The organism is Ectopseudomonas oleovorans (genome assembly GCF_029845265.1).
In the GTDB taxonomy this organism is placed as follows: domain Bacteria; phylum Pseudomonadota; class Gammaproteobacteria; order Pseudomonadales; family Pseudomonadaceae; genus Aquipseudomonas; species Aquipseudomonas oleovorans.
In genome coordinates this window covers 55,840-150,599 of the sequence record NZ_JAOCLK010000004.1, presented here as the reverse complement: position 1 = coordinate 150,599, position 94,760 = coordinate 55,840, and the positions used below count along the sequence as shown (strand labels likewise).

Sequence of the window (94,760 nt, the reverse complement as noted above, 5' to 3'; positions counted from 1 at the left end):
GCGGCGCTACTGGGAGCATCAACTGCGTGATGACGAGGACTTTCGCCGGCATATAGATTATGTCTACATCAACCCTTGCAAACACGGGCTGGTGGGGCGGGTGGCGGACTGGCCCCATTCGAGCTTTCACCGTGATGTGGTGATGGGGCTTTACCCGGTTGATTGGGCGGGTGATATCGGGCTTGAGGTGCCGGGGGATGGGTAGGGGGCAAGGGGGCAGGTCTGCATCGTTCGGCGCATTACGCCTGCGGCTAATGCGCCCTACGGTTATGGCCTACGCATGTGCCTCGCGGCTCAGCACGTCGGCAACCCACTGGTTGATGCTCTTGTGCTCCAGTTCCGCTTTTACCGCGACCGTGGCGTGCAGCTCTGGCCCCAGGCGTAGGCTGAGCTTGCCGGAGTAGGTTTTTTGCGGCGGGCGATCCAGCTGAGCGCAGGTGTCGAGGTAGTCGTTCACTGCTTCTTCGAATGCCGTGCGAAGTTCCTGAACGGACTCACCATGAAAATGAAAACCCACCACGTCGCGAATGCCGGCGATGTGACCAACGAAAAGGCCGTCTTCGTCGCTGTACTCGATGCGGGCTGCATAGCCCTTGTAAGTCATTGCATGCGCATTCATGGGGTAACTCCTGCTTGTTCAAGGAAGGCCCGTGCATCGCGAACCTGATACGGCTTGGCTTCCTTGTCGTGATGGGGGCGGTGAAAGGTGCCAACCACGCCATTCAGTTCGAAGCGTACGCGTGAGCCATTGCCCTCGATAGCTCTGGCGCCGGCCGCTACAAATAGCGATTCAATGCGGGACCACTCAAGTGTGCTCGGTACCGGCTTGGCGAAGACTGCTTTCAGGATAGATTGGCGAAGTCTAATCAGTCGTTTGCTACAGGCCACGATGTTTGCCGAAGTATCTGCGTGACGCCTGGAATGGAGCGTTCGGCTTTTGGGGCTGGGGCTAATCCGCCCTGCAGGCATCCGGCCTGGCTCTATTTCCTGCCGCCATGCAGCGGTCGTCTACATGGCGGTAGGTTCGGCATTGTTTGGTGCTATAGCGGTTGGGATACACTTCTAAGCGTGTATGCGGAGGTTGGCTATGAATAAGGTCGTGCTGGTCGAGTTACTGCGCTCGCGACTGGATGGTTTGCTGGCTATCTATGCCTTTGGCAGTCGTGTCCAGGGTACGGCAGACGAAGGCAGTGATCTCGATTTGGCTGTATTGGTAAAAGGTTATGTTGATCCACTGGTGCTCTGGGAGCTTGCCAGCGAGGCTGCCGATATTGCGGGTTGTCCGGTTGATCTGCTGGATTTGCGCAGGGCTTCCACCGTGATGCAGCAGCAGGTGTTGGTAAAAGGCGAGCGCTGGTGGGTGGCTGAGGGGCCCGAGGCCGGTTTGTTCGAGTGTGCTGTGTTGAGCGAGAAGCTTGAGCTGGATCGGGCCAGGGCGCCTCTGTTACGGGATATCGAGCGAGATGGGCGGGTGTATGGCCGATGATGTGTTGTTGAACAAGGCCGCAAGCATCGAACGTGGCGTCAGGCGTGCGCGTGAGGAGTATGAGCGCGACCCGGCGAGTTTTGCAGAGGACTTTACTCGGCAGGATGCGGCCATTCTGAACATCCAGCGCGCTTGCGAGGCGGCCCTGGATATGGGGCAGCATTTGATTCGGCGCGAGCGTCTCGGTATTCCGCAGAGTGCGCGCGATGTTTTTGCGCTGCTGGCTGCAGGCGGCTGGATCGACGTTAGCCTGGCCGAAGCGCTGAAGCGCATGGTGGGCTATCGCAATATTGCTGTTCATGAATACCAGGCGCTGCAGCTACCGATTACCGTTGCGGTCATTACCCGCCACCTGGGTGAATTTCTCGATTATTCCAAGAACATTCTGTTGAAGGATGCGCGGGAGGATTGAGGTTTTTCTCTCAGAAAAACGTTGTCATATCCGCACAGGTGGGCGGCTGGTTTCGTGGTGAGCCTGCTATCGATTCGCCGCGAGGCGCGGCTCCTACTGGGTGGTGGCTGCCTTGACGTGTGAAGGCTGGGGGCGCCTTGCTATGCAGAAGTCCAGTTCCGGTGTAACAAGCTGGGATTTATAGGGCCCAGGGACAGGCCGCGATTTCCCCTACTTCCGCTTATGGCGTGCGTGGTCTGTTCTGAGTCGCTCTTACTTGACGTGCCTGATTGGACCCGCGTACTTCGCTATGGCCAGATCGCTTGTGACCAATATAAAGCCTTCAGTGGTGGCCTGAGCAATCAGCATTCGATCAAATGGGTCGTTATGTATAGGTGGAAGAGCGGCGGCTGCAATGCTGTGCTGCCCGGTCATTGCCAGCTCTTGATAGTCTGCATCGAGCAGTGCTCTTCTGAGTACTGCCGGGTTAAAGTGGAAGTGGGCCTTGCCCATGGCATGCTTGATGCCAACCTCCCAGATGCTCGCAGCGCTGAAGAGCAGTTCGTTGTTGCGGTCGTTGATCAGATTGGCCGCGTCGGTTGGCAGTGAGGTGGGGGTGGCGCAGGCCCAGAGTAAAATATGAGTGTCGAGCAGCAGTTTCATGCGCCGAACATCGACTCGATTTCATTCTGAAACGGTGTGTCAATGTCGTCTGGCACATTGAAAACGCCAGTCAGCATCCCGGTGCGAGGTTTGCTTTCCTGGTTGATCGAGATGACCTTCACCATCGGCTTGCCTGCCTTTGCGATGATAAACGGGCTGCCTTGGCTGGCATCGAGAATCAGTTGTGACAGGTGCGTCTTGGCGTCGTGAATATTGACCATTTTCGGGCTGTTGGTGGGGGTCTCGGTTTTCATGGTGGAGTACCTGGTTAGCTAACGTGGTTAGTCTATTCTCCGGCGTTCCTGTTCGCAATCGTTGGTGCTAGCCGTGGTTTCCTCCAGTTTTGTGGGTGGGCTTGAGCTCCACGAGATGGCTTGAGGTGATTTGTCTCTGGTGCCAGGTGTGGGCTGCGTAACGACGGATTACGCTCGCTGATCCATCCCGCGCGATGCCATCAGCAGCCCTGAAATTGTAGGAGCCCCGCCCCGGGGCGAATTTTGGTAATCCGGTGCGATTTCGCTGAGGCCGCGATTCGCCGCGAGGCGCGGCTCCTACAGTGAGTAGGTGGCTTACTCAGGTGTCAGGTGTGGGCTGCGTCCGACGGATTACGCTTCGCTAATCCATCCCGCGCGATGCCTTCAGCAGCCCTGAAATTGTAGGAGCCCCGCCCCGGGGCGAATTTTTGTAATCCGGTGCGATTTCGCTGATGCCGCGATTCGCCGCGAGGCGCGGCTCCTACAGTGAGTCGGTGGCTTACTCAGGTGCCAGGTGTGGGCTGCGTAACGACGGATTACGCTTCGCTGATCCATCCCGCGCGATGCCTTCAGCTGTAGGAGCCCCGCCCCGGGGCGAATTTTGGTAATCCGGTGCGATTTCGCTGAGGCCGCGATTCGCCGCGAGGCGCGGCTCCTACAGTGGGTCGGTGGCTTACTCTGGCGCCAGGTGTGGGCTGCGTCCAGCGGATTACGCTCGCTGATCCATCCCGCGCGATGCCATCAGCAGCCCTGAAATTGTAGGAGCCCCGCCCCGGGGCGAATTTTTGTAATCCGGTGCGATTTCGCTGAGGCCGCGATTCGCCGCGGGGCGCGGCTCCTACAGTGGGTCGGTGGCTTACTCAGGTGCCAGGTGTGGGCTGCGTAACGACGGATTACGCTTCGCTGATCCATCCCGTGCGATGCCTTCAGCAGCCCTGAAATTGTAGGAGCCCCGCCCCGGGGCGAATTTTGGTAATCCGGTGCGATTTCGCTGAGGCTGCGATTCGCCGCGAGGCGCGGCTCCTACAGTGGGTCGGTGGCTTACTCTGGTGTCAGGTGTGGGCTGCGTCCAGCGGATTACGCTTCGCTAATCCATCCCGCGCGATGCCTTCAGCTGTAGGAGCCCCGCCCCGGGGCGAATTTTGGTAATCCGGTGCGATTTCGCTGAGGTCGCGATTCGCCGCGGGGCGCGGCTCCTACAGTGGGTCGGTGGCTTACAACGCCAGGCGCATCGACAAATCCACCGCCTTCACATCCTTGGTCAGCGTCCCTAGCGAGATGTAGTCCACGCCTGTCTCGGCGACCACGCGCAAGGTGCTGTCGTTGATCCCGCCCGAGGCTTCGAGCTTGGCGCGGCCGGCGGTGAGTCTTACGGCTTCGCGCATGTCGTCCAGTGACAGCTCGTCGAGCATGACGATATCGGCTCCCGCTTCCAGCGCTTGGCGCAGTTCTTCCAGGCTTTCCACTTCCACCGGCTTGCCTGGGGCGATCTGGTGGGTGGCGTTGATGGCCTGGGGGGTGTGTTTTTCCTTGATCAGGAAGGTGTCGAATATCTCTGTGTATGGGGTTCGCCTCGCGGTACGGCGGATTCGTAGAATGGAATAGCCGGAGGCGTGACCGTGATTTGCCGCTGTGGCAACCGTCAAAAAGGGCGCAGCTGCGAATGGTGCCCGGTATGATGGTGCAGCGTTCAACTCCTGGCATAGAGCAAGGGTTTGCTATGACTGATCAAGATATCCGCTGGCTACAGCGACTGAGCAACTATCAGCGTGCCCTTGGGCAACTGACCCGGGCGGTTGAGCTGGCGCAGAGTCGTCCGCTCAGCGAGTTGGAGCGACAGGGGCTGATCCAGGCATTCGAGTTTGTTTTCGAGTTGGCCTGGAATCTGATGAAAGATTATTTTGTTTATCAGGGCAATCCGGCTATTACGGGGTCTCGCGATGCGATTCGCACGGCGTTCAAGCAGGGGCTGGTCGTCGATGGCGAAGGTTGGATGGAGATGATCAAGAGCCGTAATCAGACGGCCCATACCTACAATGAATCCATCGCTATTGAGATCGCCGAGCGCATTCTGGCGCGTTATCAGGATCTCTTCGTGCAATTTCAGCAACGGATGCAAGGGCTGGCCAGCGAACTATGACGGGTGAGAGTCGGTTCGGGTTGCCGCTGCATGCGGTCGAGAAGTTATGCGCTGTTTTTCGCGCGTGTCCGCAGGTCGAGCGAGTCATTCTGTATGGCTCACGTGCCAAAGGTAATTATCGAGTTGGGTCGGATATCGATCTGACGGTTGAGGGGGAAGGGCTCTCACTGGCGCAGTTATTGGCCATGGAGAGCCAGATCGACGAGTTGTTGCTGCCCTGGATGGTCGATCTTTCTCTCAAGGATCGTATCGATAACCCGGCGCTGCTCGATCATATCGCTCGCGTCGGGTTGACCTTTTATGAGCGCGGCAGGGCGGATGTGTAGGGTGGAGTCGTCGTAGTTGCCTCCATCATCATCGTTTGTCATCAGGCTGCTGGTGATGCAGATAGCTGCACTCAGCGCGATGCCTTCAGCAGCCCTGAAATGGTAGGAGCCCCGCCCCGGGGCGAATTTTTGTAATCCAGCTCGATTTCGGTGAGGCTGCGATTCGCCGCGGGGCGCGGCTCCTACAGTGGGTCGGTGGTTTACTCAGGTGTCAGGTGTGGGCTGCGTCCAGCGGATTACGCTCGCTAATCCATCCCGCGCGATGCCTTCAGCAGCCCTGAAATTGTAGGAGCCCCGCCCCGGGGCGAATTTTGGTAATCCGGTGCGATTTCGCTGAGGCCGCGATTCGCCGCGAGGCGCGGCTCCTACAGTGAGTCGGTGGCTTGCTCTGGCACCAGGTGTGGGCTGCGTCCAGCGGATTACGCTCGCTGATCCATCCCGCGCGATGCCATCAGCGGCCCTGAAATTGTAGGAGCCCCGCCCCGGGGCGAATTTTGGTAATCCAGCGCGATTTCGCTGAGGCTGCGATTCGCCGCGGGGCGCGGCTCCTACAGTGAGTCGGCGGCTTACTCAGGTGTCAGGTGTGGGCTGCGTCCAGCGGATTACGCTCGCTAATCCATCCCGCGCGATGCCTTCATCGGCCCTGAAATTGTAGGAGCCCCGCCCCGGGGCGTAATGCTGTTCATTTAAGAAATGGTCGGACGCGATCAGTCCCCTCGCCCCTTCGGGGAGAGGGTTAGGGAGAGGGGAAAACTGGCAGTTTTGCGGCGTTTTCAGCCCTCTCCCCCAGCCCCTCTCCCATAAATGGGAGAGGGGAGTCAATCGCGTGCAACCTTAAGTGAGCAGCATTACGCCCCGGGGCGAGCTTTTTGTAGCTCAGCGCGATTTCGCTGAGGCCGCGATTCGCCGCGAGGCGCGGCTCCTGCAGTGAGTCGGTGGCTTATAGGGCCAAGCGCATCGACAAATCCACCGCCTTCACATCCTTGGTCAGCGTCCCTAGCGAGATGTAGTCAACGCCGGTCTCTGCGATCACGCGCAAGGTGCTGTCATTGATCCCGCCCGAGGCTTCGAGTTTGGCGCGGCCGGCGGTGAGTCTTACGGCTTCGCGCATGTCGTCCAGTGACAGCTCGTCGAGCATAACGATATCGGCTCCCGCTTCCAGCGCTTCGCGCAGTTCTTCCAGGCTTTCCACTTCCACTTCCACCGGCTTGCCCGGGGCGATCTTGTGGGCGGCGGCAATTGCCTGGGCGATGCCGCCGCAGGCCGCGATGTGGTTTTCCTTTATAAGGAAAGCATCGTACAAACCGATGCGGTGGTTGTGGCAGCCGCCGCAGGTTACGGCGTACTTCTGGGCCAGGCGCAGGCCCGGTAGGGTCTTGCGAGTGTCCAGCAGTTTTACCTGGGTGCCTTCAACCAGGTCGGCATAGTGGCGGCAGCGGGTGGCGACTGCAGACAGGGTCTGCAGGAAGTTCAGGGCGCTGCGCTCGCCGCTGAGCAGGGCGCGGGCCGGGCCTTCTAGGCGGAACAGAGTCTGGTCGGCGCTGACCTTGTCGCCATCCTGCACCTGCCAGTGCACTGCGACGCGCGGGTCGAGCTGGCGAAATACCGCATCGACCCAGGCGGTGCCGCAAATTACTGCTTCTTCCCGTGTGATCACGCGGGCGCTGGCCAGGCGCTCGGCCGGTATCAGCTGGGCGGTGATGTCGCCGCTGCCAATGTCTTCGGCCAGGGCGCGGCGGACGTTGGCTTCGATTTCGCTGCTGAGGTCGGCGAGGGTCAGGTTGGGCATGATCGGCTCCGGTGTAGACGAGCGGCGATTATAGAGCCAGGCAGGGGCAGGGCAATGGGCTGAAGTGTGCTCGCAGCCATCGAAGGGCAAAGGATTTCGCTGCGGCGTGCGGCATCAGAAAAGGCATGTGCGGCCCGACCAGCGGGGCAGCGTCACAGGGCTGTCAGCGTTAGGCTGCAGAGATACGGCTGTCGTGTATTGGCTACCGTCTGGAGGTGGCGTGTAGCTATCTGTGATCTGGGTCATGTCTGTGGGAAAAATTGGCTTGGTATGGCGCGCAGCCTCCCTATAATGGCTTTACTTTTTTTATTATTGACGCCAGGCCTTTGACGTTAAGGACGACGCTCGGTTGACGCTGTGCAGACCAGGAAGCTCGGGTTCGGGCAGTCTGCGGGAGACTAGAATGAAGACCGACGCGAATGTGGTGCCGCTGACCAAGGCCACCGCTGAGCAATCGCCAACTTCGCCGGTAGGAAGACTGCCCGTGGCGCTGATTCAGGTGCGTGACAAAGCCGCGCAACAGCTCAAGCAGAACCTGCAGAGCCTGTTCGACAATGCTGACGATACCCTCTTCGAGATGGCGGATCGGGCGACCAGCAATGCCGAGCAGAACGCTTTCTTCGAGGCGATGCGCGACCTGCGCCTGAAGCGCAAGAACATCGAGCGCGGCTTTCTGCAGAAGGTGTTCGAGTCCTTCGCCAATCTCAATCAGTACGAAATCGGCAAGCCGCAGCCGGCTCTGGATGCGGTTTCGTTCGACAGTCTGAGCCTGGTGCAGAACGACGAGTTGGAGGAGACCGTGGCGCTGGATGCCATGGTGGCCAAGGTGATGAGTCGTGATGCCATGGCGCTGGGCCACCTCACCACACGCCTCAACGCCGTAATCAGCAAGAAGCTTGACGACAAGAGCAATCCACTCGGTCCAACCCTGCTCAGTGAGTACTTCCTCGATGCCTGCAGCGGCTTGGGTGTGGAGATCAAGGTCAAGCTGATCATCCTTAAGTTGTTCGAAAAATACGTACTAGGCAGTTGCGACATTCTGTATGCCGAGGCCAACCAGGCGCTGGTCAATGCCGGTGTGTTGCCGGAATTGAAGTCCGCACCGCCACGCCGTCAGCAACGCCCTGCCGCTTCCGCTTATGCACAGTCCTCGGGCGAGGAAGGCATTTCCCTGCTCGAGGGTGCCGACCAGAGCGTTCAGGAAGTCTTCGGTGCGCTGCAGGATTTGCTCTCGCAAGTACGCGGTACTGCCATGCCGCGCCGCGCTCAGGTGGCCGATGCGTTACCGATCACCAGCAATGATCTGATGCGCCTGCTCTCGCACATGCAGCAGCGCGCTCCGGCGCACGTCAATATCGAGGACTTCGATCTGCGCGATCAGCTCGAGCGCCTGCTCGAACGTGCCAGCGTCAAGAGTGGCAAGGCGCGCGTGGTCGGCGAAGTCGATGAAGACGTGATCAACCTGGTGTCGATGCTGTTCGAGTTCATTCTCGATGACCGCACTCTGCCGGACTCGCTCAAGGCCCTGATTGGCCGCCTGCAGATTCCGATGCTCAAGGTGGCGGTGCTGGACAAGACCTTCTTCAGCCGTGGCAGCCATCCGGCGCGCCGCTTGCTCAACGAGATCGCCTCTGCCGCGCTGGGTTGGGTCGATCAGGACGATGCACAGCGTGACAGCCTTTATCAGAAGATCGAGCAGGTGGTGCAGCGTCTGCTGAACGATTTCGTCGATGATCCGGCGATCTTCTCCGAACTGCTGGCCGAGTTCATGGCGTTCACTGGCGATGAGCGTCGTCGTAGTGAACTGCTCGAACAGCGTACTCGCGACGCCGAGGAAGGCAGCGCCAAGGCCGAATTGGCCCGCCGCCAGGTCGAACATGCACTGAACGAGCGGCTGCTGGGCAAGACCCTGCCGGAAGTGGTGGTGCGGCTGCTGCAGGAAGCCTGGAGCAAGGTGCTGATGCTCACTTGCCTCAAGCATGGCGTGGAATCGGACGAATGGCAGGCTGCGCTGCAGACCATGGATGAGCTGGTCTGGAGTGTCGCCCCGCACGAGGATCCCGAGGCGCGTCTGCGTTTGCTGGAACTGGTGCCCGGCTTGCTCAAGGCGCTGCGCGAAGGCATGGCCAGTGCGGCGTTCGATCCGTTCTCTACCAGCGAATTCTTCAGCCAATTGGAAGTGCTGCATGTGCAGGCCTTCCAACGCTTCAAGCGCGCGGCCCCGGAAGCCGAGACGGCCGTTGCCGAGGATGCAGCGCACACCGATCCGAGCGAAGCCGGCATCGATTTGCCACTGCTGGAGCTGCCGGCCGCCGAAGAGGTCGAGGACGCTCCGGCGATGGTCGAGGTGGTCGAAGAGATCATTCTGCTCGCGCCGGGCCAGACCCGTCCGCAGGAGCCGGATGTAGTGCTCCCGGACGACGACGAGGCGTTGCTGCAGGTGGACAGCCTGCGTGTGGGTAGCTGGGTGGAAATCCAGGAAGATGAAGAGCACAAGCTGCGCTGCAAGCTGGCGGCGATCATCAAGCCGACTGGCAAGTATGTGTTCGTCAATCGCACCGGCATGAAGGTGCTGGAGAAAACGCGCAACGCGCTGGCGGTGGAGTTCCGCCGCAACGCCGTGCGCCTGCTTGACGATGCGTTGCTGTTCGACCGCGCCCTGGAGTCGGTCATTGGCAATCTGCGTAAGTTGAAGAACGCCTGAGAGCAACTCCGCTGCTGATATCTGTAGGAGCCGGCTTGCTGGCGATGGTCCTTGTCAGGCGAGCATTTGATCGCCAGCAAGCTGGCTCCTACAAACTCCCGCCTGCGTTTGGTTGATTGGTATCGCCCACCCGCTAACGTTTGCCACTCTTCGTTTTAGCGTGAGATTTTCCCGCCTTTGCACATCCTGTTGCGGCCTCGCGCTTGGCCGACGTAGCCACCTGCTCTAGAGTGGTGACACGTTCAGGAGTGCCACATGCTGCTCGACCCTTCCACTGGCTGGTTTCAGGGCATCCCTCACTGCCCATCGCCGAATTTCAACGCTCGCCCCGGTGGCGAGATCTCTCTGCTGGTGGTGCACAACATCAGCCTGCCACCCGGGCAGTTCGGTACTGGCAAGGTGCAAGCGTTCTTTCAGAACCGCTTGCCGGTGGACGAGCATCCTTTCTTCGCCGAAATTGCTTCCTTGCAGGTTTCCGCGCATTTTTTCATCGAGCGTGATGGCGGGCTGACGCAGTTCGTCTCCTGTCTGGATCGTGCCTGGCACGCCGGGGTTTCCTGGTTCGAGGGGCGCGACAACTGCAACGATTTTTCGCTGGGTGTGGAGCTGGAAGGGACGGATGATCTGCCTTATACCGATGCTCAATACGCCAGGTTGGCCGAGCTGACGCGGCAGTTGCTGGACGCTTACCCGGCACTGTCGACGCAGCGCATCCGCGGCCACAACGATATCGCGCCTGGGCGCAAGACCGACCCGGGGGCAGCGTTCGACTGGTCGCGTCTGCACGCCGAATTGAAGGAGAGGTAGCAATGAGTTTTCTGGTGATTCTGCTGGTGCTGTGGGTCGAGAAATTTTCTGCCTGGCGTCTGCGCATCCAGCAGGACGGCCCCTGGTTGGCACAGCTCCAGCGTTTGCAACAGGGTGGTTTTCAGCAGGCGCCCTGGCTGTGCCTGGCGCTGCTGGTGTTGCTGCCGGTGCTGGTGCTGGGGCTGCTCTTGCTGGTGCTCGAACCGCTGGCTTACGGTTGGCTGGCGTTGCCCGTGCATTTGCTGGTGCTGATCTACAGCCTGGGGCGTGGCGATCTGCTCGCCGCCCTGGGGCCGTTTCGTGATGCCTGGCGGCGTGGCGATGGTCAGGCGGCTTATCACGTGGCCGAACGTGACCTTTCGTTAGAACCGGAGGAGGGCAGCGAGCTGCTGGTGCAGGTTCAGGGGCACTTGCTGTGGCAGGCGTATCAAAGCTTCTTCGCGGTTATTTTCTGGTATCTGCTGCTTGGGCCGATGGCGGCGCTGGCGTATCGCCTGCTGGCGCTGAGCGCCGAGCATGCGCAGCAGCCGGCGTTGCGTGAGCGAGCGGTGCAACTGCGACATGCCTTCGATTGGCTGCCGGCGCGGGTGCTGGCCTCCAGTTTCGCGCTGGTCGGTAATTTCGTCGCCGTCAGCCGCGCCTTGCTGCATGAGCTGCTGAGCTGGGACATTTCTGCCGCGCAACTGGTGATCAAGGCCGGACGTGCGGCCGCTGAGATGCCGCCGCCAGTGATGGGTGAGGAGGGTGTCGATACCCTGGATCAGCTGTGGCAACTGCTGATTCGTGCCGCAGTGGTCTGGTATGCCGGTTATGCGGTTTGGGTGTTATTCATCTAGAGATCCTGCCCAAGCGCTATGCAGGGCGGGGGCAGCCTGCTGTCACGCACAGTGGCGGGTTGCACCCGCCCTACGTGCCGGCTTTGTGGAAGCCGCGCCCTGCGGCGAATGGCAAAACAGCATTCGCCCCGAGTCGGTGCTCCTACACGGCCTTAGCTGGACGCGCTCAGCGCGCATTTAACCTTAAGTTACAGAGGCGCGTGTCGATAAGGGGTATAAGGAGGCGGTAGCCGACCCTGTTTGGTGATTTTCGTCACATTTATCTGCCTGTATTCGCCGCGTCGATTCACGCGCCACAGGTCGGGCTGCACAGGACGCCGTCGTCAGCCCGTGAGAGGCTCTGCGGCCGTTCAAGCGATACCAATAACAATAAAATGGCAACTGGAGACGTCTAGTGAAGACAGTGTTGTACCCGGCCATCGCGCTGATGAATCGCCTCAGCTTCGGCATGAAGTTCAGCCTGATCAGCGTTTTGTTCTTCCTGCCTATGCTCGTCACCAACTTCTATCTGGTGCGTGACTCCTATCGTCAGTTCGTTGGTACCCAGACTGCCCTGGAAAGCCTCGAGCTACTCGGCAGTAGCTTGCAGCTGCGCCGCGATCTGGAGAGCCTCAACGACCTGGTGCAGATCAACGCGATGATCGGTCAGTCCGGTCAGGCGGGGGATCTGGAGGGGCGTATAGATCAACTGCAGCAGTCGCTCAATACCGGCCTGCAAGGGCTGCAGCCGGTGACCAGCGATGCCGAGCAGGCAGCGGAGTTCGTCGCCAAGCGCGACGAATTGCTGGCCGAGCTGAAAAGCGCAGAGGCCGAGACCTCGTTGCAGAGCAAGACCGTCATCGTCGAGAAGCTGCTGGGCTCCTCCCAGGTCTTCATCAAGCTGGTGGCCAGCCAGGCGGGGTTGAGCCAGGACCCGCAACGCCAGGTGCGGCAGATTACCGAGCTGATCACCAACGTCACCCCGCAGATCACCAATGTGCTCAGCCAAGGCCGTGCCATCGGCGCCTATTCCCTGGGGCAGGGTTTTCTCAATTCGGCGGCCAGTACCAAGTTCGATGACCTGCTGCTGCAGTTGGAGAAGTTGCATGCCGAGTACGGCCTGAATCTGCAGGAGGCACTGGCCGGTAACGTCGCGGCGCAGAATGGGCTGGGCAGCCTGGCCGAAGCCAGTCGCCAGAGTCTGAAGGACAGCGGCGTACTGTTCGAGGATCAGGTGATCATCGCCGACAGCCTGGATACGCCCTGGGCGCAGTTCTACGATCAGGTCAGCCAGGAAATGGCCAAGACCTACGCCTTCAACGACGGCCTGCTGGCGTTCCTCGATAGCCAGTTGAGTGAGCGGCTGACCGAGAACCGAGCACAGATGGTGTTGCTGGTGGTGGCGTTGGTGGTGGTGTTCCTGTTGATCGTCTACCTCTACAGCGGCTTCTACGTTTCCACCCGCTCTACCCTGAAAAACCTGGGTAAGGTGATGGACAGGGTTGCCGCAGGCGATATGACGGCCAACTTCCAGGCACAGAGCCGAGACGAGCTGGGCGAGCTGGGGCAGGTGTTCAACCAGACCGTGGTGCGTATCCATGACCTGATCGAGCGCGTCGGGCATACGGTGGGCGAGGTCGGTGGCCAGGCGGATCGTGTCGAGCTGGTTTCAGGCGAGAGCAACCAGGCGGTGGCTGGTCAGCGTGCACAGATCGAGCAGGTGGCCACGGCGATGAACCAGATGTCCGCCACTGCCCAGGAGGTGGCGCGCAGCGCCGCCGCTGCGGTGGGTAGCGCGCAGAGCGTTAATCAGGAAACGGTCAGTGGCCGCGCATTGGTCGAGCAGCAGGTCGGTGCGATCCAGCGTCTTGCCGGTGAAATCGACCAGTCAGTGGCGGTGATCAACCAGCTGGCCAGCGACAGTGCGGCGATCAGCCAGGTACTCGATGTGATCAAGGGCATCGCCGAGCAGACCAACCTGCTGGCGCTCAATGCTGCCATCGAGGCGGCGCGGGCTGGTGAACAGGGTCGCGGTTTCGCCGTGGTGGCTGACGAGGTGCGCAACCTGGCCAAGCGCACCCAGCAGTCCACCGAAGAGATCGAAGCGATGATCGCCAAGCTGCAGGGCGGTGTGGGGGCGGCGGTGAAGGCGATGAACGCCAGTCACCAGATGGCGGATGGTACGGTCAGCCAGTCGGCCAAGGTGCAGCAGGCCCTGGAGAACATCCTCGGCGCAGTGGGCATGATCGTCGACCAGAACCAGCAGATCGCCGCGGCGGCCGAGCAGCAGACGGCGGTGGCGCACGATATCGACCAGAATATCGTCGAGATCAATCATGCGGGTGAGCGCACCGCTGCCGGTGCCAGCCAAACCGAGCAGGCCAGCCGCGAGCTGAGCGAGCTGGTTACGCGTCTCAAGCAGTTGATCGGCGCGTTTCGCGTCTGATCGCTCCTCCCACAGGCTTCCCTTGGCCATTGCTCTGACCCTGTAGGAGCGGTGCCCCGCCGCGAGCTTGGGCGACTCTCTCCAGTCGCCTTTCCTGCGCAGAGCCTGTCCTCGAAGCGTTCCTGGTCGGAGGACGGGAATCCAGAGTCTCTGTAGCTCCTGGGCTCCCGCCTTCGCGGGAGTGACGGTGAAGGTTGTTCCATAACAACCGGAAGCACAGATGGCACGTGTAGGAGCGGCGCCCCGCCGCGAATCAGGGCGACACGGTCTGGAAGCATTCGCCCCGGGGCGGGGCTCCTACAGACGGTCATGTAAGACGATTTTCCTGAGGTCTATGCCCAGCCGAACAACTCATCCGCATTACGGCTGCTGGCCGTAGCCAGCTCTTCGGCTGTAACGCCACGCAACGCTGCCAGCTCGGCACAGATGTCAGCCAGGTACTCCGGGCTGTTGCGCTGGTTGGGGTACATGGCTGGGGCCATGTCCGGTGAGTCGGTTTCCAGCACGATGCTCTCCAACGGCAGCTGCGCCACCACCTTGCGCAGTCGATTGGCTTGCGGCCAGGTAGCGGCGCCACCAAGACCGAGGCGGAAACCCAGCTTGATGTACTCGCGCGCCTCCTCGTAGCTACCGGCGAAGGCGTGGATGATGCCGCCGCGCGCCAGACGAAAGCGCTTGAGGGTGGCGATGGTCGCGGCATGGGCGCGGCGCACGTGCAGCAGCGCCGGCAGTTCGAAGTCGGCAGCAAGTTGCAGCTGTGCTTCGAACAGCGCCTGCTGGCGCTGCCGATCCAACTGCTCCAGGTAATAGTCCAGACCGAACTCACCGACGGCGCACAACTTGTGGTGCCCAGCCAGTTTGCTCAGCCAGTCGCGCAGCTCAAGGAGATCCTGCGGACGATGTTCGTCCAGATAGACTGGATGCAGGCCGAAGGCTGCGTACAGGCTTTCATCTTCTTCGACCAGCTGCCATAGCCGCTGCCAGTTGGCCTGGTAGACGCCGAGCACGACCATGCGCTGCACGCCCAGCGCGTGGCTGCGCGCGAGTACTTCGTCGCGATCGGCGTCGAAGTCGGGGAAGTCCAGGTGCGTATGGGTGTCGATCAGGCGCATGGGCCAAGCTTCGGTGATTTTTCAGGCAGATGCCAGGCGTGGATACGTCTACTACCCGTCATGATCGCCCGCCAGCGGGCGTCAGAAACTACAGGCGCGCCTTGAAACTGCGTTCGATGGCCTCGATGCCGGGGCTATAGTCGTTGTTCTCCACCGCCTGTAAGGTCCAGGCCAATACCCGTTCGGCAATGCGTTCGTGCTGCTGGCTCATGGCATTGACCCGCAGCGGCAGGAAATCCAGCAACTGGGTATCGCCGAATGTGGCCAGACGCACTGAAGGCCATTGCTCGCTGCCCTGTTCGCGTAGCGCATCGAACACCCCTTCGAGCAGCACGTAGGCGGTGGTCAGCAGCGCATCCGGCGAGCCGACTTCCTCCAGCAGTGTTTGCATCTGTCGGTAGCCACAAGCACGGCTGAACAGCTCACCGTGATAGACGCTGACGCGCCCGTCGAAACCTTCCAGTGCCGAACGGAAGCCGCGTTCGCGCGCCTGGCTGATGACCAGTTCAGCGCGTGCGCCAAGCAGCGCGATATGACGCGGTTTGGGCGTCAGCAGGCTGGCGGTGAGGGTGCGTCCGGCTTGTTCGTCATCGCTGACCACCGAGCGAATGTGAGTGGGCGACAATGCCCGGTCGACTGCGATCACGGGCAGGCCGGTGGCGACGATGCTGGGGTACAGCGGGTCGTCCGGCGGTAGGCAACTGGCGACGATCAGTGCCTCGCAGCGACGCGAGCGAAACAGGTCGAGCAACTGCCGTTCGCTGCTCGGGTCGTCATCGGAACTGGCGATCAGCAACTGGTAGCCGGCGGCGCGGGCCTTCTGCTCGAGCAGCTTGGCCAGGCGCGCATAGCTGGGATTTTCCAGGTCCGGCAGGATGAAACCGAGGCAGCGACTCTGCCCGCGCCGCAGGCTGGCAGCCTGCTGATCCGGGCGATAGCCATGCTCTTCGACCACCGCCAGCACCCGGGCCACGGTGGCAGGGCTGATCCGGCGTTTCTCTGCCTGACCGTTGATCACGTAGCTGGCGGTTGTAACCGAGACCTGAGCCAGGCGGGCGATGTCGCTGAGTTTCACGGGCGCATCCTGAATCGCTGATTGAGAGGGCGTGCGAGCGCCGCGAGTCTACGCGACTCGGCGACGGCCGGGCTTCAAGGATCACTCATTATCGGATAAGGTGCCAGCGCTTGATGAATCGTTTCAGCATGCTGATTCATCGACTAGTCTTAGCCAAAACAATAAGTCGGAGACCACTATGCTCGAACTCGATGCCAGCCAAATCCAGATGGGCCGGGCTGCGGCGAACAAGGACGAAGCTCTGGCCATGCTTGGCGATGCGCTGGCCTCTGCCGGCCTGGCCACTCCGGCTTATCTCGAAGGCCTGCAGGCGCGTGAAGCCCAGGGTTCGACCTTCCTCGGCCAGGGCATCGCCATTCCCCATGGCACGCCGCAGACCCGCGACCAGGTGCTGCGCACCGGCGTCAGCCTGATCCAGTTCCCCGATGGGGTGGACTGGGGCAATGGCCAGCAGGTGTACCTGGCCATCGCCATCGCCGCGCAATCCGACGAACACCTGCATCTGCTACAACTGCTGACCCGCGCGCTGGGCGAGGGCGATCTGAGCCAGGCGCTGCGTGAGGCCCGTGAGCCGGCGCAGATTCTCGAACTGCTGCAGGGCGCACCGCAGGCGCTGGCGCTGGACGGCCAACTGGTGGCACTGGGGCAGCCGGCTGAAGATTTCGACGAATTGCTTTGGCAGGGCGCGCGCCTGTTGCGCCAGGCTGGCTGCGCACGCAGCGGTTTCGCCCTCGGTCTGGCCCGTGGCGAGCCGCTGCCGCTGGGCGATGGCCTGTGGTGGCTGCACAGCGAGGCCAGTGTCGAGCGGCCCGGGCTGGCCTTCGTCACCCCGGCGCAGCCGCTGAGTTTTCGCGGCGAGGCGTTGCGCGGTCTGTTCTGCCTGGCCAGCCAGGGTGAGGCGCATCGCCAGGCGCTGGAGCGCCTGTGCGATGTGTTGATCGGTGGCCGCGCGGCGGCTTTCAGTGAAGCCAGTGATAGCCGCCAGGTAATCGAGGCGCTGGGCGGTGAGGTGCCGCCGGACTGGCCCAGCCTCAGTGTGCCGCTGCTCAATGCCCATGGCCTGCACGCGCGCCCGGCCAAGGCGCTGAGCGAATTGGCGCAGGGGTTTACCGGCGATATCCGCGTGCGCCTGCTTGGCGATACGGGCGCCGGGGTCTCGGCCAAGAGCCTCAGTCGCCTGCTGGCGTTGGGTGCGCGGCGTGGCCAGATGCTCGAATTCAGCGCTGAACCGGCGATTGCCGACAGTGCGCTGCCTGCCATTCGCGCTGCACTGGAGAGTGGTCTGGGGGAAACGGTCGAACCGCTGAGCGAGGCATTGCCGGAAGTGGCTGCGCAGTTGCAGGCGCTCGAGGCTGTCGCGCCGGTTGCCGGGAGCCGCCTGCTGGCGGTCGGTGCGTCGCCGGGTATCGCCATCGGCCCAGCATTGGTGCGCACGCCGCCAGTGTTTGATTTTGCCGAGCAAGGCCAGGGTGTCGAACAGGAACGAGCGCGACTGGCGTCAGCCCTGGCCGCTGTCGCTGCGCAGATCCAGCGTCTGGTCGATGGCGCCGGTGTGGCGAGCATCCGGGAAATCTTCAGTGCTCACCTGGCCATGCTCGCCGATCCGGCGCTGCGTGAAGACGTCGACGCCCGCCTGGCCAAGGGCGCGAGCGCCGAGGCGGCCTGGCAGGTCGAGGTCGAGGCGGCGGCCAAGCGTCAGGAGGCGCTGCATGACCCATTGCTGGCCGAGCGAGCGGCTGATCTGCGTGATATCGGCAACCGTGTGCTGGCGCATCTGTGTGGCGTAGAGCTGCTCAGCGAGCCGAACGAGCCGTACATCCTGGTGATGGCTGAAGTCGTGCCGTCGGACGTCGCTAGCCTCGACCGTCAGCGCGTGGCCGGCATCCTCACCGCCCAGGGTGGCGCCACCGCGCACAGCGCGATCATCGCTCGCGCCCTGGGGATTCCCGCCGTGGTCGGTGCCGGCGATGGCGTGCTGGCGCTGGCGCAAGGCACGCCGCTGCTGCTCGATGGCGACAGCGGCCTGCTGCGCATCGCCCCGGATGCGGCCGAGCGTGATCAGGCGCTGCATGAACGTGAGACGGCGCAGCAGCGGCGCGAGCAGGCGCATGCCGAGCGCTTCAGCGAAGCGCAGACCCGTGACGGTGTGCGTGTGGAAGTGGCGGCCAATATCGGTGCCAGCGGTGAAACCGCCGACGCCGTGGAGCTGGGCGCGGAAGCGGTGGGCCTGCTGCGCACCGAGCTGGTGTTCATGGAGCATGCCCAGGCGCCGGATCACGCCGCGCAGGAGCGCGAATACCGGCGCGTACTCGATGCCCTCGCCGGTCGGCCGCTGGTGGTGCGCACCCTGGATGTCGGCGGCGATAAACCCCTGCCGTACTGGCCGATGCCGGCCGAGGAAAACCCCTTCCTCGGTGTGCGTGGCATTCGCCTGAGCCTGCAGCGTCCGGAGATTCTCGAAACCCAGCTGCGCGCCTTGCTCGCCTCGGCCGATGGCCGGCCGCTGCGGATCATGTTCCCCATGGTCGGTTCGGTGGAGGAATGGCGTGCCGCGCGTGACATGGTGCAGCGCCTGCGCGAAGAGATCGAAGTGCGCGACCTGCAGGTCGGCATCATGATCGAAGTGCCCTCGGCAGCGCTGCTGGCACCTGTACTCGCACGCGAGGTGGACTTCTTCAGCATCGGCACCAATGACCTGACCCAGTACTGCCTGGCCATCGACCGCGGCCATCCGCAGCTGTCGGCGCAGGCCGATGGTCTGCACCCGGCCGTGCTGCGCCTGATCGAGATGACCGTGACCGCTGCCCATGCCCAGGGCAAGTGGGTCGGCATCTGCGGCGAACTGGCCAGTGACCGTCTGGCCGTGCCGCTGCTGGTGGGGCTTGGCGTGGACGAACTGAGCGTGACGCCACGCTCGATTGCCCTGGTCAAGGCCCGTGTGCGCGAGCTGGACAGCCGCCAGGCGCGAACCCTGGCCGACCGCGCCCTGACCCTGGACAGTGCCAGCGCCGTGCGCGCGCTGGTGGCGGAGATGCACTGATGGCCCGAATCCTGACCCTGACCCTGAATCCGGCGCTGGACCTGACCCTGCGCCTGGATCGCCTGCAGCCCGGTGCGGTCAACCGCTGCCATGAGCTGCGCAGCCACGCCGCCGGCAAGGGGCTGAATGTCGCCCAGGTGCTGGCCGACCTTGGCCACAGCCTGAGCGTTGCCGGTTTTCTCGGTCGTAGCAATGCCGCGCCGTTCGAGAGCCTGATGCACAAGCGCGGCTTTCATGATCTGTTCATCCGCGTGCCGGGTGAGACGCGCAGCAATATCAAGCTGGCCGAGGCCGATGGCTGCATCACCGACCTCAACGGCCCTGGCCCACAGGTCGAGGCCGAGCACCTGGAGCGCCTGGAGGCTGAGCTGGAGCCGCTGCTCGCCGGGCATGACGCCGTGGTGGTGGCCGGCAGCCTGCCGCGTGGCGTCACCGCGCAATGGTTCGCCGGCCTGCTGCGGCGGATCAAGGCCAGCGGCGTGCCGCTGGCGGTCGATAGCAGTGGTGCTGCCCTGCAGGCGGCGCTGGGCGTCGCCCCGTGGCTGATCAAACCCAATGAAGAAGAACTGGCCGAGGTATGCGGCAGCGACCTGTCTGCTGCCGTGCAGACGCTGCGCGCGCAGGGTATCGAGCACGTGCTGCTGTCGCGCGGTGCAGATGGCGTCGACTGGCATGGCCCGGACATTGCCCTGCGTGCCATACCGCCGCGTGTCGAGGTCGCCAGTACGGTCGGTGCCGGTGACTCGCTGCTGGCGGCCAGCCTGCACGGCCTGCTCGAAGGCTGGCCAGCCGAACGCACCTTGCGTCTGGCCACGGCGGTGGCGGCGCAGGCGGTCACCCAGATCGGCTTCGGCATCCATGATCGCGAGCAGCTGGCCCGTCTTGAAGCGGCCGTGCACTTGCACTCCATAGAAGAATAAGAGGCACCCACCATGAATGTGCTGATCGTCACCGCCTGCCCCAATGGCCAGGTCACCAGCGTGCTGTGTTCGCGCCTGTTGCAGGCTGCAGCCGAGCGCCTGGGCTGGCAAACCCGTGTCGAGGTGCACGACGCGCGCGCCATTGGTTCGCCATTGAGCGAGGCGCAGATCGCCGCGGCCGACTGGGTGCTGGTGGTCAAGACCGGTGAGCTGCCGCTGAGCCGCTTTGCCGGCAAGCGCCTGTTTCAGGCTACGCCGGCCGAGGCACTGGCCGACCCGCAGCGTTTTCTGCGTGAGGCCGCCGAGCGTGCTCAGCCCTATGGTGAAAACAGAGAACCCGTCCCGAGCGGGCGTCGTCGGCTGGTCGCTGTCACTGCCTGCCCGACCGGCGTAGCGCATACCTTCATGGCCGCCGAAGCGCTGCAACAGGCGGCGCTGCGCATGGGTATCGAATTGCAGGTGGAAACCCGCGGCTCGGTCGGTGCGCGCAACCTGCTCGACGATGCGGCAATCGATGCGGCCGATGCCGTGCTGCTGGCCACCGATATCGAGGTGGACACCAGCCGCTTCGCCGGCAAGAAGGTCTACCGCTGCGGCACCGGCGTGGCACTGAAACAGCCGCAACAGACGTTGGAGCGGGCCTTGAGCGAGGCGCGACCGCTGAGCGAAGCCACGCCAGTCGAGGGCAAGGCCGTCGCCAGTAGTGGCGAGAAAACCGGCCCCTACAAGCATCTGCTCACCGGTGTTTCCTACATGCTGCCGATGGTGGTGGCCGGCGGTCTGTTGATCGCCCTCTCGTTCGTCTTCGGTATCGAGGCGTTCAAGGAGGAGGGCACCCTGGCCGCCGCGCTGATGCAGATCGGCGGCGAGAGCGCCTTTCAACTGATGGTGCCGCTGCTGGCCGGCTATATCGCCTATTCCATCGCCGACCGTCCGGGCCTGGCGCCAGGAATGATCGGTGGATTGCTCGCCAGTTCACTGGGTGCCGGTTTCATCGGCGGTATCGTCGCTGGTTTCATCGCCGGCTATTCGGCCAAGGCGATTGCCCGCTGGGTGCGCTTGCCGGACAGTCTGGAGGCGCTCAAGCCGATCCTGATCATCCCGCTGCTGGCCAGCCTGATCACCGGCCTGACGATGATCTATATCGTCGGCAGCCCCGTGGCTGGTGTGCTGCAGTCGCTCACCCAGTTCCTCGACAGCATGGGCAGCACCAATGCCATCCTCCTTGGCGCGCTGCTTGGCGGCATGATGTGCGTCGATCTCGGTGGGCCGATCAACAAGGCGGCCTATGCCTTCTCGGTCGGCCTGCTGGCGTCGAGCAGCTACGCGCCGATGGCCGCGACCATGGCCGGTGGCATGGTGCCGCCGATCGGCATGGCCATCGCCACCGTGCTGGCGCGGCGCAAGTTCGCCCAGAGCGAGCGCCAGGCCGGCAAGGCCGCCGGGGTGCTGGGGCTGTGCTTCATCTCCGAAGGGGCGATTCCGTTCGCTGCCAAGGACCCGCTGCGGGTGATCCCGGCCAGTATTGCCGGTGGTGCGCTGACCGGCGCCCTGTCGATGTATTTCGGCTGCAAGCTGATGGCGCCGCACGGCGGTCTGTTCGTGCTGCTGATTCCCAACGCCATCAATCACGCGTTGCTCTACCTGCTCGCCATCGTCGCTGGCAGCCTGGTCACTGGCGTGCTCTATGCGCTGATCAAGCAGTCCGAGGCGCAGCCGCTGGCGGTGGGGGCGCAATAAGCGCAGGGTCCGTTGCCTCGGTTACACTGAGTTGAACAGCGCCGGGCAAGAAGGAGTCTGTTGAAGGGGGGCGGTGCGCCGATGCGCTGCGATGGCCCCCTTTGGCTTCGTGGCGCAGTCTCCCCCACAAAGAAAGGATCCTCTATAGATGACTCAAGCTCTCGCGCATCGCTGGCGCTTCTTCCGTGCCGGCGGCTTCAATCAGGTGCAACTGGAAACGCCCGCCGACCTCGCCGCCTTGCGTGGCCTGGATCAGAAACTCTGGGCCAGCCTGGCCTGCCCGGTGAACAACCTGGAGCTGGATCGGCGCATGCTGCAGTACATCGACCTGAACAATGACGGTCGTATTCGCGCGCCGGAGATTCTCGATGTGGTCGACTGGACACTGGCGCGCCTGCGTGATCCGGCCGTGCTGTTTCAAGACGGCCCGTTGCTGCTCGCGTCGCTCACCGACGATGCCGAAGGCGCCCGCCTGCGTCTGGCTGCGCAGCGTCTGTTGGGCGTACTCGGGCGTCCCGACGCCGAGAGCCTGACACCGGCCGATACCGCTGATCTGGCATTGCTGTTCCCGCCTCACGAATCCAATGGCGATGGCCTGGTGCCAGCCAGCATGACCGATGATGCCGAGCTCAAGGCCGCCATCGCCGACATCATCGCCTGCCTGGGTGCACAGACCGACCGCAGTGGCGAGCCTGCCATCGGTGCCGAGCAGATCACCGCTTTCTTCGACCAGGCGCGCCAGTTGCACGCCTGGCACGCGCGTGCAGCTGAACAGGGGCTGGACGCTTTCGGTGAAGGCACGGTGGCGGCGGTCGAAGCGCTGAGCGCCGTGCGCGCCAAGATCGACGATTATTTCACCCGTGTGGCCATGGCCGAGTTCGACCCGCGCGCCGCGGCCCTGATGAACGCCAAGGAAGAAGAGCTGGTGCGTCTGGCATCGCTGTCATTGGCCGATGCTGGCGAAGTGGCCGGTCTGCCCCTGGCGGTGGTGCAGCATGGCGACGAATTGCCGCTGAGCAAGGGCCTCAACCCGGCCTGGCAGCACGCCGTCGATGAATTCCGCCAGCGTGTGGTGGTGCCGGTGTATGGCGAGCAGGACAGCCTGTCGCGCGAGCAGTGGCAGCATCTGGTCGCGCTGTGCGGCAACTACCTGGCCTGGCGCGCCGAGACGCCGAAAGTGGCGATTGCCGAGGTGCTCGAGCGCGGACGTATTCTCGAACTGGTGGAGCAGGGGGCCGAAGCGCGCCTGCTGGCGCTGGTGGAAGAGGACAAGACCGTGGCCGAAGCGGCGGACGGGCTGGTCGAGCTGGACAAGCTGATTCGCCTGCGTCATGGCCTGGTCCGACTGCTGCGCAACTTCGTGTCTTTCCAGGCCTTTTATTCGCGGCAGGAAAAGGCCGTGTTCCAGGCTGGCGTCCTCTATATCGACGGCAAGAGTTGCGAGCTGGTGGTTGAGGTCGGTGATGTCGAGGCCCATGCCAAGGTGGCGGCGGCCAGCGACTGCTTCCTGCTCTACTGCGCCTGCACCCGTCGCGGCGAGCCGGTGCGGGGCAAGGAGGCGCTGAACATCGTGGTGGCGGTGACCGCCGGTAGCGAGGGCGACCTGCAGGCCGGTCGCCATGGTCTGTTCTACGACCGCGACGGTAACGACTGGGATGCCACTGTGGTCAAGGTGGTACAGCATGCGATCAGCATTCGCGAGGCGTTCTGGTCGCCGTATCGGCGCGTTTCCACGTTGGTGTCCGAACAGGTACAGAAGCTGGCGGCCAGCCGTGATGCCGATATGGTCAGCAAGACTGCCGCCAGGGTCGGCGAAACCGGTGCTGCGCCGGCCGCTACAGCGGCGCCGGCCTTCGACATTGCCAAGTTCGCCGGGATTTTCGCCGCCATTGGCCTGGCGGTCGGCGCCCTGGGAACGGCGCTGGCGGCGGTGGTCACGGGGATTCTGGCGCTGGCCTGGTGGCAGATACCATTGTTGTTGCTCGGTGTGTTGCTGGCCATCTCCGGCCCGGCCATGCTGCTGGCCTGGTTCAAGCTGCGCCGGCGCAGCCTGGGGCCGATCCTCGATGGCAACGGCTGGGCGGTGAATGCCCAGGCGCGTATCAGCATCCCGTTCGGCACCGCGCTGACGCAAATGGCGGAACTGCCCAAGGGCAGCGACCGTGCACTGCGCGATCCCTATGCCAACAAGCCGCTGGTATGGCCCTGGATCATCGCTCTGCTGTTGGCGCTGGGGCTGGGCTATTACGCCTGGAGCAACGGCGTGTTCAGCCCGGAGCCGGAGGTGCCGGCCGAAGCGGCGGCGCCTGTCGACGCCGCTGCGCAGTAGGTGCTCGTCTCCCCCTCTCCCGCTTGCGGGAGAGGGGCAGTCAGCTGATAAGCGTAGGGCGGGTGCAACCCGCCGGCTCGATAATTGGCGGGTTTCACCCGCCCTACATTCCCGCTCAACCCGCCAACAGCTCTGTCACCCAGCCGGGTAGGGCGTCCCGATCCGCCCTACATGCCGGGTTCTTGTAGGAGCGGCTTCAGCCGCGAAAGCTGTTCGTGGCTGAAGCCACTCCTGGGGGTTGGAATGCTTAGCCGGCCGGCCATTTGCGTATTGGCGGGTTTCACCCGCCCTACGTTCTCTCTCTGCCGGCCAATAGCTCCGCCACCCAGCGGGGCAACTGCTCGGTAGCCGGGCCATAGCGTTTCTCTGCGAACAGTGAATGGCCCTGGCTCGGTTCCAGATTGATCTCCAGGGTATGCGCACCCGCGTGACGCGCCTGTTCGACGAAGCCCGCCGCCGGGTAGACATGGCCAGAGGTGCCGATGCTGACGAACAGCTCGCACTGCTCCAGCGCGTCATAGATGCGCTCCATGTGATAGGGCATCTCGCCGAACCAGACGATATCCGGCCGTAGCGTGCCCTTCAGGCCGCAGCAGGCGCACGCCTGTTCGACCGGCATGTCGTCCAGCAGCGGAAAACGCTGTTGGCTATTGCTGCACAGCATCGACTGCAACTCGCCGTGCATGTGCAGCAAGCGTTTGGAGCCGGCGCGTTCGTGCAGATTGTCGACGTTCTGCGTGACCAGCAGGAACTCGCCCTGCCAGCCAGCCTCCAGCTCCGCCAGGGCCAGATGCCCTGCATTCGGCGCGATGGCCGAATCGCGCAACTGCGCGCGACGCATGTCGTAGAAGCGCTGTACCAGCGCCGGATCACGGGCGAAGCCTTCGGGCGTGGCTACCTCTTCGATGCGATGGTCTTCCCACAGGCCGTCAGCGGCGCGGAAGGTGCGAATACCGCTCTCGGCGGAGATGCCGGCACCGGTGAGTATGACGAGATTGGGATGGGGCATGCTGGCTCCTGGGCAGGTGCGTTGCTGCAACTCTAAGCCAATTGCAATGCCGTGTGCTCTTCGTAGGAGCCGGCTTGCCGGCGATGCTTTTTCGTCAGCCATGATCGCTGGCAAGCCAGCTCCTACGGGGTGTTGCAGCTCGTAGGAGGGTGGCCGATGGTAGGGCAAGGCGTGCTGCGCTTTAGCAATTGGCGGGGCACCCGCCTTAGGCGCGCTCGCTCATCGCCGCCAGCGCCACCGAGGTGGCGGCGGTGCGGGTTTCCACGCCGAGTTTCACGTACACGTGCTCCAGGTGCTTGTTCACCGTGCGCGGGCTGAGGCCGAGGATGTCGCCGATATCGCGGTTGGTCTTGCCGCAGGCGACCCAGCGCAGCACCTGCACTTCGCGCTCGGTGAGCTGGAAGCGCGCCGATAGCTTGGCATGCGCCGGAGCATCGTCGAGGCTGAGGCTGGCGGGTTTCGACGCCGCGCGTGCAGCCTGCAGGATGTACGCAGGTGCGAGGCGACGCGGGCGAGCACCTCCTCGGGGTTGATCGGCTTGGTCACGTAGTCGTCGCAGTCAGCGGCGATGCTGCGTTCGCGGTCGTCGGTGAAGGCGTTGGCGGAAATCACGATGATCGGCGCCTGGCAGCGCGTGTTGCGGCGGATCAGGCGACTGGTTTCCCAGCGCTCCATTGTCGGCCAGGATGAGGTGCTGGCGCAGGTCGAGGCCATGCTCAAGGTGGTCAAGGCCGATATCGGCGAGCGCGAGCGGCCGTTGGCGGTCAATCTGTTCATGGGCCCCACCGGTGTTGGTAAGACCGAGATCGTGCGCCTGCTGGCCCAGGCCATTCATGGTCGCGCCGATGCCCTGTGCCGCATCGACATGCACACCCTGGCCCAGGAGCATTACGCCGCCGCGCTGACCGGCGCGCCGCCTGGTTACGTTGGCAGCAAGGAAGGCACCACGCTGTTCGATGCCGAAGCCATCGCCGGCAGTTTCGGCCGGCCCGGCATTGTGCTGTTCGATGAACTGGAGAAGGCCAGCCCCGAAGTGCTGCGCAGCCTGCTCGGGATTCTCGAACATGGCCGTTTGACCCTGACCGCCGGCAGCAGCACCCTGGATTTTCGTAACAGTCTGATCTTCATGACCAGCAATGTCGGCGCGCAGCAGGCGCAGCGCTACCGCGAGCGTTTCACCCGTGGTTGGCGGCGTTGGTTGGGGCTGGCACCGAAGGGCGAGGGTGCATTGCTGGAACAGGTGCTGCACGAGCGCTTCGAGCCGGAATGGCTCAATCGCCTCGACCGCATTCTGGTGTTCGAACGTGTCGATGAGCAGTGGCTCGATGCCTTGCTGAACATTGAACTGGACAAGCTCAATCAGCGCCTGGGCCGTCAGGGCCGTGCGCTACAGGTGGAGCAGAGCGCCCGCGCCTGGCTGTGTCGCGAGCATGACATTCGCTTCGGCGCTCGCGCCCTGGCGCGCCGTATACGTACCGAGCTGGAACCGGCAATTGCCGAGCGGCTGTTGGCTGAGCCAGCTGCGACGCGACTGCTCTGTACCTGCGAGCACGATGCCCTGCAGATAAGGCCGCGCTCTTCGTAGGAGCCGGCTTGCCGGCGATCATGGCTGACGAAAAAGCATCGCCGGCAAGCCGGCTCCTACAGGGTGTGCATTACAGCCAGATCGCATCCCAGTGCGGATAGTCTCCGACGCGTTGTACCAATCCGGCACGCAGCGGATTGGCGACGATATAGCGCGCCGTTGCAGTCAGGCCTTCTTCCTTGCGCAAGGCATGATCGTGAAAGCCCTTCTGCCAGACGCGACCGCTGGCGTTTCGAGCCTTGTTGATGGCGATGGCGCTGCGGGATTTGAGCTGTAGCACCAGCTTCGGCAGGGGTATCTCCTGCAACTGAATCAGCCAGTGCAGATGATCGGGCATGACGACCCAAGCGAGTGATTGGACGAGTTGCTGGTCATGCAGGCGACGCATTTCTGCGATCAGCAGCCTGGCAAGGCGCCAGTCCTGGAAGATCGTATGTCGTTGATGGGTTACGGTAGTTAGCAGGTAGGCACGATTCGCTTCGGAAACGCGCCCGGAGCGCAGGGCATGGCCATGATGGGTAAAACGGCTGGAATCCATTCCATATATCTCTCGTAGGAGCCCGCTTGCGGGCGATCTGTTTTGAGCAGAAAAGCATCGACGGCAAGCCGGCTCCTACAAAGAGTAGTCGTGCAGACCTTTAGTGATGCTCACGCGTGGCGCGGAATTTCACCTCCGGCCAGCGCTCTTCCATCAGGCTGAGGTTGACGCGGGTCGGGGCCAGGTAGGTGAGGTGACCACCGCCGTCGACGGCGAGGTTCTCATAGGCCTTGTCCTTGAATTCCTTGAGCTTCTTCTCGTCGCTGCATTCGATCCAGCGCGCCGACCAGACGTTGATCGCCTCGTAGGCGCACTCGACCTTGTATTCCTCTTTCAGGCGGCTGGCGACCACGTCGAACTGCAGCACACCGACCGCGCCGAGGATGATGTCGTTGTTGCGCTCGGGGAAGAACACCTGGGTGGCGCCTTCCTCGGCCAGCTCCTGCAGGCCCTGGCGCAGTTGCTTGGATTTCAGCGGATCTTTCAGGCGCACGCGGCGGAACAGTTCCGGGGCGAAGTGCGGGATGCCGGTGAAGCCCAGGTTCTCGCCTTCGGTGAAGGTGTCGCCGATCTGGATGGTGCCGTGATTGTGCAGGCCGATGATGTCGCCGGCGTAGGCTTCTTCCAGGTGCTCGCGCTCGCTGGAGAAGAAGGTCAGCGCATCGCCGACGCGCACGTCCTTGCCCAGGCGCGCGTGGCGCATCTTCATGCCCTGGGTGTACTTGCCCGAGCAGATGCGCATAAAGGCGATGCGGTCGCGGTGTTTCGGGTCCATGTTCGCCTGGATCTTGAACACGAAGCCTGTGAACTTCTCCTCGGTCGGCTCCACAATGCGCTCGTTGGCGGCGCGCGGCAGCGGACGCGGCGCCCAGTCGACCACGGCGTCGAGTACATGGTCGACGCCGAAGTTGCCCAGCGCGGTGCCGAAGAACACCGGGGTCATCTCGCCCTTGAGGAAAGCGTCGGGCTCGAACTCATGGCAGGCGCCCTGCACCAGCTCCAGCTCCTCGACGAAGCGCTCGTACATGTCGCCCAGGTGGGCACGGGCTTCGTCGGAATCCAGCTTCTGGATGATCTTGGCTTCGGTGCGCTCGTGGCCGTGACCTGGGGTGTAGACGATGATGTAGTCGCCGGTCAGGTGGTAGACGCCCTTGAAATCCTTGTAGCAGCCGATCGGCCAGGTGATGGGCGCCGCCTTGATCTTCAGTACCGCCTCGATCTCGTCGAGCAGCTCGATGGGGTCGCGGATGTCGCGGTCGAGCTTGTTGATGAAGCTGACGATCGGCGTGTCGCGCAGGCGGCATACGTCCATCAGGGCGATGGTACGCGGCTCGACGCCCTTACCGCCGTCCAGCACCATCAGCGCGCTGTCCACCGCGGTCAGGGTGCGGTAGGTGTCTTCGGAGAAGTCTTCGTGGCCGGGGGTGTCGAGCAGGTTGATGATGTGCTCGCGGTAGGGGAACTGCATCACCGAGGTGGTGATGGAGATGCCGCGTTGCTTCTCCATCTCCATCCAGTCGGAGGTGGCGTGACGGTCGGATTTACGCGACTTCACCGTGCCCGCGACCTCGATGGCCTTGCCCATCAGCAGCAGCTTTTCGGTGATGGTGGTCTTACCGGCGTCCGGGTGGGAAATGATGGCGAAGGTACGGCGCTTGGCGACTTCGGCGGCCTGGGTGGTCATGAATATGTGCCTGGATGGAATCGTTGAAGGCGCCTCAGGTTCTGTACGAAAGGTGCCTGCGCTCGGTGAGGCTGCGTTAAAAACAGCCTCAGAATGCTCATTTACAGCACGTAAACTCCGCTTCTTCGCCTGTTTTTGCCTTGCCTGACCTTCGCTCGACGACCTTTGTACAGAACCTGGCACCCGTAAAACGCGGGATTATACCGATAACTGCGAGCTCTGGCGGAGAGCGGCTATCGGTTTTCAGATGGGCCGGTAGGTGATGCTGCCGGACCGTGCCGTAGACGCGTAAATAATGCGTAAATGAATGGTTATGAAAATTATTCCCATATAGAGTGGCCGCCCGTCGCAGTGGGTCAGGGCAAGGGTGGCTCCGTCGTGTTCAAGAAAATCATCTTTCAGTTGCACTGGTTCTTTGGCATCAGTGCCGGCTTGGTGCTGGCCGTCATGGGCATCACCGGTGCCCTTTACAGCTTCGAGGGCGAGATCACCCGGGCGCTCAACGCCGAGCGCTGGCAGATTCAGCCCAGTGCGCAGGGGCATCTCACGCCAGGCGAACTGACTGCGAAGATCGAGGCCGCTACCGCCGATCGCGTCACCGCACTGTGGATCGATGGTCGCCACGACGGTCCTGGCACCGCTTTTCTTGTACCCCCGCCGGGCGAGCGACGCGGGCCGCGCATCGTCTTCGACCCCTACACTGGTGAAGTACTGGCCGAGCCCGTTGGCCAGGACTTCTTTCACCTGATGCTGATGTTGCACCGCTTCCTGTCCATGGGCGAAGTGGGCAAGCAGATCACCGCTGCCAGCACTCTGGCGCTGCTGTTCTTCTGTCTCTCCGGCCTCTATCTGCGTTGGCCGCACAAGGCGCTGAGCTGGCGCACCTGGCTGACCCTGGACTGGAAGAAGAAGGGCCGTAGCTTCAACTGGGATCTGCATGCCATAGCCGGCACCTGGGCGCTACTGTTCTATCTGTGTGCCGGGCTCACCGGTTTGTATTGGTCCTATGACTGGTATCGCGAAGGACTGACGCATCTGCTCTCCGACACGCCGCTCGAGCAGCGCAGTGAGCGTGATCGTCGTGTACGTCAGGCGCCCAGCGGCCCCGCGCCCGAGGTCGACTACGATGCTGTATGGCAGAGCATCCAGCAGACCGCCGGGCCCAAGATGGTCGCCTGGAATCTGCGCCTGCCGCTGGTGGCCGGGCAGCCGGCGACGGTCTTCTACATGCTCGATGGCGCCGAGCATGTGCGTGCCTTCAACCAGTTTCAGGTCGATCCGAAAAGCGGCGAAGTCAGCCGCCATGAGCGCTACGCCGACAAGAGCTTCAAGGCGCAATTGCTGACCAGCGTCTACGCCCTGCATGTGGGCGAGTACTTCGGTATGCCCGGGCGCATCCTGATGATGCTGGCGACGGCGGCCATGCCGCTGTTCTTCATTACCGGCTGGCTGCTGTATCTGGATCGCCGGCGCAAGAAGCGCGTGGCGCTGGCGGCACGCTCTGCGTTAAAGGGCGACGATGCCGGTGACGGTTGGCTGGTCGGTTTCGCCAGCCAGAGCGGCTTCGCCGAGCAACTGGCCTGGCAGAGCGCCGGGCAGTTGCAGGCCGCCGGCATCCCGGTGCGGGTCGAGCCGCTGTCGCGCCTCGACGCTGACAGGCTGCGGCAGACGCAGAAGGCGCTGTTCGTGGTCAGCACCTTTGGCGATGGCGAGGCGCCGGATGCTGCGCAGGGTTTTGAGCGCAAGGTGCTGGGCGGCTCGCTGCCGCTCGAACAGCTGAGCTATGCCGTGCTGGCGCTGGGGGATCGGCAGTACCAGCACTTTTGCGGCTTCGCCCGGCGGATCAACGACTGGCTGGGCTTGCAGGGGGCGCAGCGTCTGTTCGACAGCATCGAAGTCGATGGCGCTGACCAGGTCGCGCTGCAGCGCTGGCAGCAGCAACTGAGCGAGTTGACCGGCGCCGCGCCAGTACGCTTTGAAGAGGTGCCCTGGCAGAGCTGGACACTGATCGAACGGCGTCTGCTCAATCCTGGCAGCCAGGGCGCGCCGGTGTTCTTCATCGGCCTGATGCCGCTTGCGCAGAGCGCCTGGCAGGCGGGCGACATCCTGCAGATTCGCCCGCGTCATGACCCGGCGAGGGTGCAGGCCTGGCTGCAGCACTGCGGCTGCGACGGCCTCGAGCCGGTGACCCTTGATGGCCAGGCGATGAGCCTGAGCGAAGCCCTGGCCGAGCGTCAGTTGCCGGAAAGCCTCGCGCATCTGGTCGGCCTGCATGCCCAGGCGCTGGTCGATGCCCTGGCGCCGCTGGGGTCGCGGGAATACTCCATCGCCTCGGTGGCGGCCGATGGCGTGCTGCAGTTGATCGTGCGCCAGGCGGTGCAGGCCGACGGCAGCCTCGGCCTGGGGTCTGGCTGGTTGACCGAGTACCTGCCCGAAGGGGGGCAGCTACTGGCGCGGGTGCGGCGCAACAGCGGCTTCCACCTGCCGGACGACAATCGCCCGCTGGTGCTGATCGGCAATGGCACCGGCCTGGCCGGACTGCGTTCGTTGCTGCGCGCGCGGGCACTGGCCGGGCAGGGGCGCAACTGGCTGCTGTTCGGTGAGCGCAACCGCGCGCAGGATTTCTTTTGTGGTGATGAGTTGCAAGCGGCGCTGAGAGCGGGCGAGCTGCAGCACCTGGATCTGGCCTTCTCCCGCGACCAGGCGCAGAAGCGCTATGTGCAGGATCTGCTGCGTGAGCAGCACGAGCGCCTGTGTGCCTGGCTGGCCGAGGGTGCGGCGATCTATGTCTGCGGTAGCCTGCAGGGCATGGCCGGTGGCGTCGATGCGGCATTGCGCAAGCTGCTCGGTGACGAGGTGGTGGACGATTTGATCGAGGAAGGGCGCTATCGGCGCGACGTGTATTGAGCCGGTGGGCGAGCGGTGCAAGCCGCTCGCCGTGAGGTGCTGCAATGGCCCTGAAACACGGCTGCGCCAAACTGGCTGAAAGCCCCGCCTGTTCAGCATTTCAGAACGTTTTGTGTGATATCCGGAACGAGATGAAATTAGCAGGAATTTCCGGTTGATCTGAGGGGCGCATGGTCTTAAAGTCCGCGCCCGAACGTCCATGCTGGAAACGATCCATCCGGCTCAAGTACTGACGACGAGAGGTTGCCGGCCGGCTAATGGTCGGTACCGGTGATGCTCGGCGACATGCCTTGGGAAGTAGGCGAACCAAAGTGGGGAAACTGTCAGACGTTCAGGCCAGCGTTTAGCGCGGCCAGCCCCGACACGTAGCGGAACCTGTAAGCGGTTCTGCTGCCCGAATCAATGTGTTCCCGGTTTTGCCATTGGAGTCCCCAGCATGTCGATCAAGGTCGAAGACTATTACGCACCCGCCACTTTCCAGCGCATGAAGGCATTCGCCGATCAGCACGAAACCCCGTTCGTGGTGATCGACCGACAGATCATCGCTGATGCCTACGATCAGCTGGGCACCTGCTTCCCCTTCGCCAAGATCTACTACGCGGTCAAGGCCAACCCGGCCGTCGAGATCATCGAGTTGCTGCGTGACAAGGGCTCGAGCTTCGACATCGCCTCGATCTACGAGCTGGACAAGGTCATGGCCACCGGCGTCGGCCCCGAGCGCATCAGCTACGGCAACACCATCAAGAAGGCGCGCGACATTCGCTACTTCTATGAAAAAGGCGTGCGCCTGTTCGCCACCGACTCCGAAGCCGACCTGCGCAACATCGCCAAGGCCGCGCCGGGTTCGAAGATCTACGTGCGTATCCTCACCGAAGGCTCCACCAGCGCCGACTGGCCGCTGAGCCGCAAGTTCGGTTGCCAGCCGGACATGGCCCTGGACCTGCTGATCCTGGCCAAGCAACTGGGCCTGGTGCCGTACGGCATTTCCTTCCACGTCGGTTCGCAGCAGCGCGACATCGATGTGTGGGACGCCGCCATCGCCAAGGTCAAGGTGATCTTCGAGCGCCTCAAGGAAGAGGACGGCATCACCCTGCAGATGATCAACATGGGTGGCGGCTTCCCGGCCAACTACATCCAGCGCACCAACGACCTGGAAACCTACGCAGCGGAAATCACCCGCTTCCTCAAGGAAGATTTCGGCGATGATCTGCCGGAAATCATCCTCGAGCCGGGCCGCTCGCTGATCGCCAACGCCGGTGTGCTGGTCTCGGAAGTGGTGCTGGTGGCGCGCAAGTCGCGTACCGCCGTCGAGCGCTGGGTGTATGCCGACGTCGGCAAGTTCAGTGGCTTGATCGAAACCATGGACGAGTCGATCAAATTCCCGATCTGGACCGAGAAGAAGGGCGAGATGGAAGAAGTGGTGATCGCCGGCCCGACCTGCGACAGCGCCGACATCATGTACGAGCACTACAAGTATGGCCTGCCGCTCAACCTGGCCAGCGGCGACCGCCTGTACTGGCTGTCCACCGGTGCCTACACCACCAGCTACAGCGCGGTTGAGTTCAATGGCTTCCCGCCGTTGAAGTCCTACTACCTGTAAGGCATCCGCGCCTCGCCAACGCCCACCTCGTGTGGGCGTTGGCATTTCTGGCGTCAGGTTTCTGCGGGTTTTCCCGGCTCGGCTGCATCCCGGGCTAGAGCGCTTGGCTTGCTGCAGGGGAGTGTCGGTGACATCTTTGTTACAAATAAGTTCATGTAAATCCTTCGTAAGGATTGATTAAGATTGAGTCTCATCTAGTATTGCGCGCTGATTCCAATCAGGAGTGATTCTCGTGAGCGATAAGCATAACAAGCGTGCACCTTTTCCCCAGCGTCGCCTGCTCGCCTCGGCCATCGGCCTGGCCCTGGCTTCCGGCTTCGCCGTGGCCCAGGACAGCACGGTGGAGCTGGACAGCGTCACCGTAAAGGGCCAGCAGGATCAGGGCTATAAAGTCGACAAGGCGTCCTCGCCGAAGCAGACCGCGCCGCTGCTGGATACGCCGCAGACGATCAACATCATCCCAGAGGCGCTGTTTCGCGAGCAGAACGCGCGCACCCTGACCGATGTACTGAAGAACACCCCCGGCATCAGCTTCAACGCCGGTGAAAACGGCTTCTCCAGCGGCACCAACAACTTCAGCCTGCGCGGTTTCGACACCACCGGCAGCATCTTCATCGACGGCGCCCGCGACAACGGCAGCTACACCCGCGACGTGTTCAACGTTGAGCAGGTGGAAGTGGCCAAGGGCCCGGCCGCCGACAACGGCCGCGGCGGCGCCGGTGGTTACGTCAACCTGGTGACCAAGACGCCGACTCTGGAAAGTTTCGTCGCCGGCGGCGCCAGCTTCGGCTTCGACCAGTACGACTCCGAGGCGCGCCGCCGCGCCACCCTGGACACCAATCAGATCATCCACGACAGCGCCGCCTTCCGCCTCAACCTGCTGGTGGAAGACAGCGGCGTGGCGGGTCGTGAGCACGCCGAGAAGAACAGCTGGGGTATCGCCCCGTCGCTGGCCTTCGGCCTGGGCACCGACACCCGCGCGATCTTCGCCTACGAGCACGTGCAGATGAACGACCGCCCGGACTGGGGCGTTTCCGGCGCGTCGGTCAAGGGCATGAAGGGCGACACGCCCTACAACCCGGCGCTGTCCGGGGTCGACCGTGACGAGTTCTACGGCCTCAAGTCGGACTTCGACGACACCACCAGCGATGCGCTGCTGGTGCGTCTGGAACACGACCTCTCGACCGGCATGACCCTGAGCAACCAGACCCGCTGGGCGCGCGTCGACCGCCAGGCGCGCTACACCGTGCCTTTCCAGTACCTGGGCGGCGACCAGCTGCGTACCGACACCCAGTTCTACGACCGGGTCAACACCAGCCTGAGCAACCTGACCAACCTCTCGGCGCAGTTCGCCACCGGTTCTATCAAGCACAACCTGGCAGCCGGCCTGGAGCTGACCCGCGAGGAGTCCGAGGCCGGCACCTACGCCGAGGTCAACCCGGGCAACGTCAATATCTTCGATCCGGACTGGGAGCGTAGCGGGCCGGTTTCCAAGAACAGCCGCCTGCGCGAGCGCAGCGACGTGACCGTCGACACCGTGGCGCTGTACGTCTACGACACCCTGGAGTTCACCCCGCAGTGGCAACTGACCGGCGGCCTGCGCCTGGAGCAGTACGACGTCGATATCCGCAGCCGTAACGTCCAGACCGGCGCCGCTGTGGGCGCCGACGGCTTCGACGACCGCGAGTTCAGCATTGGCGGCAAACTCGGCCTGGTCTACAAGCCGGCGGAGAACGGCAGCCTGTATGCCGCCTACGGCGTGTCCACCCAGCCGCCCGGCTCCTACCTGTCCAACCCGGACATCTCGCGGGTCAACGGCCAGGCCTTCCCCGGCTTCGTCCCGGGCGCCGATCCGGTGCGCGCGCACAACTACGAAGTCGGCACCAAGTGGGACTTCTTCGACAAGCGCCTGTCCACCACCGCGGCGCTGTTCTACACGGTGAAGAAGGATGTGGCCATCACCGGCCGCGACGCCGGCGAGACCAGCGACAGCCTCAAGGGCTATGGTGAGCAGGTGGTCAAGGGCCTGGAACTGGGCGCCTCGGGCCAGATCACCGAGGCCTGGAACGTCTACGGCGGCATCGTCTTCATGGACAGCGAGCGCAAGCACAGCGCCTATCTGGACGAGGTGCGTCGCCGTGCCAACGCCGGCGACTACGGCACTGCGCTGCGCACCGACGGCGACGAGCTGGCCTTCACGCCCAAGGTCTCCGGCAACCTGTGGACGACCTACCGCCTGCCGGTCGGCCTGACCCTGGGCCTGGGCGCTCAGCACGTCGGTTCGTCCTACCTGGGCCGCCCGGACGATGCCAGCCGCATCGTCGCCAACGGCCTGCATGGCAAACTGCCGAGCTACACCACCTTCGCCGCCATGGCCAGCTATGAGGTCAATGCCAATGTGGACGTGCGCCTGAACGTCGACAACCTGACCGACGAGGAATACGCCGTCTCCAGCAACTGGAACGGTCGCCGCGTGCTGCTGGGCGACCCGCGTACCTTCACCCTGAGCACCAACTTCCGCTTCTAAGCACGCTTGAGTGGTACAACGCCCCGATTGCAGCGCTCTCGGGGCGTTTTCATTTTGGTGGCGACAGCAGATCGGGCTTCTGTCCGAGTGCTGCAGCCCTTTAGAATCATTCGCAACGGCGATTGGCCTGGAGAACCCCGAACATGATGCTGAGCATTCCCGACGTGCTGAATGCCGAACAGCTGCAGCAGTGCCGCACCGCGCTCGCAGGCGGCAACTGGCAGGATGGCCGGCTGACGGCTGGGCACCAGGCGGTGAACGTCAAGGCCAACCAGCAGCTCGCTCAAGATGATCCACTGACGCAGCAGCTGGGCGATTTCATCCTGGCCTGCCTGGCCCAGCATCCGCGTTTCATGGCTGCCGCGTTGCCGCTGAAAGTGGTGCCGCCGCGCTTCAACCGCTATGCCGAGGGCGGCACCTACGGCGACCATATCGACAATGCGGTATTCAGCGTGCCGGGCACGCCGCATCGTATTCGTGCCGACCTGTCGGCCACCCTGTTCTTCAGCGAGCCGGACGAGTACGACGGCGGTGAACTGGTGGTGCAGGACCAGCGCATCAAACTGCCGGCCGGCCATCTGGTTCTCTATTCCAGCGGCAGCCTGCATCGGGTCGAACCTGTGACCCGCGGTGCGCGTCTGGCCTCGTTCTTCTGGGTGCAGAGCCTGGTGCGCCAGGACGAGCAGCGTAGTGTGCTGCTGGAACTCGACGACAGCATCCAGGCGCTGCGCCAGCAGGTGCCGAACAGCCCCGAACTGATACGGCTGACGGGCATCTACCACAACCTGCTGCGGCAATGGACGCAGACCTGAGCGCTCGATCCATCACCCTGATCGAACGTTGTCCTCCACGCACCGACCCGCCGAGAAACAGCATGCCATTGCCCACGCTGCAGCAGATTCCGCCGACCATCGCCGCCGTCGTCGACTACGAGCCCTATGCCCGCGAACGCATGAGCGAACAGGCATGGGCCTACCTGGCCGGCGGCGCGGCGGATGAGCTGACCCTGGCGGACAACCGGGTGGCGTTCGAGCGTCTGCGTCTGCGTAGCCGAGTGCTGCAAGACCTGAGCGGCGGCAATACGCGCCTGCGTCTGTTCGGCCAGGATTTCGCCCACCCGATCTTTCTTGCGCCAGTGGCGTACCAGAAGCTCGCCCATCCCGATGGCGAGTTGGCCAGCGTACTTGCGGCGGCTGCACTGGGCGCGGGCATGGTGGTCAGCACCCAGGCCAGTGTCGAGCTGGAAGCCATTGCGGCGCAGGCGCAGGCACCGCTGTGGTTCCAGCTGTATATCCAGCCTGATCGCGAGTTCACTGCGGCCTTGATCCGCCGTGCAGAAAGCGCCGGCTACCAGGCGCTGGTGCTGACGGTGGATGCCCCGGTCAACGGCGTGCGCAATCGCGAGCAGCGCGCCGGCTTCGCCCTGCCGGCGGGTGTCGAGGCAGTCAATCTGCGTGGGATGCGGCCCTTGCAGGCGCAGGCCGACGCGCAGAACAGCAGCCTGCTCCTGGGCGGCCCGTTGCTGGCCGCGGCGCCGACCTGGGCCGACCTCACCTGGCTGCGCGAGCAGACGCGTTTGCCGATTCTGCTCAAGGGCATCATGAGCGGCGTCGATGCCGAACAGGCGCTGGCGGCGGGCGTGGATGGCCTGATCGTCTCCAACCATGGCGGACGTACGCTGGACGGCCTGCCGGCTACCATCGACGTGCTGCCCGAAATCGCCGCTGCTGTGCAGGGCAGGGTTCCGCTATTGCTCGATGGAGGCATTCGCCGTGGCAGCGATATCCTCAAGGCGCTGGCATTGGGAGCGGATGCCGTGCTGGTTGGCAGGCCCTACGTCTTTGGTTTGGCAGCGGCCGGTGCGGTGGGGGTGGCGCATGTGCTGCAACTGCTGCGCGCGGAGCTGGAGGTGGCCATGGCTCTGACCGGTTGCGCCGACCTGGCCAGCATCGGGCCGGATGTGATCTGGCGTCCTGCCACTCGCTAGACGAATGTTCTTTGGCAGATGGCTTCTACGGCCAATCTTCGCGCCATGTCGAGTTGGCTACGGCTTACTGCTCGATGATCAGCCGTTGATGACTGCAGTGGTGTGGCTTCTCACTTGCAGGTGCGGCAATTGCTAGAAAGCAGAACGCCAGCCCCGGGGCTAATGCTGATCAGATAAGTTCGTTACCACCCCCTCCTACTTGCAGTAGAGGGGGCGTTTTTCGTAGGAGCCAGCTTGCTGGCGATGCTTTTTATGGCGGATCGCCGGCAAGCCGGCTCCTACAAAGATCGAGTGCAACGGCTTAACTGACTGGCATTAGCCCCAGAGCTGGTATTTTGCGTTGTGGGGTGCCCGTCAGAATTCGACTACTGCCGACAGCCACAGGCGGCGGCCTTCTTCCACGGTGCCGGTGGTGGACTGGCCGCTCTGGATGTAGAAGGACGACCAGGCCGGGCTGCCACTGTTGTCCGTATACACCTTGCCGTCGAGGAAGTCCTTGTCGAACAGGTTGTAGATGCTGGCGTTCAGCGTCACGTTCTGCGAAGCCTTGAACGAGCCGCCGAGGTGGAATACTTCGTAGGCCTTGAGGTCGCCGACCTGTTCATGGACTGCCAGATCGGCGGCCGACAGGTTGGCTGTGCGCTGCAGGAAGCGGGCACGTTCACCCCGGTATTCGCCAGAGAACCATAGGCTCAGGCGGTCGGTCGGCTTCCAGTTCAGCTTGGCATGCGCCATGTGCTGAGGCGTGTTGGTCAGCGGTGCGCCCTTGTTGGCGCCGCTGCTCTGCTCGCTGTCGGTGTAGGTGTAGTTGCCCGACAGCGTCCAGGCCGGTGCGAACTGCCAGCTACTGGCCAGTTCCAGGCCCTGGGTAACGGCCTCATCGACGTTGACCAACGGTGCACAGCCGGGGTTTGGGGTGCCGTTGGTGTTCTGATTGTCCAGGCACAGCGGGTGATCGACGATGTTCGGGCCCGTTGCGATCTTGTCCTTGAACTTGTTGTGGAACAGGGTGGCATTGGCCTTGAAGCCAGTGAGGCTGTCGAAGTAGGCACCAATCTCGGTGCTGGTGCTGGTTTCCGGCTTGAGGTCCGGGTTGCCGACCGTGACTGCGCGACCCTGCGCGGTGATGCCGTTGATGCCATCGTGCAGGTCGTTCAGGTCGGGCGTTTTGTAGCCACGGCTGACACCACCCTTGAGGGTCCAGTTGTCAGTGGTGTTCCACACCAGGTAGGCGCGCGGGCTGACATGGCCGCCGAAGGTTTCGTGATCGTCGTAGCGCACGCCGAGGGTGAGCGCGAGATCGTCACGCAGGCGCCATTCGTCCTCGGCGAACAGCGCCCACATGCTTTGCTCGTAATCCTTCTGCGCCAGGCTGTCGGTCATCTCGGCTTCCCACCATTGACCGCCAATGCTGGTGATATGGCTTTCACCCAGCGGGGCGACCAGCTTGGTGTCGAGCACCAGATTGCTGGTTTTCAGTTCGCGATCGGCACCGACGATGGCCCAGGGGGCGGAGGGCAGCGGCTGGCCGATATCGCCCCCGGCGTTACGGCCGGGGATGGTACGGCCGAAGGTTTCCGTGGTGCTGTGGGTCAGGCTGCTGTCCCAGGTGCCGAAGCCCAGGCGTGCGGTGTGGCTGAGGGCGTACTGCTCACGTTCGAAACGCAGCTCGTCCTTATAGCCGCTGGCGCGTGGAGCAGTCGGGCCGCAGCCGGTGGTGGGGGCGCTGTTGCCCGTGTTGGTGCCGTCGAGGCTGCCGAGCTGGCAATCGTCGTTGTTGTAAACCTGGCGACCGCGTTCGATATCGAGCGCGAAGTCATGATCCTCATGGGGGGTGAAAGTCAGCCGTCCTCCGACGTTATGGTTGCGACCCTCGACCGGCGAGGCGCCGCGACGGCTCACCGTGCTGTCGTTGTCGAAGCTCAGGTCCGACGCGCTGCGATCATACAGACTGCCACGCAGTTGCAGGCCGAGCAGGCCGTCGACCAGTGGGCCACTGGCATACAGGCTGGCCTTGCTGGCATCGCCGAAGTCGCGGTTCTCCTGATAGGTATGATCCAGGGTCAGCGAGCCCGCCCATTCCTTGCCGACCTTGCGGGTGATGATGTTGATCACCCCGCCCATGGCGTCGGAGCCATACAGGGTCGACATTGGCCCGCGGATCACTTCGATACGCTCGATGGCCGACAGCGGCGGCATGAAGCTGGTGGAGGTTTCGCCGAAACCGTTGGGCGTGACGTTGCCGGCTGCATTCTGCCGGCGGCCATCGATCAGGATCAGGGTGTACTCGCTGGGCATGCCGCGAATGCTGATGTTCAGACCGCCAGTCTTGCCGGTGCCCTGGCGTACGTCGATGCCTTCGACATCCTCGAGTGCCTCGGCGAGATTGCTGAAGCTCTTCTGCTGGAGTTCTTCGCGGCTGATCACGCTGATGCTGGCCGGGGCTTCGGTGATCTTCTGTTCGAAGCCGGAAGCACTGACTACCACGTCGCCCAGGGCGATAGGCTCGTTGGCCTGGGCGCCGAAACTGGCGGACAGAGCAATGGCGCTGGCCAAGGCGGTGCGGGAATTGAGGGCGGACATCGATCTACTCCTGGCAGTAAGAGGGTGCAGGCGGAACGGTTGTAAACGGCCTGGATGATAGTGATTTGCATATAAGGTTCAATTGCGGATGATATAGATGAGCATGGCAACCGGCTGGAGAGGCCGTGGTGGTTGGGCTGCAGGCAGGTGTAAATTTTGTAAATACGATTAATTCTCGAGTGATCGGCGGGCTTTACGCTGGCTTTCCTGGCGCTCTAAGCTGCCGACATGAACCCTATTCTTCTCAACTGCGACATGGGCGAGGGCTTCGGCGCCTGGCGCATGGGCGACGATGAACTGGCCATGCCGCTGATCGATCAGGCCAACCTGGCGTGCGGCTTCCATGCGGGCGATCCGCTGATCATGGCGCGCAGCGTCGAGTTGGCGGTGGCGCATGGCGTGAGCATTGGCGCGCATCCTTCCTATCCGGATCTGCAGGGCTTTGGTCGGCGTCATCTGCAGTGCTCGCCGGAAGAGGTTCGCGCGCTGGTGCTGTATCAGGTGGGGGCGCTGGATGCCTTTTGCCGAGCGCGCGGCTGTCAGCTGGCTTACGTCAAACCGCATGGCGCGCTTTACAACGATCTGGTTCGTGATGATGCGCTGCTCACCGCGGTACTCGATGCCTGTGCCAGCTACCGCAAGGGCCTGCCGCTGATGATGCTGGCGCTGGCTGACAATGATCGGGAGCTGCGTCTGGCCGACGAGGCCGATGTGCCGCTGATGTTCGAGGCGTTCGCTGACCGCGCCTATCTGTCAGATGGGCAACTGGCGCCACGCCGGCTCAGCGGCGCGGTGCACCATGATCCCGAGCGAACCCTGGACCAGGCGTTGGCCATTGCCAGCGGCGAGTCCTTTGCCGATATCGATGGCAAGCCGCTGCGGCTGCGGGCTGACAGCTTCTGCGTGCATGGCGACAACCCCGAGTTGCTGGAGGTGTTGCGCCGTTTGCGCGCTCGGCTGGATGCGCTTTGAGGGATCAGATGGGCTGCCAGTCCAGAGTCAGCTCCTCCTGCCAGGCGAAGCGTTCGAAGTGACTGCCGACGATACCCTCCAGGCGTCGCAATTGCTCAAGCTCGACTGGATCGGCCTGCATCTGGAGCGCAGCCAGCACCTGACCGTGCTTGGCCCCGGTGGCGTGCAGCAGCGCCTGCGGCTGGAGACGCGCATCAGTTGCAACAACATCCTGGCCGCGCGTCAATTCACCCTGGCGGGTATGGGCGTGTCGCTGCAGCCGGTGCCGGAAGTCCGTGAACTGCTGGCTCGCGGCGAGCTGTTGCCGCTGCTGCCGGATTGGCAACTCGAGCCTATCGGCCTGCATATCGTTACGCCACGGCGCGATGCGCAACCGGCCAAAGTGCGCTATGCCATCGAGGCGCTCAGGCGTCATCTGGTCAGTGCATGATGATCAACAGTCGGCATACGCCTCTGGCTATGCGAGGATGGCGCCGTAATTATTTTCTCCGTCAGAAAGGACCCGTGATCCACACCGATGAAGACGCCCAAACGTATTGAACCCCTGGTCGAGGATGGCCTGGTGGATGAGGTGCTGCGACCACTGATGAGTGGCAAGGAAGCAGCGGTCTATGTGGTGCGCTGTGGCGATGAATTGCGCTGCGCCAAGGTCTACAAGGAGGCCAACAAACGCAGCTTCCGCCAGGCGTCCGAGTATCAGGAAGGCCGCAAGGTGCGTGGCAGCCGTCAGGCGCGGGCCATGGCCAAGGGTAGCAAATATGGTCGCAAGGAGCAGGAAAGCGCATGGCAGAACGCCGAGGTCGCTGCGTTGTTTCGCCTGGCCAATGCCGGCGTGCGTGTACCCAAACCCTACGACTTTCTCGACGGCGTACTGCTGATGGAACTGGTCGGTGATGGCGAGGGTGATGTTGCGCCGCGGCTCAATGACGTCGACCTGCACCCGGACGACGCGCGTGAATTTCACGCCTTCATGATCCAGGAGATCGTCAAGATGCTCTGCGCCGGCCTGGTGCACGGCGACCTGTCGGAGTTCAACGTGCTGCTTGGCCCTGAGGGCCCGGTGATCATCGATCTGCCGCAAGCCGTGGACGCCGCCGCCAACAACCATGCCTTCAGCATGCTCGAACGTGACGTACGCAACATGGCCGAGTACTTCGGCCAGTTCGCCCCCGAGCTGAGATACACCAAGTACGCCAAGGAGATGTGGGCGCTCTACGAGGCCGGCAAACTGCTGCCCGATACGCAGCTGACCGGCGAATTCGCCGAACCCGAGGACGCTGCCGATATCGACGCGGTGATGCGCGAGATCAAGGCCGCCCTGGCCGAAGAGGCGAAAAAGCAGGCCCTGCTCAACGCCGAAGACGAACCCAAGGACGCCGAGCCGATCCCGCCCTGGATGCGCTGATAAAGCTTTTGCCGGGCTCTGCTCCGTAGGGTGCGCCGTGCGCACATCCTCACGTTGCGCCCGGTGCTATGGGAGGGGCTTTAGAACTGGCGGCGCCACTGACGTAGGGCGGGTGCAACCCGCCGTTGTCGGTCTGGCGGGTTTCACCCGCCCTACGGCTGACGGTGCGACGAACATCCCGCCGCGCCGCAACTCACTCCTTCCTCCAGCCCCTGCAGAATCGGACAATCCGGCCGGCTATCGCCCTGGCAACTGTTCGCCAGATCCACCAGCGTGTCGCGCAAGGCCGTCATCTCGGCAATCTTGCGCTCCAATTCGGCGATGTGATCTTCGGCCAGTGCTTTTACATCAGCACTGGCGCGCTGCTTGTCCTGCCACAGCGCCAGCAGTTTGCCGACTTCCTCCAGCGAAAAGCCGAGATCCCGCGCCCGCTTGATAAAGGCCAGGCGGTGCAGGTCCGATGCGCTGTACTGCCGATAACCACTCTCCGACCGCCCGGCATGGGGCAGCAGATCTATGGACTCGTAGTAGCGAATCATCTTGGCGCTAAGGCCGGTATGTTTGGCGGCTTGGCCGATGTTCATGTACGCGGTTTCCAGCGATTGAGCAGCAGTGCGTTGCTCACCACGCTGACGCTGGACAGCGCCATGGCAGCGCCCGCGAACACCGGGTTGAGCAGGCCGGCGGCGGCCAGCGGGATACCAATCAGGTTGTAGATGAAGGCCCAGAAGAGGTTCTGGCGGATCTTCGCGTAGGTGCGCCGGCTGATCTCCAGCGCGGCCGGCACCAGACGCGGGTCGCCGCGCATCAGGGTGATGCCGGCCGCGTGCATGGCGGCATCGGTGCCGCCGCCCATGGCGATGCCGACGTCCGCGGCGGCCAGCGCTGGCGCGTCGTTGATGCCGTCGCCGACCATGGCCACGGTGCCGTGCTGGCGCAGTTCACCGATCAGTCGCGCCTTGTCTGCCGGCAATACCTGGGCGTGGGGTTCGTCGATACCCAGAACGCTGGCCACCGCCGCCACGCTGCCCTGGTTGTCGCCGCTGATCAGGTGACTGGTGATGCCTTGTGCACGCAGTTCGGCGATGGCTTCGGCGGCGCCGTCCTTGAGCAGGTCGCCGAAGGCCAGCAGGCCAAGCAGGCGTGGCGTGCTGCCGGTTTCGATCAGCCAGGACAGAGTGCGGCCCTCGGCCTCCCATACTCGGGCGGACTCGGCCAGCGGGCCGGCCTGCAACTGGTTTTCCTCCAGCAGGCGGCTGCTACCCAGTTGCAGGCTGCGGCCCTCGATTTCGCCGGCGATGCCGCGTCCGGTCAACGCACGGCTGTTGCTCAGCGCCGGCAGGGCGATGTGCTGTTCGGCGCAGCGCTGCAGCACGGCCTTGGCCAGCGGGTGCTCGCTGCCCTGTTGCAGACCGCCGGCCAGGCGCAGCAGTTCTTCCTCGTCTGCTTCGCCCAGGCCGATATGGACGATGCGTGGCTTGCCTTCGGTGAGTGTGCCGGTTTTGTCGAAGGCAATGTGCTGCACGGCATGCGCCACTTCCAGCGCTTCGGCGTCCTTGATCAGGATGCCATGGCGCGCAGCCACACCGGTGCCCGCCATGATCGCGGTCGGCGTGGCCAGGCCCAGCGCGCAGGGGCAGGCGATCACCAGTACGGCGACGGCATTGAGCAGGGCGTTTTCCAGTGATGCGCCGAACGCCAGCCAGCCCAGCAGCGTAGCCAGGGCGATCAGTAGCACCACCGGGACGAATACCTGGCTGACCTTGTCCACCAGTTTCTGGATCGGCGCCTTGGCTGCTTGGGCGTCTTCGACCAGGCGGATGATCCGTGACAGTACGGTTTCGGCGCCGAGGGCAGTGGTTTCCACCAGCAAGCGACCTTCACCGTTGATGGCGCCGGCCGTGACCTTGTCGCCTGGCTGTTTGGCCACTGGCAGGCTTTCACCGCTGATCAGCGCTTCGTCGGCATGGCTGTTGCCTTCCAGCACCTGGCCGTCGACCGGGAAGCGTTCGCCGGGCTTGACCAGAATCCGGTCACCCAGTGCCAGCGCGCCGATGCCGACACGTTCCTCGCGGCCATCCACCAGCCTCACCGCGTGGTCCGGGCGCAGCGCCTGCAAGGCGCGAATGGCGCTGGCGGTCTGGCGCTTGGCACGGCTTTCCAGGTACTTGCCGAGCAGGATCAGGCTGATGATCACCGCCGAGGCCTCGAAGTACAAATGCGGCATCTGCCCGGCCGGGGTTACGGCCCATTGGTACAGGCTTAGGCCGTAACCGGCGCTGGTGCCGATGGCCACCAGTTGATCCATGTTGCCAGCACGGGCTTTCAGCGCTTGCCAGGCGGCACGGTAAAAACGCGCACCGAAGATGAACTGCACCGGTGTGGCGAGCAGGAATTGCGCCCAGGCCGGCAGCATCCAGTGCTGGCCGAAGGGTTCGGCCAGCATCGGCACAACCAGTGGCAGGGTCAGGATGATGGCCGCCAACAACGTCAGTCGCTCACGACGCAGGCGGTTGCCGGCTTCATCCGTGGCAGGGCGCCCATCGAGCAGGCTGGCCTTGTAACCGGCGGCAGCCACCGCCTTCAGCGCCTGTTGCGGGTCGAAACCGGCGAGTACCTGCAGGCGCGCCTTCTCATCGGCGAGATTGACGGTGACCTGGCTGATGCCCGGCAGTTTGCTCAGGGCGCGTTCGATACGACCGACGCAACTGGCGCAGGTCATGCCTTCGATGTCCAACTCCAGTGGCTGGCTGGGCACGCTGTAACCGGCGCCCTCGATAGCGCTGATCAGTTGCGGCAGACTTCCGGCCGGCGCTTCGATGCGCGCCTGCTCGCTGGCCAGGTTGACGCTGACACTACTTACTTGCGGCAGCTTGCGCAGCGCGCGCTCGACACGACCGGCGCAACTGGCGCAGGTCATGCCCTGGATGGGCAGGTCGAAGGTGGTCATGGTTCGGCTCCCTGTAACGTCGTGGCTACAGGATCAACCTTACCCCCATGGCAAGGTCAAGTCTTCAGTTCAGCATCGGCGCGGCATGCAGTCGCAGGCCATCGCTGCCCATGGCGATGCGATAGCGGCGCACTTCGCCGGCCTGCAGTTCCAGCGACTGACCGGCGAGCTGGTTGATACCGTCCTGGCAGCGGCCGCTGCCAGTCAGGCCCAGGCGTAACGACACCTTGCCGGGCGGCAGGTTGAAGGACACCGACTGGCCCTGATGCAGGCGGGCGGCCATCTGGTCATGCAGATACAGCGCGACCTCGCAGGTGGTGGCCACCTCCAGGCGTTCGCGCGAGACGATCAGCACTGCGTAGCCTTCGCCCTGACTTGTCGAGGGCAGCGGTGCCAGTGGTTCGGCCTGAGCCAGAGTCGCCAACAGCAGGGCAAGGGCGGAGCAGAGCAGGCGCATGGCAAGGTCCTCATGCAGAAAACGGCGCGGGTGACATGAAGCAAGGGCTTGACCTTGCCATTGTGGCAAGGTTGAGACTACACCCATCGACCACTGATTCAAGGAGTCAGCAATGCAACAATTCAAGGTTAGCGGAATGTCATGCGGTCATTGCGTGCGTGCCATTACCCAGGCGATCCAGGCGCTGGAGCAGACGGCCAGAGTCGAAGTGGATCTGGCTGGGGGGCTGGTACGAGTGGAGGGCAACCTGGATGCTGCGCAGATACAGGCCGCCATTCGCGAAGAGGGCTACCAGGTTGCCCCCGCGTAGAGCTCGGGCCTGCTAAGGCCACTGCCGCAGCAGGCCGCGAAAGCAGCTGTCGATCATCGTCGGGGTATCGGTCTGGGCATCGAACAGGTTGGGGTCTCGCAGCCAGTCACTGAACAGGCCGACGAGTAGCGCGTGCAGCGTGCGCGAGGCCAGGCGCGGGGTGATGCCTGGCTGCAGGTATGGTTGCACAGCCGGCAAGGCGAACTGCTGTTCGCACAGGTCAATGAACTGATTGACGAAGGTCTCGTGACGCTCCTCGGCCTCGCGCAGCTCCTCGGTGAACTCGCAGCGCCGCAGTAGTACGGTGAGGATGCGCCGGCGTTGCTCGTCGAGCACCAGATTGGCCATGGCCTCTATGCACAGATCGCGCAGCAGCTGCAGCGATGACAGGCCATCGACCGCCGCCAGTTGCTGGGCCAGCGGCTCCAGCGGCAGACGTACCTGGTTGAGCATTTCGTGGAACAGGTGGGCCTTGTTCTGGAAGTGCCAATAAACCGCACCGCGCGTAACCCCGGCATGCCGGGCGATCTGCTCGAGGCTGGTATGGGCGACCCCACGCTCGAGGAACAACTGTTCCGCAGCAGCGAGGATGGCGTGGCGGGTTTTCTCCGCGTCTTCTTTGGTTCTGCGCATGGTGATCCGGGTGTTGAAACTGGGCTCAGAGGCTACCGAGTTTACCGACTTTGTCCCGCTTGCTGGTGGCTACCCTGTTTTACCTGGCACGATGTCCCTGAGCCGGAGCCGCAAGACTTTGGCGGAATCGCAGGTACAGTGCGTTGCACTGGCTGGCCTTTCGTGGGCGGCGCGAACAGTGAGATGATTAGCCAGCTAACAAATAGCTCGGAATGCTCATGAACCTGCGTACCCTTCTGATTCTTGGCGCGCTGTGCGCCTTTGGCCCGCTGGCCATCGATTTCTATCTCCCGAGCTTCCCGGTTCTGGCGCAGCAGTTCGCCACCGACGTCGAGCATGTGCAGCTGTCGCTGGCGGCCTATTTCGTCGGCATTGCCATTGGTCAGTTGTTCTATGGCCCGCTGGCCGACCGCTTCGGTCGGCGTGTGCCGTTGCTGGTAGGCGTGACACTGTTCACGGCGGCATCGCTGGCCTGTGCGCTGGCGCCGAGCCTGGAATGGCTGATCGTGGCGCGTTTCGTTCAGGCGCTGGGTGGCTGCGCCGGGATGGTGATCACCCGTGCGGTGGTGCGTGATGTGTGCGATCCGCTGGCCTCTGCCAAGGTCTTTTCGCAATTGGTGCTGGTGATGGGCCTGGCGCCGATCCTGGCGCCTCTGGGGGGCGGCCTGTTGCTCAACACGCTGGGCTGGCCATGGATCTTTCATAGCCTGGCGATTTTCTCCGGGCTGTGCCTGCTGGCCGTGATGTTCGGGCTGCCGGAGACGCGCCCGCAGCATCTGCAGCCGGCGCCGCTGAGTGGGGCTTTCGGCCAGTACCGCGCCTTGCTCGGCAATGCTCCGTTCATGGGCTACAGCCTGGTTGGCGGTGTCGCCATGGCCGGGATGTTCGCCTATATCGCCGGCTCGCCCTTCGTGTTCATCGAACTGTACGGTGTGCCGGCCGAGCGCTACGGCTGGCTGTTCGGCACCAATGCGGCGGGCTTCGTGATCATGGCGCAGGTCAATGCACGCCTGGTGCGGCGCGGTGGCCCGGTGCTGTGGTTGCAGCGCATGGTTCTGGTGTATCTGCTCAGCGCCCTGAGCCTGCTGGTGCTGGCCTGGATGCAGCCAGCTCAACTGTGGCCGTTGATGGTTCCGTTGTTCATCTGCGTGGCCTGTCTGGGCTGCGTGCTGCCCAATGCCACGGCCTGCGCCATGGCCGGGCAGGGGCGTCATGCCGGCAGTGCCTCGGGGCTGCTGGGCAGCATGCAGTTCAGCGTGGCGGCCAGCGCCTCGGCGCTGGTGGCTTGGCTGCATGATGGTTCGGCAGTGCCCATGGCGCTGGTGATTGCCCTGTGCGGCGCCGGTGCCTGCGCCATGGCCTGGTGGTGCAGGCGTTTCGCGGTCTGAGCTGCGTCAGTTGCCGGGGTAGTCGCTGAGCACGACATCCTGCTGCTGCTTGTCCAGGCCAATCACCTGATAAGGATCGACACGGTCGCCGTATTCCATGCCCGGCGATCCCATGGGCATGCCGGGTACGGCGGCGCCAATCAGGTCGACACGTTCGAGCAGCTTGAGAACGTCGGCAGCCGGGACGTGGCCTTCGACGAACTTGCCGTCGATCACTCCGGTGTGGCACGAAGCCAGACGCGGCGGCACGCCCAGTCGTTGTTTGACGGCACGCATATCGGTCTCGACGTGATCGTTGACGGTGAAACCGTTGTCCTGCAAGTGACTGATCCAGTCCTTGCAGCAGCCGCAGTTGGCATCGCGGTGAACATCGATGCTCAGGGGCTCGCTGGCATTGGCCAGGCTGGTGAAGAGGCAGAGGGCGAGCAGGGAACGACGCATGGCAGGCTCCGGATGATTGAGTGCTGAGCATAGCGCCGCTACCGGCACGGCCCAAGTGCCTGCGACTATGCGTCGCGATCAGGTACGCCTATGCTGGCCATGCCTTGATGATCAGGAATCTGCCGATGCTGCCCGAATCATCCTGTCGATCCAGATCGTGGCCCTGACTGCGCTGGGGCTGGCGTATTTCATCCGTCCCGAGGAAATGGCCAGCTTCAGCGGCGCACTGCTGATGGGCAGCGCTGCTGTCACGCAAGTGCGTGCCTATTACGGAGGGCTGCAACTGGGGCTTGCAGCCTACCTGGCGATGGCGCTGCTGTGTTGCGCCCGGCGCTGCTTCTGCTGGTGTTGCTGTACAGCGTGCTGGCGCTGGCACGCTTCGCCGGGCTGTGGCTGGATGGCGGCGCGCAGCAGACCTTCAATCTCTACGCGCTGCTGCTCGAGGTGCTCTCGGCCGCTTTGACCTGGTGGGCGTTGCGCGGCGTGTCACACTGAGCCGAGCAGGCAAAGCCCGGATTGCACCGGGCTACGAGGAGCGGTTCAGCGCCGCTCCAGCAGCACACCCGCTTCCATATGGTGGGTGTAGGGGAACTGGTCGAACAGCGCGCTGCGCGTCACCTTGTGGGTGTCGCTCAGTTGGGCGATGTTGGCGGCCAGGGTCTCCGGGTTGCAGGAGATGTACAGGATGCGCTCGAAACGGCGAGTCAGCTCGCAGGTGTCCGGGTCCATGCCGGCGCGCGGCGGGTCGACGAAGACGCTGCCGAACGCATAGCTCTTGAGATCGATACCGGCCAGGCGGCGGAATGGGCGCACGTCATTGAGCGCCTGGGTCAGCTCCTCGGCGGACAGACGCACCAGTTCGACGTTATCCACGCCGTTGTCAGCCAGGTTGGCCAGGGCGGCGTTGACCGAGGACTTGCTGATCTCGGTGGCGAGCACCTTGCGTACACGGGTGGCCAGCGGCAGGGTGAAGTTGCCGTTGCCGCAGTACAGCTCCAGCAGATCGTCGTCACGCTCGCCGAGCACGTCATGGGCCCAGCCCAGCATCTTCTCGCAGACCCGGCCGTTGGGCTGGGTGAAGGCGCCTTCCGGTTGGCGATAGCGGAACGTGCGTCCGGCTACGCTCAGTGCCTCTTCCACGTAGTCACGACCGATCACCAGGCGCTGACCGCGAGAGCGTCCCACCAGGCTGACGTTCAGTTCGGCGGCTAGTTTCTCTGCCTCGGCCTGCCAGGCCTCGTCCAGCGGGCGGTGGTAGGCCAGGGTGATCAGCGCATCGCCGGCCAGGGTGGTGAGGAACTCCACCTGGAACAGCTTGAACGACAGCGTTTCGCTGGCCTGCCAGGCGGCGCGCAGGCGCGGCATCAGCTCGTTGATGCGCAGGCTGGCGATGGGGAAGTCGTCGAGCAGGATCGGTGTGTGTTTGTCGCCTGGGGCGAACATGGCGTAGTGACGCTGGCCGTCCTCACGCCACAGGCGAAACTCGGCGCGCATGCGGTAATGCTCGCGTGGCGAGTCGAATACCTCGGGCTCCGGCGCGGCGAAGGGCGCCAGCAGTTCGACCAGGCGGGCCTTCTTCTCTGCGAGTTGGGCGTCGTAGGTGGCAGGGTCGAATGCGGGGCGGCTCATCGGTCACTCATGCGGGCAGGAAAACGGGGCGCCATTGTAGCGATTCCGTTGCCGGCGTGCCGTTGTCGTCGATCATTGGTGGCGCTGGACGCGGAGCGTCCTGGGAGGCGTTCCCACGCGGAGCGTGGGAACGATCATGACTCAGAGTATCCAGGGCGCGGCGTAGGACGTACTTGCGCAGCGGCCGCGTAGGGTGGGCTTCAGCCCACCGATAACACTTCTGGTCGTAGAGTGGATGACGCTTTTTCATCCACCGGTTGTGTGCCTGGAGAGAAGGTATTGGTGGACATGAAATGCGATGTCCGCCCTAAACCTATTGCCGCCTACCTTATGTGCTGATCAGGCGAAGTAGGCCAGCTTGACGATGAACAGGGCAGACAGCACCCACATCGCCGGGTTCAGCTCGCGCCAGCGGCCGGCCAGTACCTTGACCGCCGTCCAGGCGATGAAGCCGAAGGCGATGCCATTGGCGATGGAGAAGGTCAGCGGCATGGCCAGGGCAGCGACCACCACCGGGGCGGCGACGGTGAGGTCGTCCCAGTCGATCTGCGCCAGGCTGCTCATCATCAGTACGGCGACGAACAGCAGCGCCGGGGCGGTGGCGTAGGCCGGCACCGAGCCGGCCAGCGGGGCGAAGAACAGGCTGAGCAGAAACAGCGCGGCGACCACGCACGCGGTCAGGCCGGTACGCCCGCCGGCACTGATGCCGGCCGCCGATTCGATGTAGCTGGTGGTGGTGCTGGTGCCCAGCGCAGCGCCGGCCATGGTCGCGGTGCTGTCGGCCAGCAGGGCGCGGCCCAGACGCGGCATCTTGCCGTCCTTGTCCAGCAGGTTGGCCTTTTGCGCGACGCCGACCAGGGTGCCGGCCGTGTCGAACAGGTCGACGAAGAGGAAGGCGAAGATCACGCTGATCAGGCCGATATCCAGTGCGCCGGCGATATCCAGCTGCAACAGGGTCGGCATCAGCGACGGCGGCATCGAGACCACGCTCGGCATTTCCGACAGGCCCAGGGCGATGGACAGGCCTGTGACCAGCAGAATGCCGATCATCACGGCGCCGGTGACCTTGCGATAGGCCAGCGCGGCGATGACGAAAAAGCCCAGGCAGGCCAGCAGTGCGCCGCCGGTGCTCATGTCGCCGAGGCCGACCAGGGTGGCCGGGTGATCGACCACGATGCCGGCGTTCTTCAGCGCGATGATCGCCAGGAACAGGCCGATACCGGCGGCGATACCGGCGCGCAGGGCCAGTGGGATGCTGTTGATGATCCACTCGCGGATCCTGAAGATCGACAGCAGGAAGAAGATCGCACCGGAGAGAAACACCGCGCCCAGGGCGGTCTGCCAGCTGTAGCCCATGGTCATCACCACGGTGTAGGTGAAGAAGGCGTTGAGGCCCATGCCCGGCGCCAGGGCAATCGGGTAGTTGGCCAACAGGCCCATCACCAGCGAGCCGATGGCGGCGGCCAGGCAGGTGGCGACGAACACCGCGCCATGATCCATACCCGTCTCGGCCAGCATGTTGGGGTTGACGAAGAGGATGTAGGCCATGGTCAGGAAAGTGGTGACCCCGGCCAGAACCTCGGTGCGCACCGTGGTGTTGTGGGCGTTGAGTTGGAACAGTCTTTCCAGCATGGTGGCTCCCCCGAGGCGCGAACGCGCCGAAATTGGTCTGCAGAAAGCAAAGCACATTCGTCCGCATGAGCTGGGAAAATGGCTCGATTTCGCAAAAGCCGCGCATCATACCAGCAAGGTTTTGCCGGGTGAATTTATGGCCTTTTCAGCCTTTTCATGACCGGGTAGACAGTTTTGCCCTGGCTGTGTCGGGTATGTCGCTACAAGCAGGCCAAGGGGCAATGCCGATCAGATACGCTTGCCAAAGCGGTCTTTCGTAGGAGCCCCGCCCCGGGGCGAAGCTTTTCAATCGCGTATCGCCCTGGTTCGCGGCGGGGCGCCGCTCCTACCCATTGGCAGCGTCGACGCTTAACTGACAGACATTAGGCCAAGGGGCACCTAACGGGCTCAGTGATCCTCGCTTTCGTGCGCCAGTAACTGCCGCTTGCGCTGTAGCCCCCAGCGATAACCACTGAGCTGGCCATCGCTGGCCACCACGCGGTGGCACGGCAGCAGCAGAGCGATGGTATTACTGGCGCAGGCGCGCGCCACTGCGCGCGGGTGGCTGTACAGCTGGCCGGCCAGTTCGGCATAGCTGCGCGTCTCTCCGCAGGGAATATTCTGCAGCGCTTGCCAGACGCGCAGCTGAAACGCCGTGCCGCGTATGTCCAGTGGCAGATGGGCGGCGCGCTGCGGTTCTGCGAGTTGCTCCAGCACCTGCTGCAGCCAGTTGCGTAGACCCTGTTGATCTTCTTCGAGCTGGGCGGCGGCGAAGCGCTGTTGCAGTTCGACGCGCAGCGTTTGCGGCTCATCGCCAAACAGCAGGGCGCAAACGCCTCTGTCGCTGGTGGCCAGTAGCACCTGGCCGAGCGGGCAGGGGGCGATGCTGTAACGCAGGCGCTCGCCGGCGCCGCGTTGACGGCGCTGCGCGGGGCTCATGGCCTGGGGCTTTTCATACAGCGCGCGGGTGCCGGAATAGCCGGCGGCCAGCGCTGCGTCGAGCACGCTAGCTGCCTGTGGCAGATGGGTTTCCAGGCGTTGCCGGCGCAGAGCGGCGGCCCAGGCATTGGGTGTCACGCCCGTGCGCGCCTTGAATGCACGGGCCAGGTGCGAGGCTGACAGACCGATACGTGCCGCCAGCTGGGGCAGGGTCAGGCGTTGTTCGCCGCTGAGCAGGTCACAGGCTGCGGCGACCAGCGCATCGAGCTGCTGCGCCGGGCTCTGGCCTTGCGGCGAGCAGCGTTTGCACGGGCGAAAGCCGGCTGTCTCGGCGCTGGCTGCGTCAAGGTGAAAGCTGACGTTATCGCGCCTTGGTCGCCGCGCCGGGCAACTGGGCCGGCAATAGATACCCGTGCTGCCGACGGCGAAGACGAAACGCCCGTCGAACGCCGCGTCGCGCTCGCAGACGGCTTGCCAGCAGCGTGCCTGGTCGAGCATGAGGCGAACCTTTCTGATGAGGATGACAGCACCGATTGTCGGTTGCGCCTGTCGAGCTGCCAATCCGTATTGCACTTTCAAACCCCGGATCGGGTCATTTGTACGAGGGCCTGAGCATAAACAGCGTTCAGCACCTTTAATGATGAGTAGGCAGATGCCGAAGGAGATCGCCATGCGCGGGATGCTCGATAGGCCGGAGCAGGAACTGATTCTGGTGGTGGACGATGCCGTGGATGCGCGCCAGCGCCTGGGGGCGCTGCTGGCTGATCGTTATCAGGTGAGCCTGGTTGGCAATGATGAGGCACTGCAGGCGGCCAGGGCGCAACCGCAACCGGATCTGATCCTGCTTGGCTGGCAGGATGACTATGCATTGTGCCGCAAGCTCTGCGGCGACCTTCAAACCCGCCATATCCCACTGATTCTGGTGACCGGGCGCAGCGATGTTGCCGACGAGCAACTGGGCTTCGACCTCGGCGCCGCCGACTACATCACCAAGCCGGTCAGCCCGCCCATCGTGCTCGCCCGCGTGCGGGCGCAACTGCAGCTCAAGGCCGCTACCGACTACCTGCGTGACAAGAGCGAGTATCTGGAGCTCGAGGTCAAGCGCCGTACGCGCGATATCCAGCGTCTGCAGGATGTCACCATCGAGGCCATGGCCAGCGTTGCCGTCATGCGCGACAACCCGCGCAGCCGTCGTCTGGAACGTATCGAACGCTACATGACCTGCCTGGCTGCTGCGTTTGCACGGCAGCAGCCGGCCTTGTCAGCGTCGCTGAGCGGGGCGCGTATTGCCCAGTTGGGCAAGTCGGCCAGGCTGCATGTGATCGACCGGCTGATCCTGCCTGATCGGGTGCTGCTCAGCCATGGCGAGCCGGACGAAAATGACCTGCGCCTGCTGAGCGAGGGGGTGATCGCCGGGCGTGATGCGCTCGAACGTGCCGAGCGCAAGTTGGGCAGCATCACCGACTTTCTCTCTGACGCCAAGGACATCGTCTACAGCCAGCATGAGCGCTGGGATGGCCAGGGCTATCCGCAGGGGCTGAGTGGTGAGCAGATTCCATTGTCGGCACGGCTGATGGCGCTGGTCGGGTACTTCGAAGAGTTGACCTGTCAGCATGCCTATCTGCCGTCGATCAGCCCGGAACAGGCCGTTTCGCGGATCTGCGCCGCCAGCGGCACGCGCTTCGATCCGATGGTGGTGCTGGCCTTCGTCGAGGCGACGCCGGAGTTCCTGCATATCGCCCAGAGCCTGGCCGATGACGCTGCCGCGGTGGAAGTCGAGTTGCAGCGCCTGGAAGACTCGCTGGCGGAAAGCATCGAGCTGACTCTGCCAGCGGCGCCATGACACGGCGCTGGCGGCAGGTCGTGTCAAGGCGATCAGTCGGCGATGCGTTCGACATGATGGCAGGCCACCTGCCGCGCATCGATCAGGCGCAGCTCAGGGCGTTCGCCGCGGCAGCGTTCGTCGGCATGCGGGCAGCGCTTGTGGAAGGCGCAGCCGGATGGCGGGTTCAGCGGGTTGGGCAACTCGCCGCTGATCTTCATCCGCGGCTTGTCCGGATCGGGATGAATCGCCGGCGTCGCCGACAGCAGGGCGCGGGTGTAGGGATGCAGCGGGCGGGCGTAGAGCGCCTCGGCCGCGCCAATCTCCACCGGGCGGCCGAGGTACATCACCAGCACGTCGTCGGCGACATGACGCACCACCGCGAGGTTATGCGAGATGAACACGTAGCCGGTCTGGTACTGCTCCTGCAGGTCCATGAACAGGTTCAGCACCTGGGCCTGGATCGACACGTCCAGCGCCGAGGTCGGTTCGTCCGCCACCAGCACCTTGGGCTGCAGCATCATGGCACGGGCCAGGGCGATGCGCTGACGCTGGCCACCGGAGAACATGTGCGGGTAGCGCTGGTAGTGCTCGGGGCGCAGCCCCACCTGCTGCATCATCGCCTGCACCTTCTCACGACGCTCGGCACGCGACAGGTTGGTGTTGATTAGCAGCGGTTCGGCCAACTGGTCACCGATCTTCTGCCGCGGGTTGAGCGAGGCGTAGGGGTTCTGGAACACCATCTGCACGTCGCGGCGCAGCTGTTTGCGCTCGGCATGGCTGGCGCCGGCCACTTCCCGTCCGGCGATTTGCAGGCTACCGGCGCTGGGCTCTTCGATCAGGGTCAGGGCGCGTGCCAGGGTGGACTTGCCGCAGCCGGACTCGCCAACCACCGCCAGGGTCCTGCCGGCCTCCAGCGTGAACGACACGCCGTTGAGCGCTTGCACCAAGGCTGCCGGTTTGAACAGGCCGCGCGAGACGCTGTAGTGACGGGTCAGCTCACGGGCTTGAAGTACGGTGCTCATCAGGCCACCTCCGCCGTGGGTACAAGAGGAAAGAAGCAGCGCGCAGCGCCTCGCTCGTGTGCGTCCAGGGTTGGACGCTGGTCGCGGCAACGCGGCTGCACGTAGGGGCAGCGTGGCGACAGCAGACAGCCCTGTGGGCGGTCATAACGGCCGGGCACGATACCGGGCAGGGTCGCCAGGCGCTGGGCGCCGGCGCTGTGTTCGGGGATCGCCTTGAGCAAGGCTTCGGTATACGGATGACTGGGCGCATCGAACAGAGCCGGCACCTGGCCCAGCTCCACCGCTTGCCCAGCGTACATCACGCAGACGCGCTGGGCGGTTTCGGCGACCACGGCCAGGTCATGGGTGATCAGCACCAGGGCCATGCCCTGATCGCGCTGCAGATCCAGCAGCAGCTCCATGATCTGCGCCTGGATGGTCACGTCCAGCGCGGTGGTGGGTTCGTCGGCGATCAGCAGCTTGGGTTCGGCGGCAATCGCCATGGCGATGGCCACACGCTGGCTCATGCCCCCGGAAAGCTGGTGCGGGTAGGCATCGAGGCGGCTGGCGGCGCCGGGGATTTCCACCCGTTCCAGTAGTTCCAGGGCACGGGCGCGTGCCGCCTTGCCTTTCAGGCCGAGGTGCTGGCGCAGCACTTCCTCGATCTGGAAACCCACGGTGTAGCTGGGGTTGAGGGCGGTCATCGGGTCCTGGAAGACCATCGACAGGTCCTTGCCGACGATACGCCGGCGCTGCCGGCCCTTCAGACGCAGCATGTCGGTGCTGTCGAACTGCATGCAATCGGCCTGGACGATGCCGGGTGCGTCGATCAGGCCCATCAGCGCCATCATGGTCACCGACTTGCCGGAGCCGGACTCGCCGACGATGGCCAGCACTTCACCTTTTTCCACACTCAGATCGAGCCCGTCGACCACCGGCACGGCGTCGGCCGCGCCGAAACGTACGGAGAGGTTGCGGATATCCAGCAGACTCATCGGGCGTCCTCCGTGCATAGGGGGGACGATACTTCTCCCGTCCACGCTGCGCAGCTGTGGTGCGCCATGCGCACCGAGATCATCTTGTGCATATGGGCCTCCTCAGATGGCGTTCTTCAGTTTCGGGTCGAGGGCATCGCGCAGGCCGTCACCCATCAGGTTGATCGCCAGCACGCTGAGCAGAATCGCCAGGCCAGGCAGGGTCACCACCCACCAGGCGCGTTCGATGTAGTCGCGCGCCGAGGCCAGCATGGTGCCCCACTCGGGCGTCGGCGGTTGCACGCCGAGGCCGAGAAAGCCCAGTGCGGCCGCGTCGAGAATCGCCGAGGAAAAGCTCAGGGTGGCCTGCACGATCAACGGCGCCATGCAGTTGGGCAGCACGGTGACGAACATCAGCCGTGGTAGGTTGGCGCCGGCCAGCTGCGCAGCGGTGACGTAGTCTCGGTTCAGTTCACCCATCACGGCCGCGCGGGTCAGGCGCACATAGGAAGGCAGCGAGACGATGGCGATGGCGAAGATGGTGTTGATCAGCCCTGGGCCGAGGATGGCGACGATGGCGACCGCCAGCAGCAGCGAGGGCAGCGCCAGCATGATGTCCATCATGCGCATGATGCCGGGGCCGAGCAGACGCGGGAAAAAGCCGGCGACCAGGCCCAGGAGGATGCCGGGAATCAGCGACAGCACCACCGATGCCAGGCCGATCAGCAGCGACAGGCGTGCACCGTGGATCAGGCGCGAGAGCAGGTCGCGGCCCAGTTCGTCGGTGCCGAGCAGGAACTGCCATTGGCCGCCTTCCAGCCACACCGGCGGGGTGAGCAGGAAGTCGCGGTACTGCTCGCTGGGATCGTGCGGTGCGACCCAGGGGGCGAACAGTGCGCAGAACACCAGCAGGATCATGAACGCCAGGCCGCCGAGGGCGCCGGTGTTGTGGGCGAAGGCCTGCCAGAACTCTTTCAGTGGCGAAGGGTAGAGCAGGCTCTGGTCGAGTGGGGTGGAGGTGGTCATGGGCGCACCTCTTGCGGGGTGGACGACGCTTCATCCGTCCACCGACGTGTTTTCACGGTGGATGAAAAGCGCGTCATCCACCCTACGCAAATGATGTGGCTATGCATGGCGCCTTCCTTACTTCTGATGGCGAATACGTGGATTGGCCAGGCCATAGAGGATGTCCACGGTGAAGTTGACCAGGATCACCAGGCAGGCAATCAGCAGAATGCCGTTTTGCACCACCGGGTAGTCGCGGGCACCGATGGCCTCGATCAACCACTTGCCGATGCCCGGCCAGGAGAAGATGGTTTCGGTCAGCACGGCACCGGCCAGCAGGGTGCCGACCTGCAGGCCGAACACGGTCAGCACCGGGATCAAGGCATTGCGCAGGCCATGCACGAAGACCACGCGCGTCGGCGACAGGCCTTTGGCCCGTGCGGTGCGGATGTAGTCCTCACGCAGCACTTCGAGCATGGCCGAGCGGGTCATCCGCGCGATCACCGCCAGCGGGATGGTGCCGAGCACGATGGCTGGCAGGATCAGGTGGCGCAGGGCGTCGACGAAGGCGCCTGGCTCGTCGGAAAGCAGTGTGTCGATCAGCATGAAGCCGGTGACCGGCGGGATGTCGTAGAGCAGATCGATACGTCCTGAAACCGGTGTCCAGCCCAGGCCCACCGAGAAGAACATGATCAACAGCAGGCCCCACCAGAAGATCGGCATGGAATAGCCGGTCAGGGCAATGCTCATCACGCCGTGATCCAGCGCTGTACCGCGCTTGAGTGCGGCGACCACCCCGGCGATCAGGCCCAGGGTGCCGGCAAATAGCAAAGCGGCCAGGGCCAGTTCGACGGTGGCGGGAAACAGGGTGAGAAACTCGTTCCACACGCTTTCACGCGAGCGCAGCGATTCGCCGAGGTTGCCGCTGGCGAGTTGGCCGATGTAGTCGAAGTACTGCTGGTACAACGGCTTGTTCAGCCCCAGACGCTCCATGGCCTGGGCGTGCATTTCCGGGTCGACGCGGCGTTCGCCCATCATCACCTCCACCGGGTCACCGGGGATCAGGCGGATCAGCGCGAAGGTCAGCAGGGTGACGCCGAAGAAGGTGGGGATCAGCAAGCCCAGGCGGCGTGCAATGAAGCTCAGCATGGCGGTGGGTAACTCCTAATCAGAACGGTATCGAACAGCCTGGAAATCTGGCGATTCCTTCGAGCATGTTGCAGGTTAGCTGTTCGATCACGACGTGCCCCGGGCATTTGCCTGGGGCGTCGTTCGAGGGCGCTCACGTAACAGCAGTCGGCGCAGCGGCGATCGCGCAAAGGGCTATCAGTCGTTGCTGACACCGATGAAGCTGTTGCGCCCGAAGGGGCTGATCTGGAAGCCTTTGACGCTGCTGCGCATCGGTTGGTAGACCGTGGAGTGAGCGATCGGCGTGATTGGCACTTCGCGCTTGAGTACGACCTGGGCCTGACGATACAGCTCGCTACGTTGTTCCTGGTCGGTGACGCGCTTGGCGGCGACCACCAGCTTGTCGTATTCGCTGTCGCACCACTTGGAGAAGTTGTTGCCGTCTACCGAGGCGCAGCCGTACAGGGTGCCGAGCCAGTTGTCCGGGTCACCGTTGTCGCCGGTCCAGCCGATCAGCATGGCATCGTGCTCGCCGGCATGGGCGCGCTTGATGTATTCGCCCCACTCGTAGCTGACGATGCGCGCCTTGATGCCGACCTTGGCCCAGTCGTTTTGCAGCATCTCGGCCATCAGCCGCGCATTGGGGTTGTAGGGCCGCTGCACAGGCATGGCCCACAGGGTGATCTCGGTGCCTTCCTTGACGCCGGCAGCCTTGAGCAGTTCCTTGGCTTTTTCGGGATCGTAGGCCGCATCCTTGATCGACTCGTCATAGGACCATTGAGTCGGCGGCATGCCGTTCACAGCCAACTGGCCGGCGCCCTGGTACACCGCGTCGATGATCGCGGCCTTGTTCACCGCCATATCCAGCGCCTGACGTACTTCGCGCTGGTCGAACGGCGCGCGGGTGACGTTGTAGGCGATGTAGCCGACGTTGTAGCCAGGCTCGGTCGGTACATTGAGATTCTTGTCGGCCTGCAGACTCTGCAAGTCAGCAGGGCGCGGGTTGAGGGTGACGTGGCATTCACCGGCGCGCAGCTTCTGCGCGCGTACCGAGGCGTCGGTATTGATGGAGAAAATCAGGTTGTCGATCTTCACCTGCTCCGGGGCCCAGTACTGCGTGTTGCCCTTGAAGCGGATCACCGCGTCCTTCTGATAGCGGCTGAACACGAACGGCCCGGTGCCGATGGGCTTCTGATTGATCTCGGCGGCCTTGCCGGCCTTGAGCAACTGGTCGGCGTATTCGGCCGAGTGTATCGCGGCAAAGCTCATCGCCAGGTTCTGCACGAAGGCGGCGTCGACGGCGTTGAGGGTGAAGACCACGGTCATGTCGTCGGTCTTCTCGATCTTGGCGATGTTCTTGTCCAGGCCCATGTCCGTGAAGTAGGGAAACTCGCTGGGGTAGGCCTGGCGGAACGGGTGGTTGCGATCAAGCATGCGCTGGTAAGTGAACAGCACATCGTCGGCGTTGAAGTCGCGAGTCGGCTTGAAGTAGTCGGTGCTGTGGAACTTGACCCCTTCGCGCAAGTGGAAGGTGTAGGTCAGGCCGTCCTCGCTGATGTCCCAAGAGGTAGCCAGTGAAGGTTGTGCCTTGGTGCCGCCGCGCTCGAATTCGGCGAGGCGATTGAAGATAGTTTCCGAGGCCGCGTCGAAATCGGTGCCGGTGGTGTACTGGCCGGGGTCGAAACCGCCCGGGCTGCCTTCGGAGCAATACACCAGGTTGCTGGCGTGGGCGAACGAAGCACTGGTGAGCAGGCCTGCGGTGAGCAGTGCCTTGCACAGGGGGGACATACGCATGCGAACCTCTTTTTCTTTTTGTTCGCGCCTGGGTATGGCGCGAGCTCGGAATGCGGTGAAGGCGGGTAGCCCACCGGGTCGGGCTCGAAATTAAGTCATGCTGAAATTGTGGTCAACAAAAATTAAGCAGCACTAACATTGCGCATATTCGCCCTGAATTGGGGCAAAAAATCACTCGCTGGCGGGGTGATCGCCGAAAAGCGCCATGGTGGTCATGGTCAGTACTTCGGCCGGGGCATCGGCGGTATTGGCCAGGCGATGCAGCTTGCCGGCATCGAAATGCACCGAGTCGCCGGGGCCGAGGGGGTAGTCGCGACCCTCGATGGTGTAGACGATCTGCCCGCTGAGCACGTAGGAGAATTCCACGCCCTCATGCGCGATCAGTTCAGACTGATAACCCACCGGAATGTTCATCTTCACCGCGTTGATCGAGTTGCCGGGAAATGAGCTGGACAGGCGTTCATAGGCCAGCAACTGACCGCCTACGGTGTAGCGCACCCGTTCGTTGACGTGAGAATCCGGTTGCGCCTGGGTGGGCTGATCGAACAGCACGTTGAGCGGTACATCGAGTGACTTGGCGATGCTCGCCAGCGACGATAGCGATACGCCGGTCAGGTTGCGTTCTGCCTGGGACAGGAAGCTGGCGGTCAGGCCTGCGTCTGCCGCTACCTGATTGAGGGTCTTGCCGGCGGCCCGCCGGTAGCGGCGCAAGCGTTCGCCAATGCGATCTGCGGTCATGGAGGTGGTTCGCTGTTCGGGTCAGCGCAGTATACCCATGAGGCGCAGGGACTTCAGCCCGATGCCGGCGCGCTTTTTAAGTACAGCTGAAAAAATCTTTGACCGGAATTTAAGTTGCACTTAAATTTTGCCGCAGCAAATTGCCCGGTGACGATGGTCGTCGTGGGCGCCAGACGAGGATGCGCAGATGACACTGGGAGTGGGCGGCAGCACGCCGGAGCAGGCCTTGGCGCGCCTGCAGAACATGATGGCCGGCGCGCAGCCGATCACTGAGGCTGAATACCAGACGCGCATCGACCGCGCTCAGGCGTTGATGCGCGAGCAGGATATCGCCGCGCTGTTTCTGGCTGCCGGCAGCAACCTGCAGTACTTCACTGGTGTGCAGTGGCATCCCAGCGAACGTATGGTCGGGGCGATTCTGCCGGCCAGCGGTGCACTGGAGTATCTGGCGCCGGCGTTCGAGGAAGGCACGGTGCGCGATTTCCAGGTGGTGCCTGGCGTGATCAATACCTGGCAAGAGCACGAAAGCCCCTATGCACTGTTTCTGAACTGCCTGAAGCGTCTGGCGGAATTGCCCAAAGATGGTGCGCAGCCGAAGGTAGGTCTTTGTTCTTCTTTGCCTTTTTTCATGTTTGAAGGCATTCGCCAGCTGACTACCGGTTATCGCTTCGTCGATGCCGGCAGCATCACCACGGTCTGTCGCCAATCCAAATCGCCAGCCGAAATCGCCCTTATGCAACGCGCCAAGGACATGACCCTGGAAGTGCACAAGGCGGCTGCGAGCATCCTCCATGAAGGTATCAGCACCACTGAAGTTGCCGAGTTCATCCACCAGGCGCACCGCCGTGTCGGTGCGCCTGGCTCGACCTTCTGCATCGTGCTGTTCGGTGCCGCCAGTGCCTTTCCGCATGGGGTCAAGCACGCACAGCGGCTCAAGGACGGCGACATGGTACTGATCGACACCGGCTGCAAGGTGCACAGTTACCTGTCGGACATCACCCGCAGCTACGTTTTCGGCACGCCCAGCGCGCGCCAGCGCGACTTCTGGAACAAGGAAAAAGCCGCGCAGCAGGCGGCGTTCGAGGCAGCCATCCTGGGGGCGCCCTGTTCGTCGGTGGACGCCGCGGCCCGGCGTAGCCTGGAGGCCGCAGGGCTTGGGCCTGGCTACAGCTTGCCAGGCTTGCCGCATCGTACGGGTCACGGTATCGGCCTGGACATTCACGAGGGGCCTTACCTGGTTGGCGGCGATGACACTCCGCTGGCAGAGGGCATGTGCTTCAGCAACGAGCCGATGATCTGCGTGCCGGGAGAGTTCGGCATCCGCCTCGAAGATCACTTCTACGTGACCGCCGACGGCCCGCGCTGGTTTACCCAGCCCAGTCATTCGGTGGACGACCCCTTCGGCCTAGGCGTTTAACCACGCCTACGTCGGGTTCGTAGACGCTTTCATCAGGTTCGAGCCATGGCTGCTCATGGCACGCTCACCTTGGAAAAGTTGTTCGAGCCCATCGGGCTGAGTACGAAGCCTTCGACGCCCTTGCGCAGCGCTGCGAACTGTTTCGGGTGGGCCAGGGCGATCCACGGCGCTTGCTCATGGAAGATTGTCAGGGCCTGACGATACAGCGCGGCGCGTTTGCTCTGCTCGGGTTCGCGGCGTGCCTGGGTGATCAAGGCATCGAAGGTCTTGTCGCACCACCCGGCCTGGTTCTCGCCGCTCTCGGCAGCGGCGCAGGACAGGTTGGGGGTGAGGAAGTTGTCCGGGTCACCGTTGTCGCCGGCCCAGCCCATGAATACCAGGTCATGCTCGCCGTTCTTGGCGCGCTTGATCAGCTCGCCCCACTCGAACACGCGAATATCGCTGCGAATGCCGATGGCTGCGAGATCGGCCTGCAGCATCTGTGCGCCGATACCCGGGTTTGGATTGGTCGGCCCGCCACCGGGGCGGGTCCAGATCGACAGGGCGAAGCCATCGGCGTGACCGGCCTCGGCCAGCAACTGGCGGGCGCGTTCGGGATCGTGCGGCCAGTCCTGCAGCGTGTCGTCATGGCCCCACAAGGTGGCTGGGTAGGGCGCCACGGCCGGTGTGGCATTGCCTTCGCCATACTGCGCGCGAATGTAGGCGGCCTTGTCGAAGGCCAGGTTCAGTGCCTGGCGCACGCGCACGTCGTCCAGCGGCGGATGACGGGTGTTGATGCCGATATAGGCGGTGAGCAGCGAGTCCAGCTCCAGCACCTGCAGTTTCGGGTCGGCCTTCATGGCCGGGATGTCGACGGGGCGTGGGAACAGGGTGATCTGACAGTCGCCGGCCTTGAGCCGTTGCTGGCGCACGTTGGGCTCGGGGGTGATGGCCAGTATCAGGCGCTCGACCTGCGGTGCGCCATTCCAGTAATCCGGGTTGCCGCGAAAGCGTACCTGGGCGTCCTTGGCATAGCGCTCGAACACGAAAGGCCCGGTGCCGATGGGGGCATTGTTCAGGCGTTCGGGGGTGTTCGTTGCGAGCAGGTGCTCGGCATACTCGGCCGAATAGATTGAGGCGAAACCCATGGCCAGGTTGGCCAGGAAGGGCGCTTCCGGGTGTTTGAGGACGAAGCGCACGCGATGCTCGTCGAGCTTGTCGATGCGCTCGATCAGTTGCGCCAGGCCCATGGCCTCGGCATAAGGGAAGCCACGCAGCGACAGCTTGTGCCAGGGATGTGCTGGGTCGAGCTGGCGCTGGAAACTCCATAGCACGTCATCGGCGTTGAGCTCGCGAGTCGGGCTGAAGCCCTGGCTGGCATGGAATTTCACTCCCTGGCGCAGGGTGAAGGTGTAGCTCAGACCGTCATCGGCTATTTCCCAGCTTTCTGCCAATGCCGGGACGATTTCGGTGCTGCCGGGGGCGAAGTCCACCAAGCGTTCGAACAGGGTTTCCGCCGTTGCATCGGCGGTGGTGGCTGCGGTGTATTGAACGATGTCGAACCCTTCCGGGCTGGCTTCGCTGCAGACCACCAGGTTGGCCGCCTGGGCCTGAGCAGCGAGTAGCGCGGCAAACAGCAGACTGCCGCGCATAAGGGGAAAGGTAGGCATGCTGGCTCCTGGTCGACCGTCCTGCAATCGGCGCCCCTTCAAGGGCGCCGGTGCAGATTGTTACTTGCCGATACCTACACCATAGAACGAGTTGATGCCGAACGGGCTGATGCGGAAGTCCTGCACTTCCTTGCGCATCGGCTGGTACACGGTGGAGTGGGCCAGCGGAGTGATCGGCACCTCGCGCTTGAGGATCACCTGCGCCTGTTTGTACAGCTCGGTGCGTTCGGCTACGTCGGTGGTGCGTTTGGCGGCCTTGACCAGCTTGTCGTAGTCCTCGAAGCACCATTTGGAGAAGTTGTTGCCGTCGACCGCGTCGCAGCCATAGAGGGTGCCGAGCCAGTTGTCGGGGTCACCGTTGTCGCCGCTCCAACCGATCAGCATGGCGTCGTGCTCGCCGGCCTTGGCGCGCTTGAGGTATTCGCCCCACTCGTAGGTGACGATGCGTGCCTTGATGCCGATCTTGGCCCAGTCAGCCTGCAGGATCTCGGCGATCTGCTTGGCGTTGGGGTTGTACGGGCGCTGTACCGGCATGGCCCACAAGGTGATCTCGGTACCTTCCTTGACGCCTGCAGCTGTGAGCAGCTCCTTGGCTTTTTTCGGGTCGAAGGCAGGGTCCTTGATGTCTTCGTTATACGACCACTGGGTCGGTGGCATGCCGTTGACGGCCAACTGCCCGGCGTTTTGGTAAACGGCGTCGAGAATTGCCTGCTTGTTCACCGCCATGTCCAGCGCCTGACGCACTTCCAGCTTGTCGAACGGCGGGTGGGTGACGTTGTAGGCGATGTAGCCGACATTGAAGCCGGCCTGCTCTGGCATCTTCAGCTTGGCGTCTTGCTGCAGCGAGGCGATGTCGGCTGGGCGCGGGAACAGAGTGACATGGCATTCGCCGGCACGCAGTTTCTGCATGCGCACCGACGAGTCGGTGTTGATGGCGAAGATCAGGTTGTCGACCTTCACATCTTCGGGCTTCCAGTAGTCCTGGTTGCCCTTGTAACGAATCACCGCGTCCTTCTGGTAGCGACTGAACACGAAGGGGCCGGTGCCGATGGGTTTCTGGTTGATGTCAGCGGCCTTGCCAGCTTTGAGCAACTGATCGGCGTACTCGGCGGACTGGATCGAGGCAAAGCTCATCGCCAGGTTCTGCACGAAGGCGGCGTCCACTTCGTTGAGGGTGAAGCGCAGGGTCATGTCATCGAGCTTCTCCAGCTTGGCGATGTTGCTGTCCATGCCCATGTCGGTGAAATAGGGGAACTCGGTGGGGTACGCCTTACGGAACGGGTGGTCCTTGTCGAGCATGCGGCCAAAGGTGAATAGCACGTCGTCGGCATTGAATTCGCGGCTGGGCTTGAAGTACTCGGTGGTGTGGAATTTCACCCCAGGGCGCAACTTGAAGGTGTAGATCAGGCCGTCGTCGGACACTTCCCAGCTTTGCGCCAGGCCGGGCTCGACCTTGGTGCCGCCGCGCTCGAACTGGGTCAGGCGGTTGAAGATGGTTTCCGCGGCGGCGTCGAAATCGGTTCCGGTGGTGTACAGGCCTGGGTCGAAACCGGCTGGGCTGCCTTCGGAGCAGAACACCAGGTTGGCGGCGCTGGCGAGGGGGGCGCTGGCGATCAGCCCAGCGGTGAGTAAAGCCTGGATAACGGCGTTCTTGCGCATCTTGACCTCATCGTTGTTGTGGTTGTGGTCCTTGAGGAGCCTCTTGTAGAGACCACCAACGAAACTATGCAGGCCTTGTGCCTGAGGCAAGAGGGGCGCCGTGTGGAAAATGGTTAGCGCTACAGCGCTGTAATTTGCTGTCGCATTTATGAAAATGTTGCAGGGAAAAGATGGCGAAACGCCGTTATCTGGCGATAACGGCGTTGCTTTGTTGCGGAGCGTGGTTCAGGGCATCTGCACTTCGATGACGCCGTCGGCGCTGACCGTGACCTGGCTGGTGCCGGCTTCAATCTGTGGTGTTGGCGCTGCGTCCATCATCGCCATGCCCTTGGCTTCGAAGTTGCGCATGGCCATTGGCGGCTGGAAACCACCGGTGTTGAGGTTGAGGCTGACCAGCTTGTAGCCCTTGCCGCCAAGCGCTTCGGTGGCCAGTTGCGCGCGCGCCTTGAAGGCATTCACGGCGTCTTTGAGCATGGCATCTTCACGGGTCTTGCGGGTGTCGGTGGCGATGCTGAAATCCATGCCGGCCATCTTCATCGATTGCAGCAATTCACCGGTGAGGGTGGACAGGCGAGCGAAGTCAGCGCTTTCCAGGCGCACCTCGGCGCGCTCGCGCCAGGCGGTGATCTTCTGGCCCTTGTCGTCATACACCGGGTAGCTGTTGCGGCTGCCAAGTTTGACCGCCACGCCCTTGACCTGGCGCACCTGCTCCAGCGTCTTGTTGAGGGTAGTGGTGATCTCGGCGGCCAGCTTGGCCGGGTCACTGTGCTGCGCTTCGGTATAGAGGGTGACGTGCATCAGGTCGTGCGCCACTTCCTGATTGACCTCGGCGCGCAGGGCGATCTGGTTGTAACGCGCCTCGTCGGCCAGCAAGCCGGTGCTGGCCAGGCTGGCGGCAGTGAGGGCGAGGGCGGTGGCGATACGGGTCATGGTGCGCATGGTGCGGTTCCTTTTTCGATGGCCTTGTGGCCGTTTCCCGAGGTTAGACGAAGGCGAGTCGTGATCCGGGTTAATGCCGTGCAATTTTTTTCATCCTGTACACCGAGCGGGCTGCAGCGAAGTGTGCGTCCGGTTGCCGCAGCGGCGGAAGGCCGCGTCGGGCTTGGTTATACTCGCTCCCAGTCAAGGGAGTTTTCATGCTCGAACCCGTGCAGTTATTGTCCGCCAGTCGCCAGAATCTCTGGCGTCTGACCCTTATCCGTATTCTGGTACTGGCAGCTCAGGCGGGCTCGGTCGGTCTCGCCTACAAGTCGGGCATGCTACCGCTACCCTGGTTGCAATTGTCGGTCACCCTCGGCGTTTCTCTGCTGTTGTGCCTGGGCACGGCCTTGCGCTTGCGCGGCCCCTGGCCGGTGACCGAGGTCGAGTACGCCGTGCAGCTGGGCTGCGACCTGATCATCCACAGCGTGCTGCTGTACTACTCGGGTGGTTCGACCAACCCCTTCGTGTCCTATTACCTGGTGCCACTGACCATTGCCGCCGCAACGCTGCCGTGGATGTTCACCATCGTCCTGGCCGGTATGGCGCTGGCCGGCTACACATTGCTGCTGGTGTGGACGCATCCACTCGAGTTGCCGGCGGCGCGCGAGAGCCTGCTGGTCTATGGCATGTGGCTGAGTTTTGCCCTGTCTGCCGCGTTGATCACCTTCTTCGTTGCCAAGATGGCCGAGGAACTGCGCCGCCAGGACGAGCTGCGCGCCGAACGCCGCGAGGAAAGCCTGCGCGACCAGCAACTGCTGGCCGTGGCCACTCAGGCCGCTGGCGCCGCCCATGAACTGGGTACGCCGCTGGGCACCATGAGCGTGCTGCTCAAGGAGCTGCGCCAGGAGTATCGCGACAAGCCGGCGCTGCAGGATGATCTCGCCCTGCTGCAGGAGCAGGTCAAGCTGTGCAAGTACACCCTGCAGCAACTGGTGCGCGCCGCCGAGAACGATCGGCGTCAGGCAGTGGTGGAACAATCCTGTGTCGAATGGCTGGAAACCACTCTGAATCGCTGGCATCTGATGCGTCCCGAGGCCAGCTACCGCTATCAATGCCTGGGCCGCGGCACGCCACCGCGGATCATGCCACCGGCCGATCTCACCCAGGCGCTGCTCAATCTGCTCAACAACGCCGCCGACGCCTGTCCGGACAAACTCGACATTCGCCTGGACTGGGACCACCAGTGGCTGCGCCTGAGCATCCGCGACCACGGCGCCGGCGTGCCGCTGGCCATCGCCGAGCAGCTTGGGCGGCCCTTCTTCACCACCAAGGGCAAGGGTTTCGGCCTGGGGCTGTTCCTCAGCCAGGCCAGCGTGACCCGTGCTGGTGGCACGGTTAAGTTGTATAACCATGAAGAAGGCGGCACCCTCACCGAATTGAAGTTGCCGCGAGCCTATGGCGTGGCCTGACAAGGAAAACCCAGCATGAGCGACGAATCCCTGTTCGAAGGCGAAGAGCAGCCCCATCTGCTGCTGGTCGATGACGACCCCACCTTTACCCGCGTGATGGCGCGCGCCATGAGCCGCCGCGGTCTGCGCGTGTCTACCGCCTCCAGCGCCGAAGAAGGCTTGGCCCTGGCCAAGGACGACCTGCCGGATTACGCCGTGGTCGACCTGAAGATGGAAGGCGACTCCGGTCTGGTGCTGCTGCCCAAGCTGCTGGAACTGGACGCCGAGATGCGTGTGGTGATCCTCACCGGCTATTCCAGCATCGCCACCGCGGTGGAGGCGATCAAGCGCGGCGCGGCCAACTACCTGTGCAAGCCGGCCGATGCCGACGACGTACTCACCGCGCTGCTTTCCGAGCATGCCGACCTCGACAGCCTGGTGCCGGAAAACCCGATGTCGGTGGACCGCCTGCAGTGGGAGCACATCCAGCGTGTGCTGGCCGAACACGAGGGCAACATTTCCGCCACTGCCCGCGCCCTGGGCATGCACCGCCGCACCCTGCAGCGCAAGTTGCAAAAGCGCCCGGTGCGGCGCTAAGCCTTGGTATGCCTGGGCTCGTAGGGCGTAGGGTGGGCTTCAGCCCACCAGGGGGGCAGGCCGCAAGATGGGCTTGAGCTTATCAACGCGGGTTCGCGTGGGCTAAAGCGGATCGCCGCCCGGCCCATCCTACAACTGTGCGGCTTTTGCCCGTGGCAGATAAATGCTTAGCCAGCTAACATAGGTCGTCAGACAACCTGCTGGTGTCGCCATGCTCGCCGTCGCTGCACAAACCCTTGCCATTACCGCGCCCGTGTTCGCCATGCTGTTTCTCGGCGTGGCACTCAAACGTCTGCGCTGGATCGATACGCCCTTCATCGATACCGCTTCGAGCCTGGTGTTTCGCGGCACCATGCCGACCCTGCTGTTTCTCGGTGTGGTCAAGGCGGACCTGGATGCGGCCATGCAGCCGCAACTGCTGTCCTATTTCTTCCTGGCCACCGTGGCGTCGTTCTTCGTCGCCTGGGCCTGGGCGATCTGGCGGGTGCCGTTCGAGGGTCGTGGTATCTACACCCAGGGCGCCTTCCGCGGTAACAACGGTATCGTTGGCCTGGCACTGGCCACCAGCATGTACGGTGACTACGGCCTGTCGGTCGGCTCGTTGCTCGCCGCACTGGTGATCCTCTGCTACAACGCGCTCTCGGCGGTGGTTCTGGCCATCTACAGCCCGGGCGTGAAACCCGGTGCCAAGGCCATCGCGCGCAGCATCGTGAGCAACCCGATGATCATTGGCGTGCTGCTGGCGGCACCGATTGCCTACTGGAAAATCCCGCTGCCGCAGTGGTTCCTGACCTCGGCCGAGTATTTCGCGCAGATGACCCTGCCGCTGGCGCTGATCTGCATTGGCGGCACCCTGAGCCTGGCGTCGTTGCGCCGCAGCAGCGGCACGGCCATCGGTTCGGGCCTGATGAAGATGGTCTGGTTGCCGCTGCTGAGCACCTTCGGCGCCTGGCTGTTCGGCTTTCGCGGTGCGGATCTGGCGATCCTGTTTCTCTATTTCGCCAGCCCGACGGCGGCGGCCAGCTTCGTCATGGCCCGCGCCGTCGGCGCCAACCATGAGCTGGCGGCGGCGATCATCGTCCTGACCACCCTGGCGGCGGTGGTCACCACCAATATCGGTCTGTTGCTGTTGCAATGGGGTGGGTGGATCTAGTGTCGGACGTAGGGCGGGTGCAACCCGCCAGCCCCCGAGTGGCGGGTTGCACCCGCCCTACGCGCTTTGCTTCTGCCAGTCGTCGATCACTTCCTGCGCCGCGCGGAAGGCATCGATGCTGGCTGGTACGCCAGCGTAAACCGCGCAGTGCAGCAGGGTTTCGCGAATTTCTTCGACCGTGCAGCCGTTGTTCAGCGCGCCGCGCACGTGGCCCTTGAGTTCCTGCGGGCATTTCAGCGCGGTCAACGCAGCCAGGGTGATCAGGCTGCGGGTCGCGCGCGGCAGGCCACTGCGCGTCCACACGCCGCCCCAGGCATGCTCGTTGACGAAGTCCTGCAGTGGTTGGGTGAATTCGCTGGCGTTGCCCAGGGCGCGGTCGACGAACGCGTCGCCCATCACCTCACGGCGCACCTGCACACCCCGATCATGGTTGTCGCTCATGCTCACACCTGTTCGCCGCGTTGTCTGTGCCAGGCACGCCCGGCGATGATCACCAAGGTGATGGCGGTAAGCGGCAGTGCGTAGCCGATCATCGCGTCACCGAAGGTCTGAGCCAGCGGTCGGCCCGTGCTGAACATCACCAGATACAGGGTGTAGGCCACGTAGTAGCCCAGGAACAGCAAGCCTTCCCAACGGTTGATGCGGTAGCCGCTGAAGAAGATCGGCAGACAGGCGATGGCTACAGCGATCATCACCGGGAAATCGAAGGCCAGGGCGTTGGGCGATACTGCGATGGCGGCTGGCGCAACCATCGAGGCCAGGCCCAGCACGCAGAGCAGGTTGAAGATGTTGCTGCCGACGATATTGCCCACGGCGATATCGCGTTCGCCTTTGATGGCAGCCAGGATCGAAGTGGCCAATTCCGGCAGCGACGTGCCGACAGCGACAACCGTCAAGCCGATGACCAGTTCCGAAATCCCCAGCGCTCGTGCAAGCGTCACGGCGCCTTCGACCAGGAAGTTGGAACCCACCACCAGCAGCACCAGACCAGCGATGATAAGGCCGAGGTTGATCGCCCAGGCATAGGGCTTGGGCGCCTCGTCGAGACCGAATTCCTTGGCGAACTCGTCATCGTCGCCACCCTTGTCCTTGCGCGCGCTGTAGATCAGGAAACCGGTGTAAGCCAGCACGCCGGCGAACAGCAAGGCGCCATCGAAACGGCTCAGTTCACCATCCCAGGCCAGGCCGAAGGTGACCAGGCTGGCGCCGATCATGATCGGCACGTCCAGGCGGATCAGCTGGCGCGAGACGATCAGCGGCGCCACCAGGGCGGTCATGCCGAGAATCAGCAATACGTTGGCGATGTTGCTGCCGATCACGTTGCCGATCGCCAGGTCACCGCTGCCGTTGAAGGCCGATTGCACGCTGACTGCCGTTTCCGGCGCGCTGGTGCCGAAGGCCACCACGGTCAGGCCGATCACCAGTGGCGGAATGCCGAACTGTGCGGCCAGCTTGGCGGCGCCGCGTACCAATACCTCGGCGCCGGCGACCAGCAGCACCAAGCCGGCGATCAGGTAGACATAGGTCATCAGGGTCATTGCAGGGTAGCTCCGAAAAAAGTGCGGCTAGTGTAGCGATGGCATTATTGGCCGCCAGGGGCGGCAGAAAGATTTTGTTGCCAATTGTTCCTCAGTCCAGCGCCTCGACCCTGACCGGCACCACGCCTGCGCGCAGCATGTCGAGGCGCACGGCCGCGGCGCGGGAAACGTCGATGACGCGACCGCGCACGAAGGGGCCGCGGTCGTTGATGCGCAGCACCACGCTGCGCTCGTTGTTCAGGTTGGTGACCCGCACGCGGGTGCCGAAGGGCAGGCTGCGATGCGCGGCGGTCAGCGCGTGCTGATCGAAACGCTCGCCGCTGGCGGTACGCTGGCCGTGGTGGCGATCACCGTAGTAGGAGGCCTTGCCGGTTTCGCTGCTGCCCGAGCCGCCGCCGAAGGTGGAGCAGCCGCCGAGCAGGGCGAGTGCACCTAGCAGTGCCCATGTCTGTAGCCCGGATGCAATCCGGGGCAGTGAAGGTTCCCGGATTGCATCCGGGCTACGCATCGTCATATTCGCGGTCTCCATGAAAAACGCCGGGCGGGCCCGGCGTCATTGCAGCTAGCGTAAGCGAGCCGGCCTGGCTCAGCCTTCGAGCTTCTTCTTCAGCAGTTCGTTCACTTGCCCCGGATTGGCCTTGCCTTTGGAGGCTTTCATGGCCTGACCGACGAAGAAACCGAACATCTTGCCGCGCTTGGCTTCGTCGCTGGCGCGGTATTGCTCCACCTGCTCGGCGTTGGCGGCCAGCACTTCGTCGAGCATCTTCTCGATGGCGCCGGAATCGGTGACCTGCTTGAGGCCTTTCTTCTCGATCACTTCATCAGCCGTTGCGCCTTCACCGGCAGCCAGGGCTTCGAAGACCATCTTGGCGATCTTGCCGCTGATGGTGTTGTCCTTGATGCGCAGGATCATGCCGCCCAGTTGCTCGGCAGACACTGGTGATTGCTCGATCTCCAGGTTGTCCTTGTTGAGCAGGCTGGACAGTTCGCCCATCACCCAGTTGGCGGCCAGCTTGGCATCGCCACAGGTCTTGGCGACCACTTCGAAGTAGTCGGCCAGCTCGCGGCTGGCGCTCAATACACTGGCATCGTAGGCCGACAGCGCGTACTGGTTCTCGAAACGCTCGCGCTTCTGCGGCGGCAGCTCGGGCAGGGCCGCGCGCAGTTCGTCGAGGAAGCTGCGCTCGATCACCACCGGCAGCAGGTCCGGGCAGGGGAAGTAACGATAGTCGTTGGCTTCTTCCTTGCTGCGCATGGAGCGGGTCTGATCCTTGTTCGGATCGTACAGGCGGGTTTCCTGCACCACCTTGCCGCCGTCCTCGATCAGCTCGATCTGGCGCTGTACCTCGTGGTTGATCGCCTTCTCGATAAAGCGGAACGAGTTGACGTTCTTGATCTCGGCGCGGGTGCCGAACTCGACCTGGCCTTTCGGGCGCACTGACACGTTGCAGTCGCAGCGCAGCGAGCCTTCGGCCATATTGCCGTCGCAGATGCCCAGATAACGGACGAGTGCGTGAATGGCCTTCACATAGGCCACGGCTTCCTTGGCCGAGCGAATGTCCGGCTCGGAAACGATCTCCAGCAGCGGCGTGCCGGCGCGGTTAAGGTCGATGCCACTCATGCCGTGGAAGTCTTCGTGCAGGCTCTTGCCGGCGTCCTCTTCCAGGTGCGCACGGGTGATGCCGATGCGCTTGACGGTGCCGTCTTCCAGGGTGATGTCGAGGAAGCCCTTGCCGACGATGGGGTGATCCATCTGGCTGGTCTGGTAGCCCTTGGGCAGGTCCGGGTAGAAGTAGTTCTTGCGCGCGAAGATGTTACGTTCGGGGATCTCGGCGTCGATCGCCAGGCCGAACTGGCAGGCCATGCGCACGGCTTCGGCGTTCAGTACCGGCAGGGTGCCGGGCATGCCGAGGTCGACCAGGCTGGCCTGGGTGTTGGGCTCGGCGCCAAAGGTGGTGGCGCTGGCCGAGAAGATCTTCGACTGGGTGCTGAGCTGAGCGTGGATCTCAAGCCCGATCACTGTTTCCCATTGCATCTTTAGTATTCCTCGAATGCGTTGCAAACGGCTGCCGCCTTTTGATCCGTAGGAGCCCGCTTGCGGGCGATCCATTGCTATCGCCCGCAAGCGGGCTCCTACCAGGCCGTTGAAAGACTACCTGCGTTGCCATTGCTGCGTTAAAAACAGCCTCAAAATGCTCATTTACAACACGTAAACTGCGCTTTTTCGGCTGTTTTTGCCTTGCACTGGCCGCCTCGCCCACGTTTTTCAACGGCCTGCTACAGGGGGCGGCCTTTGCCTTAGAAGCCTTTGGGTGCGTGTTTATGCCAGTCGCTGACCTGCTGGTACTGATGCGCGACGTTGAGCAGACGACCTTCCTGGAAGTAGTTGCCGAGCAACTGCACACCCACCGGCAGGCCGTCGACGAAGCCGGCCGGCATCGACAGGCCGGGGATGCCGGCCAGGTTGGCGGTAATGGTGTAGATGTCTTCCAGGTAGGCGGACACCGGGTCGGCGTTCTTCTCGCCGAGTTTCCAGGCCAGGTTCGGCGTGGTCGGGCCGAGGATCACGTCGACCTCCTTGAAGGCGGCGACGAAGTTGTTCTTGATCAGCCGGCGAATCTGCTGGGCCTTGATGTAGTAGGCATCGTAGTAGCCGGCGGAGAGCGCATAGGTGCCGACCATGATCCGGCGTTTGACCTCGGCGCCGAAGCCTTCGCCGCGCGTGCGCTTGTACAGATCCTGCAGGTCTTTCGGGTTCTCGCAGCGGTAACCGAAGCGCACGCCGTCGAAACGCGACAGGTTGGAGCTGGCTTCTGCAGGCGCGATCACGTAGTAGGCGGGAATGGCGTGCTGCATGTTCGGCAGCGAGATGTCCCTGACGGTGGCGCCGAGCTTTTTCAGCTCCTCGACCACGGCCATCACCTTCTCACCGATGCGTGCATCCAGGCCGGTGCCGAAGTATTCCTTGGGCAGGCCGATGCGCAGACCGGCCAACGGCTGGGCCAGCGCCGCCAGGTAGTCATCCACCGGCTGGTCGACGCTGGTCGAATCCTTGGCATCGAAACCGGCCATGGCACCGAGCAGCAGGGCGCAATCCTCGGCGGTGCGGGCCAGCGGGCCGCCCTGGTCGAGGCTGGAGGCGTAGGCGATCATGCCCCAGCGCGAGACGCGACCGTAGGTGGGCTTGATGCCGGTGAGGTTGGTCAGTGCCGCCGGCTGGCGGATCGAGCCGCCGGTGTCGGTGCCGGTGGCGGCCGGCAGCAGGCGTGCGGCGACGGCGGCTGCCGAGCCACCCGACGAGCCGCCCGGTACGCGGGTCAGATCCCAGGGGTTTTTCACCGGGCCGTAGTGGCTGGATTCGTTGGCCGAACCCATGGCGAATTCATCCATGTTCAGCTTGCCGAGGGTGATGGTGCCCGCGGTGGCCAGCTTCTCGACCACGGTGGCGTTGTACGGCGCCTTGAAGCCGGTAAGGATTTTCGAGGCGCAACTGGTCAGCACGCCTTCGGTGCAGAACAGGTCCTTGTGGGCGATCGGGGCGCCGAGCAGCGGGCTGTTTTCGCCGGCAGCGCGACGGGCGTCTGCTGCCTTGGCCTGTTCCAGCGCGAGCTCTTCGGTGACGGTAATGAAACTGTTGAGCTGCGGGTCGAGCTGATTGATGCGCGCCAGCAGGCTCTGGGTCAGTTCGGCAGAGGAGAATTGCTTGTCGGCGAGTGCGCGGGCGATCTCGGCCAGGGTCAATTGATGCATGGCGGAAGGCTTTCCTTACTCGATGACTTTGGGAACCAGATACAGGCCGCTTTCCACGGCCGGGGCGATGGCCTGGTAGGCGTCGCGCTGGTTGCGCTCGGTGACCACGTCGGCACGCAAGCGCTGGGTCGCTTCCAGCGGGTGGGCCAGGGGTTCGATGCCCTGGGTATCGACCGCCTGCATCTGATCGATCAGGCCGAGGATGTTGTTCAGGGTCTCGGTGGTTTGCGGAATATCGCCGTCATTCAGACCCAGGCGGGCCAGGTGGGCGATTTTTTCCACCTCGGAGCGTTCAAGCGCCATCGGGGGTTCTCCAGTGGAAGTGTGACTTAGAGGGCATGCAGGGAACGGATGTCGCGAGCCGGCGGTCAAAGGCCGCGATGTGCAGCTACAAGGCCCGGAAAAACAGGCAATCTACCATATTGCCGCCTTGCTCAAAATCCCTGCCGTTGTTAGAGTTTGCCGCACTTTTTACCTGCGCGTTTTGCGCGCCTGGCCTTCACCCACGCGTTGCCTAGGGTCCCTTCCTAATGTTCAAGAAACTGCGTGGCATGTTTTCCAGCGATCTGTCGATCGACCTGGGCACTGCCAATACCCTTATTTATGTACGCGAGCGCGGTATTGTCCTGGATGAGCCGTCCGTAGTCGCCATCCGCACCCACGGCAACCAGAAGAGTGTTGTGGCCGTCGGCACCGAGGCCAAGCGCATGCTCGGTCGTACGCCTGGCAACATTTCCGCGATTCGCCCGATGAAAGACGGCGTGATCGCCGACTTCAGCGTCTGCGAAAAGATGCTGCAGTACTTCATCAACAAGGTTCATGAAAACAGCTTCCTGCAGCCTTCGCCGCGTGTGCTGATCTGCGTACCGTGCAAGTCGACCCAGGTCGAGCGCCGGGCCATTCGTGAATCGGCGCTCGGTGCTGGTGCCCGTGAAGTGTTCCTGATCGAAGAACCGATGGCCGCTGCCATCGGTGCCGGCCTGCCGGTCGAAGAGGCGCGCGGTTCGATGGTCGTCGACATCGGCGGTGGTACCACCGAGATTGCCCTGATTTCCCTGAATGGTGTGGTTTACGCCGAATCCGTCCGTGTCGGCGGCGACCGTTTCGACGAGGCCATCATCACCTACGTGCGCCGCAACTACGGTTCGCTGATCGGTGAAGGCACTGCTGAACGTATCAAGCAGGAAATCGGCACCGCCTATCCGGGCGGCGAGATCCGTGAAGTCGACGTACGCGGCCGCAACCTGGCTGAAGGCGTACCGCGCAGTTTCACCCTCAACTCCAACGAAGTGCTCGAAGCGCTGCAGGAATCCCTGGCGACCATCGTCCAGGCGGTCAAGAGCGCGCTGGAGCAATCGCCGCCCGAGCTGGCCTCGGACATCGCCGAGCGCGGCCTGGTGCTGACCGGTGGTGGCGCGCTGCTGCGTGATCTGGACAAGCTGCTCTCCCAGGAAACCGGCCTGCCGGTGATCGTTGCCGAAGACCCGCTGACCTGCGTCGCCCGTGGCGGCGGCAAGGCCCTGGAAATGATGGATCGCCACGCCATGGACCTGCTCTCCACCGAGTAAGGGGTTCGCTAGTGGCTCGCCGTCGTGCCGCCCTCGGGCGGCACGCGCATATTCGAGCATTGCAGTACACTCGGCCCAACCTTCGCCTGACCGGTTTGCCTTTCGCATGAATTCGCGCGCTTTTCGCCCCTGTGGCGCACGAGGAGCAGGTCATTAAGCCGCTCTTCGCCAAAGGTCCCTCGCTGGGCATTCGTCTGCTGGTATTTGCCGTACTGTCGGCGGTGCTGATGGTGGTCGATGCCCGCTTCGAGACGCTCAAGCCGCTGCGCAGCCAGATGGGGCTGGTGCTCACGCCTTTCTATTGGCTGGCCGATGTGCCCGTACGCGTCTGGGATGGGGCAACTCAGCAGATTTCCTCGCGCAGCGAACTGATGGCCGAGAACGAGAAGCTCAAGGCCGAGGCTCTGCTGCTGCAGCGTCGCCTGCAGAAGCTGGCAGCGCTGACCGAGCAGAACGTGCGTCTGCGCGAACTGCTCAACTCCGCGGCGCTGGTGGATGAAGAAGTGCTGGTTGCTGAGCTGATCGGCGTCGATCCCAATCCCTATACCCACCGCATCCTGATCGACAAGGGCGAGAAGGATGGCGTGTTCCTCGGGCAGCCGGTGCTCGATGCGCGCGGGCTGATGGGCCAGGTGGTCGAGATCATGCCCTACACCTCGCGGGTGCTGTTGCTCACCGATAACACCCACAGCATCCCGGTACAGGTCAACCGTAACGGTCTGCGTGCCATCGCCGTCGGTACCGGCAACCCGGAGCGCCTGGAGCTGCGTCACGTCGCCGATACCGCCGATATCAAGGAGGGCGATCTGCTGGTCAGTTCCGGCATGGGCCAGCGCTTCCCGGCCGGCTACCCGGTGGCCACGGTCAAGGAAGTGATTCATGACTCCGGCCAGCCTTTCGCCATCGTCCGTGCCGTACCGACCGCTGCGCTCAATCGCAGCCGTTATCTGCTGTTGGTGTTCTCCGACCGGCGCACGCCCGAGGAGCGCGCCAACGATTCCGCCGAGGCCCAGGAAGCCGCCGACCGCGAAGCCGAGCAGGCGCGCAATGGCGAGCCGGCCGCTGACGCACCGGCCGCTGACGCCCCCGCACAGGAGAGTAACTGATGGCTGGCGTACAGCCCCGTAACGGCTGGGTGATCTGGCTGAGCCTGGCGCTCGGTTTGTTGCTCAGTGTTTCGCCGTTGCCCGAATTCATGCAGATCGGTCGCCCGCTTTGGGTCGCCTTGATTCTCACCTATTGGGTACTGGCTCTGCCGCATCGTGTCGGCATGACCACCGCCTGGATTCTTGGCCTGGCGCAGGACGTGCTGTTCGGCACCCTGCTCGGGCAGAACGCCTTGATCCTCACCCTGATCACCTTTCTGGTGCTGAGTCTGCACCAGCGCCTGCGCATGTTCCCCATGTGGCAGCAGAGCATGGTGCTGATGGTGGTGTTCGGTCTCGCCCAGCTGGTTCAGCTGTGGCTCAACGCCCTGACCGGCAGCCGTCCGCCGACGCTGGCCTTCGTCTTGCCGGCACTGGTCAGTGCCCTGCTATGGCCCTGGATCTGCGCCATTCTGCGCAGCCTGCATCTGCGCCTCAACGTCAACTGAGCGCAGCCAGACGCATGGCTGGCTGCGGTCGCTCATAGGAGATACCCGCATGGCCACGCTGTTTCTGGCTTCCGCCTCGCCCCGTCGTCGTGAATTGCTGGCTCAGATCGCTGTGCCTTGCGTCACGCAAATCGCTTCGATAGACGAAACCCCATTGCCAGATGAGCCGCCAGCAGCCTATGTAGAGCGTCTGGCGCGTGACAAAGCGCGCGCCGGTCTGCTCGCCTTGGGCGGGCGTGACGATGCCGTGGTGTTGGGCGCCGACACCGCTGTGGTGCTCGATGGACGCATTCTTGGCAAACCGGCGGACCTCAATGAGTCGCGCGCCATGCTGCAGGCCCTGTCCGGGCGCAGCCATCAGGTGCTGACGGCCGTGGCGTTGGTCGGTGGTGGCCGCGAGGCGGTGCGAGTGGTCAGCAGCGAGGTGAGCTTTCGTCCTATCAGCGAGGCGGAAATCGAGGCCTACTGGGCCAGCGGCGAGCCATGTGACAAAGCGGGCAGTTATGGTATCCAGGGGTTGGCAGCCGTGTTCGTCAGCGGCTTGCAGGGCAGCTATTCGGCAGTGGTCGGTCTGCCGCTGTGCGAAACTGCAGAGCTGCTTGGCGAATTTGGTATTGCCTGCTGGCAGTTGCCGGCGCAAGGGCCGCGCTAAGACCCCAGGCGGTGGCTGCATTGGTAGTTTTTTGGACGTGCCCGAAAGCTTGAGTCCGCGGGGCGGTGCAGTGGCCCGGCCGGCATGATCACCAGGATGGATGCATGAGCGAAGAGATTCTGATCAATATCACGCCGATGGAGTCGCGCGTGGCGGTGGTGGAAAACGGCGTGCTGCAGGAAGTGCACGTCGAGCGTACGCAGAAGCGCGGCATCGTCGGCAATATCTACAAAGGCAAGGTGGTGCGTGTGCTGCCCGGCATGCAGGCGGCCTTCGTCGATATTGGCCTGGAGCGTGCAGCCTTCATTCATGCTTCCGAGATTTCCGCCCGCGAGGGCACTGCGGTGGAGCCGATCAGCGCCCTGGTCCACGAAGGGCAGAGCCTGGTGGTGCAGGTCACCAAGGACCCTATCGGCAGCAAGGGGGCGCGTCTGACCACTCAGTTGTCGATCCCTTCGCGTTATCTGGTGTACATGCCACGCACCAGTCATGTCGGTATTTCCCTGAAGATCGAAGACGAAGCAGAGCGCGAGCGCCTCAAGCAGGTGGTCGCCGATTGCGTCGCAGCCGAAGGCATCGAGGAGGCCGGCGGCTTCATCCTGCGCACCGCTGCCGAGGGCGCAGGTGCTGATGAAATCCTGATCGACATCCGTTATCTGCGCCGCCTCTGGGACCAGATCGGTGCGCAGATTCAGAACTGCAAGGCGCCCACGGTGATCTACGAGGATCTGTCCCTGGCGCTGCGTACCTTGCGTGACCTGGTCAGCCCGCGGACCGAGAAGATTCGCGTGGACTCGCGGGAAAACTTCCAGAAAATCACGCAGTTCGTCGCCGAATTGATGCCGGAGATCGCTGATCGTCTCGAGCATTATCCTGGCGAGCGGCCGATCTTCGACCTGTACGGTGTCGAGGACGAAATCCAGCGCGCACTGGAGCGCAAGGTGCCGCTGAAGTCCGGCGGTTACCTGGTGGTCGACCCCGCCGAGGCGATGAGCACCATCGACGTCAACACCGGCGCCTTCGTCGGCCATCGCACCCTCGAAGAAACCATCTTCAAGACCAATCTCGAGGCAGCCACCGCCATTGCCCGTCAGCTACGCCTGCGCAACCTGGGCGGCATCATCATCATCGACTTCATCGACATGGAAGATGAAGAGCATCAGCGCCAGGTGCTGCGCACCCTGGAAAAGCAGCTCGAGCGTGATCACGCCAAGACCAACATCATCGGCATCACCGAGCTCGGCCTGGTGCAGATGACCCGCAAGCGCACGCGCGAAAGTCTCGAGCAGATTCTCTGCGAGCCCTGCAGCGCCTGTCAGGGTCGCGGCAAGCTGAAGACGCCGGAGACCATTTGCTACGAGATCTTCCGTGAGATTCTGCGTGAAGCCCGCGCCTACCAGGCGGAAAGCTATCGCGTGCTGGCCAATCAGAAGGTGGTCGATCGCCTGCTCGATGAAGAGTCGGGCAACGTCGCTGATCTGGAAGCCTTCATTGGACGTACCATCAAGTTCCAGGTGGAAACCATGTATTCCCAGGAACAGTACGACGTGGTGCTGCTCTGAGCACGGGGACTGTCGAGGTGAACGCTCTGGCGCGCCTGTTTGCGGCGCTGCTGCGCTGGGGCCTGGGTCTTTGCGCCGCCGTGCTGGTGCTGGCCGCGCTGTACGTCAGCCTGGGCCGTGAGCTGGTGCCGCTGGTGGCTGAATACCGGCTCGAACTGGAAGATCGTGTCACGGCGCAGCTGGGTGTGCCGGTACGTATCGGTCGCCTCGAAGGTCGTTGGCAGGGCTTTGCCCCGGTGCTGGAGGCGCATGACGTGCGCCTGGGCAGCGAAGAGGAAGGCCTGAGCCTGGAGCGCGTACGACTGGTACCGGATGTGGGCGGCAGCCTGTTGGCACGCCAGCCGCGCATCGCCCACCTGCAGTTCGACGGGCTGCAGCTGAACGTGCAGCAGAACGCCGATGGTGGCTGGCGGGTGCAAGGGATGCCACAGCGCAGCGGTCCCGAGCTGGATGTCGAACAGCTGCTGGAACAGTTGCAGATCGTGCACCGCATCAGTCTGCTCGACAGTCGCGTGGTGCTGCAGCCGCTCGATCAGGCACCGCTGCTGCTCAGCTACGTTAGCTTGAGCCTGCGCTATGGCAACAACAGCCAGCGCCTCGATGGGCGCCTGTTGCTGCCCGATGGTCAGCCGGTGGCGCTGCGACTGCGCACGCGCATGCAGCCCAAAACCTGGCGCGAGGCGCAGTCCGAGCTTTATCTGAGCCTGCCGCAGAGCGACTGGGCCGCCTGGCTGCCGAAATCGCTACTTGGCGACTGGCAGCTACAGCGCCTGCAGGCTGGCGGCGAGCTGTGGCTGGAGGGCCGTGGTCTGGTCCTGGACAGGGGCGCCTTGCGTCTGCACGCCCCCGAGCTGGCCGGCGGCCAGGCCAAGCATGAAGCAGTGACGCTCAAGGACCTGGCCTTCAACGCCTTCTTCACTCAAGACAAGCAGGGTGTGCGGGCGCAGATCGACTCCCTGGCTTTGACCCATGGTGAGCAGCGCATCGGCGATCTACACCTGAACCTGAACCTGAATCAGAAGGACGTGGGCGAGGTTGACGAGCGTTGGGCGCTAAGCGCCGATCGCCTCGATCTGGCGGCCTGGGCGCCGCTGGTGCAGGCGTTGGTGCCGATGCCTGATGCAGCCCGCGATGTCCTGGTCGCGCTGGCGCCGGTGGGCGCGGTCAACAACCTGCTGCTCGACTATTACCCGCAACGTGAAGGCGCCGAGCGCCTGCAGTTCGCCGCCAATCTGGACAGGGTGGGCATCCAGGCCTACCACGGTGCGCCGGCTGCCGAGAACGTCAGTGGCAGTGCCTCGGGCAATATGTTCCAGGGCGAGCTGCGCCTGAACAGCGAAAATTTCGCCCTGCATCTGGATCAACTGTTCCCCAAGCCCTGGCGCTATCGTCATGCCCAGGCGCGCTTGAGCTGGGACTGGAATGAAACCGGCCTGACCCTGTACAGCCCCTATATGCGCGTGGATGGCGAGGAGGGGCAGGTCGCCGGTGACATGCTGATCCGCCTGCTGCGCGACCCAGAGGCCGAGGACTACATGGACCTGCGTGTCGGCATGCGCGACGGCGATGTGGCCTACACCGAGAAGTACCTGCCGAGTCGCGCGCCGGGTATGAGCGCCGAGCTCGACCAATGGCTGAAGACTGCTATTCGTGCTGGCCATGTCGAAGAAGGTTACTTCCAGTATCAGGGCTCGCTGAACAAGGGCGCACCGTTGGGGGCACGCAGCCTCAGCCTGTTCTTCAAGGTCAAGGATGCCGAGCTGGCCTTCCAGCCCGGTTGGCCGTCGCTGCGCGAGGGCGTGGGTGAGGTGCTGATCGAGGATGATGCAGTGCGCGTGCGTCTGCAGAGCGGGCGCTTGCAGGAAAGTACGGTCAGTAATGTCGTGGCCAATATTCCACTGTTGCACGACGGCAAGCCGCCGCGCCTGCAGCTCGATGGTGAGGTGCAGGGCAGCCTGAGTGATGCCATCAAGCTGTTGCAGGAGGCACCACTGGGAACAGCGGAAATCTTCGACGGCTGGCAGGGCGAGGGGCCTCTGGCCGGGCGCCTGCAACTGGATATTCCGCTGCAAAAAGGGGGGCCACCTGTTGTGGTGGTGGACTTCGCCACCGAGGGGGCGCGCCTCAAGCTGACCAATCCTGATTTGCAGCTGAGCAACCTGCAGGGGGCGTTTCGCTTCAACAGTGCCGCTGGCTTGAGCGCGCCGGATGTGCGTGCCGAGGTCTTCGGTCGCCCGGTACGCGGCAAGATCAGCGCCGAGGGTGCGCGTGGCAAGGCGCTTACACGTTTCGATCTGCGTGGCCAGGTGCAGGTCGAAACTCTCAGCCAATGGCTGGGCGGGCCGCAGAAGCTGCCGGCCAGCGGACTGCTGCCTTATCGCCTGCGCCTGACCCTGGATGGCGATGACAGTCAATTACGCGTCGACTCCAACCTGCGTGGTGTGGCGGTCGAGCTACCAGCCCCGTTCGGCAAGACGGCGCAGCAGGCGCGTGATGCCAGCTGGCGCATGACCCTGGCCGGTCGTGAGCGCCGCTACTGGGCCGAATATGGTGATCTGGCCAGCCTGAATCTGGCCGCACCTCCAGGCGCGCTGGCTGAGGGGCGGGGTGAACTGGTGCTCGGTGGTGCCCCGGCGGGGTTGCCGCCTGGCCAGGGGCTGCGCGTGCGCGGGCGCTTGGACGAACTGGATCTCGATGCCTGGAAGCAACTCGGCAGCAATCATCCGGTCAGGTTGGATGCTGATAGCCAGCGCCTGCTACGCAGTGCACGGCTGGATGTCGGACGCTTCCGTGGTTTTGGTCAGGAGGTCGAGCAACTGACGCTTGGCCTGGCGCGAGAAGGCCAGGCCTGGGCCTTGCAGATCGACAGTGAGTTGGCCGCCGGGCGTGTGCTGTTGGCCGATCGTGCGGACACGCCGATTGCCATCGATCTGCAGTATGTACGCCTGCCGGCGCCTGACGCCGAAGCAGCGAAGGTCGTCGATGCGCCTGATCCCCTGGCCGATTTCGATCCCGGCACGCTGCCGGCCATGGATATCCGTATTCAGCGTGTACAGCGTGGCGACAAGGTGCTGGGCGCCTGGTCGCTCAAGGTCAGGCCCGAGGCGCAGGGCGTGCGTTTCGATGAACTCGACCTCGATCTGCAGGGGCTGAAGATTGGTGGTAGTGGTGGCTGGCGAGGCACGCCTGGCAACACCCAAAGCTGGTACAAGGGGCGTCTGCAGGGCAAGGATCTCGGCGACATTCTGCAAGCCTGGGATTATGCCCCCAGCGTTACCAGCGAAAGTTTCCGGGTAGACGCCGATGCTACCTGGCCCGGTTCTCCGGCGTGGTTCTCGCTCCGGCGTTTCTCCGGAAATCTCGATCCTTCGCTACGCAAGGGCCAGTTCGTCGAAGTGCAGGGCTCGGCCCAGGCGCTGCGGGTATTCGGCCTGCTCAACTTCAACTCGATTGGCCGGCGTCTGCGCCTGGACTTCTCCGACCTGCTGGGCAAGGGGCTGAGTTACGACCGGGTCAAGGGTAACCTGCAGGCCACCAATGGTCTGTTCGTCACCCGGGAGCCGATCACCCTGACGGGGCCGTCCAGCAACCTGGAGCTCAATGGCAATCTGGACATGCGCGATGAGCGCATCGACGCCAAGCTGCTGGTGACCCTGCCGGTGACCAACAACTTGCCACTGGCAGCACTTATTGTCGGCGCGCCGGCCATTGGCGGGGCGTTGTTCGTGGCCGACAAGTTGCTCGGTGACAAGGTTGCGCGTTTCGCCAGCGTCCAGTACGACGTCAAGGGCCCGCTGCAGGATCCGCAGATCAGCTTCGACAAACCCTTCGAAAAACCGCAATGAAGTCGCTTCTTGGCGTAGGCTGTTGCATCAAGCCCTGAAGAGTGTCGCCATGAATCTCGCTGTAATCCAGATGGTCAGCCAGGATGACGTGCAAACCAATCTGCGCCTGGCGCGGCGCATGCTGGAGCGTGCAGCCCAGGGCGGTGCGCGCCTTGTCGTGCTGCCCGAGAATTTCGCTGCCATGGGCCGCCGCGACCTGGCTGCCATCGGGCGGGCCGAGGCGTTGGGCGAGGGGCCGATCCTGCCCTGGTTGAAACGCGCTGCTCGTGACCTCAGTTTATGGATAGTGGCCGGCACCTTGCCGCTACCGCCGGATGATGATGCCGACGGCAAACCGCACGCCTGCTCATTGTTGATCGACGATCAGGGCGAGCGTGTGGCCCGTTACGACAAGCTGCATCTGTTCGATGTCGAGGTGGCCGACAACCGTGGCCGTTATCGCGAGTCCGATGATTTCGCCCATGGCCAACGCGTCGTGGTGGCGGATACGCCGGTCGGGCGTCTGGGCCTGAGCGTATGTTATGACTTGCGCTTCCCCGAGCTGTTCACTGCGCTGCGTGAAGCCGGCGCCGAGCTGATCAGCGTGCCGGCGGCGTTCACCGCCGTGACTGGCGCGGCGCATTGGCAGGTGCTGACCCGCGCCCGTGCCATCGAAACCCAGTGCTATGTGCTGGCCGCCGGGCAGGGCGGCGAGCACCCGGGGCAGCGCATGACCTTTGGCCATTCGGCGATCATCGACCCCTGGGGTAAGGTAGTGGTCGAGCAGGATCAGGGCGACGGTGCTCTGCTGGCTGCCCGTGATGCCGCCGAGCAGGCGAACATTCGCCAACGCATGCCGGTGCAGCAGCACCGCCGATTCTTTTCATCGGACGTACCGCGTCCGATCGTTGTGGAGTGACCATGAATACGATGTTGCAATCCGTCAGCGAGCACCTGCTTGCGCCCGGTAACCTGACGTTCGACAGCCTCAGCAGCGTACTGGGTGACGTCGCAGGCCCAGGTATCGATGCCGCCGACCTGTACTTTCAAAGCCAGGTTTCGGAAACCTGGGTATTGGAGGATGGCATCGTCAAGGAAGGCAGTTTCAATCTCGATCAGGGGGTCGGTGTGCGCGCCCAGTCGGGCGAGAAGACCGGTTTTGCCTACAGCAACGCCATCAGCCTCGATGCCCTGACGCAAGCTGCCCGGGCCGCACGTTCGATCTCGCGCGCCGGCCAACAGGGCCGCGTGCAGGCGTTCGTCAGCCCGCAGGTGACCCAGTTGTATGCCGAAGACAACCCACTGAACGTCATGGACCGCGCCGAGAAGGTTGAATTGCTGCAGCGTATCGACCGTGCCACGCGCGCGCTGGATCCGCGCATCAAGCAGGTTACCGTGAGCCTGGCCGGGGTTTGGGATCGCATTCTGGTGGCGGCCCACGACGGCAGCCTCAGCGCTGATATCCGCCCGCTGGTGCGCTTCAATGTCAGTGTCATCGTCGAGCAGAACGGGCGCCGCGAGCGCGGTGGCCATGGCGGCGGCGGACGTACCGACTACCGCTATTTTCTGGAAGAAGACCGCGCCATGGGCTATGCCCGCGAGGCGCTGCGTCAGGCGCTGGTCAACCTCGAAGCCATCGCTGCACCCGCTGGCAGCATGCCGGTGGTGATGGGCGCTGGCTGGTCCGGCGTGCTGCTGCATGAAGCGGTCGGCCACGGCCTGGAAGGCGACTTCAACCGCAAGGGCAGCTCGGCCTACAGCGGCCAAGTCGGGCAGAAGGTGGCGTCCAGCCTGTGCACCATCGTCGACGACGGCACCCTGGCCGGACGGCGTGGCTCGCTCAGCGTCGACGACGAAGGCACGCCGACCCAGTGCACCACGCTGATCGAGAATGGCGTGCTCAAGGGTTACATGCAGGACAAGCTCAACGCGCGCCTGATGGGCGTGGCCGCCACCGGCAACGGTCGTCGTGAATCCTATGCGCACCTGCCGATGCCGCGCATGACCAACACCTACATGCTGGCCGGCGAGAGCGACCCGGAGGAAATCATCCGCTCGGTGAAGAAAGGCATCTACTGCGCCAATCTTGGCGGCGGTCAGGTGGACATCACCAGCGGCAAGTTCGTCTTTTCCACCAGCGAGGCCTACCTGATCGAGGACGGCAAGATCACCGCGCCGGTCAAGGGCGCCACCCTGATTGGCAATGGCCCGGAGGCCATGAGCCGGGTGTCCATGGTCGGCAACGACCTGGCGCTGGACAGCGGCGTCGGCACCTGCGGCAAGGACGGCCAGTCGGTGCCGGTAGGCGTCGGCCAGCCGACGCTGAAGATCGACGCGATCACCGTAGGTGGTACCGGCGCGTGAGTCGCGCCGGTATGACGATGTCTAGCGTAGGCCGCGCTGGATTTCGTCAAGCTCACGGATGTACTTGAACACCTTGCGCGCCGCGGCTGGTGGCTTGTTGCGCGCCGCTTCGTGCTGCGCATGACGCACCAGGCCACGCAGGTGCTGGACGTCAGCGTCGGGGTAGAGCTCGACGAAGCTTTCCAGCGCGCTGTCGCCTTCGGCGATCAGGCGGTCGCGCCAGCGTTCGAGGGCATGGAAGCGTTCGTTGTACTCGCGGGTGGAGCTGTCCACCTGGTCGAGCATGGCGCCGATCACGTCGACATCCTGTTCGCGCATCAGCTTGCCGATGAACTGGATGTGGCGTTTGCGCGCGGCATTGGCGGTATGTTTCGGCGCTTCGGCGAGCGCGCGGCGTAGGGCATCGGTCAGTGGCATCTTGGCCAGCAGATCCGCCTTGAGCGTGGTCAGTCGCTCGCCAAGGTCCTGCAGGGCATGCAGTTCGCGTTTGACCTGGGATTTGCTCTTCTCCAGGGAGAAGTCGTCGTAGGAATCAGACATGGGGTGGGTCCAGAGGGAAACGCCGCCATGATAGCAGTAACCGTGACTGCCGGCCCGCGGACGGGCAGTCGAGAGCAGGCCTTGGGTTTCGTACAAAGAGTGCCTGCGCCAAGAGAATCGGGAGTGGTTATGAGTGAAGTAGAACGCATCGGGCCGCAGGCCTTGCCAGTGCTGCAAGAGCAGGTCGAGGCCATTCTCGCCGAAGCCAGGCGCCAGGGTGCCAGTGCCTGCGAGGTGACGGTATCGGCTGGTCAGGGTCTGTCCACCACGGTGCGCCAGGGCGAAGTGGAGACCGTCGAATTCAATCGCGACCAGGGTTTCGGCATCACCCTGTATGTGGGCCAGCGCAAGGGCTCGGCCAGCACCTCGGCCACCGGAAGCGAGGCCATTCGCGAGACCGTGGCGGCAGCCCTGGCGATTGCCAAACATACCAGCGAGGACGAGTGCGCCGGCCTGGCCGATGCCGCGCTGATGGCCCGTGAACTGCCTGAACTCGATCTCTATCACCCCTGGTCGATCACCCCTGAACAGGCGGTGGAGCAGGCGCTGGCCTGCGAGGCCGCGGCTTTCGCCGCTGACACGCGGATCAAGAACGCCGATGGCACCAGCCTCAATACCCACCAAGGCTGTCGCGTATACGGCAACAGCCACGGCTTCGTCGGCGGTTACGCCAGCACCCGCCATAGCCTGAGCTGCGTGATGATCGCCGAAGGAGAAGGGCAGATGCAGCGCGACTACTGGTATGACGTCAACCGTCAGGGTGAACTACTGGCTGATGCTAAGGGTATCGGCCAGCGGGCTGCCGAGCGTGCGGTCAGCCGCCTTGGTGCACGACCGGTACCGACCTGTGAGGTGCCGGTGCTGTTCGCTGCCGAGCTTGCCGGCGGGTTGTTCAGTCACCTGCTGGCGGCAATCTCGGGCGGCAATCTCTATCGTCACTCCTCTTTCCTCGAAGGCGCACTCGGCCAGCGTCTTTTTCCCGAGTGGCTGACTCTAGACGAGCGTCCGCACCTGCCGCGCGCACTGGGCAGCGCGGCTTTCGATGGTGATGGCCTGGCCACTTATGCCAAGCCGTTCGTGGAGAAGGGAGAGCTGGTGTCCTACGTACTTAGCACCTATTCCGGGCGCAAGCTGGGTTTGCCGAGCACTGCCAACTCAGGAGGTGTGCACAACCTGTTCATCACCCATGGCGATGAGGATCAGCAGGCGCTGATTCGGCGCATGGGGCGCGGTTTGCTGGTTACCGAGCTGATGGGCCAGGGGCTGAATCTGGTGACGGGGGATTACTCGCGCGGCGCGGCGGGCTTCTGGGTGGAGAACGGCGAGATCCAGTTCCCGGTGCAGGAGGTAACCATCGCCGGCAATCTGCGCGACATGTTCCGCCAGGTCGTTGCAGTCGGTTGTGACCTGGAGCGGCGTGGCAATATCTGCACCGGCTCGGTGCTGATCGAGAAGATGACCGTCGCCGGCAGTTGAAGTCGGCAGTAACGACAAGGCCACCCGTGGGTGGCCTTCGTTTTGGCTGGAGGTATTACTCGCCTTCGTCGAAGTAGTTCTCTATCAGGCCTACCAGGGCGGCCATCGCTTCTTCGTCCTGCTCGCCTTCGGTCAGCAGGTGCACATTGGTGCCCTTGCCGGCAGCCAGCATCATCACCGCCATGATGCTCTTGCCGTCTACCAGGCTGTCGGCGCTGCGGCCGATGCGCACTTGGCAGGGGTAGGTGCTCGCTACACCGACGAACTTCGCCGCGGCGCGGGCATGCAGACCAAGTTTGTTGATGATGGTGATTTCACGTGCTGGCATCGCGGCAGGATTCCTTAGCTGAGGTCGCGGTGACGCACCTGGACGTTCTTCAGCGAGTCTTTGAGTGCCTGGCTCAGGCGGTTGGCCAGGTACACCGAGCGGTGGTGACCACCGGTGCAGCCAATGGCGATGGTGACATAGGCGCGGTTGCTGGCGGCGAAGCGTGGCAGCCATTTTTCCAGATAGGCGAGGATGTCCTGATACATCTCCTCGACCTCCGGCTGCGCAGCCAGGTAGTCGATCACCGGTTGATCCAGGCCGGAGTAGTCGCGCAGTTCCGGCTTCCAGTAGGGATTGGGCAGGCAGCGTGCATCGAACACCAGATCGGCGTCCACCGGCATACCGCGCTTGAAGCCGAAGGACTCGACGAGAAAGGCGGTTCCGGTCTGTGTCTGGCCGAGCAGGCGCAGTTTGAGCGTATCGCGCAGCTGGTAGAGATTCAGGCGGGTGGTGTCGATCTTCAGATCGGCACGATCGGTGATCGGCGCCAACAGCAGACTTTCGTACGCAATGGCTTCGGCCAGCGAGCGGTTATCGTTGGTCAGCGGGTGGCGTCTGCGGGTTTCGGAAAAGCGCTTGAGCAGGGTTTCGTCTTCGGCGTCGAGATACAGCACATCGCAGCGGATATTACGTTTGCGTACTTCTTCGAGCAGCTCCGGAAAGCGCTTGAGCTGGCTCAGCAGGTTGCGTGCATCAATGGAAACGGCCACTTGCGGCAGCAGCATGTCGCTGTGCGGCAGGAAGCGCTCGGCGAGGTCCGGCAGCAGACCGGCCGGCAGGTTGTCGATGCAGTAGAAACCGTTGTCCTCAAGTACATCGAGGGCGGTGCTCTTGCCCGAGCCCGAGCGACCGCTGACGATGATCAGGCGCATGTTTATTGACCGTTCTGAATGTCCACGACGACCTGATAGAGATCTTCGCCGCTCTTGGCCTGGCGCAGACGTTCACGTACATCCTGGCGATCAAGCATGCTGGCGATCTGGCGCAGCAGGTCGAGGTGGGCATCGGTGGCCGCCTCCGGCACCAGCAGGACGAACAGCAGGTCGACCGGTGCGCCGTCGATGGCGTCGAAGTCGACTGCCGTCTCCAGGTGCAGGACTGCACTGATCGGGGCACTGCAGCCAGCCAGGCGGCAGTGGGGAATGGCGATGCCGTTGCCGAAGCCGGTGGAGCCGAGCTTCTCGCGGGCGATGAGGCTTTCGAAGACGTCCTGGGCATCCAGGTCGGGCAGGTCGCGCGCAACCAGATTGGCGATCTGTTCGAGCACGCGTTTCTTACTGCCGCCCGGCACGTTCACCAGGGAACGGCCGGGGGTCAGGATATTTTCAAGTCGGATCATGGATAGGGAATGTTAGCGGGCCGTGGCGCCTTGCAGACGCTCGAGCTGCTTTTCCTTGTGCTTGATGAGTTGACGGTCGAGTTTATCGGCCAACAGGTCGATGGCAGCGTACATATCCTGATGTTCGGCATTGGCGACGATTTCGCCGCCGGCGACATGCAGGGTGGCTTCGATCTTCTGCTTGAGTTTCTCGACCTCCATGGTCACCTGTACGTTGGTGATCTTGTCGAAGTGGCGTTCCAGTCGGCCGAGTTTCTCGCCGATGTAGTCACGCAGGGCGTCGGTCACATCCAGCTGATGTCCACTGATGTTGACTTGCATACCGCTTTCTCCTTGTTGCCTTGTGTAAGAGACGGGCCCTATTCGACCCGCCGCCGGAACACGTTGGCCTGAAGACCTTGTGCCTTCAGTCGATCTGGCCTACATCAGTCGCTTGCGCTCACTGGAGGGCGCTATACCGAGGGACTCGCGATACTTGGCGACCGTCCGACGGGCGACTTGGATGCCTTGTGCCTCCAGTAAACCAGCGATCTTGCTGTCGCTCAACGGCTTTTTCGCGTTTTCTGCTGCAACCAGTTTTTTGATGATCGCGCGGATCGCGGTGGACGAGCATTCGCCGCCTTCGGAGGTGCTGACGTGGCTGGAGAAGAAATATTTCAGCTCGTAAATGCCACGCGGGGTGTGCATGAATTTCTGCGTGGTAACGCGTGAAATCGTCGACTCGTGCATACCCACGGCTTCGGCGATGTCGTGCAGCACCAGAGGCTTCATCGCCTCGTCGCCGTAGTCGAGGAAGCCACGCTGGTGCTCAACGATCTGTGTGGCCACCTTCATCAGCGTTTCGTTGCGGCTCTGCAGGCTTTTGATGAACCAGCGGGCCTCCTGCAACTGGTTGCGCATGAAGGTGTTATCGGCGCTGGAGTCTGCGCGTTTGACGAAGCCGGCATACTGCGGGTTGACCCTCAGGCGCGGCATGGCTTCCTGGTTCAGCTCCACCAGCCAGCGTTCGTTATGCTTGCGCACGATAACGTCGGGCACGACGTATTCCGGTTCGCTGGACTCGATCTGCGAACCCGGACGCGGATTCAGGCGCTGGATCAGGTCGATGACCTGGCGCAGTTCGTCTTCCTTGAGCTTGGTGCGACGCATCAGCTGGGCGTAATCGCGGCTGCCGAGCAGCTCCAGATAGTCGCCGACCACGCGCTGGGTTTCGTTCAGCCAGGGGGTGTTGGCAGGCAACTGACGCAGTTGCAGCAGCAGACACTCGCGCAGGTCGCGGGCGCCGATACCGGCCGGTTCGAACTGCTGGATGCGGTGCAGCACCACTTCCACTTCGTCCAGTTCGACATCCAGCTCGGGGTCGAAGGATTCGGTCACTTCCTCGAGCGTTTCCTCGAGGTAACCGTCGTTATTGATGCAGTCGATCAGGGTGGCGGCGATCAGGCGGTCCTTGTCCGACATGGGGGCCAGATTCAGTTGCCAGAGCAGATGGCTGTGCAGGCTCTCGCCACTGGAAGTGCGGGTGGTGAAGTCCCACTCGTCATCGTCGTTGCTGGGCAGGCTGCTGGCGCTGGTCTGGTAGATGTCTTCCCAGGCGGTATCGACCGGCAGCTCGTTGGGGATGCGCTCGCCCCACTCGCCTTCTTCCAGGTTGTCCACCGTGGGGGTGGTTTCCTGGTAGCTGTCCTCCTTGTTCGGGTTCGGAGTGGCGCTTTCGGCGCCATCGGCCATTGGATCGCTGTTGTCGAAGTCGTCGCCGTCTTCCTGGCGCTCGAGCATGGGATTGGATTCCAGTGCCTCCTGTATTTCCTGTTGCAGGTCCAGGGTAGACAATTGGAGGAGGCGGATAGCCTGTTGCAGCTGCGGGGTCATCGTCAGCTGCTGGCCCATCTTGAGGACTAGCGATGGTTTCATTGCAGACCTTAATTTACTGGCGAGTTACGCCTTCCACATCAGGGCGCCGAAGCGCCGCCAGGAAGCAAATTATATGCCTGAATTTCTCGTTTTTGCCTAGGGGTTGCAATATTTCTGTAGCGAAATAGTGAGCGACCTACAGGTTGTGTGAAAGCGTAGCGAGCGAAGGTGAGGCAATACCGATGGCGGCCCCGCAAAAACAGGCGAGAAAGCGCAGTTTACGACTGTAAATGAGCATTTTGAGCCTGTTTTTAACGCAGCATCACCGAGTGCAGTAGTTTTCACGCAGCCTGCTACAGGCGGAATTCGTGGCCCAGGTAAACCTCTTTCACCGTCTGGTTGGCGAGGATGGTCTCGGCGTCACCTTCGGCGATCAGTTGCCCATCGTTGACGATGTAGGCGGTTTCGCAGATGTCCAGGGTTTCGCGCACGTTGTGATCGGTGATCAGGATGCCGATGCCCTTGGTCTTGAGGTGATGGATGATCTGCTTGATATCGCCGACGGAGATCGGGTCGACCCCGGCAAAGGGTTCGTCGAGCAGAATGAACTTGGGGTTGGTGGCCAGCGCGCGGGCAATCTCCACGCGGCGTCGCTCACCGCCGGACAGGCTCATGCCGAGGCTGTCGGCGATATGGTGGATATGGAATTCCTGCAGCAGGCTTTCCAGTTCCGCCTGGCGCCCGGCGCGGTCCAGGTCCTTGCGCGTTTCGAGGATGGCCATGATGTTGTCGGTCACCGACAGCTTGCGGAAGATCGAGGCTTCCTGCGGCAGGTAGCCGATGCCGGCGCGCGCGCGACCGTGCATGGGCTGATGACTGACGTCGAGGTCGTCGATAAGCACGCGGCCCTGGTCGGCGCGTACCAGGCCGACGATCATGTAGAAGCAGGTGGTCTTGCCGGCGCCGTTGGGGCCGAGCAGGCCAACGATCTGACCGCTTTCGATGCTCAGGCTGACGTCACGCACGACCTGGCGGCTCTTGTAGCTTTTCGCCAGGTGTTGGGCTTTGAGAATGGCCATTACTGCTGCTGATCCGCGGGTTTGTTCTTCGGTTGGATGACCATGTCGATACGCGGGCGCGGCGTGCTGATGTTGCCGCCTGTTGCGCGGCCGGCGTTGACGATCTGGCGGCGGGTGTCATAGACGATCTTCTCGCCTTCGAAGGTATTGCCTTCCTGAATCACCTTGGCCTGGTCGATCAGTACGATGCGCTCATTGCTGGCGAAGTACTGGATGGTCTTGCCGTAGGCCTTGACGATGTCCTTGTCCACGGCTGGCTTCTGCTCGTAGTACGCCAGATTGCCCACCGAGGTGAAGACGTCGATATCGCCGCTGGCGGTCTGGGTGATGGTGACGGTGTCACCCGTGATCTTCAGGGTGCCTTGAGTGATGATCACATCGCCGCGGTAGACGGCTACACCTTGTCGGTCATCCAGTTCTGCGCTGTCGGCCTGGATGCGAATCGGTTGATCACGATCCGATGGCAGTGCCCAGGCAGCCGCGCTTCCCAATGCGGCGCCGAGGCTGAGAATCAGGGGGAGGGTATTAACGAACCTCATGCTGGCCTCTTACGTTGGACTGCAGGAGCATCCTGCCGTCATTCAAGTACGCTTTCATTCCTTGTGCCGTGGTTACCCCGTTGGCCGCGACGATTCTAACGGCTTGCTCGGTCTGCGCATATTCCTTGTCAGGAATAACGGTCATGCGGCTGCTGGTGATGATGGTTGGACGGTTCTTGGCGTCGGTGCGGGCGATGCGCACGTCGTCGATCAGTTCTACCTCGACGCCGCCAGGCGAGACTTCGGCGCGCT

80 protein-coding genes and 5 pseudogenes (1 of these 85 running past the window's edge) are annotated in these 94,760 nt (G+C 63.4%); 39 read left to right on the top strand and 46 right to left on the bottom strand.

Features of this window, described 5'->3' with window-relative positions:
* A pseudogene (locus N5J71_RS03830) lies at positions 1-205 on the top strand (REP-associated tyrosine transposase); the annotation flags it as partial.
* Between the two features lie 69 nt (positions 206-274).
* Here the strand turns inward: N5J71_RS03830 and N5J71_RS03825 are convergent.
* Together N5J71_RS03825 and N5J71_RS03820 are read right to left on the bottom strand one after the other, a co-directional pair.
* A complete protein-coding gene (locus N5J71_RS03825; protein WP_004424987.1) occupies positions 275-619 on the bottom strand; it encodes a type II toxin-antitoxin system HicB family antitoxin in 345 nt (114 codons plus the stop codon).
* Positions 616-870, bottom strand: coding sequence for a type II toxin-antitoxin system HicA family toxin (locus tag N5J71_RS03820; protein WP_074857836.1), 255 nt, complete (start codon positions 868-870; stop codon positions 616-618). The genes N5J71_RS03825 and N5J71_RS03820 overlap by 4 nt, the downstream gene beginning before the upstream one ends.
* Positions 871-1,087: 217 nt before the next feature.
* On the opposite strand from N5J71_RS03820, the gene mntA reads away from it, so the two are divergent.
* Positions 1,088-1,486, top strand: coding sequence for a type VII toxin-antitoxin system MntA family adenylyltransferase antitoxin (gene mntA / locus N5J71_RS03815; protein ID WP_279916339.1), 399 nt, complete (start codon positions 1,088-1,090; stop codon positions 1,484-1,486).
* The gene (gene hepT, locus N5J71_RS03810; RefSeq protein ID WP_279916338.1) at positions 1,476-1,898 is read left to right on the top strand and encodes a type VII toxin-antitoxin system HepT family RNase toxin; all 423 of its coding nucleotides are present in this window, start codon (positions 1,476-1,478) and stop codon (positions 1,896-1,898) included. Before mntA ends, hepT begins: the two co-directional genes overlap by 11 nt.
* A gap of 252 nt (positions 1,899-2,150) precedes the next feature.
* Here the strand turns inward: hepT and N5J71_RS03805 are convergent, their stop codons facing one another.
* The 3 genes and pseudogenes from N5J71_RS03805 to N5J71_RS03795 all read right to left on the bottom strand — a co-directional run.
* Entirely contained in the window at positions 2,151-2,540 is a 390-nt protein-coding gene (locus N5J71_RS03805; protein WP_206407896.1) for a type II toxin-antitoxin system VapC family toxin, read from the bottom strand.
* Entirely contained in the window at positions 2,537-2,794 is a 258-nt protein-coding gene (locus N5J71_RS03800; RefSeq protein WP_004424974.1) for a type II toxin-antitoxin system Phd/YefM family antitoxin, read from the bottom strand. The genes N5J71_RS03805 and N5J71_RS03800 overlap by 4 nt, the downstream gene beginning before the upstream one ends.
* A gap of 1,214 nt (positions 2,795-4,008) precedes the next feature.
* A pseudogene (locus N5J71_RS03795) lies at positions 4,009-4,347 on the bottom strand (nicotinate-nucleotide diphosphorylase); the annotation flags it as partial.
* A 122-nt stretch (positions 4,348-4,469) separates the two neighbouring features.
* Between N5J71_RS03795 and N5J71_RS03790 the strand changes: the two are divergent.
* Together N5J71_RS03790 and N5J71_RS03785 are read left to right on the top strand one after the other, a co-directional pair.
* The gene (locus N5J71_RS03790) at positions 4,470-4,934 is read left to right on the top strand and encodes a nucleotidyltransferase substrate binding protein (RefSeq protein ID WP_255311574.1); all 465 of its coding nucleotides are present in this window, start codon (positions 4,470-4,472) and stop codon (positions 4,932-4,934) included.
* On the top strand, positions 4,931-5,260 hold the full coding sequence (locus N5J71_RS03785; RefSeq protein WP_074857740.1) for a nucleotidyltransferase family protein: 330 nt from the start codon (positions 4,931-4,933) through the stop codon (positions 5,258-5,260). The genes N5J71_RS03790 and N5J71_RS03785 overlap by 4 nt, the downstream gene beginning before the upstream one ends.
* Before the next feature lie 940 nt (positions 5,261-6,200).
* On the opposite strand, the gene nadC is transcribed toward N5J71_RS03785, so the two are convergent.
* Entirely contained in the window at positions 6,201-7,049 is an 849-nt protein-coding gene (gene nadC / locus N5J71_RS03780; protein ID WP_279916337.1) for a carboxylating nicotinate-nucleotide diphosphorylase, read from the bottom strand.
* 403 nt (positions 7,050-7,452) lie between these two features.
* Between nadC and N5J71_RS03775 the strand changes: the two genes are divergently transcribed.
* From N5J71_RS03775 to N5J71_RS03760, 4 genes are all read left to right on the top strand, one after another.
* Positions 7,453-9,753: a DUF1631 domain-containing protein gene (locus tag N5J71_RS03775; RefSeq protein WP_279916336.1), complete on the top strand. Its 2,301-nt coding sequence runs from the start codon at positions 7,453-7,455 to the stop codon at positions 9,751-9,753.
* 255 nt (positions 9,754-10,008) lie between these two features.
* Entirely contained in the window at positions 10,009-10,560 is a 552-nt protein-coding gene (gene ampD / locus N5J71_RS03770) for a 1,6-anhydro-N-acetylmuramyl-L-alanine amidase AmpD (protein ID WP_279916335.1), read from the top strand.
* Between the two features lie 2 nt (positions 10,561-10,562).
* The gene (gene ampE / locus N5J71_RS03765) at positions 10,563-11,396 is read left to right on the top strand and encodes a regulatory signaling modulator protein AmpE (RefSeq protein ID WP_279916334.1); all 834 of its coding nucleotides are present in this window, start codon (positions 10,563-10,565) and stop codon (positions 11,394-11,396) included.
* A 394-nt stretch (positions 11,397-11,790) separates the two neighbouring features.
* A complete protein-coding gene (locus N5J71_RS03760) occupies positions 11,791-13,821 on the top strand; it encodes a methyl-accepting chemotaxis protein (RefSeq protein WP_279916333.1) in 2,031 nt (676 codons plus the stop codon).
* A gap of 332 nt (positions 13,822-14,153) precedes the next feature.
* Here N5J71_RS03760 and N5J71_RS03755 read toward each other — a convergent pair whose 3' ends face one another.
* Together N5J71_RS03755 and cra are read right to left on the bottom strand one after the other, a co-directional pair.
* Positions 14,154-14,933 carry a TatD family hydrolase gene (locus tag N5J71_RS03755; protein ID WP_279916331.1) on the bottom strand — a complete coding sequence of 260 codons (780 nt, stop codon included), beginning with the start codon at positions 14,931-14,933 and terminating at the stop codon, positions 14,154-14,156.
* An 88-nt stretch (positions 14,934-15,021) separates the two neighbouring features.
* Entirely contained in the window at positions 15,022-16,008 is a 987-nt protein-coding gene (gene cra / locus N5J71_RS03750) for a catabolite repressor/activator (RefSeq protein ID WP_279916330.1), read from the bottom strand.
* 178 nt (positions 16,009-16,186) lie between these two features.
* On the opposite strand from cra, the gene ptsP reads away from it, so the two are divergent.
* The 4 genes from ptsP (at position 16,187) to N5J71_RS03730 (ending at position 24,037) form a co-directional block, all read left to right on the top strand.
* The gene (ptsP, locus tag N5J71_RS03745) at positions 16,187-19,048 is read left to right on the top strand and encodes a phosphoenolpyruvate--protein phosphotransferase (RefSeq protein ID WP_279916329.1); all 2,862 of its coding nucleotides are present in this window, start codon (positions 16,187-16,189) and stop codon (positions 19,046-19,048) included.
* Positions 19,048-19,968: a 1-phosphofructokinase gene (pfkB, locus tag N5J71_RS03740; protein ID WP_279916328.1), complete on the top strand. Its 921-nt coding sequence runs from the start codon at positions 19,048-19,050 to the stop codon at positions 19,966-19,968. The genes ptsP and pfkB overlap by 1 nt, the downstream gene beginning before the upstream one ends.
* 12 nt (positions 19,969-19,980) lie before the next feature.
* Positions 19,981-21,708, top strand: coding sequence for a fructose-specific PTS transporter subunit EIIC (locus tag N5J71_RS03735; RefSeq protein ID WP_279916327.1), 1,728 nt, complete (start codon positions 19,981-19,983; stop codon positions 21,706-21,708).
* Positions 21,709-21,856: 148 nt separating this feature from the next.
* Complete coding sequence (locus N5J71_RS03730; protein WP_279916326.1) at positions 21,857-24,037, top strand: hypothetical protein; 2,181 nt, start codon at positions 21,857-21,859, stop codon at positions 24,035-24,037.
* 289 nt (positions 24,038-24,326) lie between these two features.
* Here N5J71_RS03730 and cobB read toward each other — a convergent pair whose 3' ends face one another.
* Together cobB and N5J71_RS03720 are read right to left on the bottom strand one after the other, a co-directional pair.
* Positions 24,327-25,046: a Sir2 family NAD+-dependent deacetylase gene (gene cobB / locus N5J71_RS03725; RefSeq protein WP_279916325.1), complete on the bottom strand. Its 720-nt coding sequence runs from the start codon at positions 25,044-25,046 to the stop codon at positions 24,327-24,329.
* A 205-nt stretch (positions 25,047-25,251) separates the two neighbouring features.
* Positions 25,252-25,601 (bottom strand): annotated as a pseudogene (locus N5J71_RS03720) (LuxR C-terminal-related transcriptional regulator); the annotation flags it as partial.
* A 58-nt stretch (positions 25,602-25,659) separates the two neighbouring features.
* Between N5J71_RS03720 and N5J71_RS03715 the strand changes: the two are divergent.
* On the top strand, positions 25,660-26,631 hold the full coding sequence (locus tag N5J71_RS03715) for an AAA family ATPase (protein WP_279916324.1): 972 nt from the start codon (positions 25,660-25,662) through the stop codon (positions 26,629-26,631).
* Positions 26,632-26,701: 70 nt separating this feature from the next.
* Here the strand turns inward: N5J71_RS03715 and N5J71_RS03710 are convergent, their stop codons facing one another.
* Together N5J71_RS03710 and N5J71_RS03705 are read right to left on the bottom strand one after the other, a co-directional pair.
* Positions 26,702-27,169: an REP-associated tyrosine transposase gene (locus tag N5J71_RS03710; RefSeq protein WP_104728858.1), complete on the bottom strand. Its 468-nt coding sequence runs from the start codon at positions 27,167-27,169 to the stop codon at positions 26,702-26,704.
* A gap of 100 nt (positions 27,170-27,269) precedes the next feature.
* Positions 27,270-28,853 (bottom strand): peptide chain release factor 3, encoded by a 1,584-nt coding sequence (locus N5J71_RS03705; protein WP_279916323.1) that lies wholly within the window; start codon positions 28,851-28,853, stop codon positions 27,270-27,272.
* A 378-nt stretch (positions 28,854-29,231) separates the two neighbouring features.
* Here N5J71_RS03705 and N5J71_RS03700 point away from each other — a divergent pair, with 378 nt between their 5' ends.
* The 5 genes from N5J71_RS03700 (at position 29,232) to N5J71_RS03680 (ending at position 37,874) form a co-directional block, all read left to right on the top strand.
* On the top strand, positions 29,232-31,760 hold the full coding sequence (locus N5J71_RS03700) for a sulfite reductase flavoprotein subunit alpha (protein ID WP_279916321.1): 2,529 nt from the start codon (positions 29,232-29,234) through the stop codon (positions 31,758-31,760).
* Positions 31,761-32,196: 436 nt separating this feature from the next.
* Positions 32,197-33,360 (top strand): type III PLP-dependent enzyme, encoded by a 1,164-nt coding sequence (locus N5J71_RS03695; RefSeq protein WP_004424916.1) that lies wholly within the window; start codon positions 32,197-32,199, stop codon positions 33,358-33,360.
* 232 nt (positions 33,361-33,592) lie between these two features.
* The gene (locus tag N5J71_RS03690) at positions 33,593-35,887 is read left to right on the top strand and encodes a TonB-dependent receptor (protein ID WP_004424913.1); all 2,295 of its coding nucleotides are present in this window, start codon (positions 33,593-33,595) and stop codon (positions 35,885-35,887) included.
* A gap of 143 nt (positions 35,888-36,030) precedes the next feature.
* Complete coding sequence (locus N5J71_RS03685; RefSeq protein WP_279916320.1) at positions 36,031-36,699, top strand: Fe2+-dependent dioxygenase; 669 nt, start codon at positions 36,031-36,033, stop codon at positions 36,697-36,699.
* Between the two features lie 62 nt (positions 36,700-36,761).
* Positions 36,762-37,874 carry an alpha-hydroxy acid oxidase gene (locus N5J71_RS03680; RefSeq protein ID WP_279916319.1) on the top strand — a complete coding sequence of 371 codons (1,113 nt, stop codon included), beginning with the start codon at positions 36,762-36,764 and terminating at the stop codon, positions 37,872-37,874.
* 354 nt (positions 37,875-38,228) lie between these two features.
* Here the strand turns inward: N5J71_RS03680 and N5J71_RS03675 are convergent, their stop codons facing one another.
* Complete coding sequence (locus tag N5J71_RS03675; RefSeq protein WP_257598022.1) at positions 38,229-40,457, bottom strand: TonB-dependent receptor domain-containing protein; 2,229 nt, start codon at positions 40,455-40,457, stop codon at positions 38,229-38,231.
* 228 nt (positions 40,458-40,685) lie between these two features.
* Here N5J71_RS03675 and N5J71_RS03670 point away from each other — a divergent pair, with 228 nt between their 5' ends.
* Positions 40,686-41,429 carry a 5-oxoprolinase subunit PxpA gene (locus N5J71_RS03670; protein WP_279916318.1) on the top strand — a complete coding sequence of 248 codons (744 nt, stop codon included), beginning with the start codon at positions 40,686-40,688 and terminating at the stop codon, positions 41,427-41,429.
* Positions 41,430-41,433: 4 nt separating this feature from the next.
* Here the strand turns inward: N5J71_RS03670 and N5J71_RS03665 are convergent, their stop codons facing one another.
* Positions 41,434-41,550, bottom strand: a complete 117-nt coding sequence (locus N5J71_RS03665; RefSeq protein WP_115288480.1) for a DUF2218 domain-containing protein — start codon at positions 41,548-41,550, stop codon at positions 41,434-41,436.
* Here N5J71_RS03665 and N5J71_RS03660 point away from each other — a divergent pair.
* Both N5J71_RS03660 and N5J71_RS03655 read left to right on the top strand, forming a co-directional pair.
* Positions 41,509-41,859: pseudogene (locus tag N5J71_RS03660) on the top strand (LysR substrate-binding domain-containing protein); the annotation flags it as partial. The gene N5J71_RS03665 and the pseudogene N5J71_RS03660 sit on opposite strands and share 42 nt — an antisense overlap.
* Before the next feature lie 87 nt (positions 41,860-41,946).
* Positions 41,947-42,834, top strand: a complete 888-nt coding sequence (locus tag N5J71_RS03655; protein WP_074857790.1) for a PA4780 family RIO1-like protein kinase — start codon at positions 41,947-41,949, stop codon at positions 42,832-42,834.
* A gap of 152 nt (positions 42,835-42,986) precedes the next feature.
* Here N5J71_RS03655 and cueR read toward each other — a convergent pair whose 3' ends face one another.
* From cueR to N5J71_RS03640, 3 genes are all read right to left on the bottom strand, one after another.
* Entirely contained in the window at positions 42,987-43,418 is a 432-nt protein-coding gene (cueR, locus tag N5J71_RS03650) for a Cu(I)-responsive transcriptional regulator (protein ID WP_074857792.1), read from the bottom strand.
* Positions 43,415-45,784: a heavy metal translocating P-type ATPase gene (locus N5J71_RS03645; protein ID WP_279916317.1), complete on the bottom strand. Its 2,370-nt coding sequence runs from the start codon at positions 45,782-45,784 to the stop codon at positions 43,415-43,417. Before N5J71_RS03645 ends, cueR begins: the two co-directional genes overlap by 4 nt.
* A 64-nt stretch (positions 45,785-45,848) precedes the next feature.
* Positions 45,849-46,241, bottom strand: a complete 393-nt coding sequence (locus N5J71_RS03640) for a hypothetical protein (RefSeq protein WP_074857799.1) — start codon at positions 46,239-46,241, stop codon at positions 45,849-45,851.
* A 112-nt stretch (positions 46,242-46,353) separates the two neighbouring features.
* Here N5J71_RS03640 and N5J71_RS03635 point away from each other — a divergent pair, with 112 nt between their 5' ends.
* Entirely contained in the window at positions 46,354-46,551 is a 198-nt protein-coding gene (locus N5J71_RS03635; protein ID WP_004424888.1) for a heavy-metal-associated domain-containing protein, read from the top strand.
* 12 nt (positions 46,552-46,563) lie between these two features.
* Here the strand turns inward: N5J71_RS03635 and N5J71_RS03630 are convergent, their stop codons facing one another.
* Complete coding sequence (locus tag N5J71_RS03630) at positions 46,564-47,184, bottom strand: TetR family transcriptional regulator (RefSeq protein ID WP_004424885.1); 621 nt, start codon at positions 47,182-47,184, stop codon at positions 46,564-46,566.
* Between the two features lie 218 nt (positions 47,185-47,402).
* Between N5J71_RS03630 and N5J71_RS03625 the strand changes: the two genes are divergently transcribed.
* A complete protein-coding gene (locus N5J71_RS03625; RefSeq protein ID WP_074857802.1) occupies positions 47,403-48,572 on the top strand; it encodes a Bcr/CflA family multidrug efflux MFS transporter in 1,170 nt (389 codons plus the stop codon).
* Between the two features lie 6 nt (positions 48,573-48,578).
* Here N5J71_RS03625 and N5J71_RS03620 read toward each other — a convergent pair whose 3' ends face one another.
* On the bottom strand, positions 48,579-49,013 hold the full coding sequence (locus N5J71_RS03620; RefSeq protein WP_004424876.1) for a DUF411 domain-containing protein: 435 nt from the start codon (positions 49,011-49,013) through the stop codon (positions 48,579-48,581).
* 142 nt (positions 49,014-49,155) lie between these two features.
* On the opposite strand from N5J71_RS03620, the pseudogene N5J71_RS03615 reads away from it, so the two are divergent.
* A pseudogene (locus N5J71_RS03615) lies at positions 49,156-49,508 on the top strand (DUF4345 family protein).
* Between the two features lie 45 nt (positions 49,509-49,553).
* On the opposite strand, the gene trmA reads toward N5J71_RS03615, so the two are convergent.
* From trmA to ada, 3 genes are all read right to left on the bottom strand, one after another.
* The gene (gene trmA, locus N5J71_RS03610; RefSeq protein ID WP_279916316.1) at positions 49,554-50,642 is read right to left on the bottom strand and encodes a tRNA (uridine(54)-C5)-methyltransferase TrmA; all 1,089 of its coding nucleotides are present in this window, start codon (positions 50,640-50,642) and stop codon (positions 49,554-49,556) included.
* Positions 50,643-50,981: 339 nt separating this feature from the next.
* On the bottom strand, positions 50,982-52,274 hold the full coding sequence (locus N5J71_RS03605) for an NCS2 family permease (RefSeq protein WP_004424867.1): 1,293 nt from the start codon (positions 52,272-52,274) through the stop codon (positions 50,982-50,984).
* Positions 52,275-52,661: 387 nt separating this feature from the next.
* Entirely contained in the window at positions 52,662-53,690 is a 1,029-nt protein-coding gene (gene ada, locus N5J71_RS03600) for a bifunctional DNA-binding transcriptional regulator/O6-methylguanine-DNA methyltransferase Ada (protein ID WP_279916315.1), read from the bottom strand.
* A gap of 172 nt (positions 53,691-53,862) precedes the next feature.
* On the opposite strand from ada, the gene N5J71_RS03595 reads away from it, so the two are divergent.
* Positions 53,863-55,035, top strand: coding sequence for an HD-GYP domain-containing protein (locus N5J71_RS03595; RefSeq protein WP_279916343.1), 1,173 nt, complete (start codon positions 53,863-53,865; stop codon positions 55,033-55,035).
* 32 nt (positions 55,036-55,067) lie between these two features.
* Here N5J71_RS03595 and N5J71_RS03590 read toward each other — a convergent pair whose 3' ends face one another.
* From N5J71_RS03590 to N5J71_RS03565, 6 genes are all read right to left on the bottom strand, one after another.
* Positions 55,068-56,039 (bottom strand): peptide ABC transporter ATP-binding protein, encoded by a 972-nt coding sequence (locus tag N5J71_RS03590; RefSeq protein ID WP_116617907.1) that lies wholly within the window; start codon positions 56,037-56,039, stop codon positions 55,068-55,070.
* Positions 56,039-57,013: an ABC transporter ATP-binding protein gene (locus N5J71_RS03585; protein ID WP_279916313.1), complete on the bottom strand. Its 975-nt coding sequence runs from the start codon at positions 57,011-57,013 to the stop codon at positions 56,039-56,041. Before N5J71_RS03585 ends, N5J71_RS03590 begins: the two co-directional genes overlap by 1 nt.
* Before the next feature lie 102 nt (positions 57,014-57,115).
* Positions 57,116-58,018, bottom strand: a complete 903-nt coding sequence (locus N5J71_RS03580; RefSeq protein WP_279916312.1) for an ABC transporter permease subunit — start codon at positions 58,016-58,018, stop codon at positions 57,116-57,118.
* Positions 58,019-58,135: 117 nt separating this feature from the next.
* A complete protein-coding gene (locus N5J71_RS03575; RefSeq protein ID WP_125880067.1) occupies positions 58,136-59,146 on the bottom strand; it encodes an ABC transporter permease subunit in 1,011 nt (336 codons plus the stop codon).
* Positions 59,147-59,323: 177 nt separating this feature from the next.
* Complete coding sequence (locus N5J71_RS03570) at positions 59,324-60,919, bottom strand: ABC transporter substrate-binding protein (RefSeq protein WP_279916311.1); 1,596 nt, start codon at positions 60,917-60,919, stop codon at positions 59,324-59,326.
* Between the two features lie 171 nt (positions 60,920-61,090).
* Positions 61,091-61,657 carry a cupin domain-containing protein gene (locus N5J71_RS03565; protein WP_021488045.1) on the bottom strand — a complete coding sequence of 189 codons (567 nt, stop codon included), beginning with the start codon at positions 61,655-61,657 and terminating at the stop codon, positions 61,091-61,093.
* A 187-nt stretch (positions 61,658-61,844) separates the two neighbouring features.
* On the opposite strand from N5J71_RS03565, the gene N5J71_RS03560 reads away from it, so the two are divergent.
* Entirely contained in the window at positions 61,845-63,074 is a 1,230-nt protein-coding gene (locus N5J71_RS03560; RefSeq protein ID WP_279916309.1) for a M24 family metallopeptidase, read from the top strand.
* Between the two features lie 53 nt (positions 63,075-63,127).
* Here the strand turns inward: N5J71_RS03560 and N5J71_RS03555 are convergent, their stop codons facing one another.
* The 3 genes from N5J71_RS03555 to N5J71_RS03545 form a co-directional block, all read right to left on the bottom strand.
* Entirely contained in the window at positions 63,128-64,723 is a 1,596-nt protein-coding gene (locus tag N5J71_RS03555) for an ABC transporter substrate-binding protein (protein ID WP_279916307.1), read from the bottom strand.
* A gap of 60 nt (positions 64,724-64,783) precedes the next feature.
* Entirely contained in the window at positions 64,784-66,382 is a 1,599-nt protein-coding gene (locus tag N5J71_RS03550; protein ID WP_279916342.1) for an ABC transporter substrate-binding protein, read from the bottom strand.
* Between the two features lie 225 nt (positions 66,383-66,607).
* The gene (locus N5J71_RS03545) at positions 66,608-67,321 is read right to left on the bottom strand and encodes an SIMPL domain-containing protein (protein ID WP_279916306.1); all 714 of its coding nucleotides are present in this window, start codon (positions 67,319-67,321) and stop codon (positions 66,608-66,610) included.
* Positions 67,322-67,518: 197 nt separating this feature from the next.
* Between N5J71_RS03545 and N5J71_RS03540 the strand changes: the two genes are divergently transcribed.
* The 3 genes from N5J71_RS03540 (at position 67,519) to N5J71_RS03530 (ending at position 70,501) form a co-directional block, all read left to right on the top strand.
* Positions 67,519-68,772: an ATP-binding protein gene (locus N5J71_RS03540; RefSeq protein WP_279916305.1), complete on the top strand. Its 1,254-nt coding sequence runs from the start codon at positions 67,519-67,521 to the stop codon at positions 68,770-68,772.
* Positions 68,773-68,787: 15 nt separating this feature from the next.
* Positions 68,788-69,348: a response regulator transcription factor gene (locus N5J71_RS03535; RefSeq protein WP_004424835.1), complete on the top strand. Its 561-nt coding sequence runs from the start codon at positions 68,788-68,790 to the stop codon at positions 69,346-69,348.
* Between the two features lie 211 nt (positions 69,349-69,559).
* The gene (locus N5J71_RS03530) at positions 69,560-70,501 is read left to right on the top strand and encodes an AEC family transporter (RefSeq protein ID WP_279916304.1); all 942 of its coding nucleotides are present in this window, start codon (positions 69,560-69,562) and stop codon (positions 70,499-70,501) included.
* 57 nt (positions 70,502-70,558) lie between these two features.
* Here the strand turns inward: N5J71_RS03530 and N5J71_RS03525 are convergent, their stop codons facing one another.
* From N5J71_RS03525 to gatC, 6 genes are all read right to left on the bottom strand, one after another.
* Complete coding sequence (locus N5J71_RS03525; protein WP_279916303.1) at positions 70,559-70,942, bottom strand: carboxymuconolactone decarboxylase family protein; 384 nt, start codon at positions 70,940-70,942, stop codon at positions 70,559-70,561.
* Between the two features lie 2 nt (positions 70,943-70,944).
* The gene (locus N5J71_RS03520) at positions 70,945-72,039 is read right to left on the bottom strand and encodes a calcium/sodium antiporter (RefSeq protein WP_279916302.1); all 1,095 of its coding nucleotides are present in this window, start codon (positions 72,037-72,039) and stop codon (positions 70,945-70,947) included.
* A 91-nt stretch (positions 72,040-72,130) separates the two neighbouring features.
* A complete protein-coding gene (locus N5J71_RS03515; RefSeq protein ID WP_279916301.1) occupies positions 72,131-72,553 on the bottom strand; it encodes a septal ring lytic transglycosylase RlpA family protein in 423 nt (140 codons plus the stop codon).
* 72 nt (positions 72,554-72,625) lie between these two features.
* On the bottom strand, positions 72,626-74,074 hold the full coding sequence (gatB, locus tag N5J71_RS03510) for an Asp-tRNA(Asn)/Glu-tRNA(Gln) amidotransferase subunit GatB (protein WP_279916300.1): 1,449 nt from the start codon (positions 74,072-74,074) through the stop codon (positions 72,626-72,628).
* A gap of 263 nt (positions 74,075-74,337) precedes the next feature.
* Entirely contained in the window at positions 74,338-75,789 is a 1,452-nt protein-coding gene (gatA, locus tag N5J71_RS03505) for an Asp-tRNA(Asn)/Glu-tRNA(Gln) amidotransferase subunit GatA (protein ID WP_279916299.1), read from the bottom strand.
* Positions 75,790-75,804: 15 nt separating this feature from the next.
* On the bottom strand, positions 75,805-76,092 hold the full coding sequence (gatC, locus tag N5J71_RS03500; RefSeq protein WP_004424815.1) for an Asp-tRNA(Asn)/Glu-tRNA(Gln) amidotransferase subunit GatC: 288 nt from the start codon (positions 76,090-76,092) through the stop codon (positions 75,805-75,807).
* A 227-nt stretch (positions 76,093-76,319) separates the two neighbouring features.
* Between gatC and mreB the strand changes: the two genes are divergently transcribed.
* From mreB to tldD, 8 genes are all read left to right on the top strand, one after another.
* Positions 76,320-77,357 (top strand): rod shape-determining protein MreB, encoded by a 1,038-nt coding sequence (gene mreB / locus N5J71_RS03495; protein WP_074855433.1) that lies wholly within the window; start codon positions 76,320-76,322, stop codon positions 77,355-77,357.
* Positions 77,358-77,488: 131 nt separating this feature from the next.
* A complete protein-coding gene (gene mreC, locus N5J71_RS03490) occupies positions 77,489-78,463 on the top strand; it encodes a rod shape-determining protein MreC (RefSeq protein WP_004424811.1) in 975 nt (324 codons plus the stop codon).
* Positions 78,463-78,951: a rod shape-determining protein MreD gene (mreD, locus tag N5J71_RS03485; protein WP_279916298.1), complete on the top strand. Its 489-nt coding sequence runs from the start codon at positions 78,463-78,465 to the stop codon at positions 78,949-78,951. Before mreC ends, mreD begins: the two co-directional genes overlap by 1 nt.
* 49 nt (positions 78,952-79,000) lie before the next feature.
* Positions 79,001-79,603, top strand: coding sequence for a Maf family protein (locus tag N5J71_RS03480; RefSeq protein WP_279916297.1), 603 nt, complete (start codon positions 79,001-79,003; stop codon positions 79,601-79,603).
* A gap of 104 nt (positions 79,604-79,707) precedes the next feature.
* Positions 79,708-81,165, top strand: a complete 1,458-nt coding sequence (gene rng / locus N5J71_RS03475; RefSeq protein ID WP_004424804.1) for a ribonuclease G — start codon at positions 79,708-79,710, stop codon at positions 81,163-81,165.
* Positions 81,166-81,182: 17 nt separating this feature from the next.
* Positions 81,183-85,010: a YhdP family protein gene (locus N5J71_RS03470; RefSeq protein WP_279916296.1), complete on the top strand. Its 3,828-nt coding sequence runs from the start codon at positions 81,183-81,185 to the stop codon at positions 85,008-85,010.
* Between the two features lie 49 nt (positions 85,011-85,059).
* Complete coding sequence (locus N5J71_RS03465; RefSeq protein WP_125873834.1) at positions 85,060-85,908, top strand: carbon-nitrogen hydrolase family protein; 849 nt, start codon at positions 85,060-85,062, stop codon at positions 85,906-85,908.
* Between the two features lie 2 nt (positions 85,909-85,910).
* A complete protein-coding gene (gene tldD / locus N5J71_RS03460) occupies positions 85,911-87,353 on the top strand; it encodes a metalloprotease TldD (protein WP_074855436.1) in 1,443 nt (480 codons plus the stop codon).
* Between the two features lie 21 nt (positions 87,354-87,374).
* Here the strand turns inward: tldD and yjgA are convergent, their stop codons facing one another.
* Positions 87,375-87,893, bottom strand: a complete 519-nt coding sequence (gene yjgA, locus N5J71_RS03455) for a ribosome biogenesis factor YjgA (RefSeq protein WP_279916295.1) — start codon at positions 87,891-87,893, stop codon at positions 87,375-87,377.
* Between the two features lie 129 nt (positions 87,894-88,022).
* Between yjgA and pmbA the strand changes: the two genes are divergently transcribed.
* Positions 88,023-89,369: a metalloprotease PmbA gene (pmbA, locus tag N5J71_RS03450; RefSeq protein ID WP_074855438.1), complete on the top strand. Its 1,347-nt coding sequence runs from the start codon at positions 88,023-88,025 to the stop codon at positions 89,367-89,369.
* A 55-nt stretch (positions 89,370-89,424) separates the two neighbouring features.
* Here pmbA and N5J71_RS03445 read toward each other — a convergent pair whose 3' ends face one another.
* The 8 genes from N5J71_RS03445 to lptC all read right to left on the bottom strand — a co-directional run.
* On the bottom strand, positions 89,425-89,697 hold the full coding sequence (locus N5J71_RS03445; protein ID WP_003459230.1) for an HPr family phosphocarrier protein: 273 nt from the start codon (positions 89,695-89,697) through the stop codon (positions 89,425-89,427).
* Positions 89,698-89,711: 14 nt separating this feature from the next.
* The gene (gene rapZ / locus N5J71_RS03440) at positions 89,712-90,569 is read right to left on the bottom strand and encodes an RNase adapter RapZ (RefSeq protein WP_143506206.1); all 858 of its coding nucleotides are present in this window, start codon (positions 90,567-90,569) and stop codon (positions 89,712-89,714) included.
* A gap of 2 nt (positions 90,570-90,571) precedes the next feature.
* A complete protein-coding gene (gene ptsN / locus N5J71_RS03435; protein ID WP_279916294.1) occupies positions 90,572-91,036 on the bottom strand; it encodes a PTS IIA-like nitrogen regulatory protein PtsN in 465 nt (154 codons plus the stop codon).
* A gap of 12 nt (positions 91,037-91,048) precedes the next feature.
* Positions 91,049-91,357, bottom strand: coding sequence for a ribosome hibernation-promoting factor, HPF/YfiA family (gene hpf / locus N5J71_RS03430; RefSeq protein WP_279916293.1), 309 nt, complete (start codon positions 91,355-91,357; stop codon positions 91,049-91,051).
* 99 nt (positions 91,358-91,456) lie between these two features.
* A complete protein-coding gene (locus N5J71_RS03425) occupies positions 91,457-92,950 on the bottom strand; it encodes an RNA polymerase factor sigma-54 (RefSeq protein ID WP_074855439.1) in 1,494 nt (497 codons plus the stop codon).
* A gap of 293 nt (positions 92,951-93,243) precedes the next feature.
* Positions 93,244-93,969, bottom strand: a complete 726-nt coding sequence (lptB, locus tag N5J71_RS03420) for an LPS export ABC transporter ATP-binding protein (RefSeq protein ID WP_003459236.1) — start codon at positions 93,967-93,969, stop codon at positions 93,244-93,246.
* Positions 93,969-94,508, bottom strand: coding sequence for a lipopolysaccharide transport periplasmic protein LptA (lptA, locus tag N5J71_RS03415; protein WP_003459239.1), 540 nt, complete (start codon positions 94,506-94,508; stop codon positions 93,969-93,971). Before lptA ends, lptB begins: the two co-directional genes overlap by 1 nt.
* Positions 94,495-94,760, bottom strand: the end of a protein-coding gene (gene lptC / locus N5J71_RS03410; RefSeq protein WP_003459241.1) for an LPS export ABC transporter periplasmic protein LptC. It continues 301 nt past the right edge of the window; only the last 266 of its 567 coding nucleotides appear in the window; the start codon falls outside the window, past its right edge; its stop codon occupies positions 94,495-94,497. The genes lptA and lptC overlap by 14 nt, the downstream gene beginning before the upstream one ends.

What these genes read in the sequence shown, in the direction of transcription:
- N5J71_RS03825 (WP_004424987.1), bottom strand. Translation starts at nt 619, where the DNA reads ATGAATGCGCATGCAATGACTTACAAGGGCTATGCAGCCCGCATCGAG.
- mntA (WP_279916339.1), top strand. Translation starts at nt 1,088, where the DNA reads ATGAATAAGGTCGTGCTGGTCGAGTTACTGCGCTCGCGACTGGATGGT.
- hepT (WP_279916338.1), top strand. Translation starts at nt 1,476, where the DNA reads ATGGCCGATGATGTGTTGTTGAACAAGGCCGCAAGCATCGAACGTGGC.
- N5J71_RS03805 (WP_206407896.1), bottom strand. Translation starts at nt 2,540, where the DNA reads ATGAAACTGCTGCTCGACACTCATATTTTACTCTGGGCCTGCGCCACC.
- N5J71_RS03800 (WP_004424974.1), bottom strand. Translation starts at nt 2,794, where the DNA reads ATGAAAACCGAGACCCCCACCAACAGCCCGAAAATGGTCAATATTCAC.
- N5J71_RS03790 (WP_255311574.1), top strand. Translation starts at nt 4,470, where the DNA reads ATGATGGTGCAGCGTTCAACTCCTGGCATAGAGCAAGGGTTTGCTATG.
- N5J71_RS03785 (WP_074857740.1), top strand. Translation starts at nt 4,931, where the DNA reads ATGACGGGTGAGAGTCGGTTCGGGTTGCCGCTGCATGCGGTCGAGAAG.
- nadC (WP_279916337.1), bottom strand. Translation starts at nt 7,049, where the DNA reads ATGCCCAACCTGACCCTCGCCGACCTCAGCAGCGAAATCGAAGCCAAC.
- N5J71_RS03775 (WP_279916336.1), top strand. Translation starts at nt 7,453, where the DNA reads ATGAAGACCGACGCGAATGTGGTGCCGCTGACCAAGGCCACCGCTGAG.
- ampD (WP_279916335.1), top strand. Translation starts at nt 10,009, where the DNA reads ATGCTGCTCGACCCTTCCACTGGCTGGTTTCAGGGCATCCCTCACTGC.
- ampE (WP_279916334.1), top strand. Translation starts at nt 10,563, where the DNA reads ATGAGTTTTCTGGTGATTCTGCTGGTGCTGTGGGTCGAGAAATTTTCT.
- N5J71_RS03755 (WP_279916331.1), bottom strand. Translation starts at nt 14,933, where the DNA reads ATGCGCCTGATCGACACCCATACGCACCTGGACTTCCCCGACTTCGAC.
- ptsP (WP_279916329.1), top strand. Translation starts at nt 16,187, where the DNA reads ATGCTCGAACTCGATGCCAGCCAAATCCAGATGGGCCGGGCTGCGGCG.
- pfkB (WP_279916328.1), top strand. Translation starts at nt 19,048, where the DNA reads ATGGCCCGAATCCTGACCCTGACCCTGAATCCGGCGCTGGACCTGACC.
- N5J71_RS03735 (WP_279916327.1), top strand. Translation starts at nt 19,981, where the DNA reads ATGAATGTGCTGATCGTCACCGCCTGCCCCAATGGCCAGGTCACCAGC.
- N5J71_RS03730 (WP_279916326.1), top strand. Translation starts at nt 21,857, where the DNA reads ATGACTCAAGCTCTCGCGCATCGCTGGCGCTTCTTCCGTGCCGGCGGC.
- cobB (WP_279916325.1), bottom strand. Translation starts at nt 25,046, where the DNA reads ATGCCCCATCCCAATCTCGTCATACTCACCGGTGCCGGCATCTCCGCC.
- N5J71_RS03715 (WP_279916324.1), top strand. Translation starts at nt 25,660, where the DNA reads ATGATCGGCGCCTGGCAGCGCGTGTTGCGGCGGATCAGGCGACTGGTT.
- N5J71_RS03710 (WP_104728858.1), bottom strand. Translation starts at nt 27,169, where the DNA reads ATGGATTCCAGCCGTTTTACCCATCATGGCCATGCCCTGCGCTCCGGG.
- N5J71_RS03705 (WP_279916323.1), bottom strand. Translation starts at nt 28,853, where the DNA reads ATGACCACCCAGGCCGCCGAAGTCGCCAAGCGCCGTACCTTCGCCATC.
- N5J71_RS03695 (WP_004424916.1), top strand. Translation starts at nt 32,197, where the DNA reads ATGTCGATCAAGGTCGAAGACTATTACGCACCCGCCACTTTCCAGCGC.
- N5J71_RS03685 (WP_279916320.1), top strand. Translation starts at nt 36,031, where the DNA reads ATGATGCTGAGCATTCCCGACGTGCTGAATGCCGAACAGCTGCAGCAG.
- N5J71_RS03680 (WP_279916319.1), top strand. Translation starts at nt 36,762, where the DNA reads ATGCCATTGCCCACGCTGCAGCAGATTCCGCCGACCATCGCCGCCGTC.
- N5J71_RS03675 (WP_257598022.1), bottom strand. Translation starts at nt 40,457, where the DNA reads ATGTCCGCCCTCAATTCCCGCACCGCCTTGGCCAGCGCCATTGCTCTG.
- N5J71_RS03670 (WP_279916318.1), top strand. Translation starts at nt 40,686, where the DNA reads ATGAACCCTATTCTTCTCAACTGCGACATGGGCGAGGGCTTCGGCGCC.
- N5J71_RS03665 (WP_115288480.1), bottom strand. Translation starts at nt 41,550, where the DNA reads ATGCAGGCCGATCCAGTCGAGCTTGAGCAATTGCGACGCCTGGAGGGT.
- N5J71_RS03655 (WP_074857790.1), top strand. Translation starts at nt 41,947, where the DNA reads ATGAAGACGCCCAAACGTATTGAACCCCTGGTCGAGGATGGCCTGGTG.
- cueR (WP_074857792.1), bottom strand. Translation starts at nt 43,418, where the DNA reads ATGAACATCGGCCAAGCCGCCAAACATACCGGCCTTAGCGCCAAGATG.
- N5J71_RS03645 (WP_279916317.1), bottom strand. Translation starts at nt 45,784, where the DNA reads ATGACCACCTTCGACCTGCCCATCCAGGGCATGACCTGCGCCAGTTGC.
- N5J71_RS03640 (WP_074857799.1), bottom strand. Translation starts at nt 46,241, where the DNA reads ATGCGCCTGCTCTGCTCCGCCCTTGCCCTGCTGTTGGCGACTCTGGCT.
- N5J71_RS03635 (WP_004424888.1), top strand. Translation starts at nt 46,354, where the DNA reads ATGCAACAATTCAAGGTTAGCGGAATGTCATGCGGTCATTGCGTGCGT.
- N5J71_RS03630 (WP_004424885.1), bottom strand. Translation starts at nt 47,184, where the DNA reads ATGCGCAGAACCAAAGAAGACGCGGAGAAAACCCGCCACGCCATCCTC.
- N5J71_RS03625 (WP_074857802.1), top strand. Translation starts at nt 47,403, where the DNA reads ATGAACCTGCGTACCCTTCTGATTCTTGGCGCGCTGTGCGCCTTTGGC.
- N5J71_RS03620 (WP_004424876.1), bottom strand. Translation starts at nt 49,013, where the DNA reads ATGCGTCGTTCCCTGCTCGCCCTCTGCCTCTTCACCAGCCTGGCCAAT.
- trmA (WP_279916316.1), bottom strand. Translation starts at nt 50,642, where the DNA reads ATGAGCCGCCCCGCATTCGACCCTGCCACCTACGACGCCCAACTCGCA.
- N5J71_RS03605 (WP_004424867.1), bottom strand. Translation starts at nt 52,274, where the DNA reads ATGCTGGAAAGACTGTTCCAACTCAACGCCCACAACACCACGGTGCGC.
- ada (WP_279916315.1), bottom strand. Translation starts at nt 53,690, where the DNA reads ATGCTCGACCAGGCACGCTGCTGGCAAGCCGTCTGCGAGCGCGACGCG.
- N5J71_RS03595 (WP_279916343.1), top strand. Translation starts at nt 53,863, where the DNA reads ATGCGCGGGATGCTCGATAGGCCGGAGCAGGAACTGATTCTGGTGGTG.
- N5J71_RS03590 (WP_116617907.1), bottom strand. Translation starts at nt 56,039, where the DNA reads ATGAGCACCGTACTTCAAGCCCGTGAGCTGACCCGTCACTACAGCGTC.
- N5J71_RS03585 (WP_279916313.1), bottom strand. Translation starts at nt 57,013, where the DNA reads ATGAGTCTGCTGGATATCCGCAACCTCTCCGTACGTTTCGGCGCGGCC.
- N5J71_RS03580 (WP_279916312.1), bottom strand. Translation starts at nt 58,018, where the DNA reads ATGACCACCTCCACCCCACTCGACCAGAGCCTGCTCTACCCTTCGCCA.
- N5J71_RS03575 (WP_125880067.1), bottom strand. Translation starts at nt 59,146, where the DNA reads ATGCTGAGCTTCATTGCACGCCGCCTGGGCTTGCTGATCCCCACCTTC.
- N5J71_RS03570 (WP_279916311.1), bottom strand. Translation starts at nt 60,919, where the DNA reads ATGCGTATGTCCCCCCTGTGCAAGGCACTGCTCACCGCAGGCCTGCTC.
- N5J71_RS03565 (WP_021488045.1), bottom strand. Translation starts at nt 61,657, where the DNA reads ATGACCGCAGATCGCATTGGCGAACGCTTGCGCCGCTACCGGCGGGCC.
- N5J71_RS03560 (WP_279916309.1), top strand. Translation starts at nt 61,845, where the DNA reads ATGACACTGGGAGTGGGCGGCAGCACGCCGGAGCAGGCCTTGGCGCGC.
- N5J71_RS03555 (WP_279916307.1), bottom strand. Translation starts at nt 64,723, where the DNA reads ATGCCTACCTTTCCCCTTATGCGCGGCAGTCTGCTGTTTGCCGCGCTA.
- N5J71_RS03550 (WP_279916342.1), bottom strand. Translation starts at nt 66,382, where the DNA reads ATGCGCAAGAACGCCGTTATCCAGGCTTTACTCACCGCTGGGCTGATC.
- N5J71_RS03545 (WP_279916306.1), bottom strand. Translation starts at nt 67,321, where the DNA reads ATGCGCACCATGACCCGTATCGCCACCGCCCTCGCCCTCACTGCCGCC.
- N5J71_RS03540 (WP_279916305.1), top strand. Translation starts at nt 67,519, where the DNA reads ATGCTCGAACCCGTGCAGTTATTGTCCGCCAGTCGCCAGAATCTCTGG.
- N5J71_RS03535 (WP_004424835.1), top strand. Translation starts at nt 68,788, where the DNA reads ATGAGCGACGAATCCCTGTTCGAAGGCGAAGAGCAGCCCCATCTGCTG.
- N5J71_RS03530 (WP_279916304.1), top strand. Translation starts at nt 69,560, where the DNA reads ATGCTCGCCGTCGCTGCACAAACCCTTGCCATTACCGCGCCCGTGTTC.
- N5J71_RS03525 (WP_279916303.1), bottom strand. Translation starts at nt 70,942, where the DNA reads ATGAGCGACAACCATGATCGGGGTGTGCAGGTGCGCCGTGAGGTGATG.
- N5J71_RS03520 (WP_279916302.1), bottom strand. Translation starts at nt 72,039, where the DNA reads ATGACCCTGATGACCTATGTCTACCTGATCGCCGGCTTGGTGCTGCTG.
- N5J71_RS03515 (WP_279916301.1), bottom strand. Translation starts at nt 72,553, where the DNA reads ATGACGATGCGTAGCCCGGATGCAATCCGGGAACCTTCACTGCCCCGG.
- gatB (WP_279916300.1), bottom strand. Translation starts at nt 74,074, where the DNA reads ATGCAATGGGAAACAGTGATCGGGCTTGAGATCCACGCTCAGCTCAGC.
- gatA (WP_279916299.1), bottom strand. Translation starts at nt 75,789, where the DNA reads ATGCATCAATTGACCCTGGCCGAGATCGCCCGCGCACTCGCCGACAAG.
- gatC (WP_004424815.1), bottom strand. Translation starts at nt 76,092, where the DNA reads ATGGCGCTTGAACGCTCCGAGGTGGAAAAAATCGCCCACCTGGCCCGC.
- mreB (WP_074855433.1), top strand. Translation starts at nt 76,320, where the DNA reads ATGTTCAAGAAACTGCGTGGCATGTTTTCCAGCGATCTGTCGATCGAC.
- mreD (WP_279916298.1), top strand. Translation starts at nt 78,463, where the DNA reads ATGGCTGGCGTACAGCCCCGTAACGGCTGGGTGATCTGGCTGAGCCTG.
- N5J71_RS03480 (WP_279916297.1), top strand. Translation starts at nt 79,001, where the DNA reads ATGGCCACGCTGTTTCTGGCTTCCGCCTCGCCCCGTCGTCGTGAATTG.
- rng (WP_004424804.1), top strand. Translation starts at nt 79,708, where the DNA reads ATGAGCGAAGAGATTCTGATCAATATCACGCCGATGGAGTCGCGCGTG.
- N5J71_RS03465 (WP_125873834.1), top strand. Translation starts at nt 85,060, where the DNA reads ATGAATCTCGCTGTAATCCAGATGGTCAGCCAGGATGACGTGCAAACC.
- tldD (WP_074855436.1), top strand. Translation starts at nt 85,911, where the DNA reads ATGAATACGATGTTGCAATCCGTCAGCGAGCACCTGCTTGCGCCCGGT.
- yjgA (WP_279916295.1), bottom strand. Translation starts at nt 87,893, where the DNA reads ATGTCTGATTCCTACGACGACTTCTCCCTGGAGAAGAGCAAATCCCAG.
- pmbA (WP_074855438.1), top strand. Translation starts at nt 88,023, where the DNA reads ATGAGTGAAGTAGAACGCATCGGGCCGCAGGCCTTGCCAGTGCTGCAA.
- N5J71_RS03445 (WP_003459230.1), bottom strand. Translation starts at nt 89,697, where the DNA reads ATGCCAGCACGTGAAATCACCATCATCAACAAACTTGGTCTGCATGCC.
- rapZ (WP_143506206.1), bottom strand. Translation starts at nt 90,569, where the DNA reads ATGCGCCTGATCATCGTCAGCGGTCGCTCGGGCTCGGGCAAGAGCACC.
- ptsN (WP_279916294.1), bottom strand. Translation starts at nt 91,036, where the DNA reads ATGATCCGACTTGAAAATATCCTGACCCCCGGCCGTTCCCTGGTGAAC.
- hpf (WP_279916293.1), bottom strand. Translation starts at nt 91,357, where the DNA reads ATGCAAGTCAACATCAGTGGACATCAGCTGGATGTGACCGACGCCCTG.
- N5J71_RS03425 (WP_074855439.1), bottom strand. Translation starts at nt 92,950, where the DNA reads ATGAAACCATCGCTAGTCCTCAAGATGGGCCAGCAGCTGACGATGACC.
- lptB (WP_003459236.1), bottom strand. Translation starts at nt 93,969, where the DNA reads ATGGCCATTCTCAAAGCCCAACACCTGGCGAAAAGCTACAAGAGCCGC.
- lptA (WP_003459239.1), bottom strand. Translation starts at nt 94,508, where the DNA reads ATGAGGTTCGTTAATACCCTCCCCCTGATTCTCAGCCTCGGCGCCGCA.